Origin of the sequence: Pseudomonas machongensis (genome assembly GCF_034961125.1) — a bacterium.
GTDB classification, from domain to species: domain Bacteria; phylum Pseudomonadota; class Gammaproteobacteria; order Pseudomonadales; family Pseudomonadaceae; genus Aquipseudomonas; species Aquipseudomonas machongensis.
On sequence record NZ_JAYFUI010000191.1, the window covers coordinates 1 to 112,313 of the forward strand.

At 64.5% G+C, this 112,313-nt stretch carries 107 protein-coding genes, 1 rRNA gene and 1 pseudogene; 64 read left to right on the plus strand and 45 right to left on the minus strand.

Annotated elements, in window-relative coordinates; translation table 11 throughout:
- Window positions 1–174: 174 nt before the first annotated feature.
- The 10 genes from rrf to VA602_RS23980 all read left to right on the plus strand — a co-directional run bounded on the left by rrf (window position 175) and on the right by VA602_RS23980 (window position 10,556).
- A 5S ribosomal RNA gene (rrf, locus tag VA602_RS23935) occupies window positions 175–290 on the plus strand.
- Window positions 291–451: 161 nt separating this feature from the next.
- Entirely contained in the window at window positions 452–1,345 is an 894-nt protein-coding gene (locus tag VA602_RS23940) for a LysR family transcriptional regulator (protein ID WP_323454533.1), read from the plus strand.
- A gap of 147 nt (window positions 1,346–1,492) precedes the next feature.
- Window positions 1,493–4,150, plus strand: coding sequence for an aconitate hydratase AcnA (gene acnA, locus VA602_RS23945; protein ID WP_323454534.1), 2,658 nt, complete (start codon window positions 1,493–1,495; stop codon window positions 4,148–4,150).
- Window positions 4,151–4,246: 96 nt separating this feature from the next.
- Window positions 4,247–5,299, plus strand: coding sequence for a lactonase family protein (locus VA602_RS23950; protein WP_323454535.1), 1,053 nt, complete (start codon window positions 4,247–4,249; stop codon window positions 5,297–5,299).
- A gap of 99 nt (window positions 5,300–5,398) precedes the next feature.
- Complete coding sequence (locus tag VA602_RS23955) at window positions 5,399–6,127, plus strand: transporter substrate-binding domain-containing protein (RefSeq protein WP_323454536.1); 729 nt, start codon at window positions 5,399–5,401, stop codon at window positions 6,125–6,127.
- Between the two features lie 48 nt (window positions 6,128–6,175).
- Window positions 6,176–7,819, plus strand: coding sequence for an acetolactate synthase large subunit (locus VA602_RS23960; protein ID WP_065861364.1), 1,644 nt, complete (start codon window positions 6,176–6,178; stop codon window positions 7,817–7,819).
- 151 nt (window positions 7,820–7,970) lie between these two features.
- Entirely contained in the window at window positions 7,971–8,525 is a 555-nt protein-coding gene (locus tag VA602_RS23965; RefSeq protein WP_323454537.1) for a UPF0149 family protein, read from the plus strand.
- Between the two features lie 274 nt (window positions 8,526–8,799).
- Complete coding sequence (locus VA602_RS23970; protein WP_054892945.1) at window positions 8,800–9,429, plus strand: glutathione S-transferase family protein; 630 nt, start codon at window positions 8,800–8,802, stop codon at window positions 9,427–9,429.
- 22 nt (window positions 9,430–9,451) lie between these two features.
- Window positions 9,452–9,622, plus strand: a complete 171-nt coding sequence (locus tag VA602_RS23975) for a hypothetical protein (RefSeq protein WP_323454538.1) — start codon at window positions 9,452–9,454, stop codon at window positions 9,620–9,622.
- 37 nt (window positions 9,623–9,659) lie between these two features.
- Entirely contained in the window at window positions 9,660–10,556 is an 897-nt protein-coding gene (locus VA602_RS23980) for a LysR family transcriptional regulator (protein ID WP_063543527.1), read from the plus strand.
- 7 nt (window positions 10,557–10,563) lie between these two features.
- Here the strand turns inward: VA602_RS23980 and VA602_RS23985 are convergent, their stop codons facing one another.
- The 8 genes from VA602_RS23985 to VA602_RS24020 all read right to left on the minus strand — a co-directional run bounded on the left by VA602_RS23985 (window position 10,564) and on the right by VA602_RS24020 (window position 18,505).
- Window positions 10,564–11,427: an aldose 1-epimerase gene (locus VA602_RS23985; protein WP_323454539.1), complete on the minus strand. Its 864-nt coding sequence runs from the start codon at window positions 11,425–11,427 to the stop codon at window positions 10,564–10,566.
- 26 nt (window positions 11,428–11,453) lie between these two features.
- Window positions 11,454–12,383, minus strand: a complete 930-nt coding sequence (locus tag VA602_RS23990; protein ID WP_323454540.1) for an EamA family transporter — start codon at window positions 12,381–12,383, stop codon at window positions 11,454–11,456.
- Between the two features lie 164 nt (window positions 12,384–12,547).
- Window positions 12,548–13,828 carry a TRAP transporter large permease gene (locus tag VA602_RS23995; RefSeq protein ID WP_054892941.1) on the minus strand — a complete coding sequence of 427 codons (1,281 nt, stop codon included), beginning with the start codon at window positions 13,826–13,828 and terminating at the stop codon, window positions 12,548–12,550.
- A complete protein-coding gene (locus tag VA602_RS24000; protein ID WP_054892940.1) occupies window positions 13,829–14,356 on the minus strand; it encodes a TRAP transporter small permease in 528 nt (175 codons plus the stop codon).
- 63 nt (window positions 14,357–14,419) lie between these two features.
- Complete coding sequence (locus tag VA602_RS24005; protein ID WP_323454541.1) at window positions 14,420–15,391, minus strand: TRAP transporter substrate-binding protein; 972 nt, start codon at window positions 15,389–15,391, stop codon at window positions 14,420–14,422.
- Window positions 15,392–15,453: 62 nt separating this feature from the next.
- Window positions 15,454–16,335, minus strand: coding sequence for a glucurono-1,5-lactonase (locus tag VA602_RS24010; RefSeq protein WP_323454542.1), 882 nt, complete (start codon window positions 16,333–16,335; stop codon window positions 15,454–15,456).
- Between the two features lie 27 nt (window positions 16,336–16,362).
- Complete coding sequence (locus VA602_RS24015) at window positions 16,363–17,169, minus strand: NAD-dependent epimerase/dehydratase family protein (RefSeq protein ID WP_323454543.1); 807 nt, start codon at window positions 17,167–17,169, stop codon at window positions 16,363–16,365.
- 97 nt (window positions 17,170–17,266) lie between these two features.
- Entirely contained in the window at window positions 17,267–18,505 is a 1,239-nt protein-coding gene (locus tag VA602_RS24020) for an OprD family porin (RefSeq protein ID WP_200603558.1), read from the minus strand.
- Window positions 18,506–19,100: 595 nt separating this feature from the next.
- On the opposite strand from VA602_RS24020, the gene VA602_RS24025 reads away from it, so the two are divergent.
- Window positions 19,101–19,712 (plus strand): TetR family transcriptional regulator C-terminal domain-containing protein, encoded by a 612-nt coding sequence (locus tag VA602_RS24025; protein WP_323454544.1) that lies wholly within the window; start codon window positions 19,101–19,103, stop codon window positions 19,710–19,712.
- Between the two features lie 25 nt (window positions 19,713–19,737).
- Here VA602_RS24025 and VA602_RS24030 read toward each other — a convergent pair whose 3' ends face one another.
- The 4 genes from VA602_RS24030 to VA602_RS24045 all read right to left on the minus strand — a co-directional run bounded on the left by VA602_RS24030 (window position 19,738) and on the right by VA602_RS24045 (window position 25,985).
- On the minus strand, window positions 19,738–20,610 hold the full coding sequence (locus tag VA602_RS24030) for a LysR family transcriptional regulator (RefSeq protein WP_323454545.1): 873 nt from the start codon (window positions 20,608–20,610) through the stop codon (window positions 19,738–19,740).
- Window positions 20,611–20,899: 289 nt separating this feature from the next.
- On the minus strand, window positions 20,900–21,424 hold the full coding sequence (locus VA602_RS24035; RefSeq protein WP_323454546.1) for a BRO-N domain-containing protein: 525 nt from the start codon (window positions 21,422–21,424) through the stop codon (window positions 20,900–20,902).
- 194 nt (window positions 21,425–21,618) lie between these two features.
- Entirely contained in the window at window positions 21,619–22,869 is a 1,251-nt protein-coding gene (locus VA602_RS24040) for a ribonucleotide-diphosphate reductase subunit beta (RefSeq protein WP_054892954.1), read from the minus strand.
- A 236-nt stretch (window positions 22,870–23,105) separates the two neighbouring features.
- Window positions 23,106–25,985 (minus strand): ribonucleoside-diphosphate reductase subunit alpha, encoded by a 2,880-nt coding sequence (locus VA602_RS24045; protein WP_054892920.1) that lies wholly within the window; start codon window positions 25,983–25,985, stop codon window positions 23,106–23,108.
- Window positions 25,986–26,689: 704 nt separating this feature from the next.
- Here VA602_RS24045 and VA602_RS24050 point away from each other — a divergent pair.
- Window positions 26,690–27,391, plus strand: coding sequence for a response regulator transcription factor (locus VA602_RS24050; RefSeq protein WP_323454547.1), 702 nt, complete (start codon window positions 26,690–26,692; stop codon window positions 27,389–27,391).
- Window positions 27,388–28,992 (plus strand): ATP-binding protein, encoded by a 1,605-nt coding sequence (locus VA602_RS24055; protein WP_323454548.1) that lies wholly within the window; start codon window positions 27,388–27,390, stop codon window positions 28,990–28,992. Before VA602_RS24050 ends, VA602_RS24055 begins: the two co-directional genes overlap by 4 nt.
- A gap of 3 nt (window positions 28,993–28,995) precedes the next feature.
- Here the strand turns inward: VA602_RS24055 and VA602_RS24060 are convergent, their stop codons facing one another.
- On the minus strand, window positions 28,996–29,697 hold the full coding sequence (locus VA602_RS24060; RefSeq protein WP_323454549.1) for a 4'-phosphopantetheinyl transferase family protein: 702 nt from the start codon (window positions 29,695–29,697) through the stop codon (window positions 28,996–28,998).
- An 83-nt stretch (window positions 29,698–29,780) separates the two neighbouring features.
- Complete coding sequence (locus tag VA602_RS24065; protein ID WP_153774377.1) at window positions 29,781–30,572, minus strand: dienelactone hydrolase family protein; 792 nt, start codon at window positions 30,570–30,572, stop codon at window positions 29,781–29,783.
- Window positions 30,573–30,709: 137 nt separating this feature from the next.
- Here VA602_RS24065 and VA602_RS24070 point away from each other — a divergent pair, with 137 nt between their 5' ends.
- The 4 genes from VA602_RS24070 to VA602_RS24085 all read left to right on the plus strand — a co-directional run bounded on the left by VA602_RS24070 (window position 30,710) and on the right by VA602_RS24085 (window position 35,153).
- On the plus strand, window positions 30,710–31,315 hold the full coding sequence (locus VA602_RS24070) for an outer membrane protein (protein WP_153774378.1): 606 nt from the start codon (window positions 30,710–30,712) through the stop codon (window positions 31,313–31,315).
- 108 nt (window positions 31,316–31,423) lie between these two features.
- Window positions 31,424–32,101 carry a response regulator gene (locus VA602_RS24075; RefSeq protein ID WP_054892914.1) on the plus strand — a complete coding sequence of 226 codons (678 nt, stop codon included), beginning with the start codon at window positions 31,424–31,426 and terminating at the stop codon, window positions 32,099–32,101.
- Window positions 32,098–33,444: an ATP-binding protein gene (locus tag VA602_RS24080; protein WP_323454550.1), complete on the plus strand. Its 1,347-nt coding sequence runs from the start codon at window positions 32,098–32,100 to the stop codon at window positions 33,442–33,444. The genes VA602_RS24075 and VA602_RS24080 overlap by 4 nt, the downstream gene beginning before the upstream one ends.
- A gap of 383 nt (window positions 33,445–33,827) precedes the next feature.
- Complete coding sequence (locus VA602_RS24085; protein WP_054892912.1) at window positions 33,828–35,153, plus strand: dicarboxylate/amino acid:cation symporter; 1,326 nt, start codon at window positions 33,828–33,830, stop codon at window positions 35,151–35,153.
- A gap of 95 nt (window positions 35,154–35,248) precedes the next feature.
- Here the strand turns inward: VA602_RS24085 and VA602_RS24090 are convergent, their stop codons facing one another.
- Window positions 35,249–35,743 carry a SprT family zinc-dependent metalloprotease gene (locus tag VA602_RS24090; RefSeq protein WP_054892911.1) on the minus strand — a complete coding sequence of 165 codons (495 nt, stop codon included), beginning with the start codon at window positions 35,741–35,743 and terminating at the stop codon, window positions 35,249–35,251.
- A gap of 127 nt (window positions 35,744–35,870) precedes the next feature.
- The gene (locus VA602_RS24095) at window positions 35,871–36,470 is read right to left on the minus strand and encodes a Yip1 family protein (RefSeq protein ID WP_054892910.1); all 600 of its coding nucleotides are present in this window, start codon (window positions 36,468–36,470) and stop codon (window positions 35,871–35,873) included.
- A gap of 251 nt (window positions 36,471–36,721) precedes the next feature.
- On the opposite strand from VA602_RS24095, the gene ttcA reads away from it, so the two are divergent.
- Both ttcA and VA602_RS24105 read left to right on the plus strand, forming a co-directional pair.
- Complete coding sequence (ttcA, locus tag VA602_RS24100; protein WP_054892909.1) at window positions 36,722–37,546, plus strand: tRNA 2-thiocytidine(32) synthetase TtcA; 825 nt, start codon at window positions 36,722–36,724, stop codon at window positions 37,544–37,546.
- A 4-nt stretch (window positions 37,547–37,550) separates the two neighbouring features.
- Window positions 37,551–38,222, plus strand: coding sequence for a DNA-3-methyladenine glycosylase I (locus tag VA602_RS24105; RefSeq protein WP_054892908.1), 672 nt, complete (start codon window positions 37,551–37,553; stop codon window positions 38,220–38,222).
- A 52-nt stretch (window positions 38,223–38,274) separates the two neighbouring features.
- Here the strand turns inward: VA602_RS24105 and VA602_RS24110 are convergent, their stop codons facing one another.
- From VA602_RS24110 to arsC, 3 genes are read right to left on the minus strand one after another with little or no spacing between them, the layout of a single operon-like run.
- Window positions 38,275–38,688: a DUF2069 domain-containing protein gene (locus tag VA602_RS24110; RefSeq protein WP_323454551.1), complete on the minus strand. Its 414-nt coding sequence runs from the start codon at window positions 38,686–38,688 to the stop codon at window positions 38,275–38,277.
- Complete coding sequence (gene wrbA, locus VA602_RS24115; RefSeq protein ID WP_063543569.1) at window positions 38,681–39,286, minus strand: NAD(P)H:quinone oxidoreductase; 606 nt, start codon at window positions 39,284–39,286, stop codon at window positions 38,681–38,683. The genes VA602_RS24110 and wrbA overlap by 8 nt, the downstream gene beginning before the upstream one ends.
- Window positions 39,283–39,636 carry an arsenate reductase (glutaredoxin) gene (arsC, locus tag VA602_RS24120; protein ID WP_054892906.1) on the minus strand — a complete coding sequence of 118 codons (354 nt, stop codon included), beginning with the start codon at window positions 39,634–39,636 and terminating at the stop codon, window positions 39,283–39,285. Before arsC ends, wrbA begins: the two co-directional genes overlap by 4 nt.
- Window positions 39,637–39,723: 87 nt before the next feature.
- Between arsC and VA602_RS24125 the strand changes: the two genes are divergently transcribed.
- Complete coding sequence (locus VA602_RS24125) at window positions 39,724–40,191, plus strand: TlpA disulfide reductase family protein (protein WP_065861391.1); 468 nt, start codon at window positions 39,724–39,726, stop codon at window positions 40,189–40,191.
- Between the two features lie 140 nt (window positions 40,192–40,331).
- Here VA602_RS24125 and VA602_RS24130 read toward each other — a convergent pair whose 3' ends face one another.
- From VA602_RS24130 to VA602_RS24145, 4 genes are read right to left on the minus strand one after another with little or no spacing between them, the layout of a single operon-like run.
- Window positions 40,332–40,736: an META domain-containing protein gene (locus tag VA602_RS24130; RefSeq protein ID WP_323454552.1), complete on the minus strand. Its 405-nt coding sequence runs from the start codon at window positions 40,734–40,736 to the stop codon at window positions 40,332–40,334.
- Entirely contained in the window at window positions 40,733–41,170 is a 438-nt protein-coding gene (locus VA602_RS24135; RefSeq protein ID WP_323454553.1) for a hypothetical protein, read from the minus strand. Before VA602_RS24135 ends, VA602_RS24130 begins: the two co-directional genes overlap by 4 nt.
- Before the next feature lie 25 nt (window positions 41,171–41,195).
- Window positions 41,196–42,185: a 2-hydroxyacid dehydrogenase gene (locus VA602_RS24140; RefSeq protein ID WP_323454554.1), complete on the minus strand. Its 990-nt coding sequence runs from the start codon at window positions 42,183–42,185 to the stop codon at window positions 41,196–41,198.
- A gap of 31 nt (window positions 42,186–42,216) precedes the next feature.
- A complete protein-coding gene (locus VA602_RS24145; RefSeq protein ID WP_323454555.1) occupies window positions 42,217–44,973 on the minus strand; it encodes a response regulator in 2,757 nt (918 codons plus the stop codon).
- A 203-nt stretch (window positions 44,974–45,176) separates the two neighbouring features.
- Here VA602_RS24145 and VA602_RS24150 point away from each other — a divergent pair, with 203 nt between their 5' ends.
- The 7 genes from VA602_RS24150 to VA602_RS24180 all read left to right on the plus strand — a co-directional run bounded on the left by VA602_RS24150 (window position 45,177) and on the right by VA602_RS24180 (window position 53,528).
- Window positions 45,177–45,893, plus strand: coding sequence for a response regulator transcription factor (locus VA602_RS24150; RefSeq protein WP_054892900.1), 717 nt, complete (start codon window positions 45,177–45,179; stop codon window positions 45,891–45,893).
- Between the two features lie 2 nt (window positions 45,894–45,895).
- Window positions 45,896–47,329: a sensor histidine kinase gene (locus tag VA602_RS24155; RefSeq protein ID WP_323454556.1), complete on the plus strand. Its 1,434-nt coding sequence runs from the start codon at window positions 45,896–45,898 to the stop codon at window positions 47,327–47,329.
- Window positions 47,330–47,424: 95 nt separating this feature from the next.
- On the plus strand, window positions 47,425–48,324 hold the full coding sequence (gene cysM, locus VA602_RS24160) for a cysteine synthase CysM (protein ID WP_054892899.1): 900 nt from the start codon (window positions 47,425–47,427) through the stop codon (window positions 48,322–48,324).
- Complete coding sequence (gene rlmD, locus VA602_RS24165) at window positions 48,324–49,688, plus strand: 23S rRNA (uracil(1939)-C(5))-methyltransferase RlmD (RefSeq protein WP_153774385.1); 1,365 nt, start codon at window positions 48,324–48,326, stop codon at window positions 49,686–49,688. Before cysM ends, rlmD begins: the two co-directional genes overlap by 1 nt.
- Before the next feature lie 96 nt (window positions 49,689–49,784).
- Complete coding sequence (gene relA, locus VA602_RS24170; protein ID WP_054892897.1) at window positions 49,785–52,025, plus strand: GTP diphosphokinase; 2,241 nt, start codon at window positions 49,785–49,787, stop codon at window positions 52,023–52,025.
- Window positions 52,026–52,128: 103 nt separating this feature from the next.
- Window positions 52,129–52,962: a nucleoside triphosphate pyrophosphohydrolase gene (gene mazG, locus VA602_RS24175; RefSeq protein WP_063543585.1), complete on the plus strand. Its 834-nt coding sequence runs from the start codon at window positions 52,129–52,131 to the stop codon at window positions 52,960–52,962.
- A gap of 26 nt (window positions 52,963–52,988) precedes the next feature.
- The gene (locus tag VA602_RS24180; protein ID WP_054892895.1) at window positions 52,989–53,528 is read left to right on the plus strand and encodes a DUF2058 domain-containing protein; all 540 of its coding nucleotides are present in this window, start codon (window positions 52,989–52,991) and stop codon (window positions 53,526–53,528) included.
- Between the two features lie 44 nt (window positions 53,529–53,572).
- Here the strand turns inward: VA602_RS24180 and VA602_RS24185 are convergent, their stop codons facing one another.
- The 4 genes from VA602_RS24185 to purM all read right to left on the minus strand — a co-directional run bounded on the left by VA602_RS24185 (window position 53,573) and on the right by purM (window position 56,380).
- A complete protein-coding gene (locus tag VA602_RS24185; protein WP_054892894.1) occupies window positions 53,573–53,755 on the minus strand; it encodes a hypothetical protein in 183 nt (60 codons plus the stop codon).
- A gap of 194 nt (window positions 53,756–53,949) precedes the next feature.
- Complete coding sequence (locus tag VA602_RS24190) at window positions 53,950–54,660, minus strand: DUF3108 domain-containing protein (protein ID WP_054892893.1); 711 nt, start codon at window positions 54,658–54,660, stop codon at window positions 53,950–53,952.
- Between the two features lie 8 nt (window positions 54,661–54,668).
- On the minus strand, window positions 54,669–55,322 hold the full coding sequence (gene purN / locus VA602_RS24195; RefSeq protein ID WP_054892892.1) for a phosphoribosylglycinamide formyltransferase: 654 nt from the start codon (window positions 55,320–55,322) through the stop codon (window positions 54,669–54,671).
- The gene (gene purM / locus VA602_RS24200) at window positions 55,322–56,380 is read right to left on the minus strand and encodes a phosphoribosylformylglycinamidine cyclo-ligase (RefSeq protein ID WP_054892891.1); all 1,059 of its coding nucleotides are present in this window, start codon (window positions 56,378–56,380) and stop codon (window positions 55,322–55,324) included. The genes purN and purM overlap by 1 nt, the downstream gene beginning before the upstream one ends.
- A gap of 271 nt (window positions 56,381–56,651) precedes the next feature.
- Between purM and VA602_RS24205 the strand changes: the two genes are divergently transcribed.
- The 3 genes from VA602_RS24205 (at window position 56,652) to mqo (ending at window position 60,710) form a co-directional block, all read left to right on the plus strand.
- On the plus strand, window positions 56,652–57,716 hold the full coding sequence (locus VA602_RS24205; RefSeq protein WP_323454557.1) for a DUF2066 domain-containing protein: 1,065 nt from the start codon (window positions 56,652–56,654) through the stop codon (window positions 57,714–57,716).
- Between the two features lie 12 nt (window positions 57,717–57,728).
- Window positions 57,729–58,802 carry an AI-2E family transporter gene (locus tag VA602_RS24210; RefSeq protein WP_323454558.1) on the plus strand — a complete coding sequence of 358 codons (1,074 nt, stop codon included), beginning with the start codon at window positions 57,729–57,731 and terminating at the stop codon, window positions 58,800–58,802.
- Between the two features lie 264 nt (window positions 58,803–59,066).
- Window positions 59,067–60,710, plus strand: coding sequence for a malate dehydrogenase (quinone) (gene mqo / locus VA602_RS24215; protein ID WP_323454559.1), 1,644 nt, complete (start codon window positions 59,067–59,069; stop codon window positions 60,708–60,710).
- 244 nt (window positions 60,711–60,954) lie between these two features.
- Here the strand turns inward: mqo and VA602_RS24220 are convergent, their stop codons facing one another.
- From VA602_RS24220 to VA602_RS24230, 3 genes are all read right to left on the minus strand, one after another.
- Window positions 60,955–64,380, minus strand: a complete 3,426-nt coding sequence (locus tag VA602_RS24220) for a hypothetical protein (protein WP_407682534.1) — start codon at window positions 64,378–64,380, stop codon at window positions 60,955–60,957.
- A gap of 200 nt (window positions 64,381–64,580) precedes the next feature.
- On the minus strand, window positions 64,581–65,903 hold the full coding sequence (locus VA602_RS24225; RefSeq protein WP_112897678.1) for an APC family permease: 1,323 nt from the start codon (window positions 65,901–65,903) through the stop codon (window positions 64,581–64,583).
- A 138-nt stretch (window positions 65,904–66,041) separates the two neighbouring features.
- Complete coding sequence (locus VA602_RS24230; protein ID WP_323454560.1) at window positions 66,042–66,866, minus strand: carbon-nitrogen hydrolase family protein; 825 nt, start codon at window positions 66,864–66,866, stop codon at window positions 66,042–66,044.
- A 177-nt stretch (window positions 66,867–67,043) separates the two neighbouring features.
- Between VA602_RS24230 and VA602_RS24235 the strand changes: the two genes are divergently transcribed.
- The 8 genes from VA602_RS24235 to VA602_RS24270 all read left to right on the plus strand — a co-directional run bounded on the left by VA602_RS24235 (window position 67,044) and on the right by VA602_RS24270 (window position 74,058).
- Window positions 67,044–67,829 (plus strand): helix-turn-helix transcriptional regulator, encoded by a 786-nt coding sequence (locus tag VA602_RS24235; protein ID WP_054892881.1) that lies wholly within the window; start codon window positions 67,044–67,046, stop codon window positions 67,827–67,829.
- 413 nt (window positions 67,830–68,242) lie between these two features.
- Window positions 68,243–68,407, plus strand: a complete 165-nt coding sequence (locus VA602_RS24240; RefSeq protein ID WP_172964786.1) for a hypothetical protein — start codon at window positions 68,243–68,245, stop codon at window positions 68,405–68,407.
- A 111-nt stretch (window positions 68,408–68,518) separates the two neighbouring features.
- Window positions 68,519–69,448, plus strand: coding sequence for a SctD/MshK family protein (locus VA602_RS24245; RefSeq protein WP_323454561.1), 930 nt, complete (start codon window positions 68,519–68,521; stop codon window positions 69,446–69,448).
- Window positions 69,449–69,456: 8 nt separating this feature from the next.
- Window positions 69,457–69,819, plus strand: a complete 363-nt coding sequence (locus tag VA602_RS24250) for a hypothetical protein (RefSeq protein WP_186708430.1) — start codon at window positions 69,457–69,459, stop codon at window positions 69,817–69,819.
- Entirely contained in the window at window positions 69,819–70,154 is a 336-nt protein-coding gene (gene sctY, locus VA602_RS24255; RefSeq protein ID WP_371105658.1) for a type III secretion apparatus assembly chaperone SctY, read from the plus strand. Before VA602_RS24250 ends, sctY begins: the two co-directional genes overlap by 1 nt.
- Window positions 70,151–72,292: a type III secretion system export apparatus subunit SctV gene (gene sctV, locus VA602_RS24260; RefSeq protein WP_323454562.1), complete on the plus strand. Its 2,142-nt coding sequence runs from the start codon at window positions 70,151–70,153 to the stop codon at window positions 72,290–72,292. Before sctY ends, sctV begins: the two co-directional genes overlap by 4 nt.
- 59 nt (window positions 72,293–72,351) lie before the next feature.
- The gene (locus VA602_RS24265) at window positions 72,352–73,611 is read left to right on the plus strand and encodes a type II and III secretion system protein family protein (RefSeq protein ID WP_370671064.1); all 1,260 of its coding nucleotides are present in this window, start codon (window positions 72,352–72,354) and stop codon (window positions 73,609–73,611) included.
- A gap of 30 nt (window positions 73,612–73,641) precedes the next feature.
- Window positions 73,642–74,058 carry a hypothetical protein gene (locus tag VA602_RS24270; protein WP_063546675.1) on the plus strand — a complete coding sequence of 139 codons (417 nt, stop codon included), beginning with the start codon at window positions 73,642–73,644 and terminating at the stop codon, window positions 74,056–74,058.
- Window positions 74,059–74,078: 20 nt separating this feature from the next.
- Here the strand turns inward: VA602_RS24270 and VA602_RS24275 are convergent, their stop codons facing one another.
- Window positions 74,079–74,864: a tetratricopeptide repeat protein gene (locus VA602_RS24275; protein ID WP_323454564.1), complete on the minus strand. Its 786-nt coding sequence runs from the start codon at window positions 74,862–74,864 to the stop codon at window positions 74,079–74,081.
- Between the two features lie 112 nt (window positions 74,865–74,976).
- On the opposite strand from VA602_RS24275, the gene VA602_RS24280 reads away from it, so the two are divergent.
- The 13 genes from VA602_RS24280 (at window position 74,977) to VA602_RS24340 (ending at window position 83,853) form a co-directional block, all read left to right on the plus strand.
- Window positions 74,977–75,555, plus strand: coding sequence for a type III secretion protein (locus VA602_RS24280; protein ID WP_065861408.1), 579 nt, complete (start codon window positions 74,977–74,979; stop codon window positions 75,553–75,555).
- Between the two features lie 22 nt (window positions 75,556–75,577).
- Window positions 75,578–75,793, plus strand: coding sequence for a hypothetical protein (locus VA602_RS24285; RefSeq protein WP_054892873.1), 216 nt, complete (start codon window positions 75,578–75,580; stop codon window positions 75,791–75,793).
- A 93-nt stretch (window positions 75,794–75,886) separates the two neighbouring features.
- Entirely contained in the window at window positions 75,887–76,234 is a 348-nt protein-coding gene (locus VA602_RS24290) for a hypothetical protein (protein ID WP_371105664.1), read from the plus strand.
- Between the two features lie 4 nt (window positions 76,235–76,238).
- Complete coding sequence (gene sctJ, locus VA602_RS24295; protein WP_323454565.1) at window positions 76,239–77,021, plus strand: type III secretion system inner membrane ring lipoprotein SctJ; 783 nt, start codon at window positions 76,239–76,241, stop codon at window positions 77,019–77,021.
- Window positions 77,018–77,644 (plus strand): type III secretion protein, encoded by a 627-nt coding sequence (locus tag VA602_RS24300; protein ID WP_323454566.1) that lies wholly within the window; start codon window positions 77,018–77,020, stop codon window positions 77,642–77,644. Before sctJ ends, VA602_RS24300 begins: the two co-directional genes overlap by 4 nt.
- Window positions 77,641–78,231, plus strand: coding sequence for a FliH/SctL family protein (locus tag VA602_RS24305; RefSeq protein ID WP_054892869.1), 591 nt, complete (start codon window positions 77,641–77,643; stop codon window positions 78,229–78,231). Before VA602_RS24300 ends, VA602_RS24305 begins: the two co-directional genes overlap by 4 nt.
- Window positions 78,228–79,550, plus strand: coding sequence for a FliI/YscN family ATPase (locus VA602_RS24310; protein WP_054892868.1), 1,323 nt, complete (start codon window positions 78,228–78,230; stop codon window positions 79,548–79,550). Before VA602_RS24305 ends, VA602_RS24310 begins: the two co-directional genes overlap by 4 nt.
- A gap of 13 nt (window positions 79,551–79,563) precedes the next feature.
- Window positions 79,564–80,037, plus strand: coding sequence for a YscO family type III secretion system apparatus protein (locus VA602_RS24315; protein ID WP_063543622.1), 474 nt, complete (start codon window positions 79,564–79,566; stop codon window positions 80,035–80,037).
- Window positions 80,034–81,062, plus strand: coding sequence for a FliM/FliN family flagellar motor switch protein (locus VA602_RS24320; protein ID WP_323454567.1), 1,029 nt, complete (start codon window positions 80,034–80,036; stop codon window positions 81,060–81,062). The genes VA602_RS24315 and VA602_RS24320 overlap by 4 nt, the downstream gene beginning before the upstream one ends.
- The gene (gene sctR / locus VA602_RS24325) at window positions 81,059–81,715 is read left to right on the plus strand and encodes a type III secretion system export apparatus subunit SctR (protein ID WP_063543624.1); all 657 of its coding nucleotides are present in this window, start codon (window positions 81,059–81,061) and stop codon (window positions 81,713–81,715) included. Before VA602_RS24320 ends, sctR begins: the two co-directional genes overlap by 4 nt.
- A gap of 4 nt (window positions 81,716–81,719) precedes the next feature.
- Complete coding sequence (locus VA602_RS24330; RefSeq protein ID WP_054892864.1) at window positions 81,720–81,989, plus strand: EscS/YscS/HrcS family type III secretion system export apparatus protein; 270 nt, start codon at window positions 81,720–81,722, stop codon at window positions 81,987–81,989.
- Between the two features lie 6 nt (window positions 81,990–81,995).
- Window positions 81,996–82,814, plus strand: a complete 819-nt coding sequence (sctT, locus tag VA602_RS24335) for a type III secretion system export apparatus subunit SctT (RefSeq protein ID WP_054892863.1) — start codon at window positions 81,996–81,998, stop codon at window positions 82,812–82,814.
- A complete protein-coding gene (locus VA602_RS24340) occupies window positions 82,807–83,853 on the plus strand; it encodes an EscU/YscU/HrcU family type III secretion system export apparatus switch protein (RefSeq protein ID WP_323454568.1) in 1,047 nt (348 codons plus the stop codon). Before sctT ends, VA602_RS24340 begins: the two co-directional genes overlap by 8 nt.
- A 206-nt stretch (window positions 83,854–84,059) precedes the next feature.
- On the opposite strand, the gene VA602_RS24345 is transcribed toward VA602_RS24340, so the two are convergent.
- The 3 genes from VA602_RS24345 to VA602_RS24355 form a co-directional block, all read right to left on the minus strand.
- The gene (locus tag VA602_RS24345) at window positions 84,060–87,617 is read right to left on the minus strand and encodes a hypothetical protein (RefSeq protein WP_323454569.1); all 3,558 of its coding nucleotides are present in this window, start codon (window positions 87,615–87,617) and stop codon (window positions 84,060–84,062) included.
- A 165-nt stretch (window positions 87,618–87,782) separates the two neighbouring features.
- A complete protein-coding gene (locus VA602_RS24350; RefSeq protein ID WP_323454570.1) occupies window positions 87,783–90,635 on the minus strand; it encodes a winged helix-turn-helix domain-containing protein in 2,853 nt (950 codons plus the stop codon).
- A 915-nt stretch (window positions 90,636–91,550) separates the two neighbouring features.
- Entirely contained in the window at window positions 91,551–92,291 is a 741-nt protein-coding gene (locus VA602_RS24355) for an SDR family oxidoreductase (RefSeq protein ID WP_054895048.1), read from the minus strand.
- A 154-nt stretch (window positions 92,292–92,445) separates the two neighbouring features.
- Between VA602_RS24355 and VA602_RS24360 the strand changes: the two genes are divergently transcribed.
- Window positions 92,446–93,336, plus strand: a complete 891-nt coding sequence (locus VA602_RS24360) for a LysR family transcriptional regulator (RefSeq protein WP_054895047.1) — start codon at window positions 92,446–92,448, stop codon at window positions 93,334–93,336.
- 155 nt (window positions 93,337–93,491) lie between these two features.
- Here VA602_RS24360 and VA602_RS24365 read toward each other — a convergent pair whose 3' ends face one another.
- A complete protein-coding gene (locus VA602_RS24365; RefSeq protein ID WP_323454571.1) occupies window positions 93,492–94,379 on the minus strand; it encodes a LysR family transcriptional regulator in 888 nt (295 codons plus the stop codon).
- A gap of 182 nt (window positions 94,380–94,561) precedes the next feature.
- On the opposite strand from VA602_RS24365, the pseudogene VA602_RS24370 reads away from it, so the two are divergent.
- Window positions 94,562–94,693: pseudogene (locus VA602_RS24370) on the plus strand (molybdenum cofactor biosynthesis protein); the annotation flags it as partial.
- Window positions 94,694–94,762: 69 nt separating this feature from the next.
- Here the strand turns inward: VA602_RS24370 and VA602_RS24375 are convergent.
- From VA602_RS24375 to VA602_RS24385, 3 genes are all read right to left on the minus strand, one after another.
- On the minus strand, window positions 94,763–95,659 hold the full coding sequence (locus VA602_RS24375) for a bestrophin family protein (protein WP_153774400.1): 897 nt from the start codon (window positions 95,657–95,659) through the stop codon (window positions 94,763–94,765).
- A 21-nt stretch (window positions 95,660–95,680) separates the two neighbouring features.
- Window positions 95,681–96,685, minus strand: a complete 1,005-nt coding sequence (moaA, locus tag VA602_RS24380) for a GTP 3',8-cyclase MoaA (RefSeq protein WP_151924238.1) — start codon at window positions 96,683–96,685, stop codon at window positions 95,681–95,683.
- Window positions 96,686–96,829: 144 nt separating this feature from the next.
- The gene (locus VA602_RS24385) at window positions 96,830–97,288 is read right to left on the minus strand and encodes an Lrp/AsnC family transcriptional regulator (protein ID WP_065861420.1); all 459 of its coding nucleotides are present in this window, start codon (window positions 97,286–97,288) and stop codon (window positions 96,830–96,832) included.
- 152 nt (window positions 97,289–97,440) lie between these two features.
- On the opposite strand from VA602_RS24385, the gene VA602_RS24390 reads away from it, so the two are divergent.
- Window positions 97,441–98,610 carry a trans-sulfuration enzyme family protein gene (locus VA602_RS24390; RefSeq protein WP_065861421.1) on the plus strand — a complete coding sequence of 390 codons (1,170 nt, stop codon included), beginning with the start codon at window positions 97,441–97,443 and terminating at the stop codon, window positions 98,608–98,610.
- Between the two features lie 54 nt (window positions 98,611–98,664).
- Here the strand turns inward: VA602_RS24390 and VA602_RS24395 are convergent, their stop codons facing one another.
- Window positions 98,665–98,901: a YdcH family protein gene (locus VA602_RS24395; protein ID WP_054895041.1), complete on the minus strand. Its 237-nt coding sequence runs from the start codon at window positions 98,899–98,901 to the stop codon at window positions 98,665–98,667.
- A 277-nt stretch (window positions 98,902–99,178) separates the two neighbouring features.
- Between VA602_RS24395 and VA602_RS24400 the strand changes: the two genes are divergently transcribed.
- From VA602_RS24400 to VA602_RS24415, 4 genes are all read left to right on the plus strand, one after another.
- The gene (locus tag VA602_RS24400; protein ID WP_125930501.1) at window positions 99,179–100,816 is read left to right on the plus strand and encodes a phosphoethanolamine transferase; all 1,638 of its coding nucleotides are present in this window, start codon (window positions 99,179–99,181) and stop codon (window positions 100,814–100,816) included.
- Window positions 100,817–100,919: 103 nt separating this feature from the next.
- Window positions 100,920–102,053, plus strand: coding sequence for a ribonuclease D (gene rnd / locus VA602_RS24405; protein WP_054895050.1), 1,134 nt, complete (start codon window positions 100,920–100,922; stop codon window positions 102,051–102,053).
- Window positions 102,050–102,343: a YcgL domain-containing protein gene (locus tag VA602_RS24410; protein ID WP_065861425.1), complete on the plus strand. Its 294-nt coding sequence runs from the start codon at window positions 102,050–102,052 to the stop codon at window positions 102,341–102,343. Before rnd ends, VA602_RS24410 begins: the two co-directional genes overlap by 4 nt.
- Before the next feature lie 72 nt (window positions 102,344–102,415).
- Window positions 102,416–103,348, plus strand: a complete 933-nt coding sequence (locus VA602_RS24415; RefSeq protein ID WP_323454572.1) for a D-2-hydroxyacid dehydrogenase — start codon at window positions 102,416–102,418, stop codon at window positions 103,346–103,348.
- Between the two features lie 54 nt (window positions 103,349–103,402).
- Here VA602_RS24415 and VA602_RS24420 read toward each other — a convergent pair whose 3' ends face one another.
- Entirely contained in the window at window positions 103,403–103,996 is a 594-nt protein-coding gene (locus VA602_RS24420) for a nitroreductase family protein (protein WP_054895037.1), read from the minus strand.
- A 147-nt stretch (window positions 103,997–104,143) separates the two neighbouring features.
- Between VA602_RS24420 and VA602_RS24425 the strand changes: the two genes are divergently transcribed.
- Window positions 104,144–104,593: a YcgN family cysteine cluster protein gene (locus tag VA602_RS24425; protein WP_063543654.1), complete on the plus strand. Its 450-nt coding sequence runs from the start codon at window positions 104,144–104,146 to the stop codon at window positions 104,591–104,593.
- 40 nt (window positions 104,594–104,633) lie between these two features.
- On the plus strand, window positions 104,634–105,842 hold the full coding sequence (locus VA602_RS24430) for a hypothetical protein (RefSeq protein ID WP_323454573.1): 1,209 nt from the start codon (window positions 104,634–104,636) through the stop codon (window positions 105,840–105,842).
- A gap of 101 nt (window positions 105,843–105,943) precedes the next feature.
- Here the strand turns inward: VA602_RS24430 and VA602_RS24435 are convergent, their stop codons facing one another.
- From VA602_RS24435 to VA602_RS24445, 3 genes are all read right to left on the minus strand, one after another.
- Complete coding sequence (locus VA602_RS24435; protein ID WP_323454574.1) at window positions 105,944–106,285, minus strand: YgaP family membrane protein; 342 nt, start codon at window positions 106,283–106,285, stop codon at window positions 105,944–105,946.
- An 80-nt stretch (window positions 106,286–106,365) separates the two neighbouring features.
- Window positions 106,366–106,836 carry an RNA methyltransferase gene (locus tag VA602_RS24440; protein ID WP_054895033.1) on the minus strand — a complete coding sequence of 157 codons (471 nt, stop codon included), beginning with the start codon at window positions 106,834–106,836 and terminating at the stop codon, window positions 106,366–106,368.
- Between the two features lie 73 nt (window positions 106,837–106,909).
- Window positions 106,910–107,281 carry a YajD family HNH nuclease gene (locus VA602_RS24445; protein ID WP_063543660.1) on the minus strand — a complete coding sequence of 124 codons (372 nt, stop codon included), beginning with the start codon at window positions 107,279–107,281 and terminating at the stop codon, window positions 106,910–106,912.
- A 131-nt stretch (window positions 107,282–107,412) separates the two neighbouring features.
- Between VA602_RS24445 and VA602_RS24450 the strand changes: the two genes are divergently transcribed.
- Window positions 107,413–107,682 carry a hypothetical protein gene (locus VA602_RS24450; RefSeq protein WP_323454575.1) on the plus strand — a complete coding sequence of 90 codons (270 nt, stop codon included), beginning with the start codon at window positions 107,413–107,415 and terminating at the stop codon, window positions 107,680–107,682.
- Here the strand turns inward: VA602_RS24450 and VA602_RS24455 are convergent.
- Together VA602_RS24455 and VA602_RS24460 are read right to left on the minus strand one after the other, a co-directional pair.
- Window positions 107,679–108,152: a cyclic nucleotide-binding domain-containing protein gene (locus VA602_RS24455; RefSeq protein ID WP_063543662.1), complete on the minus strand. Its 474-nt coding sequence runs from the start codon at window positions 108,150–108,152 to the stop codon at window positions 107,679–107,681. The two genes, VA602_RS24450 and VA602_RS24455, sit on opposite strands and share 4 nt — an antisense overlap.
- A 98-nt stretch (window positions 108,153–108,250) precedes the next feature.
- Window positions 108,251–110,293 carry a S9 family peptidase gene (locus VA602_RS24460; protein ID WP_323454576.1) on the minus strand — a complete coding sequence of 681 codons (2,043 nt, stop codon included), beginning with the start codon at window positions 110,291–110,293 and terminating at the stop codon, window positions 108,251–108,253.
- 170 nt (window positions 110,294–110,463) lie between these two features.
- On the opposite strand from VA602_RS24460, the gene VA602_RS24465 reads away from it, so the two are divergent.
- Genes VA602_RS24465 through VA602_RS24475 form a run of 3 tightly spaced genes read left to right on the plus strand, consistent with a single transcriptional unit; the run spans window position 110,464 to window position 112,285 of the window.
- On the plus strand, window positions 110,464–110,970 hold the full coding sequence (locus VA602_RS24465) for a hypothetical protein (protein ID WP_054895028.1): 507 nt from the start codon (window positions 110,464–110,466) through the stop codon (window positions 110,968–110,970).
- 16 nt (window positions 110,971–110,986) lie between these two features.
- A complete protein-coding gene (locus VA602_RS24470; protein ID WP_323454577.1) occupies window positions 110,987–111,754 on the plus strand; it encodes a class II glutamine amidotransferase in 768 nt (255 codons plus the stop codon).
- Between the two features lie 9 nt (window positions 111,755–111,763).
- Complete coding sequence (locus VA602_RS24475; RefSeq protein WP_125930495.1) at window positions 111,764–112,285, plus strand: DUF2937 family protein; 522 nt, start codon at window positions 111,764–111,766, stop codon at window positions 112,283–112,285.
- Window positions 112,286–112,313 lie beyond the last annotated feature (28 nt).

Consider the following 112,313-nt stretch of genomic DNA (forward strand, 5'->3'; position numbering starts at 1 on the left):
GTTGAGCTAACCAATACTAATTGCCCGTGAGGCTTGACCATATAACACCCAAGCAATTTGCCTTGCAGATTGTGGTGGTGAAGACGAAACGAACCGAAAGTTCGAAGCGACTCACAAAGATCACATATCCGAATTAGCTGGCGTGTCTGCAAAGGCGCACTGGCAACCGAATTTCTTGACGACCATAGAGCATTGGAACCACCTGATCCCATCCCGAACTCAGCAGTGAAACGATGCATCGCCGATGGTAGTGTGGGGTTTCCCCATGTGAGAGTAGGTCATCGTCAAGATTCATTTCGCAAAACCCCTATCTGCGCGAGCAGGTAGGGGTTTTGTCTTTCTGGCGTTCGCCAGGTCGCATCGCTCCCCCACGCCGACACTATGCACGCCACGGGACAAGCCTGCCTCTACAGGGTATGGTGCACCTCTATTCCTTCCTGACCCGGCTCGCATGCGCTACGACCTCACCAGCCTGGACCTGTTCATCACTGTCGCCCAGGAGCGCAATCTAACGCGCGCTGCCGGTATCAAGCACCTGGCAGTCTCGGCGATCAGCAAGCGCATCAGCGAACTCGAGGCGCAGATCGGGTCGCCGCTTCTGATTCGCAACGCGCGCGGTGTCGAGTTGACGCCTGCCGGCCAGTCCCTGCTCTATTACGCCCGTCAGCTCAAGCAGACCATGGCACAGCTGGACAACGAACTCAGCGAGTTCGCCGCAGGGGTCAAGGGTCATATCCGCATCCACGCCATCACTTCGGCGCTGTCGCAGTTCCTGCCCCAGGACATGGCTGGCTTCGCCCAGCTTTACCCACAGATCAAGTTCGATATCGAGGAAGGTATTGGCTCGGCGGTCGTCCGGGCTGTGGCCGACGATCACGCCGACCTCGGTATCATCTCCTCGCACACCGCCCCTTTGGGGCTTGAAACCCTGCCTTACCGGCACGATGAATTGGTGTTGGTGGTGCCAACAGAGCACGATCTGGCCAAGCGCCGCACCGTGCACTTCAGCGAGGTGCTGGCGTATGAGTTCGTCGGCCCGCACCTGGACAGTACCCTGTACGGCCTGCTCACCGAACAGGCCAAAACAATAGGGCAACCTCTCAAGCTACACATCCGTATCAGCAGCTTCGACTGCATGTGTCGCATGGTCGCCAATGGCCTAGGTATTACCGTTCTGCCGCGTAGCGCGGTGGAGCCCTACGTGCGCAGCCATCGTCTCAAGCGTGTGACCTTGTCGGAGCCCTGGGCCCATCGCTCATTGCTGCTGGTATTCAAGAAGTACGAGATCGCCTCGCCGACGCTCAAGACCTTCATCGATCACCTGCGCGCACCCTCCCAGCCATAACATCCCTTCGAGCGTTCTCCGATGGAGAACGCTGACGTGGTAATCGATCAATTTTCACTCCGCGCTCCAGCGCCTAGCATTGGCCGACCTGCAGCGTCGTCGCCTGGACGACGACATGACAACGACAAGAAGCCGAGCGACAAGCGCATGATCGACAATGCCCACCTGATGAGCCCCCTGCAGATCGACCAGGATCGCTTCACCTACCTCGATCTCAAGAAACTGCTGGCTCCCACCCAACTGCAACGCCTGCCTTACGCCATCCGCATCCTTCTGGAGAACGTGGCGCGCTGCGCTCCCGAGGCGCTGGATGCCGTGCTTGCCCGCGCCGTTGGCGATGGACCGGACTGCGAGGTGCCATTCCAGCCCAACCGCCTGATGTTCCACGACACCACGTGCCTGCCGGCCCTGGCCGATTTTGCTGGAATGCGTGATGTGGTCGCTGAACTGGGCGGTGACCCGGCGGCGATGAACCCGCTGATTCCTGCGGTACTGACCATCGACCATTCGGTGATCGTCGAACACTACGCACAAGCCGATGCGGTGGAGCAGAACCTCGAGATCGATTTTCGTCGCAACAGCGAGCGCTATCGCTTCATCAAATGGGCGCAGAAGAGCCTGGACAATTTCGCTGTCATTCCACCGGGTACAGGCATCATCCACCAGATGAACATGGAGGCCCTGGCCAAGGTGGTGTGGGAAACCCGCACCGCCGAGGGTCAGCGTTTGCTGCACCCTGACGACATGGTCGCCACCGACAGCCACACGCCGATGATCAACGCCATCGGCGTGCTTGGCTGGGGTGTCGGCGGCCTGGAAGGGCAGGCGGCGATGGTGGGAGAGCCGGTGCCGATCAACTTCCCCCAGGTTATCGGTATTCGCGTCAGCAACGCCCTGCGCCCTGGGGTGACCGCCACCGACCTGTCGCTGCACGTCGCCGAGATCCTGCGTCAGCGCTCGGTGGTGGGCAAATTCGTCGAGTTCACAGGCCCGGGTCTATCGAACCTCGGCTGGGCTGCGCGTGGCACGGTATCGAACATGGCGCCCGAGTATGGCGCCACCGTGGTGTTCTTCCCCTTCGATGACCAGACCCTCGATTACCTCAAGCTCAGCGGTCGCTCCGCCGAGCTGTGCCTGCAGGCCGCCACCTACCTGCAGGTTCAGGGGCTCTATCGCCACGACGACCTGCCGGAGCCTGAGTTCGACGAACTGATCGAGCTCGACCTTGCCAGCATCGAGCCCAGCGTTGCAGGCCCCTACCAGCCGCACCAGCGTCAGCCGCTGTCGCGCGCCGGTGAGTCGTTCCGTGAACAGGTGCTGGGCGGAAGCGAGCTGATCGGTAATCGCTACCTCGAGCCCAGCTTCGGCGAGGCCATCGACCATGGCGCCGTAGTGCTCTCGGCCATCACCAGTTGCACCAACACCGCCAACCCCGCGCAGATGATCCAGGCCGGTCTGCTGGCCCGTCGCGCGCGGCACTTGGGGCTCAAGCGCAAGCCTTGGGTGAAGACCTCGCTGTCGCCCGGTTCGCAGGTGGTGGCTGATTACCTGAGCGAAGCCAACTTGCTGCAAGACTTCTCCGCCCTGGGTTTCGACCTGGCCGGGTTCGGTTGCATGACCTGCATCGGCAACTCCGGCAAGCTCGAGACGCATGTCGAGGCCTTTGCCGATCAAGGCCTGAAGGGGGTGGTGGTGCTTTCGGGCAACCGCAACTTCGAAGGTAGGGTAAACCCCAAGGTACCTGCAGGCTACCTGGCGTCGCCTGCACTGTGCGTCGCCTTCGCCATTGCCGGGCGCATCGATATCGACCTGACCCGCGAACCGCTTGGTCAGGATAGCGCCGGTAACCCGGTTCACCTGCACGACCTGATGCCCGCCGATGACGAAGTGCAGGCGCTGGTGGCCCAGGTGGTCAAGCCTGAGTTCTTCCAGCAGCGCCTGGCCACGGCGTGGGACGGTACCCATCATTGGCAGGCTCTCTCGGCCGAAGGCAGCGTGCAGTTCCCCTGGGATGCGCGCTCGACCTACCTGCGCCGCCCGCAGTACCTGGCCGATATCCAGGCCGAACCCAAGGCGAGCCTGGCAATCGAGAACGCCCGCACGTTGATGGTGCTGGGGGACAACGTCACCACCGACCATATCTCCCCAGCCGGCGCCATTCCCGCCAGTAGCCTGGCTGGCCAGTGGCTGCTGGCTCGCGGCGAAGACCCACAGGACCTCAACCAGTATTCGACCCGGCGCAGCAACCACGAAGTCATGCTGCGCGGTGCCTTCACCAACAAGTCGGTGAAGAATCGCCTGCTCGGTGACACCCAGCCTGGTGTCGGCGCCTGGGCCTGGAATGCCGACCACAGTCAGTGCCTGCCGCTTTACGAAGCCGCGCAGAGCTATGCCGGTACCCCCATGGTGGTGTTCGCCGGTATCAACTACGGGGCTGGCTCCAGTCGCGATTGGGCGGCCAAGGCCCAGGCATTGCTCGGCGTGCGAGCCGTGGTGGCGCGCAGCATCGAGCGTATCCACCGCAGCAACTTGATCGGCATGGGTGTGCTGCCGTTGCTGTTCCCGGCAGGGCGGGGTGTCGAAGACCTGCAGCTCGACGGCAGCGAGCAGTTCGACTTCATCGGCCTCGACGAACTTAGGGGCGGTGACAACCGTATCCGCCTGCAGGTGCGCCGCGTCGATGGCGGTGTCGATGAGGCCGAGCTCATCGCACGGTTCGACTCGCAGCAGGAGATCCGCTACCTCAGCAATGGCGGTGTACTGCCCTACGTCATTCGCAAGGTGGTGCAACGCACCCGCGGCTGAGGCCCCGGTACGAACGGTTGAACAGGGCGCGGACTTGCCTGGCAGCTCCGCGTCCCTGACCATGTCACCTACCCGCAACTGGGAGAACGACCCCCTATGTACGCCTATGTCGGCTCGCGCACGACCCGGGAGCGCAACGCCCGCGGCGATGGCATCACCGTCTACCGCCTCGATCAGGCCAACGGCAGCCTGGAGCAGGTCCAGGTCGTCGGCGACCTGGTCAACCCGTCCTTCCTGGCGCTGAATCGAGCCGGGGACCGGCTCTACACGGTGCATGGCGACCTCGACGAGGTCAGCGCCTTCACCGTCGACAAGGTCACTGGTCGGCTCGCGTTCCTCAACCGACAGCGCTGCGAAGGCAAGAATCCGGTGCACCTGGCACTGGACCCGAGCGAGCGCTTCCTGGTGGTCTCGAACCACCTCACGGGCACGCTTGCCGTGCTCAATGTCGAACAGGACGGCCGCCTCGGCACCCTCAACCAGTTGCTCGAGCTCGAGGGCCCGATCGGCCCGCACCGCATCGAGCAGCCCTTTGCCAAGCCGCACTTCAACCTCTTCGATGCCTCGGGCCAGTTCGTCCTGGTGCCGGACAAGGGGCTGGATCGGATATTCAGTTTTCGCTTCGATAACGGCCGGCTGCATCCCGCCGAGCAGCCTTTCGTCACTACCCGTGAAGGTGCCGGACCGCGTCATGTCGCGCTGCACCCGAAGGCGCCGTTCGCCTATGTGATCAATGAATTGGATTCGACCGTCACCACCTACCGCTTCGACCCCCACAGCGGGGCACTGCAGCCGTTGCAGGTACTCTCGTCGCTTCCGTCGAGCTACACCGGCAACAGCCGTGCCTCGGAGATCGATATCGACCGCAGCGGTCGCTTCGTCTACGCCTCCAACCGCGGCTATGACAGCCTTGCCGTGTATGCGGTCGATGTTGCCAGCGGCCTGCTGAGCCTGATCGAAGTGCAGCCCAGTGGCGGCAAGACCCCACGCTTCTTCGCCCTCACTCCCAATCAGCGGTTCCTCTTCGCGCTCAACGAAGACAGTGACAGCGTCGTGGCTTTCGCCGTCGATCCCGAGCAGGGGAGGTTGCGCCAGACCGGTTTCTCGGTGCTCACCGGCAGCCCGGTGTGCATGGTCTTTTCTGCCTGAGCTGATGCTCGGATCGGTGAGGGCCTTTTCGCGGGCAAGCCCGGTCCCACAGCCAGTCGCTGTAATCATCAGTCCCACTCATAGCCCAGCGGAGTTCCAATGACTCTCACTATCCCCAAGGCCGTCCTCGAAGAACTCGCCCCCGATGGCGTCCTGCGTGCTGCCATCAACTACGGCAACCCGGTCCTCGCCCAACGCGGCCCTGATGGCGAGCCCCAGGGCGTCTCGGTCGCCCTGGCCAGGCAGTTGGCTGAAGAACTGGGCGTGCGCCTTGAGATGCGTACCTTCGACGCTGCGGGCAAGGTATTCGCCGCGCTGGAGGAGGGCGCCTGGACCTTGGCCTTCCTCGCCATCGAACCGGTGCGCGAGGCGCAGATCGCCTTCAGCGAGCCCTACGTGCTGATCGAGGGCACCTACCTGGTCAGGAAAGATGCCCCCTTCCAGCACGTCGACGAGCTCGACCAATCCGGCCTGCGCCTGGCCGTCGGCAAGGGCGCGGCCTACGACCTCTACCTCAGCCGCACCCTGCAGCATGCCGAACTGTGCCGCGCCGACACCTCCGCCGCTGCCGTCGATCTGTTTGTCGAAGAAAACCTCGACGCCGCCGCAGGTGTGCGCCAGCCTTTGCAGAAGGTCGCCGACACTGATCCACGCTACCGTGTGCTCGACGGTGCGTTCACCGCGATCCGTCAGGCCATGGCTGTTCCGAGGGGCTGCGACAATTCGGCTGCATTCGTACGTGACTTTGTCGAGCGTTGCCTGCGTCAAGGCTTTGTTCGGGGGGCTTTGCTGGCCACCGGACAGACCGATGTCAGCGCACCGCGCTGACCGTCCCTGGACTCCACCCACGTCCAATCAATTGAGGTAACAAGCAAGATGGCCAAGGCCGCCGATGTCGTTGTGCAATGCCTGGAAAACGAAGGTGTCGAGTATGTGTTCGGCATTCCCGGCGAGGAGAACCTCGACCTGCTCGAATCCCTGCGCAAGTCGAAGATCAAGCTGGTACTGACCCGCCACGAGCAATCCGCAGGCTTCATGGCCGCCACCTATGGTCGCCTGACCGGCAAGACCGGCGTCAGCCTGTCGACCCTCGGCCCTGGTGCTACCAACTTGGTGACCGCCAGTGCCTACGCCTACCTGGGCGGCATGCCGATGATGATGATTACCGGCCAGAAGCCGATCAAGAAGTCCAAGCAGGGCCGTTTCCAGATCATCGACGTGTGCGGCATGATGGACCCCATCACCAAGTACACCCACCAGTTCGCCTCGGCCGACAACATCCCGGCGCGCATGCGTGAAGCCTTCCGCCTGGCCGAAGAAGAAAAGCCTGGCGCCGTGCACCTGGAACTGCCCGAAGACATCGCCGCCGAGCAGACCGACGCGCTGCCGATCCCGCGCAGCCTGCACCGCCGTCCGCTGGCCGAGCACGTGGCCATCGAAGCCGCCGTGCAGAAACTGCAGAACGCACGCAACCCGATCCTGGTGATCGGTGCCGGTGCCAACCGCAAGATGACCGCCAAGGTCCTCAAGCAACTGATCGACAAGACCGGCATCCCGTTCATCACCACGCAGATGGGTAAAGGCGTGGTCGACGAGCGCCACCCGCGCTTCCTGGGCAACGCTGCGCTGTCGTCCGGTGACTTCGTACACCGCGCTGTCGAAGCAGCTGACCTGATCATCAACATCGGCCACGACGTGATCGAGAAGCCGCCATTCTTCATGGTCCGTGGCGGCACCGAGGTCATTCACATCAGCTTCCGCTCCGCCGAAGTCGATGCCGTGTACTTCCCGCAGGTCGAAGTGATCGGCGACATTGCCAACGCCGTGTGGCAGATCAGTGAAGCGCTGACCGACACCTCGCACTGGGACTTCACCCGCCTGATGGCGATCCGTGAAGCCAACGAGGCGCAGATCGCCGAAGGTGCCGACGACGACCGCTTCCCGGTCTACCCGCAGCGCCTGGTTGCCGACATCCGTCGCGTGCTGCCCTCCGAAGGCATCGTCGCGCTGGACAACGGCATCTACAAGATCTGGTTCGCCCGCAACTACAAGGCGCACAAGCCCAACACCGTGCTGCTGGACAACGCCCTGGCGACCATGGGCGCCGGTCTGCCGTCGGCGATGGCTTCGCACCTGGTGTACCCGGACCGCCCGGTGATCTCGGTGTGCGGCGACGGTGGCTTCATGATGAATAGCCAGGAGCTGGAAACCGCCGTACGTCTGGGCATGCACATCACCGTGGTGATCCTGCGTGATGACGGCTACGGCATGATCCGCTGGAAGCAGGCCAACATGGGCTTCACCGACTTCGGCCTGGACTACGGCAACCCGGACTTCGTCAAGTACGCCGAAGCCTACGGCGCCAATGGCCACCGCGTGGAAAGCGCCGAAGGCCTGCTGCCGCTGCTCGAGCACTGCATCAAGACCCCAGGCGTGCATGTGATCGACTGCCCGGTCGACTACAGCGAGAACGACCGCATCCTCAACAGCGAGCTGCGTGAGCGCGCGCTGGCGGTGTAAGGCCTGAGGTGTCTTCGCGGGCAAGTCGGCTTCCCGGCAGGTCGGGGAAGCGGGCTTGCCCGCGATTGCATTGTGGCGGGCAACAAACGCTTCACCTTATTTTTCCCTGTGCTAGGGTGCACGCACATCCGCTTTTCAGGACACCCGCACCATGCTCCCGCCGCTCAGCGAAAAAGAACTCGACCGCCTCGAAGACCTCCTGATCACCTACGGCAACGACTACTCGGTACTCAACCTCGCCGAGCTCAACGGTTTCTTCGCTGCGCTGGCCAGCTCCCCTGTCAGGGTCAACCCCGAGCAATGGCTGCCAGCCGTTGCCGGCGGCAAGGTGCCCAAGTTCAAGAAGCCCGCCCACGAGGAAGCCTACACTGCGCTGATGCTGCGCTACGCCAACCAGGTCGCCGAGCAGTTGGCCGAGAACCTCGACGGCTTCGAGCCGCTGTTCGAGGAGAGCGAGGGTGAGGAAGGGCCAGCGATCATTCTCGAAGAGTGGTGTTTCGGCTACATGCGCGGCACCCAGGTTGCCGAGTGGAGCGAGTTGCCAGCGCCGCAGGACGCCTTGCTCAAGGCCATTTCCTTGCATGGCCTGGAAGACAACTTCGAGCTGCTCGATGCGATGAGCTTCGACGAACATCAGGCCTGCGTGCCAGGCGTGATCGAGGCGGCCCGCGGTCTGTATCGCTATCAGAAGCTGATACGCAACTGATCACTTGCGCTTCATGGCGAAGTCGACACTCAGAGCAACCGGTGGCCATTGACCTGCCACCGCTGCCATCTATTGCGGTGGCTTCTTCGCGGGCAAGCCTGTTCCCACAGGGTTTTTGGGCAGTGCACCGCTTGTATTATTCCGCTCAGCGAAATTATGGATTGCTGGCCACACGGATTCTGTTGAACGGCGAACAGGTGCAGGATTCACTCCAGCAGCGCCACTCTTGGATACCGGCGCTCAGACCTCAACCCTTTGAACCGGAGTCCAGACCATGTCCAACCCTATCAAGCTCTATCACTTCCCCAAGTCCGGCCACGCTCATCGCGCCCTGCTGATGCTGTCGCTGCTCAAGCTGCAGCCGGAAGTCATCTTCGTCGACCTGGCCAAGGGCGAGCAGAAAAAGCCTGAGTTCCTGGCCCTCAACCCGTTCGGGCAGGTGCCTGTGATCGACGACAACGGCACCGTCATCGGCGACTCCAACGCCATCCTCGTCTACCTGGCCAAGACCTATGGCCAGGGCCGCTGGTTGCCCCAGGACGCTGCCGGTGAAGCCCGTGTACAACGCTGGCTGTCCATCGCCGCAGGCCCCGTCGCCTTCGGACCTGCCGCTGCCCGCCTGATCACCGTGTTCGGTGCAGGCTTCAATGCCGACGAAGTCATCGGTCGTGCCCATAACCTGCTCAAGGTGCTGGACGCTGAGCTCGGTAAGACGCCGTTCCTCACCGGCAGCGAGCCGAGCATCGCCGACGTCGCCAACTACTCCTATATCGCCCATGCGCCGGAAGGCAACGTGTCGCTGGAGGCCTACCCGAATGTGCGAGCGTGGCTGGCACGGATCGAGGCACTGGACGGTTTCGTGGCGATGCCGCGCACTGCGGTAGGGCTGCAGGCCGAGGCGTGATCCACGCGACAGGAGATGAGTGATGAACGTCGTCGAACCGCTCGAGAGGTATGCCGCGTGGCCTGGGGACAGCTGCCCTGATATCGACACGCTCGATGTCCCGGCGCTGCCCTGTGCTGCAGAGTGTGAGGCCAGTTACCTGCTGCCGCAGGTCATCACTCATCCCGACCTACTCATTCGCCCCGGCTGCTGAAATAATCGCACATCGTTTCCAGGCAGAAGGGCAGGGCATGGACCACATCCACCTGATGAAGGTATTCGTCGCCGTCGGCGAGCTGGAAAGCTTCGCTGGCGCGGCACGGCGGCTGGACATGTCGCCCGCTGCGGTGACCCGCGCGGTCAGCGCCCTCGAAGAACGCCTGGGGGTCAAGCTGCTGCTGCGCACCACCCGCAGCGTGCGCCTTACCGAGGCCGGTGGCCGTTATCTGGAAGACTGCCGCAGCATCCTCGCCAGCATCGCCGAGGCGAACGAGGCGGCTGCCGGGGTCAATGCCACGCCCAAGGGCGAACTGGCGGTGACCGCGCCGATCCTGTTCGGCAAGAAGTTCGTCATGCCCAGCATCGTGCGTTACCTGCAGCAGTACCCTGAGGTTGACGTGTCGGCCTACTTCCTCGATCGGGTGGTGAACATGGTCGAGGAGGGCATGGATGTGGCAGTGCGCATCGGCCAGTTGCCTGACTCCGGGCTCAAGGCCCTGCGTGTGGGCAAAGTCAGGCGCATGCTCTGCGCCTCGCCTGATTACCTTGCCAGGCACGGCGTACCGACTCACCCCTCCGAACTGCATGAGCATGTGGTGATCGCCACCACCAACCTGTCGCCACGTGCAGGCTGGCGCTTCGGGCTGACCGACGAGCCGACCATGGTGCGCATGAAGCCGCGCCTGACCGTGACCAGCAACGACGGTGCCATTGCCGCAGCATGTGCAGGCCTGGGTATCGCCCGGCTGCTGTCTTACCAAGTGGTCGAGGAGGTCGCCAGCGGTCGCCTGCAGGTGGTGCTCGCCGATTTCGAGGAGGCGCCCTGGCCCATCCATATCCTGCACCGCGAGAGCAAGTACGGCTCGGCCAAGGTGCGCGCGTTCATCGACATGCTCGCCGCCGACGTGCGCGCCAAGGGCCTGGACTGACTGTCCGTCAGCCTGGCAGATAACGCAGGCGCAAACCCAGGCTGGCCTGCTCGCCCTGTTGCAGCAAGCGCAGCCCCGGTCGCCCGGGCAGGTGATGGGCGTTGATCGGGTGGCTGACCGGCTCGAAGCAGAAGAAGTCGCGATCCTGCGGACAGAACAACAGAAAGTGCTCGGCCCCGGTGGCCTGGCATTCCAGGCGATAACCCGCGTCGGGTTGTTCGATGGTGCACGTGCCTGTCCAGCCTGCGAAGGCGTGATCGATCTGGGTCGGTGGCAGGTGGCTGGGGCTGTCGAAGCGCCAGGCCTGCGGAATGGGCGCCAGCCGTGATGGCAACTCGCCGGTCTCGCCAAGCCACACCTGGCTGGCGGACGCCTGCAGGCGGGTGTCCGGATACCGCGGAAAGTACGGATGCAGGCCCAGCCCGTGCCAGGTCGCCTGCGCGGCAAGGTGGGTGACGTGCAGCTCCAGGTCAAGACGCCCCTCGTGCAGGTGCACATCCAGCATTGCCTGGTAGGCGAAGGGCTGCTGGCTGTCGAGGACCAGCCGTGCTCGCCGCTGGCTGTGGTGCTCCACGCGCCACGGTTGCTGCCAGGCGCTGCCGTGGATCGGGTAGGGATCGTGGTCGGTGTTCGCGGCCAGGGCCTGCCAGCCGTCCGGGCGGGCGAAGCCGCCTGCGGCGATGCGATTGGACCAGGGCACCAGCGGATAGCAGGCCAGGCGCCGGGGTGAGCCGCTGGCGCGTGCTGCGGCGTCGCTGTGGCGCAACAACGCCTGGCCGGTGGCCTTGACCTGCCAGTTGACCAGGCTGGCGCCCAGCGCGGGGGCCAGGGTGAGGCGAGTCAGGCGGTCCTGCAGGTGCAGTTCGGTCATTGCGCTGTTCTCCGGCAGGGCCGTGATCATTTCGCCGCGGGCTGACGGCGGTACGTCAGCAGCACGATGCCACTGACCACCACCGCCCCCCCGAGCAGTTGCAGGCCGCTCAACTGTTGGTCGAGCAGGGCCCATCCCAGCAGCAGGGTGGCGATCGGTTCGATGTTCATCACTGGCGCGTTCTGCGCCATGTTCAGCCGTGGCACGCAAACGAACAGCAGGGTGAATGCCACCCCGTACAGCACCACCAGGCTGGCCAGGGCCATCCATCCTCCTGCGCTGCCCGGCAACGACAGGCCCGCCGGCACCCAACCACCAGCGCCTGCCACCAGCATGCTGGTGAACACGATCAGCAAGGTCAGCAGGCTGCGGACCGGGCCATGCACAGCGGCCAGCTTGTTGTCGGTGATCCACAACGCACAGGCGAACACGCAGGCGGCACAGAAGGCCAGGCTGACCCCGAGGGTCCAGTGCGGATTGCTCGCGCCACTGTCGGCCAGGCGCCCCGGCACATCCAGGGCCAGCACCAGGCCGCAGAGGATCAGGGCCATGAACATCACTGTGCGCCCGGTTGGACGTATGCCGTTGAGCGCCCAGTTGAGCAGCGCCAGCAGAATCGGGAAGGTGTTGCCCACCAGCAGTGCCAACGCCACCGGGATGCGCGCCACCGCCGAGTACAGGCACAGGCTCTGGGTGGCGATCAGCAGCCCCAGCAGCAGTTGCCAGCGCCGCGTGCCGCTGGGCAGCCCCACGGCCTGGCGCTGCCAGAGCACGAGGCTGGCCAGGGCCAGGAAGGTGATGCCCGAGCGGCAGAGGATCGCCAGCAGCACGCCGGTGCCGTCATCGAAGGCGATGCGGGCGGCGATGTGGTTGCCGGCGAACGAGCAGGCCAGCAGCGCCAGGAGGGCGATGGCCAGCTTGCGTGGGAAGAGGGACGGTGAGGCGGGAACAGCCATGTGCAGGGTCCATTTGCAAAAGTGGTCGACAGTGAGGGCTTGCAGAAGCGGGGGCCTACGCCAAGGACACCGCACTGCATGGCCACCCGCTCTGCCGGTGATCGCGGGACAAGTCGGGGCGCCGAACCGCCGCTCACACCGGGATAGAGCGGCTGTCCGCGAACTTACAGCACCACGCTTGGCAGCCACAGCGAGATGGCAGGGATGTAGGTCACCGCCATCAATACCAGGAACAGCGCCAGGTAGAACGGCAGCAGCGCCTTGACCGTCGACTCGATACTGACCTTGCCGATCGCCGAGCCGACGAACAGTACCGCCCCCACCGGCGGGGTGATCAGGCCGATACCGAGGTTGACCAGCATGATCATGCCGAAGTGCACAGGGTCCACGCCGATGCCGGTGATCACCGGCAGCAGGATCGGGGTGAGGATCAGGATCAGCGGCGCCATGTCCATCACCGTGCCCAGCAGCAGGAGCATGAAGTTGATGCACATCAGGATCACGTAGCGGTTGTCCGACAGGGTCAGGAACGCGGTGGTGATCTTCGACGGGATCTGCATCAGCGTCATCACATAGCCGAAGCTGGCTGCGAAGCCGATCAGGATCATCACGATGGAGATGGTCCGCACCGTGCGATGCATCAGCTTGGGCAGGTCGCGCCACTTGTAGTCGCGGTAGATGAACATGGTCACGAAGAACGACCACACCACCGCCACGGCCGCCGACTCGGTGGCGGTGAACACGCCCGAGAGAATGCCGCCGAGGATGATCACCATGGCCATCAGGCCCCAAAGCGCTTCACCGGCGATCTTCAGCGCCTGGCGCATCGGGATCACTTCGCCCTTGGGGTAGTTGCGCTTCTTGGCGAACAACAGGCACAGGCCCATCATCACCGCACTGAGCAGCAGGCCAGGCATCACCCCGGCCATGAACAGCGAGGCGATCGATACCGTGCCGCCTGCGGCCAGCGAATAGAGCACCGAGTTGTGGCTTGGTGGGGTGAGCAATGCCTGCACCGAGCCGCTGACGGTCACCGCGGTGGAGAATTCGCGCGGATAGCCTTTGCGCTCCATCTCCGGGATCAGCACCGAACCGACCGAGGCCGTGTCGGCCACCGAGGAGCCGGAAATCGCGCCGAAGAAGGTCGAGGCCATGATATTGACCAGCGACAGCCCGCCACGCACGAAGCCCACCAGCACCCCGGCGAAGGCCACCAGGCGCCGCGACATGCCGCCCTCGGCCATGATCGCACCGGCCAGCACGAAGAACGGAATGGCCAGCAGCGAGAACTTGTTAACCCCGCTTGCCACCTGGATCATCATCGCCTGCAGCGGAATGTCGATCCACCAGGCACCGATCAGTGCAGAGAGCCCCAGGGCATAAGCCACCGGCATGCCCAGCAGGATGAGCGCGATGAAACTGCCCAACAGAATGAACGCATCCATTTATGCCGCTCCTTCGCTTTCTTCCACCAGGTCGAAGCGCACCACCTTGCGGTTGCTCTGATCGCCCAGCACGAGTTTTTCCAGCACGAAGATCAAGGTCAGCACGCCGCCCACCGGGATCGGCGCATAGGTCATGCCCACCCGCACACCCGGCAGCGAGGCCAGAAACTGGTTCCACGTCGTGATGCACAGCTTGGTGCCGTACCAGGTCATGAACAGGCACACCACGATCATCAGCACCTGCACCAGCACGCCAACCAGCTGGCGCAGTGGGGCGGGCATGCGATCGGTGAGCATCGCCACCGCCATGTGTGCGCCGGCGCGGTAGCTGGCGGCGGCGCCGACGAAGGTGAACACCACCATCAGCAGGATCGCCACCGGCTCCGGCCAACTGGAGCCGGTGCCGAGTACGTAACGGGCGAAGATGCCCCAGGGAATGATCAGCGACATGGTCAGGATCGACAGGCCAGCGATCCAGATGCAGCTGCTGTAGAGCCTGTCGTTCAGGCGCAGGAAAAACGTTTTCATGGGCATCACCAAGGCGGCGGCACGGCGGGCACCGTGCTGCCGGGGTCGTCTGGAAGAAGTGGCTTACTCGACCGCGTCGATACGCTTCATCAGGTCGGCGTACTGCGCACCGTATTTTTCGCGTACCGGGGCGGTGGCGTCATAGAACGGCTTGGTGTCCACGGCGATGAACTCGACACCCGCGGCCTTGAGCTTCTGTTCGCTGGCGGCAGACTTGGCGTCCCACAGTTCGCGCTCTTCCATCTGAGCTTCACGTGCGACCTTCTTCACCAGCGCCTGCTGGTCGGCCGTAAGCTTGTTCCAGGTGGTCTTGGACATCACCACCGGCTCCGGCAGGATCAAGTGGTTGGTCAGGGTGAAGTACTTGGCGCTCTGGTAGTGGTTGTGCTCGAGCAGGGTCGTCGGGTTGTTTTCGGCGCCATCGATCACCCCGGTCTGCAGGGCGCTGAAGATCTCGCCGGTGTCCATGGCGATGCCGTTGCCGCCCATGGCGTTGATCATGTCGATGAACAGCGGGTTGCCCTGCACGCGGATCTTCATGCCCTTGAGGTCATCGATGCTGCGCACCGGCTTCTTGGTGTAGATGCTGCGCGAGCCGCCATCCATCCAGGCCAGGGCCACCAGGTTGAATTCGGAGTTGGTGATCTTGTCGAGGATCTCCTGGCCGATCTCGCCATCGATGATCTTGCGCATGTGCGCCTGGTCGCGGAACACGAATGGCATGTTGAACACGTTCACATCCGGCACCACCGGGCCGACGATGCCCAGGCTCACGCGGGTCATCTGCACCGCGCCGATCTGCGCCTGCTCGATGACTTCCTTTTCCGAGCCGAGCACCCCGCCGGCGAACATCTTGAAAGTGATATCGCCATTGCTGGCCTGTTCGAGTTTCTTGCCCATGTTCTGCTCGGCGACCACGGTCGGGTAGCCGGCTGGGTGGATCTCGGCGAACTTGATGTCCAGTGCGCTGGCGGCACTGGACAGACCGAGGGCCAAGGGGAGGGCGGCAAGAAGCAACGTGCGTTTGAAGGTCATGATGAAACTCCGTGGTTTTTATTATCTGGTTTCGGTCGTGCAGGTGTTGGTGAGGTGGGCGCTCAGCCCTGCCAGGGTGTTTCCTCCAGGCCTTTGACGCCGGGGTTCAGGGCGAACACGCCGCCGGCCAGGGGCTGGTCGGCGAGGTCGATGCCGCCGGGGCGGATCGAGGTGACGAACAAGGTATCGAGGTGGGTGCCACCGAAGGCGCACATCGCCGGCTTCTTCACCGGCACGCGCAGCGAGCGGTCCAGGCGGCCATCGGGGGTAAAGCGGTGGATCACCCCCTCGTCATTGCCGCAGATCCAGTAGCAGCCGTCCTGATCGACAGCCGCACCATCGGGGCGGCCGGGATGCTCGCGCATGTCGACGAACAGCTGCCGGTTATGGGGCGTACCACTGTCGATGTCGTAGTCGAACGACCAGATCGTCTGCACCGTCGGGTGCGAGTCGGACAGGTACATGCGCGTGCCGTCCGGGCTGAAGGCCAGGCCGTTGGGCACGATCATGCCCTCGAGCTGGCGGTGCAGACGCTGGCCGTCGTATCGGTACAGCGCGCCGACCTGGGCGCCCTGCTGCATGTCCATCAGCATGGTGCCGGCCCAGAAACGGCCCTGGCGGTCGCAGCGCCCGTCGTTGAAGCGCATCCCTTCGCGAGCGTGCTCGACGCTGGCCAGGCGGGTGCCGAGCAGGCGCCCATCCTCGGTCGGGTCGAGGGTGAACAGGCCGCTCTCCATCGCCCCGACCCAGCCCTGTGCGCCATGGGCGATGCAGGCCAGCATTTCATCGCCCTGCCAGACGTCGTGGTTGCCATCGGCCAGGCGCCAGCGGTGCAGTTGGCGGGCGGGAATATCGACCCAGTACAGGGCCTGCTCGCCGGCATGCCACACCGGGCTTTCCCCGGTGGCGTTGCGCGCGTCGACGATCAGTTCACAGTGCTGCATGGTGCTGCTCCTTGCACGCAGTGGCGGTCAGTCGAAGGGGCCGGCAGCGACGAAGGCGCCGCCCTGGTAGACCATGCTTGGATCGTCGGCGGGAGGCGCGGGCCTTGATTCGACGTCGGCGCGGAACACCTCCGAACTGTCCTTGGGCTGGTAGCCCAGGTGTTCGGCGTGGCGGTTGTCCCACCAGACGGTGCGGTTGTCGGAGGCGCCATAGACCACGGTGTGGCCGACGTCAGGGGTGCGCAGGCTGCGTTCGATGAGTTGCAGCAGGTCGTCGTAGCTCAGCCAGGTGCAGAGCATTCGTGGGTTCTGCGGTTGCGGGAAGGACGAGCCGATACGGATGCTGACGGTCTCGATGCCGTAGCGGTCGAAGTAGAAGCTGGCCAGGTCCTCGCCGTAGCTCTTGGACAAGCCGTAGTAGCCATCGGGGCGGCGAGGGGAGTGGGCATCGAGCCGCTCGTCCTGGCGGTAGAAGCCGATCACATGGTTGGAACTGGCGAAGACGACGCGTTTTACCCCGTGCTTGCGCGCCGCTTCGTAGATGTGGAACACCCCGCAGATATTGGGGCCGAGGATATCCTCGAAACGGTGCTCGGTGGACACCCCGCCAAAATGCAGGATGGCATCGACGCCTTCGACCAGCGCGTGTACCGCAGCCTTGTCGGCCAGGTCGCAGGTGATCACTTCTTCATGCGGACCGGCAGCAGGTGCCATTGGAGCGATATCGGAAAGGCGCAGGACTTCGGCGCTGCCTTTGAGGCGTTCGCGAAGCACCTTGCCCAGGCCGCCTGCCGCTCCGGTGAGCAGCAGGCGTTTGAAGGGAGTAGTGGTCATGGCCAGCTCTTGTCGTTGATTGTTGTAGGTTGTCGTACGACATGGGTCGATTATCGACAGCGAATTCGTGGCTTGTCAATGCATGGATGGCATCGGTCTACAGGATCGACAGCGGATAGTTGAAGATCAGCCGGTTCTCGTCGAACTCGTTGTTGCTGAAGCTGCGGCGGATGTTGGAGTTGCGCCACTTCACGCTGAGATCCTTGAACGGGCCGCTCTGGATCACGTAGGCCAGTTCCGATTCACGCACCCACTCCTTGCCATCGCTCACCGCGCCGCTGTGCACATCGCGGCCGCTGATGTAGCGGTTCATCATGCTCAGGCCGGGGATGCCGACGGTGACGAAGTTGAAGTCGTGGCGCACCTGCCAGGAGCGTTCGTTGGCGTTGTCGAAGCTGGCGTTGTAGCTGTCGTTGGCCAGGGTGCCGCCGCTGGTGCCGTTGACCCGCATCCAGGTATCGCCGCTGACCTTCTGCAGGCCGACCCAGAAGGTATGGCCGGCATAGCGCGCCGAGAACATGCCCGAGTAGGTCTTGTTGTCCAGCTTGCCGGCGCGTTCGGCGCCGTCGTCCTCGCCCTGGAAGTAGCCGAGGTTGGCGCCCAGGGTCCAGTCGCCCAGTGGCTGGCTGTGGCTCAGTTGCAGGTACTGCTGCTGGTAGACGTCCTTGAGTTGGGCATTCCACAGCCCGACCAGGGTGCGCTTGTCGTTGAAGCTGTACTCGCCGCCGACGAAGTTGAAGCGGTCGGACACCCCACCGCCGAAACTCATGTCTTCCATGCTCGCATCGTTGCGTGGGCTGTTGCCGCGGAACTGCCCGCCGTAGAGCGTCAGACCGGCGATCTCGCTGGACGTCACCTGACCCCCACGGAAGGTCTGCGGCAGCGAGCGGCCATCGTCGGAGCGCAGGATCGGCAGTACCGGCATCCACTCGCCGATCTTCAGCTCGGTCTTGGAGATGCGCGCTTTACCTGCCACGGCCAGGCGTCCGAAATCGTCTGCCGGGCGGCCGTCGTCATGGCGTGGTAGCAGGGCCGTGCCGTAAGTGCCGCCACCACCGTCGAGCTTGACCGACCACAACCCCAGCACATCCACGCCGAAGCCGATCGGCCCCTCGGTGAATCCCGAGCGGGCGTCGAGGATGAAGCTTTGGGTCCATTCCTCGGCCTTGCTTTGCGGGTTGCTCGGGTCGACGAAGTTGCGGTTGATGTAGAAGTTGCGCAGGTTCAGGGTCGCCTTGGAATCTTCGATGAAGCCGGCGGCCAGTGCTGCGTCGGGCAGTGTCCCCAGGGCGGTGGCGCCGAACAGGGCGAAGGGCAGGGTCTGGCGGATTTTCATTATTGTTGTGCTCCCAGCAGTGAGGCAGCCGCCTGCCAGGCGCGCGCAAGCGACCGATGACAGGGGCGGTGGGGTTGATGGCCCGTCGTGGGCCAAGGTGAAACGCGCGGATCGGGCGCTCAGGTGCCCGTCGCTGCCAGCGATGTGGCGCGGCGGCGAATGTTGGAAAGAGGGGGAGGCGAATAGCGTGGGTAGGATGTCGACATGATGGGCTTCACTGGTTGTTGTTTTTGTTGTGTGTTGTCGTACAACTGTGGCGATTATTAACAACCGATGAAAATGCTGTCAACGCTTTTGCGCAAAGGAATCGATGGGCTATACCGAGTGTTTCAGAGGTTTTTTTTGCCAAATTGCAAAGGAAGGGCTCTAGATCGGTTACGGTAAAGAGATCCTATAACTAGGGTTTGTCTTCCGAAGTCCCATTGCTTTTTCGCGGGTAAACACCTGCACCCCGGTACAAGCTGGCCCCATACCTGTGGGCGGGTTTACCCGCGAAAAGCACAATTGCCCTACTGCTGATCAATCCCTGTCATGGCGCCAGCAAGAAGCCTGTCACCTCGGCATTGAGGGCGCCGCTGCATTCCTCCGGCAGCCAGTGCCCGCAGCCTTCCAACACTTTGCCGGTCACATCGGTGCCGTAGCGGCGCATCTGCTCGGCCTGGAATTCACCCAGGCCACCGTTGCCGCCACCACCGATGGCCAACGCCGGAATGCTGATGCGGGTCTTGCTCAGTTGCTAGAGACCGGCAAGGGCTCGGCCGTGTCGCTATTCCAGGAATGTGCCCAGCGCTACCTGGCGACCTATGCGCAGGTCACCGAGTGCCTGTGGAACCTGGACCTGCCACCGCGTCAGGCGCTGGAGCAGGCATTGCGCCAATCCGCCCGCATGCAGTGCGAGGACGGTCACCCGAAGGGCTGCATGGTCGGCCTGGCAGTGATGAGTGCACCCTCTGCGGAACTGGCGCAGGTCACCGCACCCTTGAACCGCTCCCGGGCACGCACCCGCGCCGGCATCGCCGACTGCGTCAGCCGTGCGCTCGATGCCGGTGAGCTGCGCCAGGACGTCGATGCCCAGGGGCTTAGCGTGATGTTCGACAGCTTTCTGGTCGGGCTTTCGACCCTGGCGCGGGACAACATCGGCATCGAAGCGATGGAGCGCGCGATCACCCAGGTGATGCGGCTTTGGGACAGCTCGGTAGCTGTGTAGTCGTGCAGCCCGATGGTTATCTGCTTTAGTGCCTATGTGCGGCTAGCATCTCGATATAGCGCTGCACCGCCGGCGCCTTTTCGAAACGACGATGCAGCAGGGCCAGGCACGAGCGCGGTTGGCAATCTTCGATCGGCCGGTAGTTGACCTGCGGCAGGCTGACCCGGCGTACCATCGACTCCGGCACCACCGCGATGCCCTGGCCCAGCGACACCAGGGCCACCACTGCCACCAGGCTGCCGGGCTGCGGCCCCAGGTGGGGGGTGAAGCCGCCCTGTGCGGCTACCGCCAAGGTGCCGGAGATCTGCTCGGGCAGGATGAAGGTTTCCCCGGCCAGCCGTGCGGCGTTGATCTGCGGCAGTTCGTTGAGGCGGGAGCTGGAGGGCAGGGCGAGGACGAAGCCTTCTTCCAGCAGCGTGATGGCGTTCAGTTCCTCTGGCAGCTCCATGGGCATTCGTACATAGGCGAGGTCGAGCAGCCCGTCACGAACCAGCTCGGGCGAGGCCATCATGCCGACCTCGCGAATATTGAGCTGGACGCCGGGGCAGGATTGACCGAAGTGCGTCACTTGCTGCTGCAAAAGCCCCGAGTACGCCGCAGAAGCCACATAACCCAGCTCGATATGCCCCACATCACCCCGCCCGGCCCGCTGCGCGCCAAGTTGCGCAGCATCGAACTGGCGCACCGCCTGCAACGCCTCGACCCGCAGCGCTTCACCCGCGGCGGTGAGACGCACGGCCCGCTGGTTGCGCTGGAACAGGCGCACACCCAGTTCGTTCTCCATGTCCTGGATCTGCCGGCTCAGCGTTGGCGGAGCGATGCCCAACTGCTCTGCGGCACGGGTGAAGTGACCGTGCTGGGCAACGCTCAGGAAGTAGCGGAAATGGCGGATTTCCATGGGGGTATTGGCTCGGGGATTTGATGATGGTGCAACGCTACAGGGGGGATGGCTTGGGTGCCAAGCGCCTGCGCGTTTTAATCTTGTCTAGGTGCTGGCGCAGTTCAGGTTACCTTGCTAGCTACAGTTCGCCGCCTGCTGCGATTTTGCAATGGTTGTCACACCGCCCTTGTGGGAGCGGGCTTGCCCGCGAAGAGACCATCACAGTCCCACAAAAGCAGCTGCCATCCCCAGTACGATCTGTCGAAGCGGCGAACCCTCAGGCATCTGCGATATGCCACAAGCCCAGCTAAACCCCATGCAGTCGCAAAGCCCGCTGGGCGCATTCCATCCAGCTCATCCTGCGCTTGACTGCAACCCCAGCCTCATCCCCAGCCAGCATCACCGGCATATCCCGCATCTTCATCCAGGGCTCGCTCTGCCAATAGAGCAATGTCGCCGTCCGCCCTCCAGGCCAGCACATCTGACCCAGTCGCGGCGCTTCATCCCCATTCATCTGCCCATCACGCAGCACTGCCACCACCTCGTGGGTCAGCCAGCGCCGCAAGTGACGGTTCTCCGGAATGTGATGATGGGCCAGCAGGGTGTAGGCCCCTGACTCGCTGACCATGGCGGTTTTCTGATACTTGCCGTAGCGCAGCAATTGCACGGTGCGATGCTGGTCCGGGTCGAGCTTGCGGATGCCGTGTTCATCGAAGAAGCGCCCGGCCATCCGACCGAGTTCGTGGGCGCAGAACCAGGCTTGGGATTCGAGCCAGAGGGTGTGGAGGTGACGGTTGTGGTAGGTGAAGAGGGTGGGGGAGCAGTAAGTCATGATGGGCTATCCAGACCAGGAAAAGCCGTTTCTAACGGGAACGGGATTCCGCCATGTGAGCGTTCTTAGCGCTCCGACAAACTACTTGGATTGCCGTTGGGCAATTAGCGAGATGCGTGTAGGAGATGTCCTGACCTGAAATTCGGGCAATAAAAAAGGCTGCCCGAAGGCAGCCTTTCCGAATCGCCAGGCGATCAATCCCAGCTCAACGCCCCACCAGTCTGATACTCAATCACACGCGTCTCAAAGAAGTTCTTCTCTTTCTTCAAGTCCATGATCTCGCTCATCCAAGGGAACGGGTTGGTCGTCCCTGGATACTCTTCCTTCAGACCAATCTGGGTCAGGCGACGGTTGGCGATGAACTTGAGGTAATCCTCCATCATCGCCGCGTTCATCCCCAGCACGCCGCGAGGCATGGTGTCGCGGGCGTATTCGATCTCCAGCTGGGTCCCTTGCAGGATCATCTGGGTCGCTTCTTCCTTCATCGCCGCATCCCACAGGTGCGGGTTCTCGATCTTGATCTGGTTGATCACGTCGATACCGAAGTTCAGGTGCATCGACTCGTCGCGCAGGATGTACTGGAACTGCTCGGCGACACCGGTCATCTTGTTGCGGCGGCCCATCGACAGGATCTGGGTGAAGCCGCAGTAGAAGAAGATGCCTTCCAGTACGCAGTAGTAGGCGATCAGGTTGCGCAGCAGCTCTTTGTCGGTTTCGACGGTGCCGGTGTTGAACTCCGGATCCGAGATGGCGCGGGTGTACTTGAGGCCCCAGGCGGCTTTCTTCGCGACCGACGGGATTTCGTGGTACATGTTGAAGATCTCGCCTTCATCCATGCCCAGCGACTCGATGCAGTACTGGTAGGCGTGGGTGTGGATCGCCTCTTCAAAGGCCTGGCGCAGGATGTACTGGCGGCACTCGGGGTTGGTGATCAGGCGGTACACGGCCAGGGCCAGGTTGTTGGCAACCAGCGAGTCGGCGGTGGAGAAGAAGCCGAGGTTGCGCATCACGATGCGGCGCTCGTCTTCGGTCAGGCCGTCCATGCTCTTCCACAGGGCGATGTCGGCGGTCATGTTGACCTCTTGCGGCATCCAGTGGTTGGCGCAGCCGTCGAGGTACTTCTGCCAGGCCCAGTCGTACTTGAAAGGCACGAGCTGGTTGAGGTCGGCGCGGCAGTTGATCATGCGCTTCTCGTCGACCGCGACGCGGGCCGAGGAGCCTTCGAGCTCGGCCAGGCCTTCGGCGACGTCGAGGGCGTCGAGGGCAGCCTTGGCGCGCTTGACCGCGTCGGAGTCGGTCGCGGTGGCGGCGCGGGCTTCCAGGGCGGCGGCACCGCCGGCGCTGTCGAGCTTGTCGAGGGTGGCGCTGGCATTGGCCTGCGCAGGAGTGTTGCCTTTGGCGGCGACTTCGCCGTCTTCCTTATCGAATTCGTCCCAGCTCAGCATGGTGAGGTTCTCCTGCTTGAGGGCCATCTATGGAGTATGGCCGGTGGATCTTGGTTGCGGTGCGGTGCACGCAAATCGGAAGCGCCCTTTGAGGGCTGGCCGCAGCACTGGGCGGCGGCTTTTTATGTCTGTCTGCAGGAGAGGTGGTGGCCTCTTCGCGGGTAAACCCGCTCCTACAGGGTGCTGTGCTATGGCACAGAAAGTTGAGGCTTCCCGGGGGAAGCCTCAGCCAAGCCTTACTGGCAGGCTTCGCAATCCGGCTCGTCGATGGCGCAGGCCTTCGGTACCGGGGCTGGGCCCGCGGCCTGGACCGGGGCGCTGTCGCCGCCGCTGGAAACGGCGTTGAGCTTGCCGGTGTTGATGGTCGACTTCTCGGTGCTGGTCGCGGCCAGGGCACGGAGGTAGTAGGTGGTCTTCAGACCACGGTACCAGGCCATGCGGTAGGTGACGTCCAGCTTCTTGCCCGAAGCGCCGGCGATGTACAGGTTCAGCGACTGGGCCTGGTCGATCCACTTCTGGCGACGCGAGGCGGCATCGACGATCCACTTGGTGTCGACTTCGAACGCGGTGGCGTACAGGTCCTTCAGCTCTTGCGGGATACGCTCGATCTGCTGCACCGAACCGTCGTAGTACTTCAGGTCGTTGATCATGACCGAGTCCCACAGGCCACGGGCCTTCAGGTCGCGGACCAGGTACGGGTTGATCACGGTGAACTCGCCCGACAGGTTCGATTTGACGTACAGGTTCTGGTACGTCGGCTCGATCGACTGCGACACGCCAGTGATGTTGGCGATGGTTGCGGTCGGCGCGATGGCCATGATGTTCGAGTTGCGGATGCCTTTCTGTACGCGCTCGCGGACCGGAGCCCAGTCCAGCGACTCTTCCAGGTTGACGTCGATGTACTTGGCGCCACGGGCCTCGATCAGGATCTGTTGCGAGTCCAGCGGCAGGATGCCCTTGGACCACAGCGAACCCTGGAAGGTCTCGTAGGAGCCGCGCTCATCGGCCAGGTCGCACGAGGCCTGGATGGCGTAGTAGCTGACCGCTTCCATCGACTTGTCGGCGAACTCGACGGCAGCGTCCGAGCCGTACGGGATGTGCTGCAGGTACAGCGCGTCCTGGAAGCCCATGATCCCCAGGCCGACCGGGCGGTGCTTGAAGTTCGAGTTCTGTGCTTGCGGGACCGAGTAGTAGTTGATGTCGATCACGTTGTCGAGCATGCGCACGGCGGTCTTGACGGTACGCGCCAGTTTCGCGGTGTCCAGCTTGCCATCGACGATGTGGTTCGGCAGGTTGATCGAACCCAGGTTGCACACGGCGATTTCATCGGCGTTGGTGTTCAGGGTGATCTCGGTGCACAGGTTCGAGCTGTGGACCACGCCCACGTGCTGCTGCGGCGAACGCAGGTTGCACGGGTCCTTGAAGGTCAGCCATGGGTGGCCGGTCTCGAACAGCATCGACAGCATCTTGCGCCACAGGTCTTTGGCCTGGATGGTCTTGAACACCTTGATCTTGTTGTACTCGGTCAGGGCTTCGTAGTACTCGTAGCGCTCTTCGAAGGCCTTGCCGGTCAGGTCGTGCAGATCAGGAACTTCGCTTGGCGAGAACAGGGTCCACTTGCCGTCGTCGAAGACGCGCTTCATGAACAGGTCCGGGATCCAGTTGGCGGTGTTCATGTCGTGGGTACGGCGACGGTCGTCACCGGTGTTCTTGCGCAGCTCGAGGAATTCCTCGATGTCCAGGTGCCAGGTTTCCAGGTAGGCACAGACCGCGCCCTTGCGCTTGCCGCCCTGGTTGACCGCAACGGCGGTGTCGTTGACCACTTTCAGGAACGGCACGACGCCTTGCGACTTGCCGTTGGTGCCCTTGATGTACGAGCCCAGGGCGCGTACCGGGGTCCAGTCGTTGCCCAGGCCGCCAGCGAACTTGGACAGCATGGCGTTGTCGTGGATGGCCTTGTAGATGCCCGACAGGTCGTCCGGAACGGTGGTCAGGTAGCAGCTGGACAGCTGCGGACGCAGGGTGCCGGCGTTGAACAGGGTCGGGGTCGAGGCCATGTAGTCGAACGACGACAACAGGTTGTAGAACTCGATCGCACGGGCTTCGCGGTCTTTCTCCTGCAGCGCCAGGCCCATGGCGACGCGCATGAAGAACACCTGCGGCAGCTCGAAGCGCACGCCATCCTTGTGGATGAAGTAGCGGTCGTAGAGGGTCTGCAGGCCCAGGTAGGTGAACTGCTGGTCACGCTCGTGATTGATGGCCTTGCCCAGGCGCTCCAGGTCGTAGCCCTTCAGTGCTGGGTCGAGCAGCTCGAACTCGACGCCTTTCTCGACGTAGGCCGGCAGGGCCTTGGCGTACAGCTCGGCCATTTCGTGGTGGGTGGCGCTGTCGGCCACGCCCAGGAAGCCCAGGCCTTCGGCGCGCAGGGTGTCCATCAGCAGGCGGGCGGTAACGAACGAGTAGTTCGGCTCGCGCTCGACCAGGGTACGGGCGGTCATCACCAGGGCGGTGTTGACGTCCTTGATGGCCACGCCGTCGTAGAGGTTCTTCAGGGTGTCGCGCTGGATCAGGTCGCCATCGACTTCGGCCAGGCCTTCGCAGGCTTCGCTGATGATGGTGTTCAGGCGTGCCATGTCCAGCGGCGCCAGGCTGCCGTCGGCCAGGGTGATGCGGATGCTTGGGTGCGGCTCGACCACGGCGTCGGTGTGGGCGCGGGTGGCGCGCTCTTTTGCGCGCTGGTCGCGGTAGATCACGTAGTCACGGGCGACTTTCTGCTCGCCGGCGCGCATCAGGGCCAGTTCGACCTGGTCCTGGATTTCTTCGATGTGGATGGTGCCACCCGATGGCATGCGGCGCTTGAACGTGGCAGTGACCTGCTCGGTCAGGCGCGCGACGGTGTCGTGGATGCGCGACGAGGCGGCGGCGGTGCCACCTTCAACTGCAAGGAACGCCTTGGTGATGGCAACGGTGATCTTGTCGTCGGTGTAGGGGACGACAGTGCCGTTGCGCTTGATCACACGCAGTTGGCCCGGAGCGGTCGCAGCCAGATCCTGGTTCGAATCAGCGGCCTGCGGCGCCTTGGCCTGCGGGTTCTCGCGAGTTGTGTCGGTTTGCATGGGTGTCTCCACAGTTTCTATATTGTTCAGGCGCCTTGTGGGCGCCCACCGTTCCATCCATCAGTTCGACCGGCCCAGGCGGGGGATGCCACGCGCACGTGCATCCGCCCGCTCGGGCTCACCGACTTCGGGACAGACTCAGGAATAAGGGGCAATCACTTGCCGCTCCCTGGCCGAAGTCAAAGATTCTGGGTCACGCCCAAAAACTGTTGCTGTCGGGTGCCAGGCGATGCCTGCAACACCCATACCCGAACAAGGCCCTGACGGGCTTGCCTCGGTCGCGCCTCCGCAGGAGCGGTTTGGCTGCTGAAATCACCGTAAGTTCCGGCTGAAAAAACGCTTGAGTTTCTGCCTGGACTTGTGTTTGTGATTTGGGGCGAAGCCACAACATGTAGTGGTTCGCTGCAATGGGGATACAAGATAATGCGGTATTGGGGTCTTTGCAAGGCGAGCCGCTGTGGATAACTTGTGAGTACTTTGTGTGTGAAAGGTGGGTATTCGCTGTAGGCCTTGTCGCAAGAGGTTTTTGCCGGTTTCAGGCCTGTGACAGAATTTTTCGCGTGGTTGGCAGTGCCTGGGGCGGGACGTAGTATCCGGGGGATATGTTGCCCTTTGGTGAAGGGCGGCAGCAGCCCCATCGTGGGGCAAGCCTGCACCCACCGTAGCGCACCGACACCAAAATCATGAACAAGAGGTGACCGGCGATGGACCAGCCCAACAACCGCATCCTGATCGTCGAGGATGACCAGCGCCTGGCCGAGCTCACAGCCGAATACCTGCAGGCCAATGGCTTCGAGGTGGCGGTGGAGGGCGATGGCGGGCGGGCGGTGCGGCGCATCATCGACAGCCAGCCTGATCTGGTGATCCTCGACCTGATGCTCCCCGGAGAGGATGGCCTGAGCATCTGCCGGCGGGTGCGCGGGCAGTTCCCCAACCCCATCCTCATGCTCACCGCGCGCAGTGATGAACTCGACCAGATCCAGGGGCTGGACCTGGGGGCTGACGACTATATCTGCAAACCGGTGCGCCCGCGCCTGCTGCTGGCACGCATCAATGCGCTGTTGCGTCGCAGCGATGCGCCGCAGGGCAAAGGGCATGATCTGAGCTTTGGAGGGCTGCGCATCGACAACCGCCTGCGCGAGGCCTGGCTGGGCGAGCAGCCGATCGAACTGACCGGTGCCGAGTTCGACCTGCTCTGGCTGCTGGCCAGCAACGCCGGGCGGGTGCTGTCGCGCGAGCAGATCTCCACCTCGCTGCGCGGGGTGGGCTATGACGGCCAGGACCGCTCCATCGATGTGCGCATCTCCAAGATCCGCCCCAAGATCGGTGACGATCCCATCCACCCGCGCCTGATCAAGACCCTGCGCAGCAAGGGCTATCTGTTCGTCGGCGATGCCACCCCATGAATTCGATCTTCCTGCGTATCTATGGCGGCATGCTCGCGGTGCTGGTGCTGGTCGCCGTGCTGGGCGTGCTGAGCCTGCACCTGGTCAACGAGGTGCGCGCGGGCCAGCACCGCGAGGGCCTGGCGCAAGGCACCTTCAGCCTGATGGCGGACAACCTGGCGTTGCAGAACGAGGTGGAGCGCAAGCGGTCGCTGGTGATCTGGGAACGCTTGCTCGGGGTGCCGCTGGACCTGGCGCCGCTGTCGATGCAGACCCTCGATGCCGGGCAGCGCAGCCGCCTGGCGCGTGGCCTGGTGGTGGTGGAGAAGACCGGCCCGCATGCGGCCAAGGTCTTGCGCCAGGTGGCGCACGAGGATTTTGTGCTGGTCGCGCAGGTCAAGCAGGTCAGCGAGCAGTTGGCCCGTGCCACGCTTTATCTGTTGGCTGACGAACTGGTGCGCTACCCGGTGACCGAGCAGCAGCAGCGGTTGGCGCAGATCAGGCAGAGCAAGGGGTTCGGGTTCGACATCGCCCTGCAGCGGATCGAGCGGGTAGGGCTGGACGACGATCAGCGGCGCCGGGTAGAGGAAGGCGACACGGTGATGGCGCTGGGGCGCGATGGTGATTCGATCCGCGTATTCGCCGGTTTGTCCGGCTCGCCATGGGTGCTGGAAATCGGCCCGCTGTACCAGCTCAACCCTTATCCACCGCAATTGTTGATCCTGATCGCCTTTCTCGGCCTGTGCCTGATCGGGTTGGTGGTGTACCTGCTGGTGCGCCAGCTCGAGCGCCGTGTCTCGGGGTTGGAGATGGCGGCCTCGCGCATCGCCCAGGGCAGCCTGGAAACCCGCGTGCCGGCGGGCGATGCAGACTCGGTCGGGCGTCTGGCGGCGGCGTTCAATGGCATGGCCGAGCACTTGCAGCGTTCGCTGAGCATGCAGCGCGAGCTGGTGCGGGCGGTGTCCCACGAATTGCGCACGCCGGTGGCGCGCCTGCGCTTCGGCCTGGAGATGATCGAGAGCGCCAGCACCGAGCAGGCGCGGAGCAAGCACCTGGCGGGCATGGACAGCTATATCCAGGACCTGGACCGGCTGGTCGACGAGATGCTGACCTACGCGCGCCTGGAGCAGGGCGCGCCGGCCCTGAAGTTCCAGCGGATCGACCTGGACAGCCTGCTCGATCGGGTGATCGATGAACTGGCGCCGCTACGCGCGGATGTGCGGGTGACTCGCGGGGCGTGTGAGCTGGGCGAAGACCAGTTGGCCTGGGTCGAGGCCGAACCGCGCTACCTGCATCGGGCGCTGCAGAACCTGGTGAGCAATGCCATGCGCCACGCCGAGTCCGAGGTGCGCCTGAGCTTTCAGCTCGGCCAGCAACGTTGCCGCATCGAGGTCGAGGACGACGGTCCGGGGATTCCCGAAGGCGTCTGGGACCGCATCTTCACGCCTTTCACCCGCCTGGACGACAGCCGTACCCGCGCCTCGGGAGGGCATGGTCTGGGCCTGTCGATCGTGCGGCGGATCATCTATTGGCACGGTGGGCGGGCGCAGGTGGGGCGCAGCGAGGCGCTGGGTGGCGCCTGCTTCAGTCTGAACTGGCCACGACAGCAGGCGCCGGGGTGAGGCTCAGGCGCTGACAAGGCTGAGCAGGTGGCCGTCCTGCAGGCAGAACTGGCCATCCAGTTCGCGGCCGTGGTGCCACTCGCTCGACAGGTCGGTGAGCAGGCGCAGGCGTGCGTGGCCTGTGGCGTCCCACTCCAGCACTTCAGCGTGTTCGAAGTAGAAGCGCTTGAGGGTCAGGGGGTAGAGGGCCTTGAACAGGCTTTCCTTGAGCGAGAAGGTCAGCGTCACACCGAGGCCAATCCTTGAACGGTCCAGGCGCTGCAACTCGTCGGCGGTGAGAATCTCGCCCGCCAGGCGCTCGGCGCGCTCGTCGTCGAGCAGGCTTTCCTGATCCAGGCCGATGCCCTGGCAGGCGCCTTCATGGGCGACCACGGCAGCGGCCCAGCCCTGGCCATGGGTGATCGAACCTCGGATGCCGACGGGCCAGACCGGTGAACGGTCTTCGTGGCTGTCCGGAACATAGTCGCGGCCATCCAGACGTTGCAGCGCCGCGCGGGCACAGACCCGGCCGGCCAGGTACTCGGCCTGACGCTTGGCCACCGAGCGCTGCAGGCTGGGGCTCTGTGCAATGCCCGCGCGCTGGAAGTCGTCGGCGGCCAGGCGCTTGGGATCGAAGGCACAACTGACCAGCACCGCACCGGGGAGGGGCTGGGGCAGGGGCCAGTGGTGCTGAAGTGGGGTGCAGCAGGTGGGGAGTCTGTCCATGGGCGGTATTGTGCCAGTTCAGGCCCTTTCGCGGGCAAGCCCGCTCCTGCAGGTACGCAAAGAATTCGTAGGGGCTTGGGCCCCTACTTGAACGCCTGCTTGAAGAACGCCTGCATGTCCTTCCAGGAGCTTTCATCTGCCGCCTTGTCATAGCCGATGTCCGGCCCGCCATGCGCGCCATGGCTCAAGCGGTCCGCATCCGGGTTGGTAAAGCCATGCTTGGCCCCGGGAATGCCAACGAACTGCATGTCTGCTCCGGCATCCTTCATTTCTTTCTTGAAGGCTTCGACCTGTTCGGCCGTGACCATGCTGTCGGCCTCGCCATGCTCGACCAGGATCTTCGCCCTGACCACGTCCGGTTTGGCCGGTGTCTGGGTGACCAGCGCGCCGTGGAAGCTCACCACGCCATCGAGCTTCTCGCCCCGGCGTGCAGCGTCGAGCACTACCTTGCCGCCGAAGCAGTAGCCGACGGCGCCCAACTGGTGCTTGTTGGTGTTGGGTTGCAGCTTGAGCAGTTCGAGCCCGGCGTCGAAGCGTCGCGCCGCTGCTGCTGGATCCTTGAGCGCTGCCGCCATGAACGCCTGGGCGTCCTGCGGGTGCTCGGTGTGCTTGCCGTCGCCATACATGTCGATGGCCAGCGCGTTGTAGCCCAGCGCCGCGAGGTCGCGGGCGCGGCGTTTGGCGTAGTCGTTCAGCCCCCACCATTCATGCACCACGACCACACCAGGGCGCTTGCCCTCGATGGCGTCGTCGTAGGCGTAGTAGCCGATCAGCGCAGTGCCGTCGGCGTCCTGGTAGCGGATCTCGCGGGTCTGTACCGCCGCCTGGGCGAAGGCGGCGCTGCACATCAGGGCCAGGGCAAGCAGTGAACGCATGAGGGGGTTCTCCAGGAAAGATGCAGCCGTATCGGGTTCGTTCAGCCAAGGTTCAGCCGGGGTTCAGGAGCGGTTCAGGGCGCCCTGCTTACTCTAGCCCCCAGACCGAAACAGCGCACCTACTGGAGTAACAAAGCATGAAAGCACTCAACACCCTGATGGTTGCCATGGCTGTTTGCGCAGCTGGCGTTACCGCCACCGCCCAGGCCGACGACACCTTCGCCAGCCTGACCTACGGCCAGACCAGCGACAAGGTCCGCAAGTCCGGCCTGCTGCAACGCAACACCGACAACTTCAACGCCGACGGCATCATCGGCAAGGACAGCACCTGGGGCCTGCGTGTCGGCCAGATCAACGATCAAGGCCGCTACTACCTGACCTACGACAACGTTTCCGGCGATCACAGCGGCGTCAAGCTGCGTCAGGAAAATCTGCTTGGCAGCTACGATGTGTTCCTGCCGATCACCGACACCACCAAGCTGTTCGGCGGTGGCAGCGTGGGCGTCACCAAGCTGACCCAGACTTCCTCCGGTTATAGCCGCGACACCGACTATGGCTACGCACTCGGCCTGCAGGCCGGTGTTCTGCAACAGGTCACCGACAATACCTCGGTGGAACTGGGCTACCGTTACCTGACCAGCAATGCCGCCACCGAACTGTCTTCGCACGGTGGCCCGAAGGATGGCACCCTGCGCCTGAAGAGCAGCGCCCAGACCTACCTCGCCGCCAGCTACAAGTTCTAAGGTCGAGGCTCATCGAACCGGCAGGGGTTTCCCGTGCCGGTTCGCTGTTATGCTGTGCCGGCCCTGATCGCTCGGCGGTCCGGGAGATATAGACAAAGGAGATGCGGCATGAAATTGCTGGTGGTCGAGGACGAGGCGCTGCTGCGCCATCACCTGTATACGCGTCTTGGCGAGACCGGGCATGTGGTGCAGGCGGTGGGCGATGCCGAAGAGGCGCTTTACCAGGCCGAGCAGTACAACCATGACCTCGCCGTGATCGACCTGGGCTTGCCGGGCATGAGCGGGCTGGACCTGATCCGCCAGCTGCGCAGCCAGGACAAGACCTTCCCCATTCTGATTCTCACCGCCCGCGGCAACTGGCAGGATAAGGTCGAAGGCCTGGCCGCCGGTGCCGACGACTATGTGGTCAAGCCTTTCCAGTTCGAAGAGCTGGAGGCGCGCCTGAACGCGTTGCTGCGTCGTTCCAGCGGCTTTACCCAGTCGACCATCGCTGCAGGCCCGCTGGTGCTGGACCTCAATCGCAAGCAGGCAACGCTGGACGAGCAGCCGCTGGCGCTCACCGCCTATGAATACCGGATTCTCGAATACCTCATGCGTCATCACCAGCAGGTGGTGGCCAAGGACCGTCTGATGGAGCAGCTCTACCCGGACGACGAGGAGCGCGATCCCAACGTCATCGAAGTATTGGTCGGCCGCCTGCGCCGCAAGCTTGAGGGCGACAACGGTTTCAAACCCATCGACACCGTGCGCGGCCTGGGCTACCTGTTCACCGAGCGTTGCCGATGATCCGCTCGCTGCGCCTGCGCCTGATGCTGGCCGCAGCGCTGCTGGCCCTGCTGTTCATGCTGGCGCTGCTGCCGGCGCTGCAGAAGGCCTTCAGCCTGGCCCTGCAGGAGTCGATCGAGCAGCGCCTGGCCTCGGATGTCACCACCATGATCTCGGCGGCTCGCATCGAGCATGGGCATCTGCAGATGCCCGAGCTGCTGCCCGACGAGCGCTACAACCTGCCCAGCATGGGGTTGCTCGGCTACATCTTCGACCGTGACGGCCGGTTGGTCTGGCGTTCACGCGCCACCGCCGACAAGCACATCAACTATCAACCCCGCTATGACGGGCGCGGCAACGAATTCGCGCGAATCCGCCAGGACGACGGCGACGAGTTCTTCGTCTATGACGTCGAGGTCAAGCTGCTCGGCGGCAAGAGTGCGGCGTTCAGCATCGTCGCGCTGCAACCTGTGCGCGAGTACCAGCACACCCTCGATGGCCTGCGCGAGAAGCTCTACCTGGGCTTTGGCGCGGCCTTGCTGGCGTTAATGGTGCTGCTCTGGGCCGGCCTGACCTGGGGGCTGCGGTCGTTGCGTCGCCTGAGCCGAGAGCTGGACGAGGTGGAAAGTGGCGCCCGTGAAGGGCTGAGCCGTGAGCACCCACGCGAGCTGCTGCGTCTGACCGGCTCGTTGAACCGCCTGCTGCACAGCGAGCGTGAGCAACGTCAGCGTTATCGCGACTCGCTGGATGACCTGGCGCACAGCCTCAAGACTCCGCTGGCGGTACTGCAGGGGGTTGGCGAAAGCATGGGCCAGCGCAGCGACGAGCGCGAGCAGGCGCGGGTGCTGCAAAGCCAGATCGAGCGCATGAGCCAGCAGATCGACTACCAGCTGCAACGTGCCAGCCTGCGCAAGAGTGGCCTGGTGCGGCACAAGGTGCGCCTTGCGCCGGTGCTCGAAAGCCTGTGCAACACGCTGGACAAGGTCTATCGCGACAAGCGTGTGACCGTGACCTTGAGCATTCCCGAACAGGCGTGGGTACCGATCGAGGAGGGCGCCCTGCTCGAATTGCTCGGCAACTTGCTGGAGAACGCCTACCGCCTATGCCTGGGACAGGTGCGGGTAAGCCTGGAGCGGTTGCCGGGGCAGCAGGTCTTGTGTGTCGAAGATGACGGCCCCGGTGTGCCGCCCGGCCAGCGCATGCGCATTCTGCAGCGCGGCGAGCGCCTGGACAGGCAGCATCCGGGGCAGGGGATCGGGCTTGCGGTGGTCAAGGACATCATCGACAGCTTCGATGCCCGGCTTACGCTGGATGATTCGCCCCTGGGCGGGGCGGCATTCAGGATCGTGTTCAACCTGGAGTGATCTAGCGGGCGGGGGCCTCCTCGCGGGCAAGCCCGCTCCTGGATAGCCGATGAATCCAACCCCTGGGGGCTTGCCCGCGAAGCCCCAAGCGTATGCCCGCATCGGGCGGATTCCCGCCATCGTCCTTGTACGAATCTCGCCACCGGGCGGAAATCCGCCAATCCATCCCTGTCGATTCGCCCTGTCCTTGGGCAGAAAATTCCCGAAAACACGGGCCTTGCACCTGATTCGGGCATTTTGGCATCACCCTTGCTAAAGATCTGGCAGAGGCCTGCTCAGGCAGCTCGAACACAACGACAAATCCCTCCAGGTGCAGGAGGGTTCGCGCTTTAGGTGCCTCGCCCTGGGAAGGGTGAAACGGCACACTTGAGGATAATTAAGCCATGACGAAACGTCAGCCGCTGTACAAGTCCCTGTATGTCCAGGTGATCGTTGCAATCACCATCGGCATTCTGCTCGGCCACTACTACCCCGAAACCGGTGTCGCCCTCAAACCCCTGGGTGACGGCTTCGTCAAACTGATCAAGATGGTCATCGCCCCGATCATCTTCTGTACTGTGGTCAGCGGCATCGCCGGCATGCAGAGCATGAAGTCGGTCGGCAAGACCGGCGGCTATGCACTCCTGTACTTCGAGATCGTCTCCACCATCGCCCTGATCATCGGTCTGGTCGTCGTCAACGTGGTTCAGCCTGGCGCTGGCATGCACGTCGACGTCAGCACCCTGAACGCCAGCAGCGTCGCAGCCTACGCCGCCGCCGGTGCACAGCAGACCACCGTCGGCTTCCTGCTCAACGTCATCCCTAACACCGTGGTCGGTGCCTTCGCCAACGGCGATATCCTCCAGGTGCTGATGTTCTCGGTGCTGTTCGGCTTCGCCCTGCACCGCCTGGGCAGCTACGGCAAGCCAGTGCTCGAGCTGATCGACCGCTTCGCCCATGTCATGTTCAACATCATCAACATGATCATGAAGCTGGCTCCGGTCGGTGCGTTCGGTGCCATGGCCTTCACCATCGGCCAGTACGGCGTGGGTTCGCTGGTGCAGCTGGGCTACCTGATGGCCTGCTTCTACATCACCTGCCTGGCGTTCATCCTGATCGTCCTCGGCGGTATCTGCCGCGCCCACGGCTTCAGCGTCCTCAAGCTGATCCGCTACATCCGTGAAGAACTGCTGATCGTACTGGGTACTTCCTCCTCGGAATCGGCCCTGCCACGCATGCTGACCAAGATGGAGCGCCTGGGCGCGAAGAAATCCGTGGTTGGCCTGGTGATCCCGACCGGCTACTCGTTCAACCTGGACGGCACCTCGATCTACCTGACCATGGCTGCGGTGTTTATCGCCCAGGCCACCGACACCACCATGGACATCACTCACCAGATCACCCTGCTGCTGGTGCTGCTGGTTGCGTCCAAAGGTGCTGCTGGCGTTACCGGTTCGGGCTTCATCGTCCTGGCCGCCACCCTGTCCGCCGTTGGCCACCTGCCGGTTGCCGGCCTGGCGCTGATCCTGGGTATCGACCGCTTCATGTCCGAAGCCCGTGCCCTGACCAACCTGATCGGCAACGCCGTTGCCACCGTGGTCGTGGCCAAGTGGGTGAAGGAGCTGGACACCGACAAGCTGCAATCGGAACTGGCTTCCGGTGGTGCACCGCTGGTTGAAACCCGTCCGACCGACGACCTGGGCGTTGCTGAAGGCCCGGCTACTCGCTGATAGCGGTTGTAGCGATATGAGAAAGGCGACCTTCGGGTCGCCTTTTTTTATGCTCGGTTTTTGCGGTGATCAGACAGGCCCGCGAATGCATTGGGTCATTCGACGCGTGTCTCGCCGCTGTACACCAGGATCTCCCGACAGCGCCGGCACAGATAGCGACGTCCCTGGCGCACCAGCTTGTGCCGCTGGGCGCTGAACGCAAAGTCGCTGTCTGCACAGGGGCAGCGGTAGATGTAGCGGGTTGCCACGCGGCGCTGCACCTCATAGTTGTGGCAGCGGTTGGGCGGCAGTTCGTAGACCCCGCGCATGATCAGTTGCCACTCCTCGCCATGGGCCTGGATGCGGTCACCGAACAGTTGATGGGCGATCAGGTGGGCGACTTCATGGGCCACGGTCTGGCGCAGGAAGTCATCCTGGTTCTCGCGGTACAGCTGCAGGTTGAAGCGCAGCAGGTTCTCGTGCAGATGAGCGACACCGGCCTTCTGGCCGCGCAGCTTGAAGCTGACTTCCGGGCGCGGGAAGGGGCGTTTGAAGAAGGTTTCGGCTTGCTGGTAACAGGTTTCGACGCGTTGCTTGAGTAGCTCGGGCATGGCGGGATGATTCTCCTGACGCGCCATTATGCCGCAAGCCCTGCACGCTTGCCGAGCCGCCGGTCAGCACGAAGCCAGAGGCCGCCAAAACGGCGGCCTCTGGCCCGACGCCCCAGTGTTGGTGTTTCTAATTGGTGTAGACCGGCCCCACGCCAAGCCCCCAGATGATCACGGTGGCGGCCATGATCGCCACCAGCACTACCAGGCCCACCGCCAGCACGGAGCTGGAGAACAGGAAGCCTTCGTCGGTGGGAATGTTCATGAAGGTCGGCAGCCCGACATACAGCAGGTAGACCGTGTAGCAGATGGCCGCTGTGCCCAGCAGCATGCCCAGCCACAGATGAGGGTAGAGCGCCGCCAGGCCGCCGAGGAACAGTGGCGTGGCGGTGTAGGTTGCAAAGGCGATGCACTGTGCCATCGAGGGGTTGGCATCGTAGGTGCGCGCCATCCAGTGGATGAAGGCCCCCATCACCGCCACCCCGGCAAGCATCGCCAGGTAGGACATGACGCTCATCCACAGCGCGCTTTCCATGGTCAGCATCACCGGTGGTCGATCACCGATCACCCAGCCGACCTGGGTGGTGCCGATAAAGGCGGATACCGCCGGAATCGCTGCCAGGATCAGGGTGTGGGTCAGGTACATGTGGCTGATGCTTTCTTCTTCACCGCGAATCTCCCGCCATTCCTGGTCGGGATGGGTAAACAGCCCCAGAACGTGATGGATCATGCCGGTCACTCCTATCGTCGTCGCCAAACGCCCCCCAAGCGGAGCGCCTGTGGCCGAGGCCAGGCAACCGATCAAGCGGTAATATGGCCTTATGTCGCAGTATAGGAAGCAGAACCCGGCACAAACCCGGCTTTTTAGAGCAAATCGCGCTGTCGGCGGCGCTGTTGATTCTTTATCGGAATGGCCTACGCCTGTGCTCGGTTTGTGCGTAAAATAGCCGGCTTTTGTCACACCTCGCGGATCCAAGCGCTATGGGCACCCTCTCGGTCAACCAGAACAAACTGCAAAAACGCCTGCGTCGTCTAGCCGGCGAAGCCATCACCGACTACAACATGATCGAGGATGGCGACAAGGTCATGGTCTGCCTGTCCGGCGGCAAGGACAGCTACACCATGCTCGATGTTCTGCTGCACCTGCAGAAGGTGGCGCCGATTTCGTTCCAGATCGTCGCGGTGAACATGGACCAGAAGCAGCCAGGCTTCCCCGAGCATGTGCTGCCAGCCTACCTCAAGACCCTCGGCGTCGAGTACCACATCGTCGAGAAGGACACTTACTCGGTGGTCAAGGAACTGATCCCCGAAGGCAAGACCACCTGCTCGCTGTGTTCTCGCCTGCGCCGTGGCACGCTGTACACCTTCGCCGACGAGATCGGTGCGACCAAGATGGCGCTCGGCCACCACCGCGACGACATCGTCGAGACCTTCTTCCTCAACATGTTCTTCAACGGCGCGCTCAAGGGCATGCCGCCCAAGCTGCGCGCAGACGACGGCCGCAACGTGGTGATCCGTCCGCTGGCCTACTGCAGCGAGAAGGATATCCAGGCTTACTCGGACATGAAGGAATTCCCGATCATCCCGTGCAACCTGTGCGGTTCGCAGGAGAACCTGCAGCGCCAGGTGGTCAAGGACATGCTGGTGGAGTGGGAGCGCAAGCACCCGGGCCGTACCGAGAGCATCTTCCGCGCCCTGCAGAACGTCGCGCCCTCGCAACTGGCCGACCGCGACCTGTTCGACTTCACCAGCCTGAAGATCGACGAGAGCGCCACCCCGCGTTTCCTCGACGTGCTGAACATCTGACCTCATGCGCGACTATCAGTGGCTGCACGAGTACTGCATCAATCGCTTCGGCTCGGCCAAGGCGCTCGAAGCGTTCCTGCCGCAACCGCGCACGCCGGCGCAGTTGCGCGACATCACTGACGACCGCTACCTGTCGACCCTGGCCCTGCGCGTGTTCCGCGCCGGGCTCAAGCACAGCCTGGTGGACGCCAAGTGGCCGGCGTTCGAGCAGGTGTTCTTCGGTTTCGACCCGGAGAAGGTTGTACTGATGGGCGCCGAGCATCTGGAGCGCCTGATGCAGGACGAGCGCATCATCCGTCACCTGGGCAAGCTCAAGAGCGTGCCGCGCAATGCGCAGATGATCCTCGACGTGACGAAGGAGAAGGGCAGTTTCGGTGCCTTTATCGCCGACTGGCCCGAGACCGATATCGTCGGCTTGTGGAAGTACCTGGCCAAGCATGGCAACCAGCTCGGTGGCCTGTCGGCGCCGCGCTTCCTGCGCATGGTCGGCAAGGATACCTTCATCCCCACCGAGGACATGGCAGCAGCCTTGATCGCGCAGAAGGTGATCGACAAGCAGCCCACCAGCCAGCGCGACCTGGCGCTGGTGCAGCAGGCGTTCAACCAGTGGCATGAAGAGAGTGGCCGGCCGCTGTGCCAGTTGTCGGTGATGCTGGCGCATACCGTCAATCATTGAGTCCTCGCTGAAGCCATCACGGGCTTGCCCCGCGATGGCTTAAACGCCAAGCTCAGCTACCTTCCCCGGCCATCCGCCGCTGGAACTGAAACTTCCAGCGCACGTACAGCAACCCGCTGACGAACAACCCCAGGCTCACCAGCACCTCGATCCAGCCAAACAGCGCCCGGGCCGGGTCGAACGCTGCCAGCACGCCCTTGATGAAATAGATGTTCACCACAAAGCAGGTCCAGGCATGCGCCCGGGCGCTGCCGCTGAGCATGCCTGGCAGTAACAGCAGTAGCGGAATCAGCTCGATGGCCAGGATCACTTCGACCCGCGCCCCATGCAGGTCGGCGAACCACAGGTTGTTCACCACCAGCAAGGCGATCAGGCCGAAGAAGCAGGCCAGGCTCAGCGCCCGGGTCAGGCGCAGGCGCGGGGTTAGCCAGTCGAGTGCAGGCAGGACCTTGGGCTTTCTAGCCACGCTCGCCACCCAATGCCTTGGCCGTGTTGGCCAGGCGTTGGCCGAGCGCCCTGCACAGGGCGATCTCGTGTGGGTCCAGCTCGCGCTTGCCATCGGCACCGGCATGATGGCTGGCGCCGTAGGGCGTGCCGCCGCCACGGGTTTCGAGCAGGGCCGATTCGCTGTAGGGCAGGCCAGTGACCAGCATGCCGTGGTGCATCAGCGGCAGCAGCATCGACAGCAGGGTGGTTTCCTGGCCGCCGTGCAGGCTGGCAGTGGAGGTGAACACCGCCGCAGGCTTGCCGACCAGTTCACCGCCCAGCCACAGGCTGCTGGTGCCGTCGAGGAAGTACTTGAGCGGCGCGGCCATGTTGCCGAAGCGGGTCGGGCTGCCCAAGGCAAGCCCCGCGCAGTGGCGCAGGTCGTCCAGCGTGGCGTAGAGCGCGCCGCTGGCGGGGATGTCCGGCGCCACGGCTTCGCACTCGGTGGAAATCGCCGGCACCGTGCGCAGGCGCGCTTCCAGGCCCGCCATCTCGACACCGCGGGCGATGTGCCGGGCCATCTCGCTGGTGGAGCCGTGGCGGCTGTAGTACAGGACCAGGATGAATGGATCGTTCACGGCAGGATCTCCAGGACTTTCTCGGGGGGCCGACCGATCACGGCCTTGTCGCCGGCGACCAGGATCGGGCGTTCGATCAGTTTCGGATGCTGGACCATGGCGTCGATCAGTTGCGCATCGGTGAGCGCGGGGTTGGCCAGGTCCAGGGCCTTGTATTCGTCTTCGCCGCTGCGCAACAACTGGCGCGCGCCGATGCCGAGCTTGCCGAGCAGCGCCTTGAGCGTGGCGGCGTCGGGCGGGGTTTCGAGGTAGCGCACCACGGTCGGGGCCAGGCCGCGTTCTTCCAGCAGTTCAAGGGCACCGCGGGATTTGGAGCAGCGCGGGTTATGATAGAGGGTCAAATCGGTCATGACGGGTCGCATCCAGCTGGGTGTGGCGGCTATTCTAACCGCAGCGACCGACATTTCATGCCTTAAAACTTCGAGAAGGATTGACCCATGGCAAGGCGTTTGGCAGCTGCACTGGCCATCACCGCGAGCCTTTTGCTCGGCGGCTGCGGTGCGGACTACGGCGTGGACCAGCACGGCAATACGGTGAAGGCCGAGCAGATCGACGGGCACTGGCTGGTGCTCAACTACTGGGCCGAGTGGTGCGGACCTTGCCGCACCGAGATCCCCGAACTGAACACGGCGGCCAAGCAATGGTCTGCCCAGGGCATCAAGGTGGTAGGGGTGAACTTCGACGGGCTGCAGGGCGACGACCTCAAGCAGGCCGTGCAGGCCCTGGGCATCGACTTCACCGTGCTGGCCCAGGACCCCGCCGAGCGTTACGAGCTGCCTCGCAGCGAAGCACTGCCGGTGACCTACATCATCGACGACAAGGGCAAGGTGCGTGAGCAGTTGCTCGGTGAGCAGACGCTCGAAGGGCTGCAGGCGAAGATCAAGACGCTCAAGGGCGGCGCCTGACCTGTTGTCGGGGCTGCTTCGCAGCCCATTCGCGGCACGAGGCCGCTCCTACAAGAGCTCCGCAACTTCTGAATACTGCGGTGTTACTTGTGGGCGCGGCCTCGTGCCGCGAATGGGCCGCGCAGCGGCCCCGATGCACTTCAGCCTTCCTCAGGCCAGAAGCGCAGCGGCTTGCCTTCGGCCGGCCAGAAGCGGATCTGCTCGATCGCCGACACATCCCAGCGCTGCACCGTTTCCAGGGCCTGCAGGAAGCGCTGTTCCTGCTCCATCAATGCCGGTGCACACAGCTTGCGGGTCTTGCCGATCTTGCCGAAGCTCAATTGGTCGCCGTCCAGGGTATAGCTGGCGAACCAATGGTTGCAGCCCGCATTGCCATAGGCGCGGCCATCATCGGCCAGGGTGAGGGTCAGGTGGCTGTAGTCGATCAGTGGACGTTCGCCGATCCACTCCAGCACATAGCTCTGCTCCTGCTGCAGTTTCGAAGGCTGCGCGGCGCAGCCGAACAGGCCGCCAAGCAGGGCGGTGCAGGTCAACAGGTGTTTCACTGGGCGCTTTCCTGGCAATTGCGGCACAGGTGACGCTCGCCCTGGCTGCTCCAGCCCAGTTCGGCGATACGTGCAGTGGCGGCCGGCTGGCGGGCCTTCTTGCCGAGCTTGGCATCGACGGCGAATTCGAAGTCGAGCACGGCTTCGCAGCTGTCGCACTTGACCTGCCAGGCGAGGATTTCCAGTTCGTTGAACACCGGGCCGCTGGCCACGGCGACCCACTGGCCGCGCGGGTTGATCAGGTGGCGGACGCTCTCGACGGTCAGGCGCATGGACAGGTCCTTGCTGCCTTTGAGCGTCACCAGCAGGACGTCGCCTTTGTGCATCGATCCGCCGTTGCCGGTGACCTGGTAGCGGCCTGGCACCAGCGCGCGGCATTCGATCAGGGTGTGTTGCGGGTTGAAAAGGGTGTAGCGGAAATCGTGCTCGACCATGGGTCCTCCAGAAATGCCGCGTATCCTACCCTGTGACCGTGTTTTGCGCATCGCCTGCTGCCCAGCGGGCGATGTTGTCCAGGGTGGTCGCGGCAATCGCCTCCAGCGCTTCGCGGGTCAGAAACGCCTGGTGCGCGGTGACGATCACGTTGGGGAAGGTCAGCAGCCGGGCCAGCACGTCGTCCTGTAGCGGCAGGTCGGAGCGGTCCTTGAAGAACAGTTGCGCCTCTTCTTCATAGACATCCAGGCCCAGGTAGCCGAGCTGGCCGCTCTTGAGCGCGTCGATCAGCGCCGGGGTATCGACCAGCGCACCGCGCCCGGTGTTGATCAGCATGGCACCGGGCTGCAGGCGCGCGAGGCTCTCGGCGTTGATCAGATGACGGGTGTGCTCGGTCAGCGGGCAATGCAGGCTGATGATCCGTGCCTGGCCAAGCAGTTCGGGCAGTTCCAGATAGCGGGCACCGAGGGCCAGCAGCTCGGGGTTGGGGTAGGGGTCGTAGGCCAGCAACTGGCAGCCGAAGCCGGCCATGATGCGGGCGAACGCAGCACCGATCTGCCCGGTGCCGACCACGCCGACGGTCTTGCCGTGCAGGTCGAAGCCGGTCAGGCCATGCAAGGTGAAATCGCCTTCGCGGGTGCGGTTGTAGGCGCGGTGCAGGCGGCGGTTGAGGGCCAGGATCAGCGCTACCGCGTGCTCGGCCACGGCGTGCGGCGAATAAGCTGGGACGCGCACCACCGTCAGCCCAAGGTGTGCTGCAGCCGCCAGGTCGACATGGTTGTAGCCCGCCGAACGCAGGGCGATCAGCCGTGTACCACCGCTGGCCAGGCGTTGCAGGACTTCGGCGCCCAGATCATCGTTGATGAAGGCGCAGACCACCTCGAAGCCCTGGGCCAGTGGGGCGGTGTCCGGGGTGAGGCGAGCGGACTGGAAATGCAGCTCCAGCGCGCTGCTGGCCGCGGCCTGGGTGAAGCTTTCCTGGTCGTAGTGCTGGCTGCTGAACAACAGGACGCGCATGGTGGGGATTCCTTCGGTGTGTCGTCGACGATCAGGCACGCAGGTGCGCCTGCTCCGTCAGTCGGTGGATGGCGCGCTCCAGGTCATCCAGCGCCTGCAATGCCTGCGGGCTGTCCTGCTTGAGCAGCGTCTCGCTGCGCTGACAGGCGGCCCGCAATTGTGGGACGCCGCAATAGCGCGAAGCGCCGTTGAGGCGGTGAACGCGCTCGATCATCGCCGAACGATCGCCTTGTTCGCGGGCGCTGCGGATGGCCTGGCGATCACCTTCCAACGAGGCCAGCAGCATCGCCAGCATGTCGGCGGCCAGGTCCGCTTTGCCGGCCGCCAGGCGCAAACCTTCTTCGTGGTCGAGCACCTTGAGCTCGTTGCTATCGGGCAAGCGTTCAGTGGCGCGGTCCAGTGAGGGCGTACCGAGGCTCAGGCCGGTCCATTTCATCACCACTTGGGCCAGCTGGCGCTCGCTGATCGGCTTGGTCAGGTAGTCATCCATGCCACTGTGCAGCAGGGCGCGCTTTTCGTTGGCCATGGCGTGGGCTGTCAGGGCGACGATAGGCAGGGGCGGGCCACTCTGGCTGGTTTCCCAGCGACGGATCTGCTCGGTGCAGGCGCAGCCGTCCATGCCGGGCATCTGCACATCCATCAGCACCAGGTCGAAGGGTTCGTCCTGCACGGCCTGGACTGCCGCGAAGCCGCTGTCTACCGCCACGACTGCGGCGCCCATGCCTTCGAGCAGGGTCTGCACCAGCAGCAGGTTGGCCGGGTTATCGTCGACACAGAGGATCCTTGGCACCCGCGAGCCGGCAGTGTGCCTCGGTTCGCTGCTGGGGCGGGTCGGTTGCACCAGTTCCAGCAGCAGGCGGCGCAACTTGCGGGTGCAGGTGGGCTTGGACAGCAATTGGCAATGGGCATTGGGCAGGAACGGGTGATACAGCGCCTGCTCGGTGGTCGGGCACAGCACCACGCACTGGCAGCCCAGGCGTTCGAGTTGTTGGTGATACTGGCCGAGCTGGTCGGGCGAGAGGTTGCCCAGGTTGGCGCCAAGCACGGCGAATTCGAAGGGTTGGCCGGCCTGGCTGGCGGCCTGTACGCCTTGCAGCAACTGCTCGAACGACGAGAACAGGCTGACGCTCAAGCCACAGTCTTCAAGCTGGTGTTCCAGGGCCTGACGGGCCAGTTCGTGGCCGTCGACGATCGCTGCGCGACGGCCCAGCAACGCTTGCAAGGGCATTTCCTCGGCGTCGTCGTGGGCCTTGGGCAGGCTCAGGTTGATCCAGAACTGCGAGCCTTCGCCCGGCGTGCTGTCGACGCCGATCTCGCCGCCCATCTGTTCGATCAGGCGCTTGGAGATCACCAGCCCAAGGCCGGTGCCGCCAGGTTGGCGCGACAGCGAGTTGTCGGCCTGGCTGAAGGCCTGGAACAGGGTGCGCACGTCCGCCGGTGACAGGCCGATGCCGGTGTCCTGCACGCTGATGCGCAGTTGCGCGGTATCTTCGTGCTCGTCTTCGACCATGGCGCGCACGACGATCGTGCCTTCGCGGGTGAATTTGATGGCGTTGCTCACCAGGTTGGTGAGGATCTGCTTGAGCCGCAGCGGATCGCCAACCAGCGACAAAGGCGTGTCGCGGTACACCAGGCTGACCAGCTCCAGCTGCTTGGCGTGGGCCGCCGGGGCGAGGATGGTCAGGGTGTCCTGGATCAGGTCGCGCAGGTTGAAGGGGATGCTGTCGAGCACCAGCTTGCCGGCTTCGATCTTGGAGAAGTCGAGAATCTCGTTGATGATCCCCAGCAGGTTGTCGGCGGACTTTTCGATGGTGCCCAGATAGTCGAGCTGGCGAGGCGTGAGCTCGCTCTTTTGCAGCAGGTGGGTGAAGCCGAGGATGCCATTGAGCGGGGTGCGGATCTCGTGGCTCATGTTGGCGAGGAATTCGGATTTGATCCGGCTGGCCTCCAGGGCCTCCTTGCGCGCCATGTCCAGCTCGATGTTCTGGATCTCGATGGTCTCCAGGTTCTGGCGCACGTCCTCGGTGGCCTGGTCGATGCTGTGCTGCAGCTCTTCGTGGGCGTTGTGCAGGGTTTCGGCCATGCGGTTGATGCCGGCCGCCAGCTCGTCCAGCTCGACGCTGCCCATGGGCGGCAGGCGTTCTTCGAGATTGCCCTCCTTGAGCTGGGTGACCGCGTGCTTGATGCGCCCGATCGGGCCGTTGATCGCCCGGCTCATGCGCAATGCCAGCAGCACCGTGAGGCTCAGGCAGGCAAAGATCAGCAGCAGGCTGGTGAACAGGTTGCGATAGCCGCGCAGGAGCGTGCCGTCGTGGGACAGTTCGATTTCGACCCAGCCAAGCAAGCGCTCGGATTCATTGGGCACGGCTTCGGTGGCCAGGTCACGGTGATGGCCGAAAACCGGCATCAGGTAGCGCGTGGCGTCGTTGCCGGTGCGTTGCAGCAGTTGCGTACCGGTGCCGCCACTGGGCGGCTGGTTGAGCATGCTGGGGCCGGCATGGGCCAGGCGCGAACGGTCCGGGGCCAGGAAAGCCACGGCACGTACATCGGTCTGCTCCAAAGCCTCGGCGGCGATGCGCTCGAGCTGCGCTGGCGCTTCCTGGGCCAGGGCGGGGGCTGCGAGCGGTGCCAGTTGCTCGGCGATCATCTTGCCGCGTTGCAACAGTTGGGTGCGCAGTTCGTTCTGCTGCAACCAGGTGAAATAAATGCCCAGCACCAGCGCCATCAGCCCGGCGGGCAGTAGGGCCAGCAGCAGGACGCGGCTTCTGATTCCCAAACGATCGAGCACACCTGTCTCCTGTCATGTGCGTGCGGGCCGTCGCGAGTGGACGGGATCCCGCAGAACGTTACTCCGCACGCACCGGTAATGCACTTTGTTTGTGCGGGTTTTTTATGGCGCGCGGCGCTGGCAAGGGCATTGGTCGACACTCGGTTGCCAGAACGGCGTCCCTCGCCAATAATCGCGCAACTGAGAATTCATGGCAGATGCTAATGCATACCGTATCCATTCACGACTCAAGCATCCTCGCCATCGAGGACGATCCGGTGCTCGGCGCCTACCTGCACGAGGAGCTGCAGCGCGGCGGTTTCCGCGTGACCTGGTGCCGTAATGGCCTGGAAGGCTTGGAAACTGCTGGCCGCGAGGCCTTCGATGTGGTGTTGCTGGACATCCTGCTGCCAGGGCTCAACGGTCTGGACGCCCTGGCGCAACTGCGCCGACGCAGCGCCACGCCGGTCATCCTGATGTCGGCGCTGGGGGCCGAGGCGGACCGTATCAGCGGTTTCCAGCGCGGTGCCGACGACTACCTGCCCAAGCCCTTCAGCATGGCCGAGCTGCGCGTGCGCATCGAGGCGATCCTGCGCCGGGTCGCCCTGGAGCGCCGGCATCAAGCGCCGCGTGACGTCTTGCCGGGGCAACTGCATTTCGACGACCAGGCCTGCGACGTGACGCTCGACGGGCAGGCTGCGGGGCTCACGCCCAGCGAATACCGCCTGCTCGACACCCTCAATCGCAGCCAGGAGGAGGTGCTGAGCAAGCCCTTCCTTTACCAGCAGGTCCTGCAGCGTGGCTATTCGCGCCATGACCGCAGCCTGGACATGCATGTCAGCCAGATCCGTCGCAAGCTCAAGGGTATCGGTTATCACGAGCGCCAGGTGCGCACGGTATGGGGCAAGGGCTACGTGTTCTGTGCCGGCGAGGCAGACTGAGCATGCTCGGTCGTCGATCGCTGTTCTGGAAGCTGGCGGTGCTGCTGGTGGGCTTCTGCCTGCTGATGATCGGCCTGAGCTACACCTGGGGCCGGCATATGGAAACCCAGAACGCCTTCTTGTCCGAGCCTGCCCGGCAACTGTTGCGCGGTTATGCCGCCGAGGCCGAGCAGGCCTGGAACCAGGGCGGCCGCGAAGGCCTCGAGCGCTGGTTGCTGGACATGCGCCAGCGTGAATCGGGCTGGATCGCGGTGCTCGATGGCAACTTGCGACCGCTCGCCGGGGCTCGCTTGTCCACGGAGGAAATCCAGCGCCTGACCCGCCTGCGCGGCGTCGACTGGCCGATGAGCAGGCGCAGCGTCGATCAGCCCTGGCTGCGCTTGCCGTTCCCCCAGGCTCCCGAGCAGGGCATGCTGGTGATCGAGTTGCCCCAGCGCCTGACCCCCGGCCAGTACCGGTTGTTCTGGCGGATCATCACCAATGGTGTGATGCCGGGGCTGTTCACCCTGCTGCTGTGCGTGGGCCTCTACCGGATGCTGATCGTGCCGCTGAACCAGTTGCGCGAGCAGGCCAATGCCTGGCGTGCCGACCAGCTTTCGGCGCGGCTCGATTCGCGCACGATCGGTCGTGACGACGAGTTGGGCGAGCTGGCGCGTGCCTTCGACCAGATGGCCGAGCGCTTGCAGGGCACGGTGGCCCTGCAGCAGCAACTGTTGCGCGACTTGTCCCACGAGATGCGCACGCCACTGAGCCGCCTGCGTGTGGCCTGCGAGGGCGAAACCGACGTCGCGCGTCTGCGCGAACGCCTCGAACGGGAACTCGATTGCATGCAGCAACTGGTCGAGGACACCTTGCAACTGGCCTGGCAGGATGCCGAGCGTGCGCCGATGAACCTTGAGCCCATCCAGCTTCAGGCCCTGTGGGATCTGCTGGTGGAGAATGCCTGCTACGAAAGCGGCTGGGCAGCGCAGCGGTTGCAGTGCACGTTGCCGGCCAGCTGTTGGGTGGAGGGTAATCTCAACCACCTGGCCCAGGCGCTGGAGAACATGCTGCGCAATGCCATCCGCCACTCGCCGCACGATGGGGTGGTGCGCCTGAGTGGCCAGCGCGAGGGCAATCACTGGCAGTTGTTCCTGGAAGATGAAGGCGGCGGGGTGGATGCCGACGATCTGGAAAGGATCTTCGCGCCGTTTTCCCGGCTCGACGGCTCGCGCCCCGGGGATGGAGGCTTTGGGCTGGGGCTGAGTATCGCCCGCAGTGCGATCCAGCGTCAGGGCGGCAGGCTGTGGGCCGAGAATGGGCAACGGGGATTGCGGCTGTGCATGCGCCTGCCTTGTGTCGACACCGAGGGCTTGGCAGGTAAGCCTGCTGCTGAAAAGGCTTTCACTGTTCTTGCGAGCGCGAGTTTGCCCGCGCAGGGTTCGTCACCCATATAACTACCTGCTATATCTCCCAGCAATTGCGTGATATGGCGGCGCGTCCTTTGCCGGTATGATAGGCGCCCCTGCCGTCCTGATTGCGAAACACGCCCATGACCTTGCAGTACCCAACCATCGCCGATTGCGTCGGCAACACCCCTCTGGTCCGCCTGCAGCGTATCGCCGGGCAGACCAGCAATACCCTCCTGCTCAAGCTCGAAGGCAACAACCCGGCCGGCTCGGTCAAGGACCGTCCGGCGTTGTCGATGATCACCCGCGCCGAACTGCGCAACCAGATCAAGCCTGGCGACACCCTGATCGAGGCGACCTCCGGCAACACCGGCATCGCCCTGGCCATGGCGGCGGCGATCAAGGGTTACAAGATGATCCTGATCATGCCCGACAACTCCACGGCCGAGCGCAAGGCGGCGATGACCGCCTATGGCGCCGAGCTGATCCTGGTGACCAAGGAAGAAGGCATGGAAGGGGCGCGCGATCTGGCCGAAAAGCTGCAGGCCGAAGGTCGCGGCCTGGTGCTCGACCAGTTCGCCAACGGCGACAACCCGATTGCCCACTACACCAGCACAGGTCCCGAGATCTGGCAGCAGACCCAGGGCAGCATCACCCACTTCGTCAGTTCCATGGGCACCACCGGCACCATCATGGGCTGCTCGCAGTACCTCAAGGAACAGAACCCGGCGGTGCAGATCGTCGGCCTGCAACCGATGGAAGGCTCGGCCATTCCCGGTATCCGCCGCTGGCCGGAGGAATACCTGCCGAAGATCTTCGACGCCACCCGCGTCGATCGCGTGGTGGACATGTCCCAGCAGGAAGCCGAAGACACCACCCGTCGCCTTGCACGCGAAGAGGGCATTTTCTGCGGTGTGTCCTCCGGCGGTGCGGTCGCGGCGATGCTGCGTCTGTCCCGTGAAGTGGAAAATGCCGTGATGGTCGCGATCATCTGCGACCGCGGCGACCGTTATCTCTCCACCGGCCTGTTCGACGCGACCTGATGTCCAGAAAGAAAAGCAACAGCAGCGGCCTGCGCTTCCAGCCAGCCGGCGGCGACCGCACCCCACAGGTGCCGGTGGGCAAGAAACAACGCCTGGACATCGAACGTCTGGCCGGTGACGGACGCGGCATCGCCTTTGTCGAGGGGCGCACCTGGTTCGTCAGTGGTGCCCTGGCGGGTGAGGCGGTCGAGGCGCGGGTGCTCAATGCCCGCGGCAAGATCGTCGAAGCACGTCTTGAGCGCGTGCTGCAGGCCAGCCCCGAGCGGCGCGAGGCGCCGTGCCGGCATTACGCCCGCTGCGGCGGTTGCAACCTTCAGCACCTGCCCCACGAAGGCCAGCTGGCGCTCAAGCAGCGCCTGCTCGCCGAGCAGTTGCAGCGCGTAGCCGGTGTGCAGCCTGATGAGTGGGCCGCACCGCTGGCCGGGCCGGAATTCGGCTACCGCCGTCGCGCGCGCATCGCCGTGCGTTGGGATGTGAAGGCGCGCGAGCTGCAGGTCGGTTTTCGCGCCGAAGCCAGCCAGGACATCATCGCCATCGACGATTGCCCGGTGCTGGTACAACCCTTGCAAACCATCCTGCGACATTTGCCGACCGTGCTGCGCAGCTTGAGCAGGCCTCAGGCGCTGGGGCATGTGGAATTGTTCAGCGGCACCGCCGAGGCCGTGCTGGTACGCCATGTAGCGCCGCTGGCCGATGACGACCTGGCGCGCCTGCAGGCGTTCTGCGAGCAGGCGGGTGCGCAACTGTGGCTGCAGGGCGAGGGTGAGCCGGCGCCACATGATGGCGCCGCGACACTTGGGTTTGACCTGGCCCCTTGGGGGCTGGAGCTGGCGTGGCGACCCGGCGACTTCGTGCAGGTCAATGCCCAGGTCAACACCTTGATGATCCAACAGGCGCTGGCGTGGCTTGCGCCGCAACCGGACGAACGGGTACTGGACCTGTTCTGTGGCCTGGGCAATTTTGCCCTGCCGCTGGCTCGCCAGGCCCGTGAAGTGGTGGCGGTGGAAGGTGTGCAGGCGATGGTCGATCGGGCCGCCGCCAACGCCGCGAGCAACAATGTGCATAACGCACGGTTTTTTCAGGCCGATTTATCGCAGTCTTTGGCAGGTGCCGAATGGGCCGCCGAGGGCTTTTCTGCGGTACTCTTGGACCCACCGCGCGACGGTGCCTACGAGGTGGTGCAAAGCATCGCACGCCTCAAGGCCAGGCGGTTGGTCTATGTATCGTGCAACCCCGCCACGCTGGCGCGAGACGCGCAGGTGCTGGTCGGCCAGGGGTACCGGTTAAAAAGGGCCGGGATTCTCGACATGTTTCCTCAGACGGCGCATGTCGAGGCCATGGCGTTATTCGAAGTGGGCCAGTAACGGCTGGCCCCTTGGTGCGGCTTCCACGGACGGGAAGCGGCACGGTTGATTGCCAGTGCACCCGCGAGGTGCGCTGTATGGAAAGGTAAACGAAACATGGTACAGGTGAGAGTGCACCAGCCGGTCAACACCGACGGCAGTATCAATCTCGAAGCATGGCTGGATCATGTGGTGAGCGTCGATTCGGCGCTGGATCGCACGGCGCTCAAGGAGGCCTGCGATTTCGCCCAGGAAGTCGAGAAGAAGGGCAACCCGGCCAAGCATTCCTGGGCCGACGGGACGTCGAGCTTCCAGGCGGGGCTCGAGATCGCTGAAATTCTCGCAGACCTCAAGCTCGACCAGGACTCGCTGGTCGCTGCCGTGATCTATCGCTCGGTCCGCGAAGGCAAGGTCACCCTGGCCGAGGTCGGCCAGCGTTTCGGCCCGGTGGTCTCCAAGCTGATCGACGGCGTGCTGCGCATGGCCGCCATCAGCGCCAGCCTCAGCCCGCGCCAGTCGCTGGTGCTGGGCTCGCAGGCGCAGGTCGAGAACTTGCGCAAGATGCTCGTGGCCATGGTCGACGACGTACGCGTCGCCCTGATCAAGCTGGCCGAGCGGACCTGCGCGATCCGCGCGGTGAAGGCCGCCGATGACGAAAAACGCCTGCGTGTGGCGCGCGAAGTGTTCGACATTTACGCACCGCTCGCTCATCGCCTGGGCATCGGCCATATCAAGTGGGAGCTGGAAGACCTGTCGTTCCGCTACCTGGAGCCCGACCAGTACAAGCAGATCGCCAAGCTCCTGCACGAGCGGCGGCTGGACCGCGAGCGCTTCATCAGCGATGTGATGAACCAGTTGCAGAACGAGCTGCTGGCCACCGGCGTCAAGGCCGACATCAGCGGCCGGGCGAAACACATCTATTCGATCTGGCGCAAGATGCAGCGCAAGGGCCTGGAGTTCAGCCAGATCTACGACGTGCGTGCGGTGCGCGTGCTGGTACCGGAAATCCGCGACTGCTATACCGCGCTGGGTATCGTCCACACCTTGTGGCGCCACATTCCCAAGGAGTTCGACGACTACGTCGCCAACCCCAAGGAAAACGGCTACCGCTCGCTGCACACCGCGGTGATCGGCCCCGAGGGCAAGGTGCTCGAGGTGCAGATCCGTACCCACGGCATGCACGAGGAGGCCGAGCTTGGTGTCTGCGCGCACTGGAAGTACAAGGGCACCGACGTCAAGTCCAGCTCCAACCACTACGAAGAGAAAATCTCCTGGTTGCGCCAGGTGCTGGAGTGGCACGAGGAACTGGGCGACATCGGCGGCCTGGCCGAACAGCTGCGGGTCGACATCGAGCCGGACCGGGTCTACGTGTTCACCCCTGATGGCCACGCCATCGACCTGCCCAAGGGCGCCACGCCGCTGGACTTCGCCTACCGCGTGCACACCGAGATCGGCCACAACTGCCGTGGCGCCAAGATCAACGGGCGCATCGTACCGCTGAACTACAGCCTGCAGACCGGCGAGCAGGTGGAGATCATCACCAGCAAGCAGGGCAACCCGAGCCGCGACTGGCTGAACTCCAACCTCGGCTACGTCACCACCTCGCGTGCGCGGGCCAAGATCGTCCACTGGTTCAAGCTGCAGGCGCGCGACCAGAACGTCGCTGCCGGCAAGACCCTCATCGAGCGCGAACTCAGCCGCCTGGGCCTGCCGCAGGTGGACTTCGAGCGCCTGGCGGAAAAGGCCAACGTCAAGACCGCCGAGGACATGTTCGCTGCGCTGGGGGCCGGTGATCTGCGCCTGGCGCACATGGTCAACGCCGCCCAGCAGTTGCTGGAGCCGGAGCGTATCGAGCCGGTCGAGCTGGTGCCGCGCCCGGCGCGCGGGACTCGATCGGGCAAGCGCAACGACATCCAGATCCAGGGCGTAGGCAACCTGCTCACGCAGATGGCCGGTTGCTGCCAGCCGCTGCCGGGCGACGCCATCGTCGGCTACATCACCCAGGGCCGCGGCGTGAGCATTCACCGCCAGGACTGCGCCTCGGTGCTGCAGTTGGCGGGTAAGGAGCCGGAGCGCATGATCCAGGTGAGCTGGGGGCCGATTCCGGTGCAGACCTACCCGGTCGATATCGTCATCCGCGCCTACGACCGCCCGGGCTTGCTGCGCGACGTTTCGCAGGTGCTGCTCAACGAGAAGATCAACGTGCTGGCGGTCAATACCCGCTCGAACAAGGAAGACAACACCGCGCTGATGTCGCTGACCATCGAGATTCCAGGCCTGGATGCGCTGGGGCGCTTGCTCGGGCGGATCTCGCAGTTGCCGAACATCATCGAGACGCGGCGTAATCGTACGCCTTGAGACTGCGTCGCCCCCATCGCGGGCAAGCCCGCTCCTACAGGTGCAGCGTGATCCCTGTAGGAGCGGGCTTGCCCGCGATGAAGGCACTGCCGAAGGACCTGTAATGACCTACACCCTAGACGACCTGCTCCACCTCATGGCCCGCCTGCGCGATCCGCAATACGGCTGCCCCTGGGATCTCGAGCAGGACTACACCAGCATCGTCAAGCACACCATCGAGGAAGCCTACGAGGTGGCCGACGCCATCGAGCAGGGCGATTTCGCGCAGTTGCAGGGCGAACTCGGCGACCTGCTGTTCCAGGTGGTCTACTACAGCCAGCTGGCGCGGGAGGAGGGGCGTTTCGAGTTTGCCGGCGTGGTTGATTCGATCACCCGCAAGCTGATCCGCCGCCATCCGCACGTGTTCCCCACCGGTGACCTCTACGCCGCACCCGACATCCCGCGCTTGAGCGAGGCGCAGGTCAAGTCGCGCTGGGAAGAGATCAAGGCCGAGGAGCGCGCCGAGAAGAGCACCCCCGAACAGCTCTCGCTGCTCGACGATGTTCCCGGCGCCTTGCCGGCGCTGTCGCGTGCGACCAAACTGCAGAAGCGCGCGGCCACCGTCGGTTTCGACTGGCCCGAGGCGTTGCCGGTGCTGGACAAGGTCCGCGAGGAGCTCGACGAGGTATTGCAGGCCATGGCCGATGGCGATGACCAGGCACTGGAAGACGAAGTGGGCGACCTGCTGTTCGCCGCTGTGAACCTGGCCCGTCATCTCAAGCAGGATCCGGAAAACGCCCTGCGCCGCGCCAACCGTAAATTCGAACGACGTTTCCGCTTCATCGAGCAGGCATTGCGCGACACTGGCCGACCGATCGAAGATTGTAACCTTGACGAGTTGGATGCCCTCTGGGGCGAAGCCAAACGTCAGGAAAAGAACCTGCCCAGCTGCGGCTGAGCCGATGCATAAGTGAGTGAACACCGATGAGCCTTTCCCTTCGCGATCAATTGCTCAAGGCCGGTCTGGTCAACCAGAAGCAGGTCTCCCAGACCAACAAGGCCGAGAAGAAACAGAAACGCCTGGAACACAAGGGCCAGGTCGAGGTGGACGACAGCCAGCAGCGCCTGGCCAAGGAAGCCATGGCCGACAAGGCCAAAAAGGACCAGGAACTGAACCGCCAGGTGCAGGAGAAGGCCGAGCAGAAGGCCCGTGCCGCACAGGTCAAGCAATTGATCGAGGCGACCCGCTTGCCCAAGCTGACCACCGAGGACTACTACAACTTCGTCGACGACAAGAAGGTCAAGCGCATCGCCGTCAACGCCCTGATGCGCAGCAAGCTGAGCAACGGTTCGCTGGCGATCGTCGCCCATGGCGGCGGCTACGAAGTGATCCCGCGCGAGGCAGCGGTGAAGATCCAGGAACGCGATCCCAAGCGCATCCTGCTGCTCAACACCCATGTCGAGGAGGCCGATGAAGACGATCCATATGCGGCCTACAAGATCCCTGACGATCTGATGTGGTAAATGACGAAAACCCCGCTCAGGCGGGGTTTTTCGTGGGGGAGATCTTATTGTGTGCCGCGTTGGCTCTCGAGGGTCTCGAGCTCCTGGCGGTACTGGTGGGCTTCATGCTCGTTGTGGAACATGCCGACCAGTTGGCCCTGCTGGTGTACGTCCCAGATCCGCACGCCAGCGGCCAGGCCTTCGTGGGACATTCTCGATTCGTCGCGTTCGGTTACTTGGACAGTCATCGGTAAACTCCACTTCTGTTGGTCTGCGACACTGTGTCGCACACCTTCTTTATAGAGTTTGTTAGCAGGCTAAGTAAATAAAACGACGATGAAACTATGTTCATGAAACGCGCTGCGCTTGCTTCTGCAAGCCAAAACAAAGCCCCGCACTAGGCGGGGCTCGGGCTACAGCAGGTTACAGCGCAGGGAACGGATCAGTTGCCTTTCACCGTCCTGCCATCGACCGTACCATCCTGCAGCACGATCACGTATTCCTTGCCATCGGTCTCGACCTGGCGCAGTTGCACCAGCAGGTAGTCCCAGTCCTTGGCGAACCACAGCTCGGTGATGCGCTTGCTCTGGCTTGGGTCGCGCACGCGCTCGACCTTCACCGCATCGACCTGGCCGGTCTTGGTGGCAACCTTCTCGGTGCCCAGCACGCGGAAGTCGTAGGTGTCGATCTCGTCACCGTCGACCACCTGGTACGTCATGCTCTTCTTGCCCGCCGCCACGTCATGTTGCAGGGCCAGTTGATAGGACGACTTGTCCAGCACCCCACGGTTGAGCGGCAGGCTGATCGCATCGCCACGGTCACTACCGGTGACTTTCTTGCTGTTCCAGTCGAAGTCCAGGTCGACCTTCTTCGCCTTGCCCAGGCCACCGCGCTCGAAGTGATACTTCTGCGGCAGCAGGGTGTCGTTGTCCATGCGCACCGTGCTCTGTTCGGTCAGGCTGGCGATCATCATGGAGGCTTTGAAGTTGAGGTCCCAGGTACCGTTGGCGTTCTTGACCAGGCTGCGTTCGGCGGTGCCGCTCATGGGCAGCTGTTTCCAGTCGGCGGTGTAGCTGGCCGAGAAAGGCTTCAGATCAGCTGCCTGGAGGGGCAGGGCGAGCACGGCGAGAGCCAATAGCAGGGCGCGACGCATATATTCTCCTAGGGTCGAATCAAGTGACCGCTGGCCGCCAGCGGCTGGCCATCCAGTAATGCACCTTGTTCGCCCAGGCGCAAGCGTCCTTCGGCGAACCAGCGCACCGCCAGCGGGTAGATCTGGTGTTCCTGTTGGTGGACCCGTTGTGCCAGGCTCTGCGCATCGTCGCCTGGCGCGACCGCTACCACAGCCTGTACGACCAAGGGCCCGCCGTCGAGTTCCTCGGTGACGAAATGAACACTGCAGCCATGCTCGGCGTCACCGGCGTCCAGGGCCCGCTGGTGAGTGTGCAGCCCTTTGTACTTGGGCAACAGCGACGGGTGGATGTTGAGCAGGCGCCCCTGGTAGTGGCGCACGAAGGCGCCACTGAGGATGCGCATGAAGCCGGCCAGCACCACCAGGTCGGGGGCGAAGCCATCGATCAGTTGCATCAGCGCCGCGTCGAATGCTTCGCGCCCGTCGAAACCACCGTGCTCGAGCACGGCGGTGTCGATCCCGGCGGCTTTGGCCCGTTGCAGGCCAAAGGCGTCGGGGCGGTTGGAAATCACCGCGCGGATCCGCGCGCTACCGTGTTCGGCGTGGATGCTGTCGATCAGGGCTTGCAGGTTGCTGCCGGAGCCCGACAGCAGTACTACGACATTGCAGGTCTTGCTCGGCATCAGTGTGCCTTGAGGTTCTGCAGCTCGACCTGGGCAGCGCCTTCGGCGGCTACGTCGATGCGGCCGATCACCCAAGGCTGCTCACCGGCCTGGCGCAGGACGTTCAGGGCGTTGTCGACCTGGTCCTGGGCCACGCAGATGACCATGCCTACGCCGCAGTTCAGTACGCGGTGCATTTCGTGCTCGTCGACGTTGCCTTTCTGTTGCAGGAAGTCGAACACCGCCGGACGCTGCCAGCTGGCCACGTCGACCACGGCCTGGGCGCCTTTTGGCAGGACGCGCGGGATGTTGTCCAGCAGGCCGCCACCGGTGATGTGGGCCATGGCCTTGACCGCGCCGGTCTTCTTGATCAGCTCCAGCAGCGGCTTGACGTAGATGCGGGTCGGCGCCATCAGCAGGTCGGTCAGCGGCTGGCCGTCGAGCTGGGTGTTCTCGATGTCGGTGCCGGACACTTCGAGGATCTTGCGGATCAGCGAGTAGCCGTTGGAGTGCGGACCGGAGGAGGGCAGGGCGATCAGGGCGTCGCCGGTGACCACTTTCGAGCCATCGATGATTTCCGACTTCTCCACCACGCCGACGCAGAAACCGGCCAGGTCGTAGTCTTCGCCTTCGTACATGCCTGGCATCTCGGCGGTCTCACCACCGACCAGCGAGCAACCGGCCAGTTCGCAACCGGCGCCGATGCCGGTGACCACGGTGGCGGCCACGTCGACATTCAGCTTGCCGGTGGCGTAGTAGTCGAGGAAGAACAGAGGCTCGGCGCCGCAGACCACCAGGTCGTTGACGCACATGGCGACCAGGTCCTGGCCGATGCTGTCGTGCTTGTTCAGGTTCAGCGCCAGGCGCAGCTTGGTGCCGACGCCGTCGGTGCCGGAGACCAGCACCGGCTGCTTGTAGCCGGCCGGGATCTCGCAGAGGGCGCCGAAGCCGCCCAGGCCACCCATGACTTCAGGGCGTGCGGTGCGCTTGGCGACGCCCTTGATGCGTTCGACCAGTGCTTCGCCGGCGTCGATGTCTACACCGGCGTCTTTGTAGCTCAGGGAGGGTTGCTTGCTCATTGATCCAGGCCTTTAAGGGGGAGGGATTCAGGAAAACGACCAGCGCGGCCAAGGCCGGCTCGGGAGGCGGCGGCTGCCTGTACGTGACTGGTCTGCGAAGGCGCGCGATTTTATCAGGGTTGCCCGGCAGCGGCCATCCTCCATTGAACGGCAAGTGGCGAGCGGTAGGCTATAAGAGAAGACAGACAGCACCGGCGCGCGCTTTTGCTTGCCGCTGACAGCGTGCAGCTTGTAGCTTCTGCCCTGAAAGTCATCTGGACAGGAATCCTTCATGCGTTTTCTCAATTACCTGGCAGTGGTTTGCGTAGGGCTGATCGGTGCAACGGCACAGGCCGAGACCGTATCGGGCCTTTACCAGGTCCGCGAGCCTGTCGATGGGCAGGGCAGCGAGGCGCGGACCCAGGCCACCGCCAAGGCACTCGACACCCTGGTGCTGCGCCTGACCGGCGATGCCAAGGCGACGCAGAACCCGGCGGTGGTCGCCCTGCGCAAGGATCCGCAACAGATCATCAATCAGGTTGGCAGCGACGCCGGCCCACCTGAAGCGGTGGTGGTGGAATTCGACCCCGGCAGCACCGAGCGCGCCCTGCGCCAGGGCGGCCTGGCCCTGTGGGGCAGCAACCGGCCGTCGATTCTTGGCTGGTGGCTGTACGACAGTGTCGAGGGCAGCAGCCTGGTCGGAGATGGCCAGAGCAGCGCCGAGCCGCTGCGTCGCGCAGCCCAGCACCGTGGCCTGCCGCTGCGCCTGCCGCTGGCTGACCTGCAGGAACAACTGGTGGCCAATGCCAAGCAGCTCGAAGGCAACGACCCGGCGCCGCTGCGTGAGGCGTCCGAGCGCTATGGCGCCGATGCCCTGCTGGCTGTGCACGCCCACGAAGCCGACGGCAAGTGGCAAGGCAAATGGCAACTGTGGCTGGGCGAGCAGCGCGAGCAGGGCACGGCAGAGGGGGCCGACCAGGCCGCGCTGGCCGATGCGGTGATGCTGGCGATCAGCACACGCCTGGCACCCCGTTACGTCACCCGCCCGGGCGCGAGCAGCGACCTGCAGGTCCAGGTGCAGGGCATGAACCTGCAGCGCTACGCCGAACTGCTGCGTGTGCTCGAGCCCTATGGCCCGCGGCTGCAGATGGCCGACGGCGACACCCTGACCTATACGGTCACCGGCAATCGTGAACAACTGCGCGCTCAACTGGGGCTGGCGCATCTGCAGGAGGTGCCCGTCGAACCGGCGCCTGCCGCCGCTCCCGCTCCCCTAGCAGAGGCAGCGCCTGGCCAGGCGGTCGCTCCGCAGGCGGCTGCGCCAAAGCCGTTCGATGGCCTGCGTTTTCGCTGGTAAGGAGCCGCGCACATGACTGATGTACGCCGTTGGGTATGGTTGGGCATAGCCCTGCTGATCGCCGTCCTGCTGTACCTGCTGCACAACATCCTCTCGCCGTTCCTGGTGGGCATCCTGCTGGCGTACCTGGCCGATCCGCTGGTCGATCGCCTGGAGCGCCTGGGCCTGTCGCGCACCTGGGGCGTGGTGGTGGTGTTCAGCCTGTTCACGCTGGTGTTCCTCGCCTTGCTGCTGGTACTGGTGCCGATGCTGGCCAAGCAGTTGCTGCGCCTGTACGAGCTGGCGCCGCAGATGCTCGACTGGCTGCAGCATGTGGCCCTGCCGTGGGTGCAGAGCCGCCTGGGCCTGGCCGATGGCTTCTGGAAGTTCGACAAGATCAAGGCTGCCATCGGCGCGCACATGGGCCAGACCACCGACATCGTCGGCATCGTCCTGTCCCAGGCCACCGCCTCGAGCCTGGCGCTGATCGCCTGGCTGGCCAACCTGGTGCTGATCCCGGTGGTGGGCTTCTACCTGCTGCGTGACTGGGACCTGATGATGGCCAAGCTGCGCAGCCTGCTGCCACGCCAGCGTGAAGACCAGGTGGTGGGGCTGGCGGGTGAGTGCCATGAGGTGCTGGGGGCGTTCGTGCGCGGCCAGCTGCTGGTGATGCTGGCGCTGGGCGTGATCTACGCGGTCGGGCTGTCGCTGATCGGCCTCGAGCTGGGGCTGCTGATCGGCCTGCTGGCGGGGTTGGCGGCCATCGTGCCGTACATGGGCTTCATCGTCGGCATCGGTGCAGCGCTGATCGCCGGGTTGTTCCAGTTCGGCGGCGACCTGTACCCGATGCTGGGCATCGTCGCGGTGTTCATGATCGGTCAGGCCCTCGAGGGCATGGTGCTGACGCCGCTGCTGGTGGGCGACCGCATTGGCCTTCACCCGGTGGCGGTGATCTTCGCCATCCTGGCCGGCGGCGAGCTGTTCGGCTTCACCGGCGTGCTGCTGGCGCTGCCGGTGGCGGCGGTGATCATGGTGCTGCTGCGCCATGTGCATGACCTGTATAAAGAGTCGGATATGTACGCCGGGGATATCGATCCCGAGCTTTGAACCTCCCAATCGCCCGGCCCCGGGGCGGGGCGAGCCCCTGGGACAACCCGCCACCTTGACGTTCCCGCCGCCAATTTGTTTGTGCTGGCGTTTCGGTTACAATCCGCAATCGTTTCAGCCGACCCAGGTCAATCAGACCAATGGCTGAAGCGTGTAAGGGTTCTCTGGCTGCTGAACAATGATCACAAAAAGCCTGCGCTGAAGAACAAGAAACACCTGGGCCAGCCACAGGCCCCCCTCCGTTCTACTGACTGGAAGTGATCAATGTTCAAAAAAGCTGGCAAGACCTTGCTGGGTCTGGCTGTCGCGGCGAGCTTCATGCAAGCGCACGCCGACGACGCCAAGAAAGTCGATGTGCTCCTGATTGGCGGCGGCATCATGAGTTCGACCCTGGGCGTATGGCTCAGCGAACTGGAGCCGAGCTGGTCGATGGAAATGGTCGAGCGCCTGGACGGCGTCGCCGAGGAAAGCTCCAACGGCTGGAACAACGCCGGTACCGGCCACTCCGCGCTGGCTGAGCTGAACTACACCCCGATGGACAAGGACGGCAAGGTCAACATCTCCAAGGCGATCGAGATCAACGAAGCCTTCCAGGTGTCGCGCCAGTTCTGGTCCTGGCAGGTTCGCCAGGGCGTGCTGAAGAACCCGAAATCGTTCATCAACACCACCCCGCACATGAGCTTCGTCTGGGGCGACGACAACATCGCCTTCCTGAAGAAGCGTTACGAAGCACTGCAGGCGAGCCCGCTGTTCCGCCCGATGCAGTTCTCCGAAGACCACGCGCAGATCGCCAAGTGGGTCCCGCTGATGATGGAAGGGCGTGACCCGAACCAGAAGCTGGCCGTGACCTGGACGCCGATCGGCACCGACGTCAACTTCGGCGAGATCACCCGCCAGTTCGTCGGCCACCTGCAGACCCGCGACAACTTCAAGCTGAAGCTGTCCAGCGAAGTGCAGGACATCACCCGTAACAAGGACGGCTCCTGGCACGTCGAGTACAAGAACCTGAAGGATGGCAGCACCTCTGCCACCGACGCCAAGTTCCTGTTCATCGGTGCCGGCGGCGGCGCCCTGAAGCTGCTGCAGAAGTCGGGCATTCCTGAAGCCAAGGAATACGCAGGCTTCCCGGTGGGCGGCTCGTTCCTGGTGACCGAGAACCCGACCGTTGCCATGCAGCACATGGCCAAGGCCTACGGCATCGCCTCGACCGGCGCGCCACCCATGTCGGTTCCGCACCTGGACACCCGCGTGCTGGACGGCAAGCGCGTGATCCTGTTCGGGCCATTCGCCACCTTCTCGACCAAGTTCCTGAAGAACGGCTCGTACCTGGACCTGCTGAGCAGCACCACCCTGCACAACGTCTGGCCGATGACCAAAGTGGGCATCGAGCAGTACCCGCTGGTCGAGTACCTCGCTGGCCAGGTGATGCTGTCGGATGACGACCGCTTCGAAGCCCTGCGCACCTACTTCCCGAACGCCAAGAAAGAAGACTGGCGCCTGTGGCAGGCCGGTCAGCGCGTGCAGATCATCAAGCGTGACGAAGAGAAGGGCGGCGTGCTGAAGCTGGGCACCGAAGTCGTGGCGTCCCAGGACCGTACCATCGCCGGTCTGCTGGGTGCTTCGCCAGGCGCCTCGACTGCTGCGCCGATCATGCTCAACGTGCTGGAAACCGTGTTCAAGGAGAAGGTCGCTACGCCTGAGTGGCAGGCCCGCATCCGCGAAATCGTGCCGAGCTACGGTACCAAGCTGAACGATTCCGCTGCTGCCGTGCAGAAAGAGTGGAACTACACCGCTGAAGTGCTGCAACTGGAGAAGCCGCCGGTCATCGACCAGAGCGTCGGGACCAGCACCGGTGTCGAGTCGACCGCACCTGCCGAGAGCAAGGCTGCCAACGACATGGCGCTGTAAGCTGCCTGAGGAAATGGCCTGTCGCCTGACAGGCCGTTGCCTGAAAAGCCACGAGAATCGCCGCAGGCGGGCTCGTGGCTTTTTTGTGCCTGGTTACAGTGCTTTGTGGCGGCGAGTCCCTGTGGGAGCGGGGCTTGCCCGCGAACACCGGCGAAGCCGGTGCCATTCACCGCGGCGTTCTTTTCGCGGGCAAGCCCGCTCCCACAAAAGCAGCGCAGGCCCCTGTGGGAGCGCAATCAGTGGCTCAATGATCCACGTGCAACTTGTCGTCCAGGCGGTTGCTCGACGAGCCATTCTTCTGCGGCGTCTCGTCGAAATGCTTCCATTCGGCCTCCTGGAAGCGGAACAGGCTGTCATCCTCCGGCGCCTCGCGGTCGCCGTAATGGTGGATCGAGTAGTGGGCATACTCGACCTTGTCCGCCCAGTCGCCCTGCAACAATCCATCGGCCGCCAGGTCCCGGTACCAGTCGTTTTCCTTCTCGCTGGCCTTCTGCCGTTTGTTGTGGTCGACGAAGTAACCGATGATCCCGCCGATCACCCCCAGCACCACGCCCACCAGGAAGAACGGCCCGGTCAGCGCTGCGGCCGTGCCTGCACCGAACAGGCTGGCAGCACCGAGTACACCGGCCGAGGCACCGAAGGCACCGCCGGCGATCTGCAGGCCACCGGAGGCCTTGGCCAGCGGATCGCCATCCTTGATCGCGTTCTTGATGGTGAAAGCCCCCAGGACGATGTCGGCGAAACCACCGGCAAGGTCGGTGGCCGGACCCAGTACCTTGATGACCGACCCCGCAATCTTCGCCGCCTTGCCCGGTGGTAGCTTGACCGTGCCGGAGGCTGATACGGCGTCCTCCAGGCGCTGGGTAATGCCGCCATAGGCGTTCTTGGCGGCGTTGGCGTTGCCCGCGCCGTCACCGAGCACGTCGGAAAAGTCCCCGAGCTTGCTGCCGGGCAGGGTGTCGAGCGCTTCGGCGATCTTGGCCTTGGTGCTGGCAGGCAGCTCGCTGAGCTTGAATTCGAACTTCGGCTCCTGGATCCCGCCCTTGCCCCAGATCTCCGGCAGGGTCTTGTCCAGGCCGAGGAAATCGACCAACCCGCTCTTGCCGACCAGCCCGCCGATGGCATCGCCGACCTTGGCGAAGTGGCTGCCGGCGCCGGCAAAACTGACGAAGTCCTTGGCGATCGACAGGCGTTGCTGCCAGGTCTCGCCCAGCTTGCCGCCCTGGCCGACCAGTTGATAGATGCCCGAGAACAGGTTCACCCCGGCACCCAGCGTGCCGAGGATGCCCTTGCTGTTGAGGGCGCTGAACACCTCGCCGAGGGTGCCGCGGTCGGCAATCGGCACATAGGGCTTGGACAGCACGGTCTTCAGGTCGGCCTCGCTGATGCTGCCCTTGGCCATGTCGATCTGCGACAGCTCTTCGAGCACCTTGGTGACCACCGAGGACTTCTGCTTGCCCTGCAGTCCCTCTTCGAGAAACTTCTCGATGACCTCCTGGGTGCGCCGCGGCATGTCCAGCAGCGAGCCCTTGAGCACACTCTTGAGCAAGCCGAACAGGTCCTTGGTGGCCAGCTCCTTGTTCTCGTCGGAAATCTTGCTCGGGTCGCCGACCAGGTCATTGAGGTCGCTGGTCAGGCCGTCGGCCTGGATCGACTGGGCCGCCTTGGTCGCCGCCTCCGGGTCGAACAGCGACAGCGCCGACAAGGTGCTGTTGAGGTCTTCCTTGGCCTCGTGGTCCTTGCCCTGCTTCTGCAGGTCCTTGAGGTAGGCGATGTAGTCGGGGTTGTTGGTCAGGTCGAGCAGCTTCTGCTTGACCTCGTCCTTGTTGGGGATGCGGTTGAGCGCATCGTCCATCTTCGACTTGTAGTCCTTCTGGATGGTCTCGTCGGCGAACAGGGTGCTGATCTGCTCCTTGAGCTTGCCGCCGTCGATGATGTCGTGCATGTCGGCGGAGGTGAGCTCGGTCTGCTCCTTGTCGAACACCCGCCATGTGCCGCCGAAGGCGCCGGGCTCTTCCTCGTAGCCGGTGATGCCGCGGCCGTTCTGGTAGGCGGCCTGCGCTTCGAGGGCGCGGACCAGCTTGGCGCGCGGGTCGTCCTTGGCGATCGAGCCGTCCTGCACGCCCTTGCGGTAGCTGTCGAGCAACTCTTTGGTAGCCAACTCGCCCACGGTCAGTTCGGGCGAGGACGCATCCTTCTCATCGGCCTTGACCCCGGTCTTGAGATTGAGCGCATCGAGCTCTTCGCGCGGTGGCAGGTTGTACTTGCTGCGGGTCTCATCGACCTCGCCCTTGGTCCAACCTTCCCACTTGCCGACCACTTCGTCGTATAGCTGAGGGCTCAGCTCCTTGGAGACGATGAACTTGCCCTCGTCGGTCTCGAAGCGGATCAGGCCATCGCCCAGCTCGTCCGGCGAGCCGAAGGACATGTCCTTGTTCTTGAGAAAATCGTTGGGGCCGGCGAGCTTGTAGCCCTCCTTCTCGCTGTCGTGGATCTTGCCCCAGGTGTCGTTGGCGGTCGCCACCTGCTTGAACAGCTCCGGCGAGATGTCGCGCGAGACCACGACCTTGGTGCCGTCGTGGGTTTCGTAGGTGAGGACATTGTCTTCCTGGCCGGTGGTCCAGCCGAAGCCCTTGTAGTCGTTCAGGCCCGGGGCCTGGGTGTTGGCATCGGCCAGCACGGCACCGTTGTCCAGTGCGGTGCGGATGTCGCCAGCCTTGGCCGGGTCGCTGTAGACCTCGTGCAGGCCGGCCAGGTAATCGAACAGCTTGGGGTTGTCGTCGCGGGCGACCACCACTTTCTCGCCATTGTGTTCGTAGCGGATAAGGTCCGGGCCGACCTCGTCGCGGGCACCGATGGCCGTGCCGTCGAAGGGCGGCCAGACTTCATTGTCGGTGGCGCGCCGGTAGCCGTCGGCTTCGCTGGCCTGCAGGCCCGAGAGGCTGTCATAGGCACTGGCGGCGGCCTTGTACAGCTCGGGATTGTCGCGCTCGGACACCACGTACTTGCTGCCATCCTGGGGCTCATAGCGGATCACGCCTGGCCCGACTTCCTCGGCCGGGCCCACGGCGCGGAAGTCGCCAAGCGTGCCGGGTACCTGCTGGTCGGCGCCGGCCCATTGGTAGCCATCGGCGATACTGCTGTTGATGCCCGAGAGTGCCTTGTAGTCCTGCGAGACCTGTTTGAACAGGTCCGGGTTGTCCTGCTCGGCGACGATGTAGGCCTTGCCGTCCGCGGTCTGGTAGCGGATCAGCCCGGGGCCGACTTCGTCAGCGGCACCGATGGCCTTGTAGTCAGCGAGGGTGGCGGGGGCCTGGGCGTCCTTGCCGAGCAGTTCGTAGCCGTCCTGCTTGCTCTTGGCGATGGCCTCCAGTGCCGGGCGGGCCTCGACGATCTGTTGGTAGAGCTTGGGGTTGGTGGCCTTGCTGACCAGCACGGCGTCGCCTGCGGTCGTCACGTAGCGCACGGTGTCGGCCCCCTGGGCGCCGGGGGCTTCGATCGAGGCCAGCTCGCCCAATGCGGGCATCTGCTCGTCGGGCTTGGCGCTGCGGTAGCTGTCGGCGTTGCGCTCGCTGTTGGCGAGCAGCACGCGGAAGGCGGCGGCGGGCTTGTGGTCGCGTGGCTCTGACAGTTTGATGTCGGCGCTACGGGTGAGGGGGCTGGTCGACATGCCGTGAAACTCCTTTCGTCGGGGCAGAAAGGGCGCAAGGCGTGTCAGCGTTGCTGGACGCTCGGCGACCCTCGAGGCGGCTCGACGGTAGCAGAGCAAGATGTAAGCAAAGGTTTCAGTGCACGGGAATTCACAACGTTTTACGGCAGTGAAAGGCCTGTGGGGCGGGCAAACCCGCCCCACAGGCCGATGCGATCCGATCACGCTTCTTCGAAATGCATCTCTGGCGGCTGCTTGCTGAACCCACCCGTCAGCACGGCCAGATACAGGATGCCCGCCGCCAGCCAGGCCAGGCCCAGGTAGATAGCCAGGTGATCCAGGCTCACCATCAGCCACAGGTCTGCCCCCAGACCGATCAGCGGGAACACCAGGAACAGCAGCACCGCGCGTGGCCCGCGTTCGCCACGGCCGATCCAGTAGTGGAACACCACCGACAGGTTGACCAGGCTGAAGGCCAGGAAGGCGCCGAAGTTGATGAACGAGGTGGAAGTGGTGACATCCATGTGCAACGCCAGCAGCGCCACCACGCCGCACAGCACGATGCTGCCGACCGGGGTGCCGAAGCGCTCGCTCAGGCGCCCGAAGAATGCCTTGGGCAGTACACCGTCACGCCCCATGGCGAACAGCAAGCGCGAGGCGCTGGCCTGGGCGGACAGCCCCGAGGTGAACTGACCGACGATCAAGCCGACCAGGAACAGGCTGACGAACAGGTCGCCACCGATGTTACGGGCGATCTCGTAGGCCGCCGAGTCGGCGTTTTCGAACTGGGTGGAGGGGTGGGCAAGCTGCACGAAGTAGCTGGCGGCGATGAACAGGAATCCACCGATCAGGGTAATCAGCAGGATTGCCCGCGGGATGTTCTTGCGCGGCTCGTGGGTTTCCTCGGTCAGGGTACTCACGGCATCGAAGCCCAGGAACGAATAGCAGGCAATCGCTGCACCGCTCATGATCAGCGGCAGTTGCACGCCTTCCTTGAAGAACGGCTCAAGCGACCACAGCGGTTTGCTCGCGTCCCCCAGCACATAGTGGATCGCCAACACCACGAAGGCCGCCAGCACCAGGAACTGCACCAGCATCAGCGCGCCGTTGATGTTCTTTGCCAGGCGCAGGCCGACTACGTTGATCGCCGTGGTCACGCCGATGAACGCCAGCACCCACAGCGCCTGTGGCACGGCGGGGAAGGCCGAGTGCAGGTAGGCAGCGCCGATCAGCCAGATGGCCATGGGCAGGAACAGGTAGTCGAGCAGCACGCCCCAGCCGGCCAGGAAGCCCAGTTTCGGGCTGATCGACTTGCGCACATAGGTGTACGCCGAGCCCGCCACCGGGAAAGCGGCGGCCATGCGCCCGTAGCTCAGGGCGGTGAACAGCATGGCGACGGAGGCAGCGAGGTACGCAGAGGGGACCACGCCGCCAGTGGTGTCGGCGAGGATGCCGAAGGTGCCGAGGACGATGATCGGGGTCATGTAGGCGATGCCGAACAGCACCACCGCACTGAGCGAAAGGGTTCGCTTGAGTCGGGCCATTACTGCTTACTCCAGATTATGTTTGTTATGCAGAGTCGAAATCGACGCAAAAAATGGCATCCCTTGCCCGTCGCGGGTCAGCGCTTTGCAGTCTGCGTGACCCTCAGGATTGTTGAGTTCCCTATAGATGCGGTGGTGTCAGCGGTTATCGATGACCAGCTCGCGCAGGCCGTTATCGTGCTCGCGCACTTCACCCGGCAGGACGAAGCGGCGCTCGGCCAGGTAGCTGTAGTCGCGACGGGCAACATCCAGCTGCGCCAGGTCCAGTTCCAGCCCGATACGGCACTCCTCGCGCCCGGCTTCGCAGAGCAACTGCCCGTACGGGTCGACCACCGCGCTGCCGCCGGCGAACACCAGGGCGCCATCACCCTCGCCGACGCGGTTGACCATCACCGCGAATGCCTGGTTTTCCATGGCGCGGCCACTGATCGCGGTGCGGTGGGTCGGCCCGTAGGGGTCCATGTTGCCGTTGGTCACCAGGATCAGCTCGACGCCCAGTTGGCCGAGGGCGCGGGCGCTTTCAGGGAACTCGATGTCGAAACAGATCAGCAAGCCGACCCGCACCCCCTTGAACAGCGTGGTGGCGTAGCGGTCGCCCGGAGTGAAGATGCCGCGGTCCGACGCCCACAGGTGGGTCTTGCGGTATTTCAGGGCGATGCCCTCAGCGGTGATCAGCAGGGTGGTGTTGTAGAAGCGGCCGTCTTCCCCCGCTTCGGCCATGCCGACCACCACGCCGACGTCACGTTCGCGCGCTGCCTGTTGCACGGCGCGTACGCTGGGGCCGTCAAGGGGTTCGGCGAGGGTTGCGATGTTGTCTTCGCTGGGGAACCCCATCAGCTGGGTTTCAGGGAAGACCACCAGGTCGGTGCCGGCAGGGCAGGCGTGGATCGCCTCCAGGGTGCGGTTCAGGTTGTAGGCGGTGTCACCGTCGCGGCCCACCAGTTGCACGAGTTCGACCTTCATTGCTGTTCTCATAGACCCAATCTTTTATTGAAATGCCCGAGCCATGGCGGTGACATGACCGCACGGTGAAAAACGGTCAGAATGCGCATCGGACCGAGGCAAGGTTTGCCCGAGTATGCGTCGGGCACCGTATCGGGGGTAATTACGCCCACGTGGTAACCCAACAGGGGTAGAGGCATGAACCTTACGCTGCAGGACCTGGCCTGGCACCGCTCGGTCGGTCACCTGGTCGAGACGCTCGACAAGCCCGGCTTCTGGCTCGCCCTGGTGCGCCTGCTCGATCAGTATGTGCCGTTCGACAGCTGGGTGGCCTTGCTCTTCAGCAATGGTAGACCGCAAGTGTTCGCCGAGTGTCCTGGCGAGGACGGCGGGCCCGACCCGCTGTTCCAGGACTACCTCAAGGGCCTGTACCTGCTCGACCCGTTCTACATCGCCAGCCGCGAGGCGCCGGGCAGCGGCCTGTTCCAGCTGGCGGACGTGGCGCCGGAGTGCTTCGAGCAGACCGACTACTACCAGCGCTACTTTCGCCTGAACGTGGTGGCCGACGAGGTGCAGTTCAATGTCCAGCTCGAGAAGGAGCGCACCTTGTGCCTGTCGCTGGGGACCAAGGGGCGTTTCAGCGCCGAGCAGATCACCCTGCTCGACCTGCTGCGCCCCTGGGTGGCCGGGCTGATGCGCCAGCGCATGACGTTCGAGCGTGAATTACTGGAGCAGGCAACGCCACCGGCGCCACGCTGGCAGAGTCGCCTGGAGGAAACCGTCGAGGCGCTGCAGACACCCCTGACTGCACGGGAACTGGAAGTGGGGCGCTTGATGCTCAGTGGTTGTTCAAGCAAGGAAATAGCGCGCAAGCTGGCGATATCCGCCGAGACCGTGAAAGTGCACCGCAAGCACATGTACAGCAAATTGGGCATCAAGTCACAGTCCGAGTTGTTCTCGCTGTTTCTGCAGGCGCAAAGTTGATTGAGTTCACAGAAGTCATTATTTATCCGTTCATCCTGCCGCCTTGTAATATTTGCCCAGTAGTGCCTCCCGGGTGACTACGTTTGTTCGATAACTGAACTTCAATGCCGGCTGTTTCGACAGAAAAACAGCGCGTTTTACCCAATCCGAGACATTCCAAGGTATTCGGCCTTCCAGCTGAAGGCCTTGCTGTGCCTGGCTTGTAGCCTGTGTAAAGACGTTGCCTGGTGATTTGTATCAAGAGTTTTCCCAACCTTTCACAACGTTTCACAGCAGTGGCGAATATTCATTGCCTAACATGGGCCCCGTGTTGGAGAGCGACTGCCTACATCCCCTTCGGTCGCTGTCTTGCACGGACTTCTACCCGCCTCAAAGCGGCTTCTTATGAATCCCTATCCTGAAGGAGTATCACCATGAGCAACGTACCTCCAGCAAGCAGCGGTGGCGGCGCAGACGCAGCAATCGCCAAGATGGAAGCCACTTTCAACATGGCTATCGAGAAGTCGGCCCAGATCACCGAGCTGACCACTGCCAAGAAGGCTGAGCTCGACGCCACCAAACAGCGTCCGCAGAACTGACGTTGTGCCTTGCGGGCGGGGGTTGCTCCGCCCGCATGTCTTGCAACGACGCATTTTTCGGCAAGGGTCTGAATGGCCGTTGCCCGTGGTATTCACGGTGGTGCCCCGCCCATGACAGCCCTTACCGCTCTGGCCGCCGTCACCGGTGGCGCGACAGCCTCCAAGCCGGTACTCAGCGTCACCCAGGGTCTGCACCAGGGTGGCCGGATCAGTCTGGACGGCACCCAGTACACCTTCGGCAGCACACCTGATGCCGACTTCATTCTCAATGACCCGGGCGTCGAGCCCCGCCATCTGGTATTGCGCCTGGCAGACGGCAAGGTCGCAGTCGAGGCCGTGGGCGGCGAAGTGCGGGTCGAAGACCCGCAGGGGCGGGCGATCATCGTTCCGCTCGGCAGCGGTTATCGCGCTCAGTTGCCGCTGCGTATCGCCTTGGGCGAGGCGCAGTTGAGCCTGGAGCACGAACAGCCCGCGCGCGCCGCTGCCGCAATCGCACAGCCCCAGCACGCCTCGGCATTCACCCGCACCCACGTCGCGCTGGCGCTGGGCCTGATGCTGATCTGCGCCTTCGCCTACGCCATGCGTGGCGAGCCACCCAAGCCCCTGGCCGCCAACGTGACCCCCGTACCGCGCGCGCCGCAGATGCCTTCGCTGGCGCAGGCCCATCAATGGCTGGGGCAGCAGTTGCTGGCCAACGGCCTGGAAGGCGTACGGCTCAGCGAAGCAGGCGGGCAACTGGTGGCCGAGGGGCGCCTGGACCTGACGCAGAAGGCGCGCTGGCTCGCCGTGCGCCAGGACTTCGACCAGCGCTACGGCCAGCAGGTGATGCTGCACAGCACGGTCACCGCCCAGGCCGATGTCGCCCGTCCACGGGTGCGCTTCCAGGCGGTGTGGTTCGGCAACAACCCCTATGTGATCAGCGAAAGCGGCAAGCGCCTCTATCCCGGCGCGGCCTTGGCCGACGGCTGGATGCTGGAACGTATCGACAGCGACCAGGTGATCCTGGCCAGGGGTGAAGAACGCTTCACCCTGACCTTATAGGACCGAGCATGAGGATCGAACCGCGGCCATTGTTGCCGTCTTCCACCGAAAAGACCCCCTCCGTCGAGGCCGTACGCCCGCTGCAGGCGCGCCCCAACGCCCGCTTCGATGCGCTGCTGGGCAAGCGGGAAGTGGCTGGCCGCCGTTCGCTGCGCGCAGAGCTCGAGCAAGCCTGTGCCGGCGAGGAGATCAACCCGGACCTGTTCAGCGGCACCCGTGCGCTGGACCTGCTGCAGTACCTGCTGGACGAAGTCATGCCGTCGCTGGATGCCGAGCCGGAGATCCGCGACCTGGCTGAAGACCTGCTTCGTGAAGAGATCCACCTGCGCCAGTCCCTGGAGCAGCAACGCGCCGAGGTGCAGGAACCATGATGTCCCGCGAACGACACGACAGCATCGAACTGCTCAAGGGCCTGGGCGACCTCTACCGCCGCAGCGGTCAGCCCCAGCGCGCGCTGGTGATGCTGTTGATCGCCGCGCAGATGGCCCCCCAGGACGGCACGCTGCTGCGCTACCTGGCCATGGCCTTCACCGACAGCGGCAACGCCAGCCGCGCCCTGAACGCACTCGACCGCCTCACCGAGCAGGAAGGCGAGTCACCCGGCCTGTTGCTGCTGCGCAGCCATGCGCTGTGGCGCGGTGGGCGCAAGGACGAGGCGCGCCAGTGCTTCAAGCGCTACCTCAGTGCACGCAGGGCCGCCCGATGAGCCCGCTCGATCGCCTCAACGGCCTGGCGCGGGCGGCGTCCCAGCGCACCGACGTGATCATCGTGTCGTTCATGCTGATGGCCATCGCGATGATGATCATCCCGCTGCCGACCTACCTGGTCGACGGCCTGATCGGCCTGAACATCGCCCTGAGCATGCTGATCCTGATCGTCGCCTTCTATATCAACCACTCGGTGGAGTTCTCGGCGCTGCCGCCGCTGATCCTGCTGAGCACCCTGTTCCGCCTGTCGCTGTCGATCACCACCACGCGGTTGATCCTGCTGCACGGCGATGCCGGCCATATCGTCCAGGCGTTCGGTGACTTCGTCATCGCAGGCCAGGTGGTGGTCGGCCTGGTGGTGTTCCTGATCATCACCGTGGCGCAGTTCGTGGTCATCACCAAAGGTGCCGAGCGGGTTGCCGAGGTGGCCGCGCGCTTCACCCTCGATGCCATGCCCGGCAAGCAGATGAGCATCGACAACGACCTGCGCAACGGCGACATCGACCAGGCCGAAGCCCGTCGCCGTCGTTCGCGCCTGGAGCGTGAAAGCCAGATGTTCGGCGCCATGGACGGTGCGATGAAATTCGTCAAGGGCGACGCCATCGCCGGCCTGGTGATCCTCGCGGTGAACCTGCTGGGCGGCATGCTGATCGGCATGGTCGAGCGCGACATGCCGTTCGGCACCGCAGTGCACACCTATTCGCTGCTGACCGTCGGTGATGGCCTGATCGCACAGATTCCGGCGTTGCTGATTTCGGTGGCGGCCGGCACCGTGGTCACCCGCGTCAACAGCGACGGTGCCAGCGGTGACCTGGGGACGGAGATCATTCGCCAGTTGGGCGCCAGCCATCGTGCGTTGTTCCTCACGGCATTGATCCTGCTGGGCATCGGCCTGCTGCCGGGCTTCCCGGCGGCGGTGTTCTTCGTGCTTGCCGCAGTGCTGGCTGGCTCGGCGTTCTACCTCAAGCGTCGCCAGGCGGCCGAGCAGGCTGAGCCGGTGCAAGCGCCGGAGGCCGAGGATGAACCCCAGGTGCCAGCGGTGGAGGCCAGCGTGTCGGCGAGCAAGCCGCTCAACTGCCGCATCCTGTTGGTCATGGGGCCGGGCCTTGCGGCCAGTGCGCCGGAGCAGCCGCTGCGCCAGCGCTTCGAGGCGCTGTGCCACGAGATCCGTGGCGAGCTCGGCATCGATGTGCCCTTGGCCGCCGTGCATGTGGACGCGAAGAGTGCCGCCCAGCGCTTCGTCATCGAACTTGAAGGCGTGCCGGTGAGCGAAGGTGAACTGCCTGCCGATTGCCTGCTGCTCAGGGACGACCCGGTCAATGTGCAGTTGCTCGACATCCCGATGATCGAAGCCGACTCGCCCCTGGCTGCGCGCAGCGCCCACTGGATCGCTCGTGAGTACCAGGAGCGTCTGGAACAGGCGGGCATCGGCTTCATGCTCCCCGAGGAAGTGCTACGGGCGACGGTCGAGCGCACCCTGCGCCGCTACGCGGCCGATTTTCTCGGCATCCAGGAGACCCGTGCGCTGCTGGAAAGCATCGAGGGCAGCTATGGCGAGCTGATCAAGGAAGTGCTGCGCAACCTGTCGTTGCAGCGCATGGCCGAAGCCCTGCGCTACCTGGTTGCAGAGGGTGTGTCGATCCGCAACCAGCGCGCCTTGCTTGAGGCCATGGTCGACTGGGGTGGGCGCGATGCCGACGCCGCGCACCTGGCCGAGCACCTGCGCGCCGCCCTGGCCCGACAGATCAGCCACCAATATGCCGACCGCAACCGGGTGATCAGCGCCCTGGTGCTGGCGCCGGCTTTGGAGCAGCAGTTGCGCACCGGCATGCGCCGTCAGGACGGTGGCCGCGAGGCGATTCCCGAGCAGGTCAGCCGCGCCTTGATGCTGCAACTGCGCCAGGCCTGCGAGCGCCTGCCCGAAGACCGCTCCAGCGTGCTGCTGGTGCACCCGGAACTGCGCCGCCACCTGCGCCGCCTGGTGCTGCGTGGCGACATGGAGCTGGCCGTGCTGTCGTTCCGCGAGCTGGCCGGTGAATACAACCTGCAGGCCGTGGGCACCCTCGAACTTGGCGACACCTCTCAACGCCGCTCCACCAGCGGCGCTTCGGTCACTTCTCTGGCGAGTGCTTCATGATCGGTTCATCACGCATCGGCGCTGTGTTTCATTACCGTTTGTGCCTGGGTCTGGCCGGCATGCTGCTGTCGTTGCTGGCCTGCGCCGACGAGATCGCAGTGGGCAGCCACGGTCGCCTGGACCTGGCATCGGGCGAGGGCAGGGTGCTGCATTTCAAGGCGCCGGTGGCCTCGGTGCTGGTTGCCGAGCCGGGCATCGCCGATCTGCAAGTGGTGTCCGACGGGGTGATCTACGTGTTCGGCAAGGCGCCGGGGCAGACCAGCCTGATCGCCCTGGACGATGCGGGCAAGCAATTGGCGGCCTTGAACCTGTCGGTGAACAACGCGACCCAGAGCGTCAGCCGTCCGCTGCAAGACCTGCATCCGGCCAGTGGTGCGCAGGTCAGCGCGGTGGGTAACCAGCTGGTAGCCAAGGGCTTGGTCAGGGATGTCGGCGAAGCCAGTGACCTCAATGCATTGCTCGACAACCAGAGCCCGGTTCCAGCGGTCAACGCCGCGACCTATGCCGGTTCTGCCCAGGTCAACATCCGTGTGCGCTTTGCCGAAGTCTCGCGTTCCGAGCTGCTGCGCTACGGGGTGAGCTGGAACGCACTGTTCAACAACGGCACCTTTTCCTTTGGCTTGATCACCGGTGGTCGCCTCGCCGCCGACGCCGCCAGCGGTGCATCGAATGTCATCAGCGCCGGCCTCAGCTCGGGCAACGTCAACATCGACTCGATGCTTGAAGCCCTGCAGAGCAATGGCGTGCTGCAGATCCTCGCCGAGCCGAACATCACCGCCATGACCGGGCAGACCGCAAGCTTCCTGGCGGGCGGCGAAATCCCCGTGCCGGTGCCGGTCAACCGTGATCTGGTGGGCATCGAGTACAAGCCTTTCGGTGTCTCGCTGCTGTTCAGCCCGACGCTGCTGCCCAACGGCCATATCGCCTTGCAGGTGCGGCCCGAGGTCAGCAGCCTGATGGGCTCGGACACCACCGACGTCAACGGTTACCGGGTGCCGTCGTTCCGCGTGCGACGCGCCGATACCCGGGTCGAGGTCGGCAGCGGCCAGACCTTCGCCATTGCCGGCCTGTTCCAGCGCGAAAGCAGCCAGGACATGGACAAGGTGCCGATGCTCGGCGACATGCCGATCCTGGGCAACCTGTTCCGCTCCAAGCGTTTCCAGCGCAACGAGACTGAACTGGTGATCCTGATCACCCCGTACCTGGTGCAGCCGACCCGCGAGCGCGACCTGGCCACGCCCCTCGATGCCCTGCCGGGCCCTGCGACCGCTTCGGCGGGGCCACGCAGTGGCGGCAAGTTCGGCTTCTACATGAACTGACCGGGAGCGACCATGAAATCGATCTTTTCCATGTCGATGATCAGCGCCCCCGCCGGGCGCTGCTGGCTGTTGCCATTGGCACTGCTGGCTGGTTGCCAGACGCACCTGGAGCCGGTCTCCTACTCACCTGATTTTCAGCACAAGACACTGGCCAACGGCAGCACCGAGATCCTGCCGGTGGAATGCCTGAAACCGGCGAGCAAGGATGACTTCGGCCTGGACGAGGACTTCGTGCCACTGCTGCCGCCAGGCTGCGCCAACAACCTCACGCTGATGCGCATGGTCGAGCAGCCGGACGACCTGGCCCAGGGGCGGCCGACGGGCCCGACCATGGCCGCGCCCGTGGGGCGCGCCGCACAGGTCTACATCGAGGGTTATGATCGCGCCGAGCTGCGTCGACGCCAGGATGAGCAGCAAGCGCGCGCCGATCGCCAGGAGAAGCAATGAAACGCGCGCGTGTGCAGGTGCTAGCGACCGTCCACCAGGCCCAGCTCGCGGGCCTGGGCCTGGGCATCCGGGATCGTCTTGATGCGCCGGGCTTCGTTCAGCAGCGTCTGGCGTTCGCTGGCGGAGAGATCGTCCAGGGGCAGGCCGGCGACATCCTGCTCGCGGCCGGCCAGTACGGTGACCAGCAGTTCGTTGCGCTGGTGCCGGGGCAGGGCACGCGGCGACTGGCCGACCACGCGCACGGTGTCCAGGGCCCGTTGCGCCTGACCGCCGAGGGCGTAGGCCAGGGCCAGGTTGCAGCGGGTATCGAGGTTGTCCGGTGCCAGCGCCAACCCCTTGCTGAAGGCCCCTTGGGCGGCCGCTGCCTGGCCGCGCAGGATCTGCGCAATGCCCAGGCGGTTCCAGGCATCGGCGCTGTTGCCACGCTCGGCCGCCTGGGTCAGGGACGTGACCGCACGCTCCAGCTTGCCCTGGCGCAGTTGGGCGCTGCCCAGCCCCAGCAGGGCGTCGAGGTTGTCCGGCTGCAGTTCAAGTGCCTGCTGGTAGGCCCGCTCGGCAGCGCGCGCGTCGCCTGCGGCCAGCGTGGTGTCGCCCAGCTTCTGCCAGGCTTCGGGATGGCGCCCAGGTTGCTGCGCAGCATTCTGGTAGAGCGCCGCAGCCGAGGCGGCATCGCCGCGCTGCTGCAGATCGCCCGCCAGGTGCATGAGGCGGTCGTAGCCCTCGTCGGCATTGTGTGGCTGGCTGGTGCAGGCGCCGAGCAAGGTGCTGGCGATCAGAAGCAGGGTGGACGGCAAACGCTTGGGCATGGACAGGACTCGAGCGGACGACTGAGTGGCCATTCTAGCGACTTGATGTGTGATTTCGACTGCGCTTCATACGATTTCACAGCTGTGAGCCGCGCCAGGGAGGTAATCGCCCATGCGTAACCTGCTCTGGCTCACCACCCTGCTGCTGGTTCTGCTGTCGTTGCCGGTGCGCAGCGACGAGGGCAAGGACGAGCCCGACTGGTTCGCCCAACCCTACGCCTATGCCCTGGTCGACCAGGACCTGCGCGGCGCCCTGAGCGAGTTCGGGCAGAACCTGGAGCTGGTCGTGGTGGTGTCCGACAAGGTCCGCGGCAAGGCCCGCAGCCCGTTGCGCAGCAGCACTGCCGGCGACTTCCTCACCCAGCTGTGCGACAGCAACGCGCTGGGTTGGTACTACGACGGCAACGTGCTCTACATCAATAGCAACGATGAAGTGGCCACGCGCCTGTTCCGTCGCCAGCCCGGGTTGGACCTGGAGCAGTTGCGCGACTACCTGCAAAGCCTCGATGTGTACGGCCGCCAGTTGTCGCTGCGCCCTGGCGCCGAGCGCGACGAACTGCTGGTTTCCGGACCGCCCGCCTACCTGAACATGATCCAGCAGCACCTCGACAACCGACCCCAGCCCGTCGCGACGTCCGCAGCCTCCCGGAGTATCCGGGTGTTCCGCGGCGCCAGTGTCAGCGATCACTGAAAAACCACCCAGGAGAAGCCCCATGGCCGTTACCCCGATCGATACCCCCGGCAGCACCCCGAGCAGCGCCGAAGCGCGCTTCGATGCGGCGCTCGACAAGTCCCAGGACGCCTCCGACGATCCAAGCTTCCAGGAGGCGCTGGTGAACCAGGCCGTGCTGATCGGCGGGCAGTTCATCATCATGCCCAAGGCCCAGGAAATGCTGAACGAAGCCCAGTCTTCGGACGACGACGAGTAAACGGCCATGACAGCCAGTCTCGCGACCACGGCGGCACTGCCGCCGTCAGGAGGACAAGGGGGGCTCGGTGCCTCCCAGAACCTCTTCGAAAACATGGCCAACAGTGCCAAGGGCATGCCTGAAGGTGCCAGCCCTCACCAGATCGGTGAAAGCCTGATGCAGCGCCTGGACGGCTTCATCGACCGCTCGCGCACCTTCAGCGCTCGGGCCGAGTCACTCAGTCACGGCAGCCCGGCGATGCCATCGTCGACCCCGGCCGCAGGCCCGTCGCCGTTCGTGGCCACCGGCGCCGAGGGCGCGCCCAAGGTCGGTGATACCCAGGTCGCGAACATCGTCCAGTCGCTTGGGCGGATGTTCGACTACTCCATCGAAACCCAGATGGTGGTGCGTGGCGCGACCCAGGTTTCCGGCTCCGCCAACACCCTGCTCAAAGGACAATGAATCGATGACCCGTCGTTGGCGAGCCCTGCGTGTGCTGATCGTCGTCGCCCTGGCCAGCCTGTTGCAGGCCTGCGACATGGACTTGTACAGCAACCTCAGCGAGCGCGAGGCCAATGCCATGCTCGCGGTGTTGCTGCGCGACGGCATCCCGGCCTCGCGCAAGGTCCAGGACAACGGCCAGATGAAGATCGTGGTGGACGAGCGTCGCTTTGCCGACGCCATGGCCCGCCTCGACGAGGCCGGGCTGCCGGGGCAGTCGTTCTCCAACCTGGGCGAAGTGTTCAAGAGCAACGGCCTGGTGTCCTCGCCGGTGCAGGAACGTGCGCAGATGGTCTACGCCCTGAGCGAAGAGCTGTCGCACAGCGTCTCGCAGATCGACGGCATCGTCTCGGCGCGGGTGCATGTGGTGCTGCCGGACAACGACTTGCTCAAGCGGGTGATTTCCCCGTCGTCGGCCTCGGTGCTGGTGCGCTATGACGCCAACACCGACATCAATCCGCTGATCCCGCAGATCAAGACCCTGGTCGCCAACGGCATTTCCGGGCTCAGCTATGACGGTGTGTCGGTGACCGCGATCAAGGCCGCAGCCCCCAGGAGCGAAGACGAGGGGCAGCCGCGCCTGGTCAGCGTGATGGGTATCTGGATGCTCGAACAAGATGCGTCCCGGGCGCGTCTGCTGCTCGGTGGCAGCCTGCTGGTGGTGCTGGCCCTGGCCGGGCTGTTGGGCTGGCGGCAATGGCAGCAGCATCGTGGTCGTGCGCTGTACAGCCTGTCGGAGGCGCCATGAGCCTGATGCCCCAATGGCAGGCCCTGCTGGGGCAGCCTCTGGCCTTTGTCGACCGGCGCCACCTGCGCCGCTGCTTCGCTGAAAACGTCGCCGGTGCGCAGCTCCAGGCGTTGATCGAATCGCCGCGTTTCCAGGCGCGCCTGCAGGCGCTGATGCTGGCGCATTTCCAGTTGCAGCCGTTGGATCAGGTGTCGCAACCGACCGAACAGGACCTGCCGGTGTTGCTGCTGGCTCCGCAGGATTTCGCCCGTTTGCCGCGCCTGTGTGGGGCCATCTGGCATGGTGCGACCTTGGGCCGGGAAATCCGTCGCGAGGTGGTCGAGCACCTGCGCCAGGGGCTTGGGCATGAGGTCTTCGGCCTGGCCATTGCTCACCGCCAGTGGGGCGGGGCAATGGACCTGTTGCGCCAGCCTGACGATCTGTTGGCCGCCATCGACCACGACGGTGCGCGCTGCGTGCAGGCCTGGTTCGACGAGCAGCCCGCCGACCTGCGCGATTGGCTGCAACTGCGCCTGCCGCTGCCTGTGGCGGAAGGTTCGGCATCGTTGGCCGACCCTGGCATCGTGCGTCGGGTCGCCGCCTTACTGATGCCGTTGTCCGAGAACCGGGAGAGCGTGCAATGAGTCAGCTGCCCAGCCGTCCGGCATCGCGCATCCTGCGTGCCGCCGAGGTCCAGGCCTGGACCGATGGACGCGATTACCTGCAGGCCGCCCGCGATGAGGCCGAACGTATCCGGGAAGACAGCGCACGCTGGCTGGAGCAGGCCCGTGCCGACGGTTTCGAGCTCGGCCGTGCCAAGGGCGCCGAGGCGGTCAGCGAGTTGCTGGCCGACACTGCCGCCAAGGTCGAGGCCTATCTGGCAGGGTTGGAAAACAGCCTGGCTGACCTGGCCCTGGGCATCGCCCGCGAAGTGCTGGAGAGCTTGGGTGACGCCGAGCGTATCGTGCTGTGCACACGCAAGGCGCTGGTTGCGTTTCGCCAGGACCAGGCGCTGACGCTGTTCGTGCCGCGCCTGGAAGTGGAGGCCGTGCGCCGCCGCATGCACGGCGAAACGGATGGCCTGGCGGCGATTGCCGTGGAGTCCGATGATCAATTGCAGCCGGGCCAGGCCCGTCTGAGCAGCCCGGTCGGTTCGGTGGAACTGGGGCTGGACGCCCAGTTGCAGGCGCTGCGCCGCAGTCTGTTACCGTTCGCCGAGGTGACGCCGTGAGCCTGGAGCATGTATTGCCGCGCCTGCACGCGCGTCTGGGCGATGCCCGGCCACGGCCGATGAAGGGCACCATCCGCAGCATTCGTGGCGTGTTGTTGCGCGCCAGCGTCGCCGGGGTGCGCATCGGCGAGCTGTGCCGCCTGCACGACCCGTCCAGTGGTCGCGCCCTGGCGGCAGAGGTCATCGGTTTCGATGGCGATGAGGCGATTCTCTCGCCGATCGGCTCGCTCGAAGGCTTGTCGACGCGCACCGAGATCACCGCCACTGGCGAGGCGCTGGGGGTGAGTGTGGGCGATGGCCAGTTGGGGCGTGTCATCAGCCCCATGGGCGATTACCTCGATGGTGATCGCCAGCCGCCGCTGGGGCCGATGCGCCGCTATCCGCTGCAGGCCGAGCCCCCCGAACCCTTCGCCCGACAAGTGATCGTCGATCCGCTGTCGGTGGGGGTTCGCGCCATCGACGGGCTGCTGACCCTGGGCCGCGGCCAGCGCATGGGCCTGTTCGGCGAGCCGGGGGTGGGCAAGTCGTCGCTGCTCGCCAGCATGGTGCGCAACACCGATGCCGACGTGGTGGTGATCGGCCTGATCGGCGAGCGTGGCCGCGAGGTGCGCGAGTTGCTCGACGTGCAGCTCGACGCCCAGGCCCGCGCGCGCACCGTGGCGGTGGTCGCCACTTCCGATCGCCCGGCCGCCGAGCGTGCCCGCGCCGCCTACGTGGCAACGGTGCTGGCCGAGTATCACCGCGACCAGGGCCGCAACGTACTGCTGCTGATGGACAGCCTGACCCGCTTTGCCCGCGCCCAGCGCGAGATCGGCCTGGCGGTGGGCGAGCCGCCGACCCGCCGCGGTTACCCGCCGTCGTTCTTCTCGGCCCTGCCGCGCCTGCTGGAGCGCGCCGGCCCCGCTGCCCGGGGCAGCATCACGGCGCTGTACACGGTGCTCACCGAAGGTGACGCCGCGACCGATCCGGTGGCCGAGGAGGCGCGCTCGATTCTCGACGGCCATGTGGTGCTCAGCGCCGAGCTGGCCCAGCGCAACCACTTTCCCGCCATCGATGTGCTGCGCAGCCGCAGCCGCCTGATGGAGCAGGTCGCCAGCCCTGAGCAACGCCAGCTGGCCATGCGCATGCGTGAGCTGATGGCGCGGCGCAACGATATCGAAATGCTGATCCGCATCGGTGAATACGCCGCCGGCAGCGACCCACTCGCGGACGAAGCGATCGCCCGCCACGCCGCTATCGAAGCTTTCCTGCGCCAGTCGGCGGCGGAGCCGAGCGGCGCCCGACAAACCCTGGAACACATGCGCAAGGTGCTGGCATGAGAGAGGAGCGCCCATGAAAAGTCATGAATTGAAAAGCCTGCAGACCCTGCGCCAATTGCGTGAACAACGGGCCTCCGCACAACTGGCCGCGCAGCGCCAGCTCTGCCGCGAAACCCATGCTGCCCTCGACGATGCCCGCCAGCGGCTGTGCCTGGCGCGGGAAACCTCCGCGCTCGAGGCGGAAAAACTCTACGGTCGCTTCAGCGAGGGGCTGTCGGTCAAGGCCTGGCTCGCTGCGCAGGTGCACCTGTCGGAGCTGGAGGACGAACAGGAGACGCTGCTGGGCAACCTGGACGAGGCCCACGACTACCACCAGCAGCAGGAGCAGACCCAGGAGAGCCTGCGTCAGGCCCATGTCGCTCGTCAGCGCCAGGCCGATGCCTGGGACTCCCTGGTCGAAGACCACGCCTTGGGCGAGCGCCGCATCGGGGAAGCGCAGGATGAGGGCGAAGACCTGTTTGCCCCTTTGCTGGATCTCACGCCTTGACCCTCCAGACCACCGAGGTGCCCGCCGACGCGCTGGCCTTCGAGCACAGCCTGGAGCGCCTTGACCCGCAGTGGCAGGCCCTGCACCAGCGCCTGCATCGGCCGCGCCAGCCCTGGCAGGGGCAGTTGGGCGGCGCGCCGCTGAGTGTCGCCTGGGCGTCGAGTGGTGCGGCGATGGATGAACATCAGCTTGAGTTGTGGCTGTCGCTGGGCGACTCGCCCGTGCAACTGCACGTGCCGGCCCGCGTCCTCGATCTGCTCGGATTGCCCGAAGGCTTGGTGTTGCCGAGCCTGCCCGCGGCGCTGTTGCTGGAGCAGGCGCTGCTGACGCTGATCGCGCCGCTGGAGCACCTGTTCGCGCAGCCGATCCACGTGCTCGATCGCGCGCTCACGCAGTGCGTCGAATTGGCGCCACTGAGCCTTGGCCTGGAGGTACGCCTGGGTGACAGCGCGCTGGCGGTGCAATTGCGCTGCGATGCCGCGACCTGGGCCGAGATTGCCGTGTTGCTGGAGCAGCATGCCGCGCCCATGCCCCACGACCTCGGTGGCCTGGCGCTGACGCTGGGCGTCGACGGCGGCGAGGCCTGGCTCAGCCTGGTCGAGTTGCGCAGCCTGCTGCCGGGCGATGTGGTCATGCTCGATCCCTGGCCGGACGATCATCTGCGCCTGCACCTGGACAACCAGTGGCAAGCCCGTGTGCAGCGCGACGGACAACGCCTGCAGCTAATCGAACCCCCTATCACCGCGCTTGCCTTGAAGGAGCGACACATGAGCGAACAGGGCACCGGGCCGAGCCTGGACAGCAGCCTTGACGAGCTGCAACTGAAACTGGTCTGCCAGGTCGGCAGCGTCGAGTTGAGTCTCGCGCAACTGCGCGAGCTGGGCGTGGGCAGCGTGCTGGAGCTGGCGCCGCGCATGCACGAAGGCGTCGACCTGATGATCAACGGCCGCCGCGTCGGCCAGGGTCAACTGGTGAAGATCGGCGACGGCCTGGGCGTGCGCCTGCTGAGCTTTGCCGCATCATGAGTGGCTACCAGCCAAACCTGATCGAGATCATCCTGGTCGTCGCCTCCATCGGCTTGATTCCGCTGGCGGTGGTGACACTGACCGGGTTTCTGAAGATCTCCGTGGTGCTGTTCCTGATCCGCAATGCCCTGGGTGTGCAGCAGACGCCGCCGAACCTGGTGCTCTATGGCATCGCTCTGATCCTGTCGGTGTACGTCACCACGCCGGTGATCGGCGACATGTACCGCGCGGCGCAGAGCCACGGGCTGCAACTGGAGAACGCCGAGCAGCTCAAGGAGCTGGGCGAGGCAATCAGGCCGCCCTTGCAGGCGCACCTGTCGCGCTTCGCCAACGAGAGCGAGCGCGGTTTCTTCGTCCAGGCCACGCAGAACGTGTGGTCCGAAGAGGCCCGCGCCGAGCTGCGTGACGACGATCTGGTGGTGCTGATCCCGGCGTTCGTCAGCTCCGAGCTGACGCGGGCGTTCGAGATCGGATTCCTGCTGTACATCCCCTTCTTGGTGGTCGACCTGCTGGTGTCCAACGTGCTGATGGCGATGGGCATGTCGATGGTGTCGCCGACCTTGATATCGATACCGCTGAAGCTGTTCCTCTTCGTTGCGCTGAGCGGCTGGTCGCGCTTGATGCATGGTCTGATTCTGAGCTACGGGAGCTGAGCCGATGGGCCAGGACGTGTTCCTTTCGTTGATGAAGCAGGCGCTGATGACGGTGTTGCTGCTGTCGGCGCCAGCGCTGGGGGTGGCGATCATCGTCGGCCTGAGCGTGGGCCTGTTGCAGGCGCTGACGCAGATCCAGGACCAGACCTTGCCGCAGGTGGTCAAGCTGGTGGCGGTGTTGCTGCTGATCGTCTTCGTCGGCCCGCTGCTGGCCGGGCAGGTGATGGGGCTGGGCAACCAGGTGCTGGACAACTTCGCGCTGTGGACGCGCTGACCGGGCATGGACGCAGGTTTCGTCAATGCCTTCCTGGAGATCGCCTACCCGGTGATCAGTTCGGCCGCGCTCTCCACGGCCCGCGCCATGGGCGTAGTGGTGATCACCCCGGCCTTCAACCGTCTGGGCCTGACCGGGATGATCCGCACCTGCGCCGCGGTGGCGATCTCGGTGCCGATGTTCCTGCCGGTGTTCTCGGCCTTCACCGCTACCCCCGAGCTTGGCGGGTTCTGGCTGGCGGGCTTGTTGATCAAGGAGTTCCTGGTCGGATTGGTGGTCGGTTTGTTGTTCGGCATTCCCTTCTGGGCCGCGGAAGTGGCGGGGGAGCTGATCGACCTGCAGCGTGGCTCGACCATGGCGCAACTGGTGGATCCGCTGTCGTCGGGTGAATCCGGGGTGATGGCGACCTTGCTCACGGTGATGCTGATCGCGCTGTACTTCATGTCGGGTGGCTTCATCCTCATGGTCGATGGCTACCTGCACAGTTACCAGTTATGGCCGGTGACCCAGTTCACGCCGTTGTTCGCCGGTTCCGCGCTGACGGCGGTGCTGTCGATCCTCGACCAGGTGATGCGCATCGGGGTGCTGATGGTGTCGCCGTTGCTGATTTCGTTGCTGATCACCGACCTGATGCTCGCCTACCTTTCGCGCATGGCGCCGAGCCTGCACATCTTCGACCTGTCGCTGCCGGTGAAGAACCTGTTCTTCACCATTCTGATGGTGGTCTACATCGGCTTCCTGGTACCGCTGATGCTCGATCAGCTTGCGGAGTTCCGCGGTACGGTCGGGGTGCTGCAGAGCCTGGTGGAGGGGGGTAATGGCTGACACCAGCGAAGAGAAGTCGCAGCCGGCAACGGACAAGAAACTCAAGGACGCACGCAAGAAGGGGCAGGTCGCCAAGAGCCAGGACCTGGTGTCGGGGGTGGTGATCCTGCTCTGCACCCTGTGCATCGCCATCCTGGCTCCACGGGCCAAGGCCCAGGTCACGGCGCTGGTGGACCTGACCGCGCAGATCTACATCGAACCCTTCGCCACGGTGTGGCCGCGCCTGCTCGATACGGCCGAGCAACTGGTGATCGGCATCACCCTGCCGGTGATGGCGGTGACGGTGACGGCGGTGGTGCTGACCAACCTGGTGACCATGCGCGGGGTGGTGTTCTCGGTCGAACCGCTCAAGCCGGATTTCAAGCGCATCAACCCGGCTGAGGGTTTCAAGCGCATCTTCGCCATGCGCAACGTCGTGGAGTTCCTCAAGGGCCTGGTCAAGGTGCACTTGCTGGGGCTGGCGTTCTACGTGGTCGGGCGCCATGCGCTGCAGGCGCTGATGGAGTCGTCGCGGTGCGGGCCCGAGTGCCTGCAGTCGACCTTCCTGCTGGTGCTCAAGCCGCTGGTGTTCACTGTGCTGGCGGCGTTTCTGGTGCTGGGAGCGGCGGATGTGCTGATGCAGCGCTGGCTGTTCGGCCGCGACATGCGCATGACCCGCAGCGAGCAGAAGCGCGAGCGCAAGGATATCGATGGTGATCCGTTGATCAAGCGCGAGCTGCGCCGCCAGCGCCAGGAGATGCAGGCCATGGCGACCAAGCTGGGGTTGGGCCGGGCGTCGTTGATGGTGGGTGTGGCCGGTGGCTGGGTGGTGGGTTTGCGCTATGTGCGCGGGGAGACGCCGGTGCCGGTGGTGGTGTGCCAGGCCGAGCCTGAGGACAGCGCGCGGATGCTTGGCGAAGCTGCGCAACTGGGGATCGCCCATGCCATGGATGCCCGCCTGGCGGCCGAGCTTGCCCGGCGCACCGTGGCGGGGGATCCGGTGCCGGACAGCACCTTCCAGGCGGTAGCGGATCTGCTGGTGGCTGCGCGGTTGATCTAAGCCCCGGCAGAGATAGCTCGGCTCTTGTCACCGCGAACACCGGAGCCGCCGATGCCATGCCACCCTGTGGGAGCGGGCTTGCCCGCGAAAGGAACACCGCGATGCATGGCACCGGCTATGCCGGTGTTCGCGGGCAAGCCCGCTCCTACAGAGGCAGTGTGGCCCTTGTGGAGCGGCGAACCGCCGCTCCACAAGGCAAGGGCTGGTCAGCCGTTGTCCACCGGCTTGTACGGCCCGCCATAACCATCACCGACCATCGAGATGATGTTGCCGTTGTCGTCGATCCAGTCCGAGGGCTTGAGCGAGTACTTGTAGTCTTCCGAACGGCGGTTGTTGCCGTCGCCGATGTAATCCGGATGATCGACGCGATGGTCGCCGCGGATGCTCGAGCGTGCATCCCACTCTTCCTTGCGGAAGTCGAAGATGCTGCGATCGCCCGGCGCGTCGCGCTGGCCCCAATCGGAAAGGTAGGTCTGCAGCCACACATAAGCCTCGTCGCCGTTGGGCTTGAGCAGGCCGTCCTGCTTGAAGTCCTGGATCTGGTCCCAGTTCTGCAGCGAGATCTTGTGCAGCTTGTGCGACTTGACGTCGTTGAGGATCGCACCGACGAAGGAGAACACTCCGGAGAACAGGAACCCCACCGGCCCGAGCAGGGGCACCAGGCGCCCGGTGATACCGAACACCCCGGCGACGCTGCCGGCTGCACCGAACAGGCTGCTGACGCCACCTGCGACCGACAAGGAACCGGAAGCGATCTTGATCGGGTCTTTCTCACGCACGCCGTCGCGGATGGTCAGGCCCCCCATGACCACGCCGATCACCCCACCGACCACGTCGGCACCGGCGCCGATGACCTTGATCGCACTGCCGGCGAAGCGTGCGATCTTGCCTGCGCCGACCACGCCGCCACGCTTTTCGATACCACTCTCGATGCCCTGGTGCAGCTTGTTCATCGTGGCTTCGTCGAACGGCTGGCCGTTGAGCGCCTTGCCGACATCCTTACCGTCGGCCATGGCGTCGTCGATGATGTTGTAGTACTGATTCTGCACATCCTGGACGCTGCGCGGGATCTCGGGGCCCGCAGTGCCTGGCTTGCTCCAGATGGTCGGCACCGAGCGGTCCAGGCCCATCAGTTTGTAGGCGTTGGTGCCGAATGCCTTGTCGAAGGCCTTGGTGCCGAGGGTGGCGAAGTGCGAACCGGTACTGAGGAAGCCGATGAAGTCGTTGGCGATGCCGGCCCGCTCGCGTGGGGTGTCGGCCAGCGTGCCGCCCTTGCCGGCCAGCTGGTAGATCGCCCGCCCCAGAGAGATCGCACCGCCCATCGAGCCGAGCACGCCATTGTCGCTGAGGAAGGACAAGGTCTTGACGAAGGCGCCGCGGTTTTCCGCGCTCAGGTTCGGCATCAGCTCGGTGCTGACCGCCTTGTTGATGTCGTCGAGGGTGATCTTGCCGTTGGCCTGCCAGGTGTCGCCCAGGTTGCTCATGACCTTGCCGAAATCGGTGGCCATGTCCTTGTCCTTGAGCAGCATCTCGACGAACTTCTCGTAGGTCGCCAGCGACCTGCGCGGGATGCCGTCGCCGCCGGCCTTGAGAGCCTGGAGCATGAGCAGGGTCTGGTCGGTGGTGGCCAGCGCGGTGTTGTCGTCGGAGATCTTGCTGGGGTCGGCGATCAGCTTGTCCAGCTCCAGGGTGTAGCCGTCGATCTGCAGGTTCTGCAGGAACTGGTCGGCCTTGGCCGGATCGATGTCGGCGAGCCCTGCGTAGGCGCTGCGGATTTCACGGGTGGCAAGCTCGGTCTGGCCGTTGGCCTGCAGGTCGTTGATGTACTTGACGAAGTTCTCCGACGAGGTGCTGTCGAGCAGCTTCTGGCGGGTTTCGTCGACTTTCGCCGAGCCGCCTTCGACCTTGCCCAGGGCCGCGTCGTGCTTGCTCTTGAGGTCGGCGACGATGGTCGGGTCGCCGAGCAGTTCGCCGAGCTGGGCATCGATGGCCTTGGTATCGAAGATCTCGTCGCGAACATCGCGCGAGGTCACGGTGATCGGGTCGCTGGCGTTGCCGTGGTTGCCGAAGCCATGCTCGGGGATGACCGACATGCCGTTGTCGGCCATGCTCTTGGCTTCCAGTGCCCGCACCAGCTTGGCCCGTGGATCGTCCTTGGCGATGCTGCCGTCCTTGATCCCGGCGCGGTAGCCATCGACCAGGTCGCGGATGGCCAGGTCGCGTACCGACAGCGGCTGGCCGTCATCGTCCTTCTCGGTGGTGGCGAGCTCATCCACCGAGACTTCCTTGAGCGGTGGCAGGCCGTGGTCGGCGCGCAGCTTGTCGACGTCGGTGACCTGCTCGGCAATGCTGCTGCGGTAGTCGGCGATCTGTTCGAACATCTGCGGGTTGTCGAACTGCGAGACGATGATCTTCTGCTCTTCGCCGCCGGGCTTGCGCTGGGTGAAGGCGATCAGGCCCGGGCCGTAGTCGCCGATGCCGCCAACGCTCATGATGTCCTCGGTCGAGGCCAGGTAGTCGTCCGGGCCGGCCTTGGTGTAGCCGTCGCCCTTGGCCTTTTCCAGACCGGCGAGGGTCTGGCCCTTGGTGCTGTAGTCGAGGAAGGCTTCGGGGGAGACGTCGCGCGATACCACCACCAGTTTGCCGTCGGCCTTGGTGACCACCAGGATGCCGTCGGTGGGCGCATCGACCTTGCTGATGTCGTTCATCCCCAGGGTGCCCTCGGCACGCGTCTGCAGGTGCTGGTCGGGCAGCTTGTGGGCGTTCTTGATGTAGTCGAAGGCCGGGGTGCCCTTGGTCGTGTCCAGCGCGTGCAGGAAGTCGTAAAGCTGGCTGCCGCGGTTCTCCGGGGCGGGCTGGTTGGCGGCGGCGGAGGGCACGCTGTCGAGCGAGTCGTAGCCGCGGTCGTGGGCCTTGGCGTCGTCGCGGCTGATCGCGTACTTGTGGCCGTCGTGCTCGAACAGGATGACGTGGGCGTCCTTGTCTTCGGAAACCACCTTGAGCTTGTCCACGTCCAGGCCGGCGGGCAGGCCGGTGACCTGCTCGTAGCCGGCGGCCTTGGCGTCGTCCAGTGCGACACGGGTCTTGCCGGCGCCGCTGTAGGCGGCATAGGCCTCGGGCGTGATGCCCTCGGCGATGATGACTTCGCGGCCGTTGGTGAGCTTGACCTTGAGCACGCCGTCGGTGGCCTGCTCCACCGACTGGATGTTGTCCAGCAGGAAGCCGCTGTCGTCCTTGCGCAGCAGCGACTGGCCCGGGTCGGTGAGGCCGGCGACGATCAGGTCGTGGGCGGGTGTGCCCTGGGTGTCGGCCAAGGTGTCGAGCAGGTTGTAGAGCTGGGTGCCGTGGTCGGGGCCGCGGTCTTCACGGGTCGGCACGGCATGGCCGAAGCGCAGGTTCTCGAAGGTCTCGTAGCCTGGCTGGCTGTCCTGCGCGGCCTTCTCGCTGATCTGGTACTTGTTGCCGCCGTGCTCGAAGTAGATGACGCCGTTGTCCTTGTCCTGGGCGACGATCTTCAGCTTGCCGATATCGAGGGTTTTCGGCAGCTCGGTGATGTCCTTGTAGCTGTCGGCATCGGCGGGCTTGTCGTGCGACACGCTGCCGCCGCCGTCGTTGGCCGCCAGGACCTTGGGCTTGAAGGTCTTGTCCGCGCCCGGATCGCTGAGCAGCAGGCGGGCCTTGTCGAGGACGCTGTCGAAAAGGCCGGCGGTGTCGGAGGGGGAGGAGGGGCTGCTGCTGGAGGGGGCTTCGGGTCTGTTGATCATTGCACGGTCCGGGGCGAGGACGGCGGCAAGCGCAGCCCCGCAGCCCGAGACGATTCCGTTGCTGGGCGACCAGGTTGCGCGACCGACATCAAAGGTTCATGGAAGTCTGATCCTAGGCGACCTCGACCTTTGAAACGCACAACCTTGGCAAGTTACAGCAAGGTTTCACGTGTGTGAAAACTGGGTGTTGAACTGGCGTTCCTGGCGACGCTGATCCCAGGCCTGACTGGTGCGCCTGGGGGCTTCCTCCGGTTGGCTGGTCAACTGCGAGAGGGTGGCGGTGATGCGTCCGGCCCAGAAGCGCGCGCCCTGTTCCTGGGCCTCCTGCATGGCCTGGTTGAGCAGCTCCTGGGCTTGCGCCTGGCGTTCGGGCGAATCGGGCCTGGCCAGCAGTTGGGCCTTGATGCGCAACAGCTCGGGGCGGAACCAGCGTTCCTGGCGAGCGGCGGTCACGGCCAGGGTCTGGTCGAGGATCTCGATAGCCAATTGCTCCAGGCCCAGTTGCGCCAGACCTTGGGCGTACTCGCTGCGCACCAGGTTGTACAGCGGGCTGTCGCCGATGGCATGGAGCTGGTCGAGCGCTTCGCCCAGGCCGCGCACGCCGTCTTCGGCATTGCCCTGGCGGATCAGCAGGATGTGCTCGAAGCACCGGACGAACAGGCGCCATACCGGCATCTCGTGGCCCGCCAGGCTCTCTTTGAGACGGGCAAGAAACTCGCGGCTGCGCTTTTCGTGGCCGACCAGCAGGGTGATGGGGATGGCGCTCAGGCTCAGGGTGTACCAGAGGCTGGCCGGGTGATGCTGGGTCAATGCCGCCTCGACGTTGGCCTCGATGGTCAACAGGGCCTGACCGACCTGGCCTTGCAGCAACTGCACCTGGGCCTTGAGCGAGCGCGCGGCGATACCTTGGTCGAAGTGGCTGTCGATGACGTGGGCGCGGGGCATCATCGGGAAACTCAGGGCTTCGCTGATCGCCTGGCGGGCGCCATCGAAGTCGGCCATCTGGAACAGCGGCGTTGCCCGCATGCGCCGGCCGAGCATGCGCCGCTCGAGGATGCCGGTGCGTTCGCTGAGCTGGATGTACTGGTTGGCCAGGTCCAGCGCCTCGGCGTGCTGGTTGCTGCAGCAGTGGTCGTGCCAGAGGCCCCACAGGCCGCGCAGTTCATGCTCGGTGTCGCCGAGGGTGCGGGCGTCTTCGATCACCTGCTGCCAGGCGTCACGGATCGACTGCCCGGCACCGCGGGTCAGGGCCATGACGCTGGCCGAGAGGGTCAGCAAGAGCATGCGCTGGCGGGGTGTGATGGCCTCGAAGCGCAGGCCGCGGTCGACCCAGGCGTGGCATTCGTCGACCCGCGACAGGCGCAGCCACAGCGGCACGCTCATCAGCGTGAGTTCGACGCCGAGACAGGCATCGCCCTGTTCGCTGAAACACCAGCTCAAGGCGCTGCGTACGCTGTCGCTGCCGGGGCTGTGCAGGGCCAGCCAGCTGTCGCTGTCCAGGCGCTCAAGGTCTTGCACCGCGCGGCGTTGTTCCTGGAGGGTGTACTGCGCGTGGCGCTGGGCGATAGCGGCGGTCTCGTCATGCAGGGCCAGCTGCTGCGCCGCATACACGCGGGCCGTGTGGTGCAGGCGGTAGCGCTTGATCGGTTGCGCCCCGGCGGCCACCAGCAGCGACTTGTCCATCAGGCTTTCCACCAGCCAGGCAGCGTCCTGGAAAGGGCCTGGCTGGACCTCGACCACCGCCTTGGCGGCGGCGAGGGTGAAGCTGCCGGTGAACACCGACAACTGACGGAACATCGCCTGCTCCTGGGTGCACAGCAGCGCGTGGCTCCACTCCAGCGAGGCTTGCAGGGTGCGGTGGCGGGGCAGGGCGGTACGCCGGCCGGCCATCTGCAGGCGGAAGTCGCCATCGAGCAGCTCGACCAGATAGGCCAGGCCAAAGGCGCGTACGTGGCTGGCGGCGATCTCGATGGCCAGGGGATTGCCGTCGAGGGTACGGCACAGTGCGAGCGCCGCCGGCACGTCGGTATCGCTGAAGGCAAAGTCCGTGTCGTGCGCAGCGGCGCGCTCGGCGAACAACTGGACGGCCGGGCTGAGCAGGGCCTGGGCGGCGCACAGTACGTGATCGTTTGCGGGGCAGGGCAGCGGCGCGACCTCGTGCACGCATTCGCCTTCGGCGTGCAGGGCTTCGCGGCTGGTGACCAGGATATGGCAGCCCGGCGCCTGTTGCAGCAGGGCTTCGACCAGGGTCGCGGTGGCTTCGAGCACGTGGTCGCAGTTGTCCAGGATCAGCAGGTGGCGGGCTTCGTCGAACAGGGCGGCGATCAGCGCCACGGCGTCTTGTGCGGTGCTGTCGATGCCCAGCGCCGCCGCCACCAGGTCGGCGACGCAGGCAGGCTGGTCAGCCTCCGTGAGGTCGACGAAGGTGCGCCCCTCGCTGAAGTCTTCGGCCATGGCGTGGGCGAGTGTCAGCGCCAGGGTGGTCTTGCCGATGCCGCCGGTGCCGGTGAGGGTGAGCAGGCGGCGGCTGCGCAGGGTTTCGGTCAGGGTCTGGCAAATGTCGTCGCGGCCGATGACGCTGCTGCCAAGGCTCGGCAGGTCGTTGCCGGGTTTCGTAGCAAGCAAAGGTTGCGGCGCCATTTCACGGATGGTCACCGGAGCCACGAAGCGGTACCCGCGGCCCGGTACGGTGACGATGTAGGTGAAGTCTCCTTCTTCGCCAAGCACTCGGCGCAGGGTGGTCATTTGCGCGCGCAGGTTGCATTCCTCGACGATGACCTTGGGCCAGACCAGCGCCAGCAGCTCGTTCTTCTCCAACAGCTCGCCGGTTCGGCTCGCCAGCGTGACCAGCAGTTGCAGCGCACGGCTGCCCAACTGCACCAGTTCCCCGTCCTTGAACAGCAGATGCTGCTGGGGGTAGAGCACGAAGGACCCAAAGCACAGGGCGTTTTCCGGATCAGGGGTATCCAGAGCGTCCAAGGCGACAATCTTTCCGGGCTTGGTCTTGGTCAGGGGCATGATTAAACCTTTATGAATGAGTTAGTTATTGGCGGTCTTGAAGGGCGCCTTTGTTGTTTCACATGTTCAGGATAAACAGCACGATCCGACGTAAGGTCTGTCTCGGTGGCACGGGCGAACTTCGACAGCCAATGGCCATTCGCTTGTCATTGTTCGCTCATCTTTCGCAAGGCACGTCGCGGAAGGACTCCGCAGCGGATCAAATTCTGGCAAGTACCGTGCCATGGATCCAATGATCATCTGGTAACGGGCGTCCTTGAACTTTCGCGAAACGATGCGTATTGCCGGGGTCGGTCGTTGTTTTATTCGGGATTCCGAATGTTTCATTCGTATGACGTTCGGGTTGCCGAATGAGCGAGGCCGTGGACGTGCTTTGCAGGACGAAGACGGCGCATGGAGGCTTTGTAAATCGCGGGCTGTACGGTTCATGACGGTGTGTGCTGAGAAAAAACGAACAGCGCCTGGCGGTTCCCCGCCATACCTGCAAGGGACATTAAGTGTGTGCTCTATGCACGGCCGCGGCGCGATTCATTGTTGGGTGGGGATAAACTGACCCTCCTGTGGAGACTATTTAGAACATCCTTTTGTGTCGTTTATTAGTTGGCGGTAATCCGCCATCGCGAAGTTTGTGAACACCTTCGCAGTTGTCATCTTTGTCATGAAACAAATGGCGGGTTTGCGGTAGGGTTTGCGGTCGCCTTTCGTATACAGTCAGGCGCACGAAATTTGTTATCGACTGTTTTTATTGGGAAAGTTCGGAAGTTTCGAGTCATTGCTCGAAAACATTGCGCGGGCCATCATTTTTTTGCACCACAACAGGCCGTGGCGATAAACCGCCACGCATGACAGCACCCCGGGGGCCGGGGTGCAGAAAAGGCGGGAAGATCAGGGGCGTGGGGCGGCGTTATCGGCTGTTCAGGCCACGCCACCGTTGGCGCGCAGGATCTGGCCGTTGACCCAGCCGCTGTCAGGGCCGGCGAGGAAGGCGACGACACCGGCGATATCCTCTGGCTGGCCCAAGCGGCCCAGGGGTGGTGCCTGGGTGGCGGCCTGGATCTGCTCGGGCGTCTTGTCGGCCAGGAACAGTTCGGTTTCCACCGGGCCCGGGGCCACGGCATTGACGGTGATGTTGCGACCGCGCAGTTCCTTGGCGAACACCTGGGTGAAGGCCTCTACCGCGGCCTTGGTGCCGTTGTAGATGGCGTAGCCTGGCATTTTCAGGGCCAGCGTGGTGCTGGTCAGGTTGATGATGCGCCCGCCGTCGTTCAGCCGTGTCGCGGCAGCGCGCAGGGTGTTGAACACGCCTTGGGTGTTGATCGCGAAGTTGCGGGCGTACAGCTCGTCGCTGGTCTGCGCCAGGGGCGCGACCTTGAGGATGCCGGCGTTGTTGACCAGCACATCGATGCGACCCAGTTGCCGCTCGATGGTGTCGAACAGGGTCTGTACCTGGCCTGCACTGGACACATCGGCCTTGAGGGCGATGGCCTTGCCGCCGGCCTGGCGGATCTCGGCCACCAGCGCATCGGCTTCGGCATCGTTGCTGGCGTAGTTGATCGCCACGGCGAAGCCGTCACGGCTGAGGCGGCGGGCGATGGCGGCACCGATGCCGCGCGAGGCGCCGGTGATCAGGGCTACGGAAGAGGTCATGCTGGGCATCCTTCTGAGTGGGTGTGGGAAGGAGTGTGGACTGTTGGCGAAAAAAGATAATTGCGCGGCAAGTGCGATCAGTGTTCCATTTGCTTTAATTATCGACTTGGCGTCTTTCCCTTGCGAAGCAAGCGTAGCCGCCACCCTCCAGGAGAACCCGTCCATGGATCGCTTCCAGGAAATGCAGGTGTTCGTGCGTATCGCCGAGCGCGGCAGTTTTTCCCAGGCCGCCGAGGACCTGCAGATCCCGCGGGCCACCGTCACCAACCTGATCAAGCGCCTGGAGCAGCGCCTCGGCGTGCGCCTGCTCGAGCGCACCACCCGGCATGTGCGCATGACCCACGATGGCGAGGCCTACTACCACCGATGCGTGCGCCTGTTGCTGGACCTCGAGGAGACCGAAAGCGCCTTTCGCAACGCCCCTCCCAAGGGCCTGCTGCGGGTCAACCTGCAGGGCACCCTGGCCAAGCATTTCGTCATGCCGGCGCTGGGTGGGTTCCTGGCGCAGTACCCGGACATCACCCTGCACATCGGTGAGGACGACCGACTGGTCGATCTGGTGCGCGAAGGGGTGGATTGCGTGCTGCGGGCGGGCCTGCTGCAGGATTCGTCGTTGATCGGCCGACAGGTCGCCAGCCTTGAACAGGTGACCGTGGCAAGCCCCGAGTACCTCGCGCAGCACGGCACGCCCGCCACGCTGGACGACTTGCAGCAGCATTTCGCGGTGGATTACCTGTCCAGCGCCACCGGGCGGGCGGTGCCCCTGGAGTTCAGGGTCGGTCGTGAGGTGGTGGAGCGTTTGTTGCCTGCGAGGGTTTCGGTGACCGGCGTTGACCTGTACACCGGCGCGGCGCTCTCGGGGCTGGGAATCGTTCAGGTACCACGCTACCGGATTGTCCATGAACTGGCGGCCGGCAGCCTGCGCGAATTGTTGCCGGACTGCCCGCCACCGCCGATGCCGGTGTCGGTGGTGTACCCACAGAGTCGACAACTGTCGGCGCGGGTGCGGGTGTTTTCGCAGTGGTTGGCGGCGCAGTTGGGGCAAGGTCGCTGACCGGGTGACGGGTGCTGAGGGGATAAGCCGGCACGGCGCGCGTTTACGGGCTGAACCCCCCAACGGCTGAAGTCGTCACCATGCCCCACCTGCGTACCCTTGCCCGCGGCAGTCTGCTTCTCGGCACCCTTGGCCTGGCCAAGCGCTGAGCAGCCTCAGCCTGCGCTGAACAGTGCCCGCGCTTCGTCGAAGCACTGTTCGGCGATGGCCGAGCGCGGTTCGCTGCGGCGCAGCAGCAGGCCCACCGGGCTGTGAATGCTGGCGTCGGCCACCGGGATGATGCGCAGGTGTTCGCTCAGATCTTCCAGGCCGCAGTCCAGCGGCATCACCGCGCAGCAGATGCCGGCGTTCAGTGCCTGGATCAGTTGGAAGGTCGAGTCGCTTTCCAGCACGGCCTGGGGCTCCAGGCCGCGGCTGCGAAAGCTCAGGTCCAGCGACTGGCGGTAGTGCATGCCTTTGCTCAGCAGGCCCAGCGGCAGGCCGTCGAGTTCTTCCCAACGCAGTTGCTCGGTGTCGAACTGGAAGTGCCGGGTGTCGTGCAGCAGGCCCATGGTGGTGATACCCAGCTCGACCACCTCGAAGAAATTGACATTGACCTGGTCGAGGTAGCAGATGCCCAGGTCGAGCTGGTTGCGGCTCAGGCCGTCGATGATCTGCTCCGAACTCAGCGAGCTCAGCTGGAAGTGCAGTTCGGGGTATTTCTCGCGCAGCGGCAGCAGCAGTTCCATCGGGTTGAAGCTGGCCAGCGGCACGGTGCCCAGGCGCAGGCTGCCGACCACCTGGCCGCGGCAACTGGCAGCCTCGGCCTGTAGGCCGTCGTGGGCGGCGAGCAGAGTCTTGGCCCAGGCCAGGATGCGCTCGCCGGCTTCGGTGAACCCCTCGAAACGCTGGCCGCGCTTGACCAGCACCAGGTCGAGCTCGTCCTCCAGGTTGCGCAGGCGCATCGACAGGGTCGGCTGGGTGATGTGGCACAGCGCGGCGGCCTGGCCGAAGTGGCGGGTCTGGTCGAGGGCGATGAGGAACTTGAGCTGCTTGATGTCCATGGTTCGGCCTGGCGATAGAGGGTGTTGATCGGACGGTACGTCGTATCGATTGGACGCATGCGCCCCAGGGTTCTAGCGTGACGCAAAATCCCCCTTGGAGACAAACCCCGTGAGTGTCAAACCGGATGCGGTATTCGTACCGCTCAATATCGCCGTGCTGACGGTCAGCGATACCCGTACTTTTGCCGGGCTCGACCGGCGCCTGCCGCACCGCGTGGGAGGGCATTCTGGTGGAGCAACTGGATGCGCGGCATCGGCCGTGCAACTTCGTGCCGCACCTGAAGGCGGTGGGGGCGTGTGAGAGTCGGGGTTGATCGTTAGCGGTGTGTTGGTCTGGCGGGCCTCTTCGCGGGCAAGCCCGCTCCTACAGGAGAGGGCTTGCTTCAGCTCAACACATGCTTCACCGGCTCCAGCACCGGTGGCAGCGGCTCGCCCAGCGCCGACAGCACATCGCGCTCCAGCGTGCGCACCATGGCGTCGGTGGGCAGGTCGTTCTCGTCGCGGCCGAACGGATCCTCCAGCTCGTTGCCGATCGCATCCAGGCCAAGGAAGGTGTAGCTGACGATGGTGGTGAACAGCGGCGCCAGCCAGCCCAGCGGTTGGGCCAGGGCGAACGGCAGCAGCAGGCAGAAGATGTAGATGGTGCGGTGCAGCAGCAGGGTATAGGGGAACGGTAGCGGCGTGCCCTTGATCCGCTCGCAGGTCGCCTGCACCTCGGATAGCCCCAGCAGACGTTGCTCGAGCAGGGTGTAGCGGAATTCGCTGATGTGCTGCTGTTCGGCCAGTCGCGCACAGTGCGCGCCGATTACGCGCAGGATGCCGTCGCAGACATTGTGCTCGGTGACGACTGCGCCCTCGGCTAGCCAGGGCCTTGCGGCGTGCAGTTCGTCCTCGTTGCGCAGGCGCGCGTTCAGCGCATGGGCAAAGCCGCACAGGCTGCGCAGCAGCTCACGTCGCAGGGCCGGATCTGCGATCACCACGCTTTCGCGGATGAACGAGCGGGTCTCGATGATCATCCGTCCCCAGGCCTTGCGCCCCTCCCACCAGCGGTCGTAGCAGGCGTTGTTGCGAAAGCTCATGAAGATCGACAGCGACAACCCGAGCAGGGTGAAGGGCGTGGCGCTGACCGGGTAGAACAGCGCCGGGTAACGTCGCTCGACCAGCACGATCAGGGCTGCCAGCAAGGTCACCATCAGGCAGCGCAGGGCGATGCGCTTGACGATCGAGCCGCGCAGGGTGAACAGCATGCGCAGCATGTCGGTGTTGGAATGGACGATCAAGGCGGTTCCAGAGACGGCCGATCAGCCGCCGGTCATGTTCATGAAACGCAGGATCTGCACCTCGCCACCCACCTCGAAGTGATGGCGGTAGGGCTTGAGGTGCACGGCCTCGCGAATCGCTTGCTCCAGGCGCTCGCTGTCACCGGGATGGCTGCGCAGGACCTGCTTGAGGTCCATCGAGTGCTCGTTGCCCAGGCACAGCAGCAAGCGGCCTTCGACGGTCAGGCGCACGCGATTGCAGGTGGCGCAGAAGTTGTGGCTGTGCGGCGAGATGAAGCCGACCCGCGTCTGCGGCGCTTCGGCCAGGCGCCAGTAGCGGGCCGGGCCTTGTGAGGATTCGGCCGATTCGATCAGGGTGAAGTGCGGCTCCAGGCGCTCGCGCACATCGTCGCTGGAGTAGAACGACTCGCCACGCTCGTGCTCGCTGATCACGCCCAGGGGCATTTCCTCGATGAAGGTGATGTCCAGTTCGCGGTCGATGGCAAAGCGCACCAGGTCGACGATTTCATCGTCATTGCGACCCTTGAGCACCACGCAGTTGAGCTTGGTGCGGCGGAAGCCTGCCTGGCGCGCAGCGTCGATGCCGGCGATCACCTGGGCCAGGTCGCCGGTGCGGGTCAGGGCCTTGAAGCGTTGTGCATCGAGGCTGTCGAGGCTGATGTTCAGGCGTGTGACGCCGGCGTCGAACAGCGGTTGGGCCAGGCGGCCAAGCTGCGAGCCATTGCTGGTCATGCATAGCTCGCGCAGGCCGGGCAGGGCGGCGATGCGCCCGCACAGGTCGACGATGCCCTGGCGTACCAGCGGCTCGCCCCCGGTCAGGCGGATCTTGCGGGTGCCCAGTGCGACAAAACGTTCGGCGACCTGGTAGAGCTCTTCGAGGCTGAGGATCTGCTGGCGGGGCAGGAACTGCATGTCTTCGGCCATGCAGTAGACGCAGCGGAAGTCGCAGCGGTCGGTCACCGACATTCGCAGGTAGTCGATTTTCCGGTTGAAACCGTCGATCAGGGCCTGGCTGCTGTGTTCCACGTTCGCGCTCGGAAGGGTGGGATGGGGGTAATGTCCACGCTATAACCTGCAGGCACGGGCGTCAAATTGCTTTGCCCGACTGTTTGATAGGTCTGGTCTATCAAGCGATCAGTGAGCGCGCATCAGACCGCTACTGCGACCTTCTCACCGATACACCGGAAACGCCGTGGTGTACTTGATCTGTTCCATAGCAAAGCTGGAGGTGATGTTCGATAGCCCGTCGGTGCTGGTGATCAGCTTCTTGTAGAAGCGGTCGTAGGCAGCGATGTCGCTGACCACCACCCGCAGCATGTAGTCCCAGTCGCCGGACATGCGATAGAACTCCATCACTTCCTCGAAGCCTGTCACGGTTCTGGCGAAATGCTCGAGCCAGGCGCTGTCGTGGCGCTGGGTCTTGAGCTGGACGAACACGCTCAGGCCGAGGTTGATGCGCTCGGGGTCGAGCAGGGCGACGCGGCCGCGGATATAGCCTTCGTCTTCCAGGCGCTTGACCCGTTTCCAGCAGGGCGTGGTGGTCAGGTTGACCGCCTCGGCCAGGTCCTTGAGGGAGATCGAGGCGTCGCGCTGGAGCAGGGTGAGGATGTGCTGGTCGAAACTGTCCATGGCGATAGGGGGCGGCTTTGCAGAAAAAGTTTCTCGAGAGTAGCTCAATCGGGGAATCGCTTGCTACGCCCGGCGCCGTTGCAGCGGGTCGGACCGGGATATGCGATAGTGGCGGTTTTCTACCTGACCCCCTTCAGTCAACGGATCCGACCATGGCCGAAAAACCGCGCAATTTCGCCACCCGCACCATCCACGCCGGCGAGCAGTCCAGCGTCGCCGACAACGCTATCTTCCCGGCCATCGTCACCTCCAGCTCGTTCATCAAGCGCGGCCTGGACGACAATCCCGAATACGCCTACAGCCGTGTTTCCAACCCCACCCGCCACGCCTATGAAACCTGCGTCGCAGCCCTGGAAGAGGGTGTCGGTGCGGTTGCCTGCGCGTCGGGCGTGAGTGCCACCGCCACGGTGCTCGAACTGCTGCCCAAGGATGCCCACGTGGTAGTGATGAATGGCGTCTATGGCGGCACCTTCCGCCTGATGGAGGACTACCGGGCACACACCTCCGGGCTGACCACCACCTATGTCGACCTCAACGACCTGGACGCCGTCGCCGCAGCGATCCGTCCGAATACGAAGATGATCTGGCTGGAGTCGCCGACCAACCCGCTGCTGCACCTGGTGGACATCAAGCCGCTGTGCGACCTGGCCCGCGAGCGCGGCATCCTCACCTGCATCGACAACACCTTCTGCTCGCCATGGAACCAGCAGCCGATCACCTTGGGGGTGGACCTGGTGATGCACTCGGCGAGCAAATACATCGGCGGCCATTCCGACCTGACCGGCGGGGTGGTGGTGGCGGGCAATCATGAACTGCTGGCGCGCCTGCGCAAGATCAGCATGGCGGTGGGCGCGATCCAAGGGCCGTTCGACTGCTACCTGGCCCTGCGCGGCCTGAAGACCCTCGATGTGCGCATGGAGCGCCAGAGCGCCAACGCCCTGCGCGTGGCGCAGTACCTGGAGCAGCACCCGCAGGTCGAGCAGGTGTTCTACCCCGGGCTTGCGAGCCATCCGCAGCATGCGCTGTGCCAGCGCCAGATGCGCACTGGTGGGGCGGTGGTGGCGCTGCGTGTTAAGGGTGACCGGGCGGCGGTCAACCGCCTGGTCGAGGCGCTGTCGATCTTCGTCCTCGCCGACTCGCTGGGCGGTGTGGAGAGCATGATCAACCATTCCTGGACCATGTCGCACAACTCGCTCAGCCCGCAGCAGAAGGGCGTGATGGGCATCAGCGAGAACCTGGTGCGCTTGTCGATGGGGATCGAGGATTACCGCGACCTGATCGACGACCTCGAGGCGGGGTTGCAGGCGGCGGCCTCTGCGTAACGGCGGCTGACGCCATCGCGGGCTTGCCCCACGATGGCATTGCAACGAACGACCTCAACCCTTGGGCGGATGAATGATCCGTTCGATCTTGTCCTTGATCAGCAGACGTTCCTTGCGCAGGCGGTTGACCGCCTCGTCGTTGGTGCCGTTGCCTTCGGCGGCCAGCACTTCCTTGTCCTTGGCGTTGTATTCCTTGTGCAGCTTGTGCAGGTCCTGATCCTTGTCGATCAGGGCCTGGAACTTGTCTTCGGTAATGTGCAGGTCGGCTAGCAGATCGTGCGGGACTGGCATCTCTTCACCTCTGTTTCAGGGGTTGGTAAATATCCTGATCCTTCAGGATAGCTGCCTTTGCCGACAGCGGGAGCGGTTCGCCGGATGAGGCGGCAGCGTCGCCACGCTGCTGAATGGCAGCTGAATGAACTTTAATTAATCATGAAAGACGCATCACAACCGATTGTTGGCATCTTTTTCACAAAAAATTGATGCTACGCTTTCTACAGTTCGGCCAACTTCCCAAGGTGCCCGCCCGGGTACGCCTGGTCGCTTCTAAACTCTGATTGCGAACGCCATGTTGAAAATCAAATCACTGCGGACCGAGTGGGTCACGCTGCTGGCCAGCCTTTACCTGTTGATCGGCCTCAATCTGTTCCTGTGGGAGCATCTGGAGACCATCCTGCCCCCCGGCATGGTTGGGCTGTGGCTAGGCCTGGCGTTTGCCGTACTGATGTTGTTCGCCTTCAACCTGATATTGACGTTGTTGGCCTTCAAGTATGTATTGAAACCGGTATTGATTGTGCTGTTCATGAGTGGCGCCGGTGTCGCCTACTTCATGAATCAATATGGCGTACTTATTGATGCCGGCATGTTCCGCAATGTCGCCGAAACCAATATCGAGGAAGTGCGTGACTTGCTGTCGTTGAAGTTTGCACTCTATATGCTGGGGTTGGGCGTCGTGCCGTCGTTGTTGCTCTGGAAGGCACGCATTGCCTACCGCCCCTGGCACCGCGAACTGCTGGGCAAGCTCATCGTCAGCGGCGCCTGCGTCGCAGCCCTGGGCTCGATCGGGCTGGTCAATTACCAGGGCCTGTCGTCGCTGTTTCGCAATCACCACGAACTGCACTTGATGCTCACCCCGAGCAATATCGTCGGGGCGTCGTTCAGCTATGCCAGCGAAAAGCTCGGCAGCGCTGCCAAACCCTTCCAGAAATACGGCGAAGATGCCCATCGCGATGCCGCCTGGCAGAAGCACGAGCGCAAGTCGCTGACCGTGCTGGTGGTGGGTGAAAGCGCCCGCGCCGAGAACTTCGGTGTGCTGGGTTATGGCCGCGATACCACGCCACGCCTGTCGAAGGAGGCTGGCCTGCTGGGCTTTACCGATGTGCATTCGTGCGGGACCGAGACGGCCGTGTCGGTGCCTTGCATGTTCTCCGGCATGGCACGCAAGGACTACGACCCGAGCCTGGCCAGCCGCCGCGAGGGCCTGCTCGATATCCTCGGGCGTGCCGGCATCGAGGTGCAGTGGCGCGATAACCAGTCAGGCTGCAAAGGCACCTGCGATCGATTCAACTACGTCAACCTCACCAGCGCCAAGGACCCGGTCCTGTGCGCCGATGGCGAGTGCCACGACCAGATCCTGCTGCAGAACCTCGATGCGCTGCTCGACAGCCTCGACAAGGATACCGTGCTGGTGCTGCACCAGATGGGCAGCCATGGCCCTGACTACTACAAGCGTTACCCGGCAGGCTTCGAGCACTTCACTCCGGTGTGCCGCAGCAATGCCCTGAACCAGTGCAGCCAGCAGGACATCGTCAACAGCTACGACAACACGCTGGTCTACACCGACGAGGTGCTGGCGTCGCTGATCGACACCCTGCGCAAGCACCAGGACAAGGTCGACACCGCCATGATCTACCTCTCCGACCATGGCGAGTCGCTGGGCGAATACAACCTGTTCCTGCATGGCACCCCTTACATGCTCGCCCCGGACCAGCAGAAACACATCCCGCTGCTGGCCTGGTTCTCCGACAGCTACCGCCAGGACTTCGCCGTCGATACCGACTGTCTGTCGAAGATGCGTGACACGCCGCTGAGCCAGGACAACCTGTTCCACTCGATGCTCGGCCTGCTGCAGGTGCGCACCGAGGTGTACCAGCAGTCGCTGGACATGTTTGCGGGGTGTCGCCCCTGGTTGACGGCCAGGAACTGATCGCGCGCCAGCGCTACCGCTGATCGCCACCATGGATGGCCCGGGTTTCACGAGCAGTGCCCGCGCCGTATATACTGCGCGCCAATGTTTGTGGGAGAGCCTTGTGGCCATCGAAATACACTGGATCCGTGACGACCAGACCCTGGCCGAACTCTGCCGGAAGTGGCGTACGCTGCCGTTCGTGGCCGTCGACACCGAATTCATGCGGGTCGATACCTTCTATCCCAAGGCTGGCCTGGTGCAGGTCGGCGATGGCCAAAGCGCCTACCTGATCGACCCCCTGCTGATCCGCGATTGGCAGCCGCTGGGCGAATTGCTCGAAGACAGCGGCGTGGTCAAGGTACTGCACGCCTGCAGCGAAGACCTCGAAGTCCTGCTGCGCCTGACCGGCAAGCTGCCGCAGCCGCTGTTCGACACGCAGTTGGCCGCGGGCTACCTGAATATCGGTTTCTCGATGGGCTATTCGCGTCTGGTCCAGGACGTGCTGGGCATCGAGTTGCCCAAGGGCGAGACGCGCTCCGACTGGTTGCAGCGTCCGCTGTCCGAAACCCAGGTCAGCTACGCCGCCGAAGATGCCGTGCACCTGGCCGAGCTGTTTACCGCGCTGCGTCCGCGCCTGTCGGATGACAAGTACGCCTGGGTGCTGGAGGACGGCGCCGAGCTGGTGGCGCAAATGCGCCGTGAAGTCGAGCCCGAAACCCTTTACCGCGACGTCAAGCTGGCCTGGAAGCTCGGCCCGCAGCAGTTGGCGGTGCTGCGTGAGCTGTGCGCCTGGCGCGAGCGTGAAGCGCGCAGCCGCGATGTACCGCGCAGCCGGATCCTCAAGGAGCACTCGCTGTGGCCCATGGCCAAGGGTCAGCCCGACAGCCTGTCGGCGCTGGCCAAGATCGAGGAGATGCACCCGCGCACCATCCGCCAGGACGGCGAAACGCTGCTCAAGCTGATCAAGAACGCCGCCAGCCAGCCTGCCGAGCAATGGCCCGCGGTGCTGCCCGAGCCGCTGCCGATCGAAGCCGCCGGCATTCTCAAGCGCCTGCGCGCCATCGGCCAGGCCGAAGGCGAGCGCCTGCAGATCGCCCCTGAGCTGATGCTGCGCAAGAAGGCCCTGGAAGCCCTGCTCAAGAGCGGCTACCCCAATGGCCCCTATCAATTGCCCGATTCGCTGCGCGGCTGGCGCCGTGAGCGGATGGGCCAGGCCCTGCTGGATGATCTGGCAGGCGCCGGAGAGACTCGATGAAACGTATCTGCTCGATCTACAAAAGCCCGCGCAAGCGCGAGATGTACCTGTATGTGCTCAAGGCCGAGGGCCTGGAGCGCGTGCCCGAGGGCCTGCTGCCGTTCTTCGGTACGCCGGTGCATGCCTTCGACCTGGTGCTGACCCCCGAGCGCAAGCTGGCTCGCGAGGACATCGTCAAGGTGTTGGAGAACCTCGACAACCAGGGTTATCACCTGCAGATGCCGCCACCGGACGACGACTACATCGAGCACCTGCCCGAAGAGCTGCTGCGGCGCAACGATCCGGCCTGAGCCGGGCGCGAACCCTATCAACAGGCGGCCCTCGACGGGCCGCTTTCGTCGTTCTGCAAGGTTGTCATCGAGATGCGCGTTCTGATCGCTGAACAGGATCATGCCCTTTACGCTCGCCTGCTGGGCGAGCTGGCACCGGACCTGGAGGTCCTGACCAGTGGCGATTCCGCCGAATTGTCGCGCCACGCCCCTGAATGCCCGATCTGGCTGGGCGAGCCGCACCTGGTCGCCAGCCTGCTGCGCCAGGGCCACAAGCCGGCCTGGATGCAGTCGACCTGGGCGGGTATCACGCCGCTGCTGGCCGACGGCCTGCCGCGTGACTATCGCCTGACCCGTGCGGTGGGCATTTTCGGCCAGGTCATGGCCGAGTACATGCTGACCTACATGCTGGTCCACGAGCGCGATGTGCTGGCGCGCCTGGTCAGCCAGGTGGAGCGGCGCTGGGACGGCCGCCCGGGCAACAGCCTGGAAGGGCGCAAGGTGCTGATCGTCGGCACCGGCGACATCGGCCAGCGGGTTGCCGAGTTCCTGCTGCCGTTTGGCGTGACCCTGTATGGCGTGGCCAGCAGCCCGCGCGAGCAGGCGCCGTTCGTCGAAGTGGCGGGGCTGGATGCGTTGCCGCGGCTGGCCGGTGAGGTCGATTACGTGCTCAACCTGCTGCCGGATACCCCGGCCACCCATGACCTGTACGATGCCGCGCTGTTCCAGTGCTTCAAGCCGACCGCGCTGTTCATCAACGCCGGGCGTGGTGTGGCGGTGGTCGATGCCGACCTGGTCGAGGCACTCAAGAGCGGGCACCTGGCGGGTGCCGTGATCGATGTCTGCCGCCAGGAGCCGTTGCCCCAGCGCCATCCGTTCTGGACCGCCTGGGGGCTGCTGCTGACCGGCCACAGTTCGGCACCGACCTCGCCGGTGGCGATGGTGCGCTTGTTCGTCGAGAACGTCCGGGCCTATGCGGCGGGGCAGGGGTTGCGCGGGGAAGTGGATTTCTCGCGCGGGTATTGAGGTGCTTCTGCTGGCCCTATCGCAGGCTTGTCCTGCGATAGGGCCAGCCCAGTCTTAGAGACTGAAATCACCCTCGGCTGCCAACTCGCTCAGCGGTCGACGCGGGCTCGGCACTTCACGGGCCTGCAGTGCTTCGATCAGGCTGGCCTTGTCGCCCAGCTTGCCGATCGCCACCATCGCGTGCAGCACATAACCTTCGGGGATCTTCAGTTCCTTGCGCGCCAGCTCCTGGTCGAACCCGGCCATGCCATGGGTGTGCCAGCCGCTGATGCTCGCCTGCAGCGCCAGGTGGCCCCAGGCCGAACCTGTATCGAAGGTGTGCCACAGGGCCGGCGTTTCTTCGCTGGCGCCAGGGGCGGTGAAGGTGGTCTTGGAGAGGATCAGCACCAGCGCCGAGGCCTGCTGCGCCCAGCTGCGGTTGAACGGCACCAGGAATTCCAGGAAGCGCTCCCAGTTCGGCGTGTCGCGGCGGGCATAGAGGAAGCGCCAGGGTTGTGAGTTGTAGGCCGATGGCGCCCAGCGCGCGGCTTCGAGGAAGCTCAGCAGGGTTTCTTCGCTGATCGGCTCCGCGTTGAACGCACGGGGCGACCAGCGGTTGATGAACTGCTCGTTGATGGCATAGTCGGCGATGCGGGGATTGGCGCTCATGCGGGCTCCTGCGAAAGGAAGAGGGAAAGCCTGAACGCTACTGCGTCCGCTCGGCACTGACAAGCGGTATGGCATTGCGTCGGGCCAGGCTCTAGACTGGCGCCGCCGCGCGCCGCGGCCTTCAAAGTAATTGCAGGAAAACGTGTGATGATCGCCGACCCCGCGCCCTTCTGGCGGCGCAAGACCCTCGACCAGCTCGATCCGCAGGAATGGGAGTCGCTCTGCGACGGCTGCGGGCTATGCTGCCTGCAAAAGCTCGAAGACGAGGATGACAACAGCATCTATTACACGCGTATCGCCTGCAAACTGCTGGACATGAATACCTGCCAGTGCAGCGACTACCCCAACCGCTTCGAGCAGGTGCCCGACTGCATCCAGCTCACGCCAGGCAAGGCCGACCAGTTCAAATGGCTGCCGACCACCTGTGGCTATCGCCTGGTCAGCGAGGGCAAGGACCTGCCGGCCTGGCACCACTTGGTCTGCGGTGACCGTGAGCAGGTCCATGAGCAGCGCATTTCCCAGTCCGGGCGGATGCTCAGCGAGAACGATGTCGACGAAGACGACTGGGAAGACCACCTGATATTTCGCGCCGGCTGATCCGCCTGGCCTGCGCCTCTGGGGAACAAGGAGTTTCTGTATGCGTCGCCCGTTGTTGTTGCTACTGGCCCTGTCGGCCAGCTTCCCGACCTGGGCGAAGAAGGTCGATCTGGATTACCAGGTGCGCCTGCTGCCCCAGACGGGCCAGGCCGAGGTGCGCCTGACCCTGGCCGAGGGCACGCCGGTGCGCAGCCTGGACTTCGACCTGGGCAGGCAGGGCGCCTACAGCGATTTCAAGGCGGACGGCCATTGGCAGGTGCAGCAGGACCGTGGCGTCTGGCACCCCGGAGCAGGCAAGAGCAGCCTCAGCTACCGCGTGCAGCTCGATGTGAAGCCCCATGGCAGCGCGCATGAAGCACGCATCACGCCGCATTGGGCATTGTTTCGCGGCGATCAGCTCGTGCCCCCGGCCCGTCTCGATCAGCAGGATGGCACCGAGTTGGTGACACGCCTGGCCTTCGAGCTGCCGTCGGGCTGGCAGAGTGTCGAGACGGCCTGGCCGCGCATCGGCAAGCAGAAATTCCGTATCGACAACGTCTCGCGCCTGTTCGATCGCCCCACTGGCTGGATACTCGCCGGCAACCTCGGCAGCCGCCGCGCACGCCTGGGGGATACCGAGGTGACGGTCGCCGCACCGCAGGGGCAGGGCATGCGGCGCATGGATACCCTCACCCTGATGACCTTCGTCTGGCCGCAGTTGCAGGCGGTGTTCCCGCGCAATCCGCCCAAGCTGCTGGTGGTCGGTGCCCGCGACGACATGTGGCGCGGTGCGCGTGCCTCGCGCAACTCGCTGTACCTGCACAGCACACGCCCACTGATCAGCGAGAGCGGCAGCAGCCCGCTGCTGCGCGAGCTGGTGCAACTGTTTGCGCAGATCGACGACCGTGATCGCAGTGACTGGCTGGGCGAGAGCCTGACCGACTACTACGCCATCGAAGTGCTGCGCCGCGCCGGTGGCATCAGCGATGATCGCTACCAGGCGCTGCAGGTGCGGTTGCAGAAGGACGGCGCCAAGGTCAAGACCCTTCGCACCGAGCAGGCCGACGCAATGCAGGTGGCCAGGGGGGTGCTATTGCTGCAGGCGCTCGACCGCGAGATTCGCCTGCACAGCCACAACAAGCGATCGCTGGACGACGTCACGCGCGCGCTGATGCGCATGGCCAGTGTCAGCACGGAGGAATTCATCCAGATCAGCGAGAGCGTGCTGGGGCGCGAGTCCGAGGTGCTGGAGAGCAAGTTGTTGCGTTGAGCCGGTGGTGACTTCTTCGCGGGCAAGCCCGCTCCCACAGGTTCAGCGGTGTTTTCGAGATCTGTGGGAGCGGGCTTGCCCGCGAAGAGGCCACCGCCGATTCAGACCCCAGCCAACGGATCCTTACCGGTCACCGTCACCGTGCGGGTCGCCGCCTCGGCGCTGGCCTTGAGTGCCTTCAACTCAGCTGCCCCGCGTTCGATATCGGCATGCAACCGGCGGTACTCCGCGCGATGCTTGTGGAACCAGGCCTTGGTCGCGCAATGGCCCTTGATGCCGCGGGCCAGGGCCATGCCGCCCACCGCTACCTGCAACAAGCCGATCAGCCCGCCGTGGCGCATCCCTTTGCTGATCATCAGGGCACCGCCTGCCAGTGAGCTGACGCGCTCCCAGCCCTGGACGTTGTGGTCATGCCTGTCTGACGCCGAATGGATATCGAGCATGGGTAGGTCTCCTTGTGGGTTGGTACATCAGCTGACCTTGGAGGCTGCCCCGGCGTTCAGTGCAATTACCCTGATCCCCGTTACTTGAACTTGGGCCCGGAGCGAGTATTCAGGCCCTTTGCCAGCCGGTCATACAGCACCACGTTGACCGTCGCGGCCAGGTTCATGCAGCCCTGGGTGGGGATGTAGATGGTTTCTTCGCACCAGGCGCGCACGCTTTCGTCGAGGCTGCCGTCCTCCGGGCCGAAGATGTAGATCGCCCGATCCGGATGGGTGTATTCGGGGAGTGGCCGTGCGCCGTCGACCAGCTCCACTGCCACTGGCGTACAGCCCAGCGGGATGATGCGCTGCAGGTCGTCGATGCCGATCAGCGGGATGTCGTAGTGCACCCGCTTGGTGTCGGTGACGAAGTCGCGGGCGCGCTCGTAGCGTTTGCCGGTGTAGAACACCGAGTTGACGCCGTAGCAGCCCGCCGCACGCATCACCGAGCCTACGTTTTCAGCGGATTTTGGGTTGAACAGGCCGATGCAGCTGTACCGTTTGTTCGCCACGAGTCGGGGCCCTTCGCAAAAAAAGAGCGCGATTATACGGGCTAGCCGACGCCGTGGGCGGATGAATCGACGGTCAGTCCTTCTTCATCAGGGCGGCCAGGCCGGCGAAGGGGTTGTGCGTGGCGACATTGGTTTTCGGCGTGCTCAGCGAGCCTTCGCCGAAATACTGCTGGTCGGTGTAGCGCGAATGCTCGTTGTCGTGGCAGTACAGGCACAGCAACTCCCAGTTGGAGCCGTCCTGGGGGTTGTTGTCGTGGTTGTGGTCGCGGTGGTGCACGGTCAGTTCCGACAGGCGCTTGCCGGAGAACTCGCGGGCGCAGCGCCCGCAGACGTGCGGATACATCTTCAGTGCCTTGTCGCGGTAGCCCATTTCCTTGTCGCGCTTGGCGTCGGCGAGGATGCGGTCGAGGCGGGCGGTGGCTGCGGAGTTGGAGGGCGAGCTCATGGTGTTACCTTTTTCGTTATCAGGGCAATGACGGTTATGCATCGAGTCTAGCGCGCCTGCGGGCCCGGCGGACAGGCAAAAGCACGCAATTGGGCGTAGCCTGTAGGCAGGTTCCGGACGGGAGGTTACCGATGTTGCCTGTGATCCTTGCCACGCTGCTCCTGCTTGCCGCCCCGCTGGCTGATGCCGCCGGGCAGCCTTCGGGAAGCATCACTCCGGTGCCAGGTGCACCGGGTACGCCGACGCCCACGCCCTATCCGCAGATTACCCCGAGCACACCACCGAAGGCCGGCAGCAGCCAGCCCGGCGCGCCGTTGCTGCCGCCAATGCCGTTGCCTGGGCCGCCAAAGGACCAGCCGTTGCCAGGGCTGTCCCAGGACCCACCGAAAAAGACCGACTAGACCTGTTGCGAGAGGCGCTGGCCGTCTTGCATCCGCAAGCGCTTCGACAGCGCCACGGCCAGGGCGCGGATGATCCGCGCGGCGATGCGCGGGGCGTCGTTGAGCATCTTGTCCAGCGAGTCCTTGCCCAGCGTCAGCAACTGGCAATCACTGGCCGCCACGCAACTGGCCGAGCGCCGTTCGCCGTCGAGCACGGCCATTTCGCCGAAAGCCCGGCCCTTGCGCAAGGTCGCGATCTCGACTTGCTGGCCGTTGCCGTCGGTCTTGCGCACCGACACCACGCCGCGGTGCAGGATGCACATGAAGGTGCCGGCGTCGCCTTCGGCGAAGATGGTCTGGCCCTCGGTCATCGCCGTGATGGCGAAATAACCGGCGACGGCCTGGAAGTCGCTGGGCTGCAGGCTGTCGAACAAGCCGCAGTCCATGAGCATGTCGCGGATTTCGGCGCTGAGGAGGCTTGGGTCGGGCATGTGTTGTTCTTCGTGTCGTCCGGTATTTGAGAGCTTCCACATACCCTGTGGGAGAGGCCACGGGTATGCGAGAACTCTATGACAACAAGAAACGCGATTTACACCACGCCCAGCTCATTGAAGACGAATGCATATTCCAGGGCCACGTCCTTCAGCCCCTGGTAGCGCCCGCTCATGCCGCCGTGGCCGGCGCCCATTTCGGTCTTGAGCAGCAACAGGTTGTCGTCGGTCTTGCAGGTGCGCAGGCGCGCCACCCACTTGGCCGCCTCCCAGTACTGCACGCGACTGTCGTTGTAGCCGGCCACCACCAAGATGGCCGGGTAAGCCTGGGCCTTGACGTTCTCGTAGGGGGCATAGGCCTTGATACGTGCGTACACCTCAGGCTCCTCGGGGTTGCCCCACTCGTCATACTCGGTGACGGTCAGCGGCAGCTCGGGGTCGAGCATGGTGTTGAGCACATCGACGAAAGGCACCTCGGCGATGGCGCAGCGGAACAGCTCAGGGCGCTGGTTGAGCACTGCGCCCATCAGCAGGCCGCCGGCACTGCCGCCGCTGATCGCCAGTTGCTCGGTGCGGGTGACGCCTTGGGCGATCAGGTGTTCGGCGCAGGCGATGAAGTCGTCGAAGCTGTTCTGCTTGTGCTCCTGCTTGCCGGCCCGGTACCAGGCCTCACCCAGCTCGCCGCCGCCGCGCACATGGGCGATGGCAAAGGCCACGCCGCGCTCGAGCAGGCTCAGGCGGGCGTGGGAAAACCAGGGGTCGAGGCTCTCGCCATAGGCGCCGTAGCCGTAGAGGTACAGCGGCACCTCGCGGTCCAGGTCCTGACGGCGGCGCACCAGGCTGATCGGCACCTGGGTACCGTCCTTGGCGGTCGCCCACAGGCGTTGGCTGACGTAGTCGTCGGCATCGAAGCGACCGAGTACCGGGGTCTGCTTGAGCACCTGCTGCTCACCACTGGCCAGCTCCAGTTGGCGGACCTGGGCCGGCCGGTTGAGCGCTTCGTAGCGCAGACGGATGCGTGTGCTGGAGAACTCCAGGCTGTCCTGCACGTAGAGGCTGTAGGCGGCGTCGGGCAGTTCGACGCGATAGGCCGGCAGGCCCTGGGGGCGGACTTCGATGATCGGCAGGCCGCCCTCACGCAGGCTCAGTGACAGCGCCGAGGCGTTCAGGCTCAGGCCTTCGAGCATGATGTCGTCACGGTGCGGCACCAGCACCTGCCATTGTGCGCGGCTGGGCACCAGGTCGGCCGGGGCGTGGAACAGGGCGAAGTTGATGCCGTCCTGGTTGCTGCGGATGAACCAGCGCCACTGGCCGTCGAGCTGGCCGTGGTCGGGGAAGTATTCGTGGCCCTCGACCCGCGGCGCCAGGCAGGTGAAGTCGGCCTGTGGCGTGGCGGCATCGAGCACCCAGGCTTCGCTGGTGGTCTTGCTGTTGAGCAGCAGCACCAGCTGGCGTTCGGAACTTGCGCGGTAGCAGTGCAGGAAGAAACGCCCGTCCGGCTCTTCGAACACGGTGCTCGCGTCGGTTTCACCCAATGTGTGGCGGCGCAGGCGCCACGGGCGGTGGGTGTCGTCCAGTTCGGCGAAGAACAGCGTGCGGCTGTCGTTGGCCCAGGTCAGGCTGCCGTCGCAGTCGTCGAAGGGCAGGGTGGCGACGCTGCCGCTGTCCAGGTCCTTGACGTACAGGGTGTAGACCTCGTCGCCGCTGGTGTCGAGGCTGTAGGCCAGCAGGCGATGGTCGGGGCTGACATTGAATGCGCCCAGGGCGAGGAAGCCGCCGTTGGCCAGGGCGTTGGGGTCGAGCAGCAGTTGCTCGGCGCTTTCGTCGACGCGGTTGCTGTCATCGGCCGGGCGCGGGCAGCGGTAGTGGCGCGGGTATTCGTCGCCCGCCGTGGTGCGGGTGTAGTAGAGGTAGGGGCCCCAGGGGGAGGGGAGCGACAGGTCGGTTTCGAGGATGCGGCCCTTGATCTCTTCGAACAGCTGTTCGCGCAGCTCGGCCTGGTCGGCGAGGCAGGCTTGCTGGTAGGTGTTTTCCTGCTCCAGGTAGGCCAGCACTTCTGGGGCGTCGCGCTCCTGCAGCCAGGCGTAGGGATCGGCGGCTTGGGCAGGGCGGGCGATGGGGGGCTTGGGTCTGGTATGCATGGGATGTCCGTGGTCTGGTGGCGTCTGTGCCGGTCTCTTCGCGAGGATCGCAGGTCCGTAGGCGCGGGCTTGCCCGCGAAGAGGCCGCTTAGGCTTCAAGAGGGAAGAGGCGCCTGTGCCCGTAAAAGTGTTTATCATAGGCATCTCTTTGCCTGCCTTGCACGGACACCATGATCGAACAAGACTACACACTGGCCTGGGGCCTCTACGCTGTCGCCGCCCTGGGTTGCCTGCTGGTGGCCTTCAAGCTGACCGGCTGGATGTGGCGCTGGCTGCGCGAGCCGCTGCGGGTGATCGTTGCCGTGCTGCTGTTCACCCCCACCATTGTCGATCCGGTCAAGGACAGCTTTGCCCCGGCCGTTGCCATTACCGCCCTGGACCTGGCGTTCAAGGTGGGCAACAACGCCTGGCGCGCGGCCTCGGACCTGGCGATGTACGGCATGATCGCCTTCGGCCTTTACCTGCTGTTCGTGCTGGTGCGCTGGCCACTGGAAAAACGGGCTGGTGAGCGCCGCGAGAAGGCCGAGGCCGCCGCCAAGCGCCAGGCGGCCGAAGACGATGCGGTGATGGCCGACGCGCCCGTCGCCGATCGTCGTGATCGCTACCGTGAAGAGCCCCCTGCCGCCCCGGTGCGTCGCCCGGGCAATGGTGGCGGCCGCGTCGAGCCACGGATCTAGGACGGAGCCCTCGCCAATGTGTGAATTGCTGGGCATGAGTGCCAATGTCCCCACCGATATCGTCTTCAGCTTCACCGGCCTGATGCAGCGTGGCGGGCGTACCGGTCCGCACCGCGACGGCTGGGGCATCGCCTTCTACGAAGGGCGTGGCCTGCGCCTGTTCCAGGACCCGGCCGCGAGCAGCGAGTCGGAGGTGGCCAACCTGGTGCAGCGTTACCCGATCAAGAGCGAAGTGGTTATTGGTCATATCCGCCAGGCCAACGTCGGCAAGGTCTGCCTGTCCAATACCCACCCCTTCGTGCGTGAGCTCTGGGGGCGCAACTGGTGCTTCGCGCACAATGGCCAGCTCGCTGATTTCAGTGGCGAGAAGACGTTCTACCGCCCGGTCGGCGACACCGACAGCGAGGCGGCCTTCTGCGACCTGCTCAACCGCGTGCGTGCGGCATTCCCTGAACCGGTGGAGGTCGAGGCGCTGCTGCCGGTGCTGGTCGAGGTCTGCGCCGGGTATCGTGCGAAGGGCGTGTTCAACTGCTTGCTCAGCGACGGCGACTGGCTGTTCTGCTTCTGTTCGACCAAGCTGGTACATATCACCCGGCGCGCGCCTTTTGGTGCTGCACGGTTGAAAGATGTCGACCTGATCGTGGATTTTCAATCGGAAACCACGCCCAATGACGTGGTCACGGTGATCGCCACCGAGGCCCTGACCGAAAACGAGACCTGGCAGCGTTACGAGCCCGGTCAATGGGCCCTGTGGCGGCACGGCGAGTGCGTCGCCAAAGGCTAAGGACAGAGCATGTTCAGAAGTTACCTGCGGTTGCTGCTGTTCACTTTCGGCCTGTTGGCCGGTGTCCAGGTGCCCGGCCTGGTCAAGGACTATAGCCAGCGGGTCGAGGCCCACATGCTCGAGTCGCGCGAAGCGCTGGCGGGCTTCCAGGAAACTGCCGAGCGCTTCTTCAACGGCGACCTGCAGGCATTGGTGCGCCATTACCGCACCAGTGACGACCCGGTGTTCAACAGTGACGCCAACAGCATCGAAAGCCTGGTGATTCGCAACCAGTTGCTGGAAAACGAATGGCAGGCGCTGCAAGGCAGTTGGGCCAGCCGCAGTTGGCATGTGCTGGTGCAGGCCGATCCGCAGCTGCGTGAAGAGACGCTCAAGGGCTACAGCTACCAGATCCTGCTGGTGCCCGAGGCGATCGGCTGGGGGATCGCCAGCGGCTTCCTGCTGGCGTTCCTGGTCGAGAGCCTGTTGCTGGGAATCGGCTGGGTGATCCTGGGCGGGCGGCGCCGGGCGGTGAAGGAAAGCTGGCGCTAGATTGCAGCTATTTTGTTGCCGGGGCGGG

Coding starts and splice junctions, on each gene's coding strand:
- VA602_RS24055 (WP_323454548.1), top strand. CDS start 27,388: ATGAATTCGATCTTCCTGCGTATCTATGGCGGCATGCTCGCGGTGCTG.
- VA602_RS24210 (WP_323454558.1), top strand. CDS start 57,729: ATGACTGATGTACGCCGTTGGGTATGGTTGGGCATAGCCCTGCTGATC.
- VA602_RS24265 (WP_370671064.1), top strand. CDS start 72,352: ATGCTGCTGTCGTTGCTGGCCTGCGCCGACGAGATCGCAGTGGGCAGC.
- VA602_RS23995 (WP_054892941.1), bottom strand. CDS start 13,828: ATGGATGCGTTCATTCTGTTGGGCAGTTTCATCGCGCTCATCCTGCTG.
- VA602_RS24395 (WP_054895041.1), bottom strand. CDS start 98,901: ATGCCAGTCCCGCACGATCTGCTAGCCGACCTGCACATTACCGAAGAC.
- acnA (WP_323454534.1), top strand. CDS start 1,493: ATGATCGACAATGCCCACCTGATGAGCCCCCTGCAGATCGACCAGGAT.
- mqo (WP_323454559.1), top strand. CDS start 59,067: ATGTTCAAAAAAGCTGGCAAGACCTTGCTGGGTCTGGCTGTCGCGGCG.
- VA602_RS24355 (WP_054895048.1), bottom strand. CDS start 92,291: ATGCCCAGCATGACCTCTTCCGTAGCCCTGATCACCGGCGCCTCGCGC.
- VA602_RS24305 (WP_054892869.1), top strand. CDS start 77,641: ATGAGTCAGCTGCCCAGCCGTCCGGCATCGCGCATCCTGCGTGCCGCC.
- VA602_RS24135 (WP_323454553.1), bottom strand. CDS start 41,170: ATGGTCGAGCACGATTTCCGCTACACCCTTTTCAACCCGCAACACACC.
- VA602_RS24470 (WP_323454577.1), top strand. CDS start 110,987: ATGTGTGAATTGCTGGGCATGAGTGCCAATGTCCCCACCGATATCGTC.
- sctY (WP_371105658.1), top strand. CDS start 69,819: ATGTCCCGCGAACGACACGACAGCATCGAACTGCTCAAGGGCCTGGGC.
- VA602_RS24050 (WP_323454547.1), top strand. CDS start 26,690: ATGGACCAGCCCAACAACCGCATCCTGATCGTCGAGGATGACCAGCGC.
- VA602_RS24150 (WP_054892900.1), top strand. CDS start 45,177: ATGCATACCGTATCCATTCACGACTCAAGCATCCTCGCCATCGAGGAC.
- VA602_RS24015 (WP_323454543.1), bottom strand. CDS start 17,169: ATGACCACTACTCCCTTCAAACGCCTGCTGCTCACCGGAGCGGCAGGC.
- VA602_RS24270 (WP_063546675.1), top strand. CDS start 73,642: ATGTCGATGATCAGCGCCCCCGCCGGGCGCTGCTGGCTGTTGCCATTG.
- VA602_RS24250 (WP_186708430.1), top strand. CDS start 69,457: ATGAGGATCGAACCGCGGCCATTGTTGCCGTCTTCCACCGAAAAGACC.
- VA602_RS24410 (WP_065861425.1), top strand. CDS start 102,050: ATGAAACGTATCTGCTCGATCTACAAAAGCCCGCGCAAGCGCGAGATG.
- VA602_RS24345 (WP_323454569.1), bottom strand. CDS start 87,617: ATGATCAACAGACCCGAAGCCCCCTCCAGCAGCAGCCCCTCCTCCCCC.
- VA602_RS24225 (WP_112897678.1), bottom strand. CDS start 65,903: ATGGCCCGACTCAAGCGAACCCTTTCGCTCAGTGCGGTGGTGCTGTTC.
- VA602_RS24385 (WP_065861420.1), bottom strand. CDS start 97,288: ATGGACAGTTTCGACCAGCACATCCTCACCCTGCTCCAGCGCGACGCC.
- relA (WP_054892897.1), top strand. CDS start 49,785: ATGGTACAGGTGAGAGTGCACCAGCCGGTCAACACCGACGGCAGTATC.
- VA602_RS24455 (WP_063543662.1), bottom strand. CDS start 108,152: ATGCCCGACCCAAGCCTCCTCAGCGCCGAAATCCGCGACATGCTCATG.
- VA602_RS24290 (WP_371105664.1), top strand. CDS start 75,887: ATGGCCAACAGTGCCAAGGGCATGCCTGAAGGTGCCAGCCCTCACCAG.
- VA602_RS24340 (WP_323454568.1), top strand. CDS start 82,807: ATGGCTGACACCAGCGAAGAGAAGTCGCAGCCGGCAACGGACAAGAAA.
- VA602_RS24300 (WP_323454566.1), top strand. CDS start 77,018: ATGAGCCTGATGCCCCAATGGCAGGCCCTGCTGGGGCAGCCTCTGGCC.
- VA602_RS24085 (WP_054892912.1), top strand. CDS start 33,828: ATGACGAAACGTCAGCCGCTGTACAAGTCCCTGTATGTCCAGGTGATC.
- VA602_RS24060 (WP_323454549.1), bottom strand. CDS start 29,697: ATGGACAGACTCCCCACCTGCTGCACCCCACTTCAGCACCACTGGCCC.
- sctV (WP_323454562.1), top strand. CDS start 70,151: ATGAGCCCGCTCGATCGCCTCAACGGCCTGGCGCGGGCGGCGTCCCAG.
- VA602_RS24415 (WP_323454572.1), top strand. CDS start 102,416: ATGCGCGTTCTGATCGCTGAACAGGATCATGCCCTTTACGCTCGCCTG.
- VA602_RS24030 (WP_323454545.1), bottom strand. CDS start 20,610: ATGGAAATCCGCCATTTCCGCTACTTCCTGAGCGTTGCCCAGCACGGT.
- VA602_RS24240 (WP_172964786.1), top strand. CDS start 68,243: ATGAGCAACGTACCTCCAGCAAGCAGCGGTGGCGGCGCAGACGCAGCA.
- VA602_RS24420 (WP_054895037.1), bottom strand. CDS start 103,996: ATGAGCGCCAATCCCCGCATCGCCGACTATGCCATCAACGAGCAGTTC.
- VA602_RS23990 (WP_323454540.1), bottom strand. CDS start 12,383: ATGGCTGTTCCCGCCTCACCGTCCCTCTTCCCACGCAAGCTGGCCATC.
- VA602_RS24365 (WP_323454571.1), bottom strand. CDS start 94,379: ATGGACATCAAGCAGCTCAAGTTCCTCATCGCCCTCGACCAGACCCGC.
- VA602_RS24330 (WP_054892864.1), top strand. CDS start 81,720: ATGGGCCAGGACGTGTTCCTTTCGTTGATGAAGCAGGCGCTGATGACG.
- VA602_RS24125 (WP_065861391.1), top strand. CDS start 39,724: ATGGCAAGGCGTTTGGCAGCTGCACTGGCCATCACCGCGAGCCTTTTG.
- ttcA (WP_054892909.1), top strand. CDS start 36,722: ATGGGCACCCTCTCGGTCAACCAGAACAAACTGCAAAAACGCCTGCGT.
- VA602_RS24400 (WP_125930501.1), top strand. CDS start 99,179: ATGTTGAAAATCAAATCACTGCGGACCGAGTGGGTCACGCTGCTGGCC.
- VA602_RS23940 (WP_323454533.1), top strand. CDS start 452: ATGCGCTACGACCTCACCAGCCTGGACCTGTTCATCACTGTCGCCCAG.
- VA602_RS24435 (WP_323454574.1), bottom strand. CDS start 106,285: ATGCTCGATATCCATTCGGCGTCAGACAGGCATGACCACAACGTCCAG.
- VA602_RS23950 (WP_323454535.1), top strand. CDS start 4,247: ATGTACGCCTATGTCGGCTCGCGCACGACCCGGGAGCGCAACGCCCGC.
- VA602_RS24235 (WP_054892881.1), top strand. CDS start 67,044: ATGAACCTTACGCTGCAGGACCTGGCCTGGCACCGCTCGGTCGGTCAC.
- VA602_RS24140 (WP_323454554.1), bottom strand. CDS start 42,185: ATGCGCGTCCTGTTGTTCAGCAGCCAGCACTACGACCAGGAAAGCTTC.
- VA602_RS23985 (WP_323454539.1), bottom strand. CDS start 11,427: ATGACCGAACTGCACCTGCAGGACCGCCTGACTCGCCTCACCCTGGCC.
- VA602_RS23980 (WP_063543527.1), top strand. CDS start 9,660: ATGGACCACATCCACCTGATGAAGGTATTCGTCGCCGTCGGCGAGCTG.
- VA602_RS24220 (WP_407682534.1), bottom strand. CDS start 64,380: ATGTCGACCAGCCCCCTCACCCGTAGCGCCGACATCAAACTGTCAGAG.
- VA602_RS24020 (WP_200603558.1), bottom strand. CDS start 18,505: ATGAAAATCCGCCAGACCCTGCCCTTCGCCCTGTTCGGCGCCACCGCC.
- VA602_RS24095 (WP_054892910.1), bottom strand. CDS start 36,470: ATGATCCATCACGTTCTGGGGCTGTTTACCCATCCCGACCAGGAATGG.
- VA602_RS24315 (WP_063543622.1), top strand. CDS start 79,564: ATGAAAAGTCATGAATTGAAAAGCCTGCAGACCCTGCGCCAATTGCGT.
- sctR (WP_063543624.1), top strand. CDS start 81,059: ATGAGTGGCTACCAGCCAAACCTGATCGAGATCATCCTGGTCGTCGCC.
- VA602_RS24445 (WP_063543660.1), bottom strand. CDS start 107,281: ATGAGCTCGCCCTCCAACTCCGCAGCCACCGCCCGCCTCGACCGCATC.
- arsC (WP_054892906.1), bottom strand. CDS start 39,636: ATGACCGATTTGACCCTCTATCATAACCCGCGCTGCTCCAAATCCCGC.
- rlmD (WP_153774385.1), top strand. CDS start 48,324: ATGTCCAGAAAGAAAAGCAACAGCAGCGGCCTGCGCTTCCAGCCAGCC.
- VA602_RS24360 (WP_054895047.1), top strand. CDS start 92,446: ATGGATCGCTTCCAGGAAATGCAGGTGTTCGTGCGTATCGCCGAGCGC.
- VA602_RS24245 (WP_323454561.1), top strand. CDS start 68,519: ATGACAGCCCTTACCGCTCTGGCCGCCGTCACCGGTGGCGCGACAGCC.
- VA602_RS24430 (WP_323454573.1), top strand. CDS start 104,634: ATGCGTCGCCCGTTGTTGTTGCTACTGGCCCTGTCGGCCAGCTTCCCG.
- VA602_RS24155 (WP_323454556.1), top strand. CDS start 45,896: ATGCTCGGTCGTCGATCGCTGTTCTGGAAGCTGGCGGTGCTGCTGGTG.
- VA602_RS24080 (WP_323454550.1), top strand. CDS start 32,098: ATGATCCGCTCGCTGCGCCTGCGCCTGATGCTGGCCGCAGCGCTGCTG.
- VA602_RS24450 (WP_323454575.1), top strand. CDS start 107,413: ATGTTGCCTGTGATCCTTGCCACGCTGCTCCTGCTTGCCGCCCCGCTG.
- VA602_RS23965 (WP_323454537.1), top strand. CDS start 7,971: ATGCTCCCGCCGCTCAGCGAAAAAGAACTCGACCGCCTCGAAGACCTC.
- VA602_RS24070 (WP_153774378.1), top strand. CDS start 30,710: ATGAAAGCACTCAACACCCTGATGGTTGCCATGGCTGTTTGCGCAGCT.
- VA602_RS24090 (WP_054892911.1), bottom strand. CDS start 35,743: ATGCCCGAGCTACTCAAGCAACGCGTCGAAACCTGTTACCAGCAAGCC.
- VA602_RS24460 (WP_323454576.1), bottom strand. CDS start 110,293: ATGCATACCAGACCCAAGCCCCCCATCGCCCGCCCTGCCCAAGCCGCC.
- VA602_RS24205 (WP_323454557.1), top strand. CDS start 56,652: ATGCGTTTTCTCAATTACCTGGCAGTGGTTTGCGTAGGGCTGATCGGT.
- sctT (WP_054892863.1), top strand. CDS start 81,996: ATGGACGCAGGTTTCGTCAATGCCTTCCTGGAGATCGCCTACCCGGTG.
- VA602_RS24230 (WP_323454560.1), bottom strand. CDS start 66,866: ATGAAGGTCGAACTCGTGCAACTGGTGGGCCGCGACGGTGACACCGCC.
- VA602_RS24465 (WP_054895028.1), top strand. CDS start 110,464: ATGATCGAACAAGACTACACACTGGCCTGGGGCCTCTACGCTGTCGCC.
- VA602_RS24190 (WP_054892893.1), bottom strand. CDS start 54,660: ATGCGTCGCGCCCTGCTATTGGCTCTCGCCGTGCTCGCCCTGCCCCTC.
- cysM (WP_054892899.1), top strand. CDS start 47,425: ATGACCTTGCAGTACCCAACCATCGCCGATTGCGTCGGCAACACCCCT.
- VA602_RS23960 (WP_065861364.1), top strand. CDS start 6,176: ATGGCCAAGGCCGCCGATGTCGTTGTGCAATGCCTGGAAAACGAAGGT.
- VA602_RS23975 (WP_323454538.1), top strand. CDS start 9,452: ATGAACGTCGTCGAACCGCTCGAGAGGTATGCCGCGTGGCCTGGGGAC.
- VA602_RS24045 (WP_054892920.1), bottom strand. CDS start 25,985: ATGCAAACCGACACAACTCGCGAGAACCCGCAGGCCAAGGCGCCGCAG.
- VA602_RS23955 (WP_323454536.1), top strand. CDS start 5,399: ATGACTCTCACTATCCCCAAGGCCGTCCTCGAAGAACTCGCCCCCGAT.
- VA602_RS24390 (WP_065861421.1), top strand. CDS start 97,441: ATGGCCGAAAAACCGCGCAATTTCGCCACCCGCACCATCCACGCCGGC.
- purN (WP_054892892.1), bottom strand. CDS start 55,322: ATGCCGAGCAAGACCTGCAATGTCGTAGTACTGCTGTCGGGCTCCGGC.
- VA602_RS24275 (WP_323454564.1), bottom strand. CDS start 74,864: ATGCCCAAGCGTTTGCCGTCCACCCTGCTTCTGATCGCCAGCACCTTG.
- VA602_RS24065 (WP_153774377.1), bottom strand. CDS start 30,572: ATGCGTTCACTGCTTGCCCTGGCCCTGATGTGCAGCGCCGCCTTCGCC.
- VA602_RS24005 (WP_323454541.1), bottom strand. CDS start 15,391: ATGACCTTCAAACGCACGTTGCTTCTTGCCGCCCTCCCCTTGGCCCTC.
- VA602_RS24180 (WP_054892895.1), top strand. CDS start 52,989: ATGAGCCTTTCCCTTCGCGATCAATTGCTCAAGGCCGGTCTGGTCAAC.
- purM (WP_054892891.1), bottom strand. CDS start 56,380: ATGAGCAAGCAACCCTCCCTGAGCTACAAAGACGCCGGTGTAGACATC.
- sctJ (WP_323454565.1), top strand. CDS start 76,239: ATGACCCGTCGTTGGCGAGCCCTGCGTGTGCTGATCGTCGTCGCCCTG.
- VA602_RS24285 (WP_054892873.1), top strand. CDS start 75,578: ATGGCCGTTACCCCGATCGATACCCCCGGCAGCACCCCGAGCAGCGCC.
- VA602_RS24075 (WP_054892914.1), top strand. CDS start 31,424: ATGAAATTGCTGGTGGTCGAGGACGAGGCGCTGCTGCGCCATCACCTG.
- VA602_RS24350 (WP_323454570.1), bottom strand. CDS start 90,635: ATGCCCCTGACCAAGACCAAGCCCGGAAAGATTGTCGCCTTGGACGCT.
- VA602_RS24280 (WP_065861408.1), top strand. CDS start 74,977: ATGCGTAACCTGCTCTGGCTCACCACCCTGCTGCTGGTTCTGCTGTCG.
- VA602_RS24105 (WP_054892908.1), top strand. CDS start 37,551: ATGCGCGACTATCAGTGGCTGCACGAGTACTGCATCAATCGCTTCGGC.
- VA602_RS24425 (WP_063543654.1), top strand. CDS start 104,144: ATGATCGCCGACCCCGCGCCCTTCTGGCGGCGCAAGACCCTCGACCAG.
- VA602_RS24000 (WP_054892940.1), bottom strand. CDS start 14,356: ATGAAAACGTTTTTCCTGCGCCTGAACGACAGGCTCTACAGCAGCTGC.
- VA602_RS24035 (WP_323454546.1), bottom strand. CDS start 21,424: ATGACTTACTGCTCCCCCACCCTCTTCACCTACCACAACCGTCACCTC.
- VA602_RS24010 (WP_323454542.1), bottom strand. CDS start 16,335: ATGCAGCACTGTGAACTGATCGTCGACGCGCGCAACGCCACCGGGGAA.
- VA602_RS24040 (WP_054892954.1), bottom strand. CDS start 22,869: ATGCTGAGCTGGGACGAATTCGATAAGGAAGACGGCGAAGTCGCCGCC.
- VA602_RS23970 (WP_054892945.1), top strand. CDS start 8,800: ATGTCCAACCCTATCAAGCTCTATCACTTCCCCAAGTCCGGCCACGCT.
- VA602_RS24475 (WP_125930495.1), top strand. CDS start 111,764: ATGTTCAGAAGTTACCTGCGGTTGCTGCTGTTCACTTTCGGCCTGTTG.
- mazG (WP_063543585.1), top strand. CDS start 52,129: ATGACCTACACCCTAGACGACCTGCTCCACCTCATGGCCCGCCTGCGC.
- VA602_RS24185 (WP_054892894.1), bottom strand. CDS start 53,755: ATGACTGTCCAAGTAACCGAACGCGACGAATCGAGAATGTCCCACGAA.